Origin of the sequence: Sphingomonas sp. DC5200-1 (genome assembly GCF_049897245.1) — a bacterium.
GTDB classification, from domain to species: Bacteria; Pseudomonadota; Alphaproteobacteria; order Sphingomonadales; family Sphingomonadaceae; genus Sphingomonas; species Sphingomonas aquatilis.
Genome location: NZ_JAFCVW010000001.1, coordinates 1 through 111450 on the forward strand (window position 1 = coordinate 1; position 111450 = coordinate 111450).

Genomic DNA, 111450 nt, shown 5'->3' on the forward strand with positions numbered 1-111450 from the left:
AGCCCGCACCCTCTGGGTGATCCATGAAACGCGCCCCTCGCAGCCTTCAACACCATGTTTTATATAGGAAATATAATGGTCAGGACAGCGAAATCAGCGCCTTACTTGGGAAATGTGGGTTTAGGCGAAACAGCTTGCAGCTGATCTTGTAAGAAGTGCCGACCGCCAGCGCGGGGCCGGTCAGACCCACGCTCAACGTGGTGGCGTCGACCGCGACGACGTCACTGATGACGTAGCCGGGAAGCACCTGGGTCGGCGCGAGGTAGAGGCTGTCGCTGGCGACGATCCCCATGGCAGCTGGCACGGTGACGAGAACGCGGCGCGCACCGGCCGCCACCGTCACATTCACCGTCGCCGTCTGGCCGATCGTCACCGTGCCGAGGTATGCGCTGGCATCGCGCCCCTTCAGGCTGGTCAGCCATGCCGCAGCAGTGCCCTTGAACCCAAGCTGCTGCGCGAGGTCGAACGCCGAAGCACCGGGCGGGCCGCGTAGCGCCGGATCCTGCGTCGGATCGCTAACGACGAGCATGCTGAGCGGCTGCCCCATTGGCAGCACCCCCCGCGCGATCAGAACCGCGGCTGGATCGTCATAGGAGGGCGGCGTCAGCGAGAACGCCAGCCGCATCATCCCATGCCCCGCGTCCTCGATCCGCATGTAGACGCGGCTGTTGCGTGGCGTCGTTTCGCGGATCATGACGCCGACGGATCCTGCGCCACCTTATTGTGGCTGGGCCACCACTTCCCGTCATCGCCGACGATGACATAGGTGTGAGCATCGGCGACGGTCATCGCGACGACGCGCCCGCGCCCAGCCGGTGCGCCGATGCTATCGGCCTGCGTCCACGCGCCAACCTCACCCCACATATGCGAGGGCGAGACCAGCGGGCGGCCGGCAGTTGCGACCAGGTCCGATTCGAACACCCGCGCGAAGGTGACGCGGTATGCGCCCCACACGCCCGTCGTTTCGTGCCGTGCCCAAACCCAGGCCCCCGCCTCAATTTGCCCGGCCGGGATCGTGCCACCCGGGCCCGTCCTATCCGCATTGGCGAGCAGGATATGTGCGGTCTCGATCGGGCAGCCACCGCCGCCATACCCGCCACCCCCGTCGCCGCCCGGCGCCGTCGGTTCGCTCGGATAGGTGCCGTCGGCGTTCGCCGTCGTCATTTGGCGGATGATGACGTAGTTGCTCGACGCACTTTCCGTCAGCGCCGGGGCCGACACCGCGACGAAAGTCTGCGCCGCCATGTCCCATAGGACGATGTACGTGTTCCCCGGCGACAGGCCTGTGATCGTCTGAGCCGGGAACGAGAGGACTCGGCCGTCGTCGATCGTAGCATCAAAGGCTTGGATCGTGATCGTGTCGGCCGTGCTGTCGAGCGGATAGGCGACCGACTGGCGGACGATCGAGAACGCTGCTCGATCGCCTGCAACAGGCGCAGCCACGCCGTCGAGATCCGCGGTCGAGCGCAGCATGGGGATGGGCGGCGCGACTGCCGTCTGCCCCAGCGCGAAGGCGTGCTTGCCCGGCGTCTCGCTCATGAGCGTGAAGCGCCAGGCCATCCGGTCGGGCATCGGCTGACGCTTCAGGATGACGCACGGCATCTGAGCGAGCCCATCTTCGGGCAGGTCGACGATCAGCAAATCACCTGGGCCATAGCGGCGCAGGCGCGGCTTCACGACGATCTCAATTTCGCCGAGCTCGCGCCGATCGACTAGCTCGTAAGCGGCCAGCTGCGCCGCCTGGTCCTTCTGCTGGACGAGGTTGTACTGTCGCTCCTCGCGCTTCACCTCCCCATCGACGTCGACGTATGCAGCGACCTGCACCGGTTCGGTCGACGCGACATATTCCCATTTGTGATCGCGGCTGCGGTATTTGGGGACGAGGGTGTTAAGCCGCTCTTCCCAGCCCAGGCCAGAGGCCGCTGACACCTCGTCGTCGGCGAGGTCGACCGCGGTGATTGTGTCGAGCGCGATCCGCGGGGCGCTGATCTTCAGCCCCAACCGGCCACCGCGGAAACACGGCGTCGCGCCGCCCGCGGCGAGAATGTCCTTCAGGTTCTGCCATCGCGTCGACGCGGTCGAAATAGCGGGTTCGAACACGACGCCCCCGACCTTCCACCCGTTGGCATCGCAGACGTTCGCGAGGTGGACGAAGTCCTCGACAATCACGCCGTCGATGGGCAGGCCGATGCCGGCGACCTTCTGATAGGTCGATTGCGACACGCGAGGATCGCGATGGAAGGTGCCGAGCGCATATTTCAGGGCGACGAGGCCCGGCGATTCGCTGAACGCCCAGGTCGCGCGGGCCGCGTCGTGCCCGGCTGTATCCGACGGCACCGCCCAGCGCTGCGCGCCCGAGCCGCCGGTGTACGTGCTGTCTTGGCGCGGATCCCATACCTTCTGCCCGCGCCAGATGGCGCCGAGCTGCGGCACGCCGGAGGCGAACACCTTGCCGTTGCGGTCGAACAGCAGGCTCCACGCGATCGCGGCATAGCCGGACATGCGGTAGCTGCCGCCCCAGCCAGGAACGCCGCCCCAGCGCGACGCGAGCGCTGACGGTTCCGGCACATTGCCCACCTGCACCGACGCGGAGAGGAAGCCAGAGGCATAGCCCGAAGCGTTGCCGCCGCCCGACGGGATGCCGAGCGACACGAAGTCCGCCTGCGCATCGACCAGCCCCTGCACCGGTCCGCCGCCCGAATAGACGTCGACGATGAAGGCGTAGGGGTTGGGCACCTTGTTGAGCGTCGGGCCGTAGCCGATCTGGTGCTCGCGGTTTCCGCCGTAATAGGTCTCGCCGATGAGCCAAGGCTGCGGCTGATCCGATCCGATCGAAATCCCGTTGACCGTGCCGCGCGCGGGCGGGGGCTGGGCGGTAATCGACGCGCCGACATTGGCGACAAGCGCGATGGCCGCCGCTGCAGCCGCGATCGGCTGCGCGCCAGGGATGAGGGCCGCGACGGTCGCGACGACGCCCGCCACCTTTCCGACGGCAGCCAGCACCCCGCTCACAAGCGCCACGCCCCAATGAACGGCGAAGGGCCGACCGGCACGATATTGACCAGCCCCAGGTCGAGATGGTCGACATGATAGCCCATGACCTTGCCGCCGACGGCAACGACGATGCCCCCCAAACCATCCGCCCCTTCCATGAGGGCGAGATCGCCTATCCACATGGAGGCAGGCGCAACGCGCGGGAACAGGCTGTCGAGCAGAGACGCGAGATCGGCGTGCCCGGTTGCCGCCAGTGCGCGACGCGCCCCGGTCGGCGAGCGTATGTCGGGAATGGGCGGGAGCTTGTGGCCCATTGCGCGGCCCTGCGACCGTGCGAGGTGGATGCACGTCCGCCGCGCCACCCAGTCGAAGGGATTGCCACGGAATCGGGCGGTCCCCCGTTCCGTCGCCGCGACACGCTGGGCGAGGTCAAGCACTGGTGTTGCTCGCCACGACGCCGCGGGGCGGCGATGCGATACCCCAGGCAAAATTCGCCTCGAGGCCAGTGCCGTTGTCGAAGCCCTGCTCGCCGGGGAAGATCGAGGAATGGAAGGCGCTCGACAGGACGTTGCCCTCCACCTTGGCGAGCAGGCGCTGAGCGGTGCCGACCATGTTGATCGCCAGGCTGCGCTCGCCCTTCTTGCTCTTCAGGACGGTGCGGTCGAGTTGCCAGTCCGCCTGGAGGTCCGGCGCGCCGACGATCTGGCCGGTCATCTGGTCGATCTCGGCGATCCACATGCGGACGCGCGCGCCCTGAAACGCTGGGCTCGACAGGTCGATCGCCGCCTGCCCGCCGGGCGGGAGCATCGTCAGCGAGCCGGAAGGGATGACATCGCCGACGCCTTCCTCTGGCACATCGAACGACCCGATGGCGCCGAACCGCGGATCGGCGCTGACATAGACGTCATCGCCCCACTTCACCGTCCCGCCATCGCACAGCAGCAGCGTGTATCCGGGCAGCTCGGCCTTCATCATGCCGCAGAGCAGGATCCTGTCGATCATGCGGCCTCCGTCAGCGTGAAGGTGAAGGAAACGGTCCGGTTCGCAGCGACCGGATAGGAGAAGTCATCGACGATGATCCCCTCGATGCGCGGTTGCGCGAGCTCGACGACATCGCCGACCGCGAGAGGCGCGCGCAGCATCGGCGTGACCTGCAGGGTGGCCGTGCCGTCCTGCGCGAACTGCACCTCGGCGTCGACGCTGTGGAGGTAGCGTTTGCCGCCCGAGACGATCGACAGCCACTGCCCCTCGCGGACGACACCGCCCGCCTGGCCGCCGGCGATCGGCAGGATTCTGCCTCCCACCGTCACCGCCGCGACCACCGGCGCGCCCGCGGCGCCCGGCCGGAAGTCGACCTGCGGCATCCGCATGAAGGCGCCCTCGGTCTTCGCGCGCTTGATGCGCGACGCCCAGATGCGTCCGGCAGGCTCCGCACGCATGGCGGGCAGCACGAAGTCCACCGCGTGCCGGTTGCCCAGCCGGTCGACGCGCAATACCGCCGCGCCCGTCGAGGGCGTCAAGAAGCCGCCGAAGTCGATCAGACGCGGGGTGTGCGCTGCCGCGGCGAGCGGCGTCAGGTCGATCATCGCAGCGTCTGCCGCGCGCGGGTCGCCTGCGCACGGCCCGCGGCGCCGACGGTGCGGATCGAGACGTCGCCGGCTTCCGACCGGACCGTCGGCCGGAACAGCGCGCCTTCCTCGACGGCCAGCACCACGGTCGCCGGGCCGCCCCGATCGTTCGCCGGGTTTACATGGACCCGCTCGTTTGCGCCCACCATCGCACGCGGGATGCCATTGACGGAGAGGACATTGCGGTCGATGCCGCTCCGACCGCCGACGTTGAAGAACCCGCCGGTCGCCAGCTTCGGCAGGCCGCTCGAATCGGGGATGAAGGGCATGGGGCTAAGCCCGGCACCGGCGAACGGACTGGTGTAGCTGCCGCCGCCACGCTTCCCCATCAGGTTGCCGAGCAGCGAGAAGATGCCGCCGCCCGAACTGCTGCCGGTGCCTTCCGACCCGCCGAACAGCCGCTGCGCCAGCGGCTTGATGATCATCTGCTGCACCGCGATCCGCGCCAGGTCGGCGATGATCGAACTGGCCATGTCGGCGAAGACGGACGTCAGCGACTTGCTGCCCATGATCGCCTCCGCGAGCCCATCGTTCAGGTTCTTCAGGCCATCGGTCGCGACCGCCTGATATGCCTCGTTCAACTCCGCGGCGTTGCGCGGCATGCTGTCGAGGTACTGGCCGAGGGGGCCGGCATTGTCGCGCTCGGCGCGCTGCTGCGCGAAGGCCTTCAGCTTGTCGAGCACCGTCAACCGCGCGCGTGCGTCCTCCTTTTCGCGTGGCGTGGCGGTCGCGGAATCGACGATCGCCTGCTGCGCGAGCTTCAGCTGTTTGAATTGGAGGTCGAGCAGCTGCAATTCGAGGTCACGGCGTTCCTTCGCGGTGCGGGCGAGGCCGGACTGGGCGTCGAGCAGATCCGACGCATCAGCGCTGATCCGCTCCTGATGCTCCAGCTCCTGACGGGCCAGTTCTTCCTGATCACGACGATGCAGGAGGCGGGCTTTCAGGACAGCCGTCTCCTCGACAAGGCCGGATAGCTGCGCCTTCTGCTCGGCCGTCAGATCACGATCGCGCGCGATCTCGTCGAGACGCGCCTGCTTATCGGCGTCGAGCATGGCCTGCTCGGCGTTGACCCGCTGATCCTGCGTGATGGCAAGGTCAGCCTCGCTGCGAAGCTGTTCGGCACGCTCACGGGCGAGATCGCGCAGAAACCGTTCTTCGTCGCGCGCGGCCTTGTCGGCCATGCGCTTTGCCTCGGCCGCCGCGCGCTTGCGTTCGCTCTCCGCCTTGTTGGCCGCCGCGGCATCCTCGCCATCGCCGGTCTTCCGCAAGCGGGACGAGCCGGATGGGGCGTAGAGGCCTCCATTCCAGCGCTTGCCCAGGGATTGGAGCCCGGCCTTGTCGCGGGCGCGGTCCTGCGCCGCGAGCCGGTCACGAAATTGTCCGGCCAGATTGGAATTTGGCGAGACGTCGCCGGTGAAGCCGAGGCGACGTCCGAACGTGCGTTCGTCGAACTGCTGGGCCGCGCGCTGTAGGTTGGGCAGCAGATTGCGGACCTGATCGATACCGTCGAGGATGTTGGCGATCGATTCTCGGGTCCAATTCGCGTCTTCCCGGATACCAGCGAACGCACCTTTGGCGCCTTCCAGCAGCGGGTCGAACGCGTGGTCGAGCGTACCGAAGAGGGCGCTCATCTCGTCAGCGCCTTCGCCAGCCGAGCGGGTGATGGCGCTGAACGCGTCGGCCGCGACCTGCGCCAGCTTGGCGATCTCGTCGGCGTTCTGCGCGACCGCCGAGGCGAACTGCGCATCCATGATCATCTTGAGCGTGTCGAGCTGATCGTTCGCCACGCCCGCGTTGCGAATGACATCGTCGCGCAGAACGATACCGAGATCCTGCGCCTTTTGCGCCAAGAGGTCGAAGCCGGAGGCGCCGGCGCCAAGCAGGCCGGTCAGGGTGCCGGCAGACTTGCCGAATATCTGCAGCGCGGTCGCGTTGCGTTCCTGCACCGTGGGCAGTTTGGACAGGCCGTCGAGCGTCTGGCGGAAAGCGACATCGAAATCAGCGCTGGTCACGCCCAGATCCCGGAAGAGCTTGACCTGCTTGTCACTGCCGGACTGCGCGAGGCCCAGGGTCTTCGTGAACTTTTCCAGCGATTCGTCAGCGGTTTCGACGCTCGATCCGCTCAGCTGCGCGGCGAACCGGAACTCCTGGATGAGCTTGGTGCTGGCGCCGGTACGATCGGCGAGATCGGCGATGGCGTCGGTATAGTCGAGCGCGCGCTTTGCCGCCTCGGCAAGCTCCTTCAGCGCGAGAGCGGAGCCGATGCCTGCCAGCGCACCGGTGAGCGTGCTCGCCGCCGCCTCGGCGCTGCCGAAGTTCGATCGCAGTTTGGTCGCCAGCGCGGACGAGCGAACCTCTGCCTGCTTGGCGCCGCTCTCGAACTGGGCCGTATCGAGCCCCAGGACGACGCGCAGGGCGCCAATGATCGACCCTCCCGCCATCCTATTCCCCCGCGCCAGTCGCCGCCGCAAACGCGGCGAGGTTGAACGTCATGTCGTCATCGGATTGCGGCTCTGCCGGATCGCCGAGCAGATCGGCGAGCGGGGGCAGTGTCTCGGCACGGTAGAGGACCGCGGTGTGCCAAGCCTGCGACATCGCCAGACGCTGGCGCTGCTTCATCGCCTCCGCGCGCCCGCGAATGAAGGCGCGGATTATGCGGGGCGTCTGTGCCCAGAACGCCTCAGGCGAGCCGCCAGCCTCGCAATATTGCTCCAGCAAATCGAACCAGCCAGCGCGAGGCTGGCTTTCCGAGGGTGGCTGCTATCCCCACCCTCCGCTGCCAGGCCGAACGCGCCGCGAAGGCCGGCGAGGACCGCATCCTTGGCGCCGGCATAGCCAAGGTCCTCGATCAGGCTCTCGGCGCGCGCCAGCGAGGAAGGATGCTCGGCTTGCATGCCCGCCCAGATCATCGCGCGAACATTCTGCAGATCCACCGTGTCACGCTCGAGCGCGAGGATGATCGCGTCCGTCGTGCTGTTCATGGCCGCTTCTGCGAGGCAGAGAGCATTGACGTCGAAGACCAGCCGGAACATCCGGCCCGCGGCAAAGACTGTCGCCTCGCCGCGGAGGGGGTTGGCGCCCATTACGCGGCGAACGGCCCCTGAATCCATTTGCCCGACGCTTTGACCGTCAGCGTGGCCGCTTGCTTGCCCTGCACTGGCTGGTCATCGGGTTCATAGCCGGTGACGATCCCGATGCCGGCGGTCTGCATTTTCTGCGGGGTGCCGTCGTTCTTTCGACCATTCGACGTAACCTTCATCGGCAGGTTCAGTCCCGATGCGACAGCCCGGAGAAACAGATCGTCGGTTTCGCTTCCGGGCACGCGATGAACCTGAACGGTCAGCTCGCCAGGATCAGCCACCCCCTCGCCGATGAATTCCATGATGCCGTCAACACTGTCGTGCGTGGTGGTGTCGATGGTCCCGCGGGTGAGGCTGGGCGCTTTCACCGACAGAACCTCAGCGGCCTTTTCCAGCGGGCCGGTCGGTGCGGCAGGGTCAGCGATATAGAAAGCTGCCCCGAAATTCTTCTCTGCCATAGGTTCCTCCGTCAGGCCGGCAACGGCCGATTGGTCACGATCCAGTCCATCCGGCGCCGGTAGACCTTGCGGCCCCCGCCCAGATCCTCGGTGCCGCCGCCATCCTCGCTATCGAGGAAGCAGGGGCCGATTTCCCATTTGCCCGCGGCCTGCGCGTCGATGACGCTGGTGGGCTCGATCGCCGGGATCAGTGCCCGGCTGATCGCCAGCGCCTGCGCCTTGTCGAGCGACCAGACATCGACCTGCACGCGGCTCTCGCTGAGCCCGTCGAAGCCGTCGTGGGTGTATTCGCGGCCCGGCGACACCAGTGTCAGCACGGTTGCGGGGTAGACGTCCTGCGGTCGCTCATCCCAAACGACCTTCGGGCAGAGCGCTTTGAACGCGGCGTTGGCGAGCAGCTTCGCGCGGAGGGCTTCTTCCATCGTCAGCCTCCGCGGCGCTTCGCGAGGCGCGCTGCCGTCTTCTCGATCTCCGGCCCCAGCTCTTCGCCGATCCGCACCATGACTTCAGTCTGCTCGGCGTCCCAAGCCGGGCGCATGTACGGCTGCGCGCGTTGGTCATGGGTGCCGAATTCCTGCGGGACCGCCGCGGGGTTGTTGGGGCCGACGAACATCTCGACGGTCGACTTCGGCGCCTTCTTCGCCATGCGCGCCTGGCGACGGGTCAGCTTCGTGCCGATGACGATCGATGCCTGAAGCGCGCCGCTAAGATACGGCGCCAAGCGCTGCGCATGATCGCGGAGCGGTTCGGCTGCGCGCTTCAGCACACGGCGCAGCGTGGCCTTACCGACGGTCTTCGGCAGCTCACCGAGCGCCGCGTCCAGCTCGCGCAGGCCCTCCATGCGGATCGAGAATTTCACGCCGACTGCCCGCTCGGGTTCGTCGTGATCTCCAGCCCCTCACGGCGCCCAATCTCAATCACGCCGCTGATGGGATAGACCTGCCCCTGATAGACGACACGGTCGGTCGCCCCGCCGGTCACCATGTCGGCGAGCTTCGGCGTCCATGCGACCCGCCAGACGACCTCGCGCTGAGCAGCGGTGCCGCCAGCTTTCCACGCCTCGATCGCACGCTGCGTGAGCTGCTGAGCCCAAGCGTTCTGGAGAACGGCGAACGTTTCTATTTCAGTGCCGAGCGCGTCCTCGATGCGCGTCGCGCGCTCAATGCGGATGCGTCGGTCGAGCGGTCCCTTCTTCATACGCGCCGCAACCGAAGGCTGCCGCATAGGCGGCGCGCCGCCTCTTCCGCTTTCGCGAAGATCTCGCCGCCTTCACGGTCTGCATCATAGGCGCCGATCAGCAGGAGCATCGCGCGCCGGATATTGCCGGGAACGCTCGCAACATCGGGATAGCCAGCCGTGATTGTGACGGTGAGCGACTCGTCGGTGCAGGATAGTGGCCACACGGTGCCGACGGGTGGGTAGATGCGGGCGGGTCGCCTGCTGGTATCCAGACGTGCGCCAGCGACTGGGGTGCCGCCCGGCCCGGTCACAGTAAGCGCGGCACCAGCTGCGATCGGCCACGCGCGCAACTCGATTGCTCGGCCGGGGACCCGGACTTGCTCGGTAACCTCTTCCGTCGACAGCAGCCGCCCCGTGTAATCTTCGACCCATGCCGCGGCATCGGCGATCCAGCCGATCAGATCGTCATCGCGCGAGACATCATCTGCCTCGAGCTTTACCTGCCGGCGAGCATCCTCCAGCGTAACGGGAATGGCCATGGGTCACCTCGCTCGCTGGAGGGATGTCGGCGCCGCGCGAGATCCGCTCGGCGTTCGTGGATCAGCCCTGCGCGGCCAGGTTCTTCTCGACCGCCTCGTGGCCCTCGATCGTCGGATCGTTAAAATCGATGCGGTTCTGCGCGGCAGTAGTGCCCGCGCGCGGATCATTGTCGACCGCGGGATGATCCATGTCGACGTCTGGGACGATCTGCTGCGGAGCCCCCGAGGTGTCGATTTCGGTGGCCGGGGCGACGGCCGCCTTGCTGGTGTTCCTGTCCATGAAGTCCTCCTGGGTTCACCGAAACCGTGGCGCGCCGCGGCTTCGAAGAACCGGGCCGACGGGAGTCGGCCCGGCGGAGGTTAGGCGTTCGCCGCGACCTTCAGCGCCCGCATCGGTTCGGGGTTGTGGACGCCGCCGCCGACCCGCTTCGTGGTGTAGAAGTGGACGAACGGCTTGTTGGTGAACGGATCGCGCAGCACGCGGATGCCGATGCGATCGACCACCAAATAGGTGGCCTCCATGTCGCCGTAGAGCGCCGCGATGTTGCCCGCGCCGACGAGCGGGAAGTCGGGATGCTCGACAATCGGCGCGCCGGCGAGGGTCTGGGGCTGACCCGACGCATACGACGGCTGCCACAGATAGTTGTTCTGGCCGTCCTTCAGCTTCCGTGCGGCACCCATCGTCAGCCGGTTCATGTGGAACTTAGCATTGGCGGCGAACTGGGTCGGCAGGTCATACATCAGGTCGAGCAGACCGTCGCCGGTGAGGGCCGCCGCCGCGCCACTGTTCTTGACCTTGATCGCGCCATACGGGTGGCGGGCTGCGTTCGCCGCACCCTCGACATAGGTCAGCACGCCATAGGGCTTGTTGACGCCGTCGCCCGAGGTGAAGCCAATGCCCTCCTGTCGGGCGAACTCGGTGTCAACCTCGCTGCCGAGCCACGCTTCCAGGTCAACCGCGGCATCGTCGAGCAGCTGCTGGGTGATGGCGGGGTTGGCGTAGAGCTCGCCGGGGGTGAAATCGAGGACGCCGATCTGGGGCGTGGTAGTCGCGGGCCGGCTGGCGGTCTCGCCGACCCAGCCCGATCCGACGTTGCGGTCGCCAAAATACTTCTTGAAGCCGGCGACGCTAATCGTGATCACGCGGCTCTCGGCGCGCATCGGACTGATCAGCTTCAGCTTCTCGCCGATGGTGCGATCCCACTCGATCGGCGCAAGATAGCCGCCGTCGGCATCGGTCCCCTTGTTCATCGCCGCTTGGAATTCGGCGGAAGCCTTGTCACCCTTGCGCATGTGCGCCTTAAACGCAGCGGTGTATTCCGGGTCCGCCTGGATGTCGCCGATAACGGCGCCGTTGCCGAGCTTGGCTGCGGCGGTAATCTTCGCCTGCTCGTCGACGGCATCTTGCAGCTCGCCGAGCGTCGCGTTGATCTTCTCGAGGTGCTCGGTAGTGACGACGTCGGTCTTACCGGCCTTGATCTCGGCGATCGCTTCGTCGTTCTTCTTCTTGAACGCCTCGAACGTGGTCAGCACCTCGTCGAGGGTGGCGGGCTTCTTGGGCTCGGGATCGACCTTGGCGCGCACGGCGACGAGGCCCCGGCCCGTCGCGGCAACGCCGCGCAGGGTGGTCATGGTCTTCATGTCTGGTCCTTTCAGACGTTCAGGGCAGCGAGCCGCGCCGCCTGGTCGGCAGTGACCTGGAAAACGGGCTCATCGGGGTCGCCAGCGCGCGGCGTGGCAGGGTCGGGATCGACAGCGTTATGCGTGCCACCCCCAATCGCGCGAAACAGGTCACGGCGCGCGCTGCGCGGCATGTCATGCTTGGCGAGAAAACGATCGAGCGAAGCCTTATCGCTCGGAAACTCGGTTGCGGCATAGACGGGCATCTCCGCGTCCCGCTCCATCAGCGTGTCGGCGAGGCCGGCGTCGATGGCTTCCTGCCCGCGGAAATAGACGTCCTTGCCCGCGATCATCGCGGCAAATTCTTCCGGCGGCCGACCGGAGCGCGCTGCGTAGGTGCTGACCATGCTCTGGTCGATGTGCTCCAGCGTCTCAACCGCCGCGGCCATTTCGGACTTCGTGCCGATGAACACGCCGGACGCTTCGTGGATCATGATCTCAGCATTGTGCGCGATTGCGATGGTATCGCCTGCCATGGCGATGACGGATGCAGCAGACGCCGCGATGCCAAGGATCTGAACGTTGACCGCCTTGGGGTGGCGGCGCAGCAAATTGTAGATCGCCACGCCCATGAAATAGTTGCCACCCGGCGAATTGATCTCGACGTCGACGTCGCAGTTGCCGATCGATCGGAGGGCGGCGGCAACCCGCTTGTCGCTGACCCCGCCGCCCTCGCCGTCGTCGCCGATATAGTCGAAGATCGAGATGGTCGGATTGCCGCCTTCCACAGCGGCGCGAACTTCGAAGTGGCGGAAATCTGCGGCAAGGGCTGTGGTTTCGAACTTCCAGTCGCCGCCGCTGCCGACGCCCGTGATCTCCGGTGGGCGGGCCGCGAGGATCGAGCGCAGGCCCACCCAAGGCATCATGCCGCTACGCTTCATTATCGTCCTCCTGGGCGATCACTGCCGCCGTTGTGCCGGCGCGAGGCAGGTCATCGCCGCCGGCAATGGGGTTCTTTTCCATGAACTCGCGCGCCTCGTTCGGCGTCAGATATGCCGCGTTCGGCCCCAGGGCAGCCTTCAAGAACTCGGCCTGCTCCTTCAACGACCCGCGCAACAGCGCACCGTCATTGATCTTGGCGTACATGCTTTCCTGCTCGGCTGGCGTCAGCAGGCAGAACCAAACCGCCTCTTCCCAGATCACGAACCACTGCAGGAGGCAGTACGTTACAAAGAACAAGCCAAGCTGCTGAATGCCGCTGCCCCAGCTGGTCTCGTCGAACATCAACAGCGGCCGGGGGGCACCGGTAAAGCGGCTCACCTCTTCCGCTTCTAGCTTTCGCAGTTCCACGACCTGATTGTCTTTGGTCGTTCCGGACAACACCTTGGCCTTCAGGCCTTCCTCAAGGATCAGAAAATCCTCATCGGCATCGACGCCGGTGAAGTTGTCGCGGAGGCTGCTGCGGAGGCGTTCATATGCCTCGTCGCCGAGTTCCTTGTCCGTTTCCAGCGAACCGCGAACCATCGTCCCCTTGTTCATGATGCGGCCAACCGCCTGCTGGGTACGATGCGCAATGCTGAGCGTGTCGGCCGCGACATCGAGCAGCGAAACGCCGGTCAGCCCGTCCAGCGAGACAGGCGCGCGAAAGTGAAAAACGTCATCCTTCGACAGCGTAATCGGGCCGCCTTTCTCTCGCTCATATCGAAACGATAGATCGAACGTTGCTGACAGCTGAGGCTTCACTCGCCGACGGGGCAGGGGGATCAGCTGGCGTACAGCGCCGCGCGATCTGACCTTTAGAGCATAGGCATTCCCGTCGAGCAGCGCGCACATCTGCATGTAGCTCTTGAACTGGCTCGCAGTCTGGTAATCGTTCGCTTTGCGATGCAGCACGTTGAACAGCGGATGGTCCCGCGCCTTTTCGCGGGTGCCGTCTGGCTTCATCCGCATCAAGTGCATGGGCAGCATGCCCATTGATCCAGCAATGAGAGATACCGCGCGAAAAAAGGTGCTGTTGCGAAGCGCCATGCGCTCGTTGACCGCTATACCCGCAACGCCAGTCCGGCCTGCACCCGCGCGCATCATCTCCAGGAGGCGTGGGTCGGATAGGTCGTAACCGTCGAAAGCAACGATGGGGCCGGACAGCTGGGGACGAGCAACGGCAACCGTGCCCGTCGCAGTTGACCGCCGAAAGCCGGCCGCGCGCTGATAATCCGTGGGCGACAGACCCGCCATGCGCCCTCCTTAAACCCGGCGGATGCCGCGGGATTGGTAAACCGATTTTTTCTTCGGCTTGGCAGCCGCCGTCGCAGCGCCAACGGCCATGGTAATGGTAACCATGCCGTCGATGCGGCCACGCGATTTCTTCTTGTTGAACATGCGGTTGTTGAGGCCGTCGGCCTCGATCACCGCGTTGGCCGCGCACGAATATGTCACCGGTGAATCGTCAACGAGCAGCTTGCCGTCGAGGATATGGTCTTCGGTGCGGGTGATCGAATGCGGCATGCACAGCTGCCGGTCTTCGAACATGATCCGTTGACCCTGAGCATGCTTCACGATCTTGAGGCCGCGGCCCTCCGGCTTGCCGGGACCCTCCCACAGCCACCACACTAGCCCGACCTGATCGCAGGCATCGGTGAACGACGTGAGGAAGGCGGGGTCGACGACAAGCGCCTCGACCTCATGATCGGCCAGCTGCTGCTGCACCTGCACCGCAACGAAGGTGTAATCGATCGTCGCACCAGGCGTGGCGGTGAGATACTTGTCCTCAACCCAGTCGAGATAAGGCGCCTTGTCGGCGTCCGCGCGTTCTTCGAGCCCTTCCTGCGTCGTCCAATACCAGGTTTTCACGGCGACCAGATCGTCGGGAAGCTCCCAAGCCTGCGACAGGGCGGTAAGGTCGTTCTTCTGCGACAGGTCGAGCGACAGCCATGACTTGCGGCCCCGCATCGCACGCGCATCGACCACGCCCTGGACCGCAGACCACTTCTCTTCGCTGATCCAAAAATCGGCCGCGGCGCTGTCGATGCCGAAATACAAGCGCTTCACGCTCGATTTGGTCGACGGCCGCAGCTTGGCCGAGTTGACCGTCTCCCGGATGTTCTCGATCGGGAACGTCTCGCCCAGCGCGGGCAGCGACTTTTGCCAGGCGCGCTCGTTCTCGAAAATGGTGTCGCGGTCGCTCTTGTCGATACGAGCGATGAACGCGAAGGCGGTGTCGTCCTTTGCCTCTCCCTTCACGATGGCCTGATAGGAATCGGAGTAGGATGTGCCGACATGCTGCGACGAGCGGGCCGGCGTGTTCGTGCCGAGAAGCATGAGCGCGTTGCCGGCGACTTTGTCAATCGCGGCCTTCCACGTCAGCAGCGCCGATTCGGACTTCAGTTCGTGGATCTCGTCGGCTGCCACTAGCGAGGGGCGGGGCCCTGACTGGCTTTCGCCGTTGGCGATCGGCATGAAGAAAGAGCCGCTGTCGGGGTGCTCTATCTTCCAAGCGTTTTCCAATTCGCCGCGGATCAGAACCTCGCCGAGACCCTCGAGGCTCTCACCTTCCTCGCCGCCGGGCACGTCGGCGCGACACATGGCGACAGCATCGCGAAAAAGGACGTTCGCCGTCGCCTTATCCTCGCCGATAGCATAGCACTGCGCGCGCGGGATATCGCACCAGCCCATGATGTAGACGCCGATCGCGCCCATCAGCGGGGACTTGGCCTGCCCCTTGCCGGTCTCAAGCCAGCCTGTCCTATACCGCCAGCGGTTCGTAGCGGTCCGCCAGCCGAACAGGTTGCCGCCGCAGAAGGTGTGATACTCCAGAGGATAAAAGGGCTCGCCGGCGGCCGGGCCGTCGGTCACCTGAAATACCGACGGCAGGAAGTTCAGGAAGTGGGCCGCCGCTTCCGGCCGCCAGAAGATGCCGCGGCGCTCGCCGTCGCGCAGATCGCGCAGATGGCGTTCGGCCGCGTATCGGACGAGATCGCCGCAGGTGAACAGCTTGCCATCAACTGCCGCCTTCGCCCAGGCGGTCGTCGGATCAGGGTCCGACAGGAAGCGGTTAGCCACGGTTCCTCAGGTATCCGCCGCCGGCCTGCTGCCGCTTTACCCTCTTCTCGACCTTAGCACCGGTCCCGCGCTCGCGCGGGCTGATGCACAGCGACTTCTCCAGCGCCGCCGCCTGGCTGTCGGCGTTTGACATGGTCGTCCACCACGGGTTGTACGTCGGGACGCCGGTCTTCTTGGCCTTTATTACCGGGCCGGATTTCAGGACCTCCTTCGCGCTGATGTCGTAAGTGACGTATGCGACGACGAGGCGCTTGATCGAATGCGAGTTGGCGACCGCAAGCTTTTCCGCGCCGCGCAACTCGCTGATGATCGATTTCCAGTACGCCGCCGCCGCTTCGCGGTCCGCAGCGCGCCCAAAGATGGTGCGCCAGTTCGGCTCGGGCGGGATGCCGTCGCCGCCCTCGATCTCGACAAGCTGGGCCATCAGACCTCCGCGGGCGGGACGGCCGAAACCCTCCCCCCTAAAAATTACTTCTCAGCGCGCACGGAGGGGGCCGTCGGTGTCCAGCCTTGCCGCTCCCAGAGTTTTGACCGGGGGGTGGGTTAGGAGAGGCTACCCTCGAACGACCAAACCTGCATGAAGGCTCGCTGCCACCACTTCAGAGGCATCCGGTCACCATCACGATCGAGAGCCGTCATCGTTCGGTTGAAACAATCCGCTTGAAGCGCTCGCATCTCAGTGACGCACTCCGCCTCAATTCCATATCGTTCTCGAATCCAGGCCGACATTGTTGCTGGATCAGGATCGTTATTCGTTCGTATCTCATGCAACATACGCAGCCACTGCTTGAGCCATTGCTTGTGCATGGCCGCCGCGGTGTCGATCTTGAAGATCAACTGGATCGCACCGACTGCGGCAAGGAACAGAGTCGCGATCTTGGCGATCAACGTGCTGTCGCCTCCGATCAGCGTGAGGAAAGCTCCTGCGCCCCCGATTACCGTTACGAGTGACATCAGCGAACTTGTCAGATCGAGAAACGAGGCGCGACGCCGGTGATACCGCACCGACATCTCAACGATGAAGAGCATGTCGGTGCGCGTTGTCATTGGCTACCCCTTCGGCTTCGGCGGCGGAATTGGCCGATCAAAGGAGACGGTGTTGGGATTTGACTTATTGCCGATCCCTCGCGCGCCATCGTTGAAGTTACCGGGCTGGGGTCTTGGCGGCGGAGGTGGGGGAGGAGGCGGTGGAGGCGGAGGGGGCGGCGGTGGATTATTCTTGTCGGCCATGAAGCTCTCCTGTTGAGGAAAGCAAGTCACCATAGAAACCCAGTCGAGTCGAGTCAGGCGGGCCGGTTCCACGGATGTTCGGCGCTGATGGGGCGCCCATCGCGACCGACGCCCTTGCCTCGCACCGCTTCAGCCTTACCAAACTGAGCCGCGGTCACCGCCGCGTCATGCTCGGCACAGAGGTTCTCAGTGTTGGCGTCGACGTCGTCACCGCCTCGTGCCAGCGGCAGGATGTGGTTGACGACGGTGGCAAGAGTGACACGATCCTCCCCAAGGCAATGCTCGCAAAGACCATCAGTCCGCGCGAGCCTACGCTGACGCTGCTCTTGGCCAGCTCGTCCCCTGAGCCGCTTATCCGGTCCAGTCCGTTGCCAAGGCTTGCGAGACCGCGTCACATCGCCGTCTCCGCCTGCGCATACAGAAAGAGCCGCAACCCCCGTCGGGGCGCGGCTCTTCCATCTAATGTTCCTGATACGTTGCGGGCGGAGAAGCGTCAAGCGGCAAGTCGCTCTTTCATCGCGACAATATCCGCCACAAACTGCACGACTAGGCGCGCGGCCGTCACCTGATCCGATCGCACTGCGGTCAGCGACGATCCAGCCTGACCAGCAGCCTCGTCGAACCGGCAAACATTCTCGAACACTGACCAATATTTTGCAGGCACATAGCCCTTGATCCGCTTCAAATCGTCGAGCGCTTCCTGCTCAGCCCACCCATTGCCCTGGCCTGTGCCGGGGATGCGCGCCAAGTCCATCACCATGGCCTTTCCGTTAAGCCTAGCCCACAGCGTCTCGCAATGATCGATGGCCGCGATCTGGCTATCGGACAACAGCCTAGCCGCCTTCCAACGCGCGACCGGGGTGCCGCCCCGATTCACCAGCGTTTCTAGGGTCACAAGCTTCTTTCCGTCGCGCAGCGGCATGTCGACGACAGCGTGCATACCGCGCGCGATCTGCGCGGCTGGCACTCCAATCTCGGCAGCTTTCGCCTGCACGCGTTCAGCTGCCTTCTGCGCTGCCGTTTTCGGCACCTTCTTGATCTTGGTGCTCTGCTTCGCCTTGCCCGCCATTTTCCTCAACCCCGCTACCTTCGAATTAGATCAATGTGCCGATCGGCTCGGCAACTGTCCGGAAATCTTGGATAGTTGCGGCCCGCTCCCGCGCGACCGCGGGCGGCACCCACTGCGCCATGCTGCCGCCACACCCGCAGGGCAGCGATGCCGGCGCATCATCGCCGGTACGCTCATCCCTCCAGCCGCACGGACATGCGTAGAAGGTGCGGCCGTCGTGCCATGCCACGTCATGCGGCCTCAGCTTGGCTGTCATCGTAGCCGAGAGCTGCATCCACCTCGGCCTGGGTGATAAAGCCGGCGCGCAGGCCAAGCGCGCGCATCTCCGGTTTCATGGCGCGGATCCCGGCGGCGGTGATTTCGGGTGCGGGCAGGGCGGGCGCAGGATTGGCCGCGCGCTTGATCGCATCCCGCATCCGCTGCAACGCCGCGGCGCGGACGTGACGCCGCTCGATCATCGCCTCGGCAATCTCGCGAATCGCAGGCTCCACCTCACCGACGAAGCGGAACGGCTTGTGGATCGCCTTCTTCGCCGCGGTCAGCGCGATCATGGCCGGCAGGTCTGAAAGCGCCTCGACCATCGCGTCGCGCCATGCCGTAGCAGCCTCCGCGCTGGCGGTCGGCAGCACCTTGGCGGCGAGCCGGCGCAGGCGCTCGTCCATGGCGCCGTCCCAGCTGCCGCGCCCCTGCCGATCCGCGGGGACCGGTGCCATCTCGGCAGCGTTCTTCGCAGTCGCTGCGTCGATCGCCGCATCGGCGTCCGCGCCCAGCTCAGCGAGCGCCACCTCAGTCGGGGAGAAAAGCAGGCTCAGCGCCTTCCATGCCAGGTCGCGGGTTCCAGCCTCCGCGCTGGTAGGATCGGGCGTGGTCAGATTGTTGGCCATGTCGGTTTCCGGTGTTCGGTCGTGGATCGAAGATTGCGCCCCAGCCGCGCTCGGCGGCGTGTTGGACGATCCGGCCTGGTGGCCATTCGTCGTCAGCGTGCTTGGCGATGTCGCGCAGGATGCCGGCGAGGGCCGTTGGCGTGTTGGCGAGCCGTTTCGACTTCCGGTTTGCGATCAGGTCCGCCCAATGCTCGGGGTCGACGCCGTCCGGGCAGGGCCATGCGGCCGCCTTGCGCGTCCTCGCGGGAGTAACCTCCCGGGTGGGGGCGGGGGTGGGGTTATTGGAGGGGTCTGGGGAGGAAGAAGGGGAGGGGGTGGGGGAGGGGTCGGCCGTGACGTCACGTGTCGTCACGCTATCTAACGTGATGTCACGTGACATAGCGTGACGGCGGCGCGTCTGGCGCTCGCGATCCTTGGCCCGGCGACCTTCGATCTGCTCTCCGGCGGCGTCCGCGCGCGCAGCGAGCATCGCCACCTCGGCGACGAGCGCCGCCGGTGTGCCTGCCTCAATCAGACGTGCGAGCAGATCGGCGCTCACGCTATTGCCCCGCCTCATCACGCAGCTTCTGCGCATGCTGGGTGAGGGCGGATGCCCGTTCGTCGAGGGCTGCCGCCGCCGATAGGAGGTCGCTGTTCGACACGCCACGCTCGGCACCTGTCTTCGCGCGAAGACCGCGCTCGCCGATCCCCATCGCCTCCGCCAACGCCTTTGCGCTGCCGAGCAACGCGCCGGCCCTCATCAGCAGGGCCATGCGCGGCATCGCGATCAGGTGCGGCGCATGAGCCGTTTTACCGGCGCGGCGCGCGGCCAAACGACGAGCCGTCTTGTCGGCGTCGCGCTGCCGCCGCTCGTCGCCGCGCGCGCGCATCGCTGCATCGAGATCAGCAGCCGAGGAAAGCCGAGCGACCGTCATGCGATTGCCGCGCCAATGCCGGGGCGCACACACCGCGGGTCGAACCCGATGCTCGTCGCGACTGCGCGAGCCAGCGGAAGGGCGAGATAATGCTGCCCGGCGCGCAGCTGTGCGCTGACGAGCATATCGCCCGAATGTCGGATCGCGCGTTCGCGCATCGTGTCGGCGTAGCGGTCCTCGATCGCGGGACAGTTAGTCGCGACGTTCTGGCGGGGCATCAGCGCGCCTCCTGCTGGTATGCGGCGAACCCGCGGGCGATGAGCGCCGTCACGAACACGTCTAGCGGCTGGCTGGCGTCGCGCGCGGCGCGGATCACCTCAGCTGGAATGAAGGGCTTGCGGCCGGGCTCGAACGCCGCGTCGCCGAGCGCCGCCATGAAGACTCCGCGGGCCCAGGCGCTGGGCGTCGACCCGGTTGCTGTCGCAATGCGGACGATGTCGTCGTAGCGGTCGGACGGGAAGTGGATGTTGATCTGGCGGCGATCCTGGCGGCGCGCGATCGCGGCGGGCTTGTATCCGCGGCCCATACCCTTGCCCGGTGACGTGAGCCGCTTTTCCGGCTCTGGTGCGACCGGCTCTGCCGCTGCCGCCGACGCCGGCTGGCGGATCACGAACGTCGGCGCGGGCTGCGCGCTCTCCGGCCGTTCCCGTCCGTCATGGCACCAGGCACACAAGCCGCCGAACAGCGCGGGGCTGTCGAGCTCGCAATCCTCACAAACGCCGGCGCCCGTCTTCCGCGGCGCATCGCCTACGCGTCCGAGCGACAGCGCAATGTGCTCCTGCTCCAGTGCCTGGGCTTGGTCGATCTGGTCAGCCATCTATGCGGCCTCCTGAGTGGGGCCGGGGCGGGCGGCAGCTAGGCGGCGCTCGGCAATCCCGGCATATTCGGGGTTCAGTTCGATAAGGACGGCGTCGAGCTTCAGCTTCTCCGCGACCAGACCGACCGTCCCGGCGCCGCCAAATGGATCGAGCACCACGCCAGGGCGCCGCGGGAAGGCCTCGCAGATCGGACCACAGCCGCTCGCGCAGCCACAGCAGCCGCAGACCGATGACGGAACGCCTGCTTTAATGCAGCGCTCGGCCAGCGCCGGCGGGAAGGTGGCGAAGTGCGCCTCCCGAAACGCGCGCGGCGCGATTGTCCAGACATTGCGGGCGTTCCGGGTCAGGCCCGTGAAGTTGCCCATGGCCGCGTCATAGCTGGCGTTGTTGCGTATGCCGGATCGGTCGGCCGCAACTTTTCGGCTCACCGGTACGCGGTCGACATTGACCCGGGAATTCGGTCCTACCGGCTTCGCGGATCCGCGCACAACTGCCTTCATCGGACGATCCGGGCGCGTGCCGCCGTTCGCCCGCTTCGAACCTGCCTGCGCCGCGACGTTCTGAGCTACACGCGCGTGTGTGCCACCGGTGACAGGCTCGCGGATCGCTTCGTCGTTGTAGAAATATTCCTCGCCCTTGGTCAGCAGCCAGATCTTCTCATGGGCGCTGGTCGGCCGGTCATAGACCGACTCGGGCATCGGGTTGGGCTTGTGCCAGATAATTTCGGATCGGACGTACCAGCCGTCATCCTGCAGCGCGATCGCCAAGCGGTTCGGGATCATGCACAGATCCTTGGGCTTCAGCTGTCCGCCCGCGACGACACGACCGCCATGGGCTGCGGCCAGATTGCCGCCGTTCGCGCTCGTGCCGACCCTCGAGGTTTTCTCGAAGTCCGGCACGTAGATCGGCCCGACGGTGCTGAACGGCTTGTCGCGGAACGTCCGGTCGTCGGTGCCGTCAGCCTTATATGCGGCTGCCGACTTTCCATTGGGCGCCGCGGCGTAGCAGTCGCCATAGTTGAGCCATAGGGTGCCATGCTGCTTCAGGACACGGCGGACCTCGCGGAATACGTCGACCATTACCTCGAGGTGTTCGCCCAACGACGGCTCCAGCCCGATCTGACCGGCCACCACATAGTCGCGCAGGCCCCAATAGGGCGGGGACGTGACAACACAGTCGACCGAAGCCGTCGCCAAGGTCTTTAGCTGATCGCGCACATCGCCGATGAGGATGCGGGTAGTCACCGCGCGCGCTCTGCCGGCAGCGGCAGCCCGATCACCGGGTGCCAGCCCATGACGCAGCCGTTCACGGCATACAGGCCCTTAGCGAGAGCGCTCGCCGCAGGACGCAGAGGTTCCTCCGCCGTCCCGCCCTGCGACGGGATCGACGCTGTTCGCATCGTCATCATTGATCTCCCGGGCGGGGTTGCCGCCGTTTCGTCAGTCCTCAGGTCTTCGGCGCGCTGCCGTCGATGATTGCTCGGAGATGGGCCTTCAGCCCCATCAGGCTGTTCGATAGGCTCACCATCTGCGGAAGCAGGTGGCGGGCCTCGTCGATGTCGATCTGACCGTCGGCCAGCGCCTGGATCAGGTCGCTCGCAGTGCGCGCATGCTCAGCCGCACAGGCGAGCGCGTTCACCGGCGCCCCGCAGGCGTCGATCTGGGTCAGGCGATAGTTGGTGTCGGCGAAGATGCCGTTCGCCACCGTCGGGCCGTCGGCCTGGGTGATGCGGCGCAGCTCATGCACCAGCATCTGGTTGGCGACGTCCTCATCGTCGAGGCGGTTCCGGACGCTTCCCTCCGAGCAGTCCATCGCGTCGCCCAGGTCGGCGTTCGACCACTTGTTGCGACGCTTGGCCTCAGCGAGTGCATCAGCCGCCGCCTGCTTCGAAGAGCTTTTCGTAATTAGCACGCGCTTCGTCATGACCTTGCGTCCGATCCCGACGCATAAGCATCGTCATGAACAGCGACACCCTGCACCTCGCCCCCAAGGCCGTCCGACTGGCCGTGGCCCGCGCGATCCTCGCGGATCATCTCGCGGATGCGATCCTCCTGCGCCGCCGTGAACGGCTGTTCGGGATGACAGGCCATTATACGGGCGCCTGCTCTGCGACGCGGGCGCGTGCGGACAGGGCCTCAAGCGCCAGGGCGGTTCGCGGATCGATCGGAAGGGCTCCGCGCTCGAGCCGCGAAACCGTCGACTGATTGATGCCCAGCATTTCTGCCAGCTCAGCCTGGGTCGCCCCCAGCTTCTTGCGCGTCTGTTTGATCGCATCCATGACCCGGAGAATATTCCCCAGTGCATAGTGCGTCAACTACTTTATTCCCTAGGGCATTAGGCCCACGGAGGGGTGTCGATTATGCACTGGGCATGTCCAACGTCCTCGCCGACAATATCCGCCTTTTGCGGCGACAGCTGGGGCTCAATCAAACCGATTTCGCCAACAAGGTTGGTGGCGGGCAGCCCAATGTATCGAAGTGGGAGGCGGGGACTTTCACGCCGAGCGGGGACAGTCTGGCCGCTATGGCCAAGCTGGCAGGTGTGAGCTTCGAAAGCTTCAAGAGTGAACCACTCGGATCGGTTGCGGCTCATCCCGACCAGCCCGTTGCGCGGTCGGTCGATGGCGGTGAGATCGTCGAGATTTCGCGCCTCGACCTGTCTCTGCCGATGGGGCCAGGCGCGACCGTCGACGACTATGTCGAGGAAGAGCCGATCGCCTTCGACGCAGCCTATGTTCGGTCGTTCACTCGCACGCCGCCGCACCGGCTGCGCTTGGCCGCCGGGGCAGGGGACAGCATGTTCCCGACGCTTGTGCCGAACGATCTCGTCTGGATCGACACGACGCAGAACCAGTTGCTGCATTCCGACCGCATCTACGCGGCTTCGATCAATGGCGGCGCCACGATCAAGCGGCTGCGCCCGACCGCCGGCGGGAGGCGAATCGTGGTGATCTCCGACAATAAGACGATAGAGCCATACGAAGTTGATGCGGGTGATGTGGTGATTTGGGGCAGAGTTATCCGCTTTGCGAGAGACTTGTGAACCGGAGGGAGCGTAGATCTGTCAAGCCGAGCGGGACTTGTCTATTTTGCGGCGGCCCCGGGATGTCCAAAGAGCATTATTACGCGAGGTGGCTCCGTAAATACCTGCCTCCGGATGGCGAAACTACCTCTCATAACGTGTTGCGGCCGGATGGCCTGTTCGAAACAGGTACCATGCGCGCGGATCGTTCACTGTACGCTCAGACTATTCGAAAGGTTTGCAAGCGCTGCAATGGCGGCTGGATGAGTCGGCTGCAGGTCAAAGTGAAGCCAATCCTGCAGCCTTTGGTTTCTGGCGAAACGAATTCCGTGCCGAGCTCTACGCAGGCCGACTTGGCTCGCTGGCTCACAATGTCGTTCATGGTTCATGAGCAATCGGTTCCGGATTTGGTGACCACCCCCTTTGATGTCAGGCGGCATTTCTCGTCAAATCAAGACGTTCCGCCACACTGGCGAATTCTTTTAGGCCGAGTTATTTCCGGCTCGACCAACAAAGGGGCGATGACGTCGGCAGCCCGGTTTGTAGAAAGCGAGATCGGCGAACCAGAGGTGCCGAATTTTTTAGTGGGCGTGGTGCCGCTCGGCGGCCTCGCTGCAGTTGTGCTGGGCGCCCAGCGAGATTCTGCATGGGCCCTCGACGCCATCCCACTATCCCCAAAGCTGGATCAGTTGTGGCCCCCGCAGGGCGACCTCACTCTGCAACGCCAACCGTTATCAGACGACGAATTGGTCGCTCAGGCGTGCGTACTTCGCACACTTTGAACAGGAGTGACGTTGGTAGTCTTCCGATCGGATTTGAACCGACGCGCCTTCGCCGACTGGCCAAGTGCTCTATCCGCTGAGCTACGTTATGATCCACCAACGTCGGACGACATGTAGGCCCGGAATGATATGCGTGCAACCAAACAGGGCATGAGCATTGCTATCGTAGGCATAGACTACCCTAATAAGCGGGGGCCAGCGCGACGTTTCGAGCTTGAAATTTGCCGGCCTGGCGAGCCTGTCGAGCTGCGGCCTGAGCCCAAGAACCAGTTCGACGAGCACGCGATCGCCGTCTTCTCCTGCCGCCGGATTCAGCTGGGCTACCTTCCATCGGAGCGGGCGGTGCTGATCGGCACCCTCATGCGGCAGGGGCATGAGGTGCGGGCTATATTCCAGGCGCTCGAGCCGAGGGTCGGATGGGTGCGCGTCGCATTCGACGGTGAAGACCCGGTGCTGCCGCCGGCGGCGCAGCAGCAAGATACACCAGACGATAGCGGCTTCTACCCTGATCCGGTATACGACGACTGATATGAACCGCGCGTCGCTGATCCTGCTGACCCTGACCGCCCTCGGTGGATGCCAATTTATACCAGGCACTACCGCAGCGCTCGAGAGCGAAGCTCGGGGCGGATTGCAGCGCACTCTCACCGACGCGGCGAGCGCCAAGTTCACGGAGGTGCGGCTGGTCGACGGCAAGGCGCCGTCAGAACCGAAGATTATCTGCGGCTTGGTGAACGCCAAAAACATGATGGGCGCCTACGTCGGTTGGCGCCGTTTCCTCGTCGAGCGGGGCACCGGGTTTGCCGTGGTTTCTCCCGATGCCGATCGTGACAGCAGCGACGATGCGCAGGGTTATCAAGCGGGCTTCGACGAGGTTTATCCGAAAGATAGATGCCCGCGATAATGCTGAAATAATATTCCCCAGTGCATTTTATGGCTTGTAAATATGCATAAGGGAATATAGGCTGCCCTCATCACCGCATAGAGCGGTCGTGGAGGCAACCCGTGGCAACAGCCGCATCCCAGATCGAGCAGCAGAGGTTCCGCCAAGAGCGTGATCGCTTCGAGGCACTGAGCCCGTATGAGCAGGCAAGCCGGTTGTTCGCTGTGGCGAGCGGGGCAGCGGTGCAGGCGCGGCAGAGGCGGGCGTGACGGAGGCCGCAGATCCTGCCGCCGCGATCGCTGCGTTGCTCGCTGATGCCGCCTGTCACATTGCCGATGCGCTGCCGGAGCTGATGATCGTCACCCGCGGCGGCGAGCACTTCGAACGCCGCCTTCGCCCATACCTCAACGAGGTGACGCACTGCCTTGCAAGCGCGCTCGAAGCGGCGCTGGAGGCATCCGCGGACGCCGAGGCCCAGCTTGGGATCGCGGATCGCCGGGTGGGGGAGGACGCGATGCGGACCGCCGCCCGCGCGTATCTCGACGTGGCTGCGGCATGATGCGCGCCGGCTCGCTACCCCGGTCGATGTTCACGACCCGCAAGCCGCCCCGCGCCGGACGCCCCGCATGGAAGTGCGCGGACAAGTTCAAGCGCTGGCTGCGGAAGCTGCCGTGCGCGCGCTGCATGTATGCGCCCGGCGACCGGTCGAACCCGATTGTCGCCGCCCACGTCGACCATGCGGGCGGGAAGGGCACCTCAACCAAGGTCGCCGACCGCCACTGCATTCCCCTGTGTGACGACTGCCACAAGCAGCAGCATGCGATGGGGTGGAAGTCGTTCGAGCTGGGCCTGCCGACGCGGGAGGCCGTCGCGCTCGCCGCGGCATATTGGCAGCGCTGGCCTGATCGCGCCGAATGGGAGCGCGAGCTTGCCGCGCAGGGCGGTGAGCAATGACCGGCCACCACATCAGCGTCACCCGCCATGCCGTAAACCGCTGGATGGAGCGGATTGATCGGCGCGCGGATTACGAGCAGGCTGACGAGGCCATCCGTTCGCATGCCAAGGCGGTGTGCGCGGCTGCGGCCTTCGGCTGCACCTGCGTGAAGCTGGCGACCGGCGATCGTCTCATCCTCGACGGCCGCAGCGTCGTGACTGTGCTCAGCCGCGAACAGGGCGTTCTATCGGCGCCGGGGGTGCGGACATGAGCGCCGGCACAATCACCGATCCCGACCTGATGCAAGCGATCGAGGAAATGCAGTTCGTCGCCTCCCGCCTCGAACAGCTCACCAACCTCATCCTCGATCTCGACGAGGCCCAGGCATACGAGCGGATCGCCAGCATGAAGCGGGAGCGCGCCGACCTGCGGGACCAGATCAGCGCGCGAGCCGAGAAACTGAAGCTGCCGGCGCGTGCCCTGGCGCTCATTCTGTCGACCGCGGTGAGCCTGCGGACGCCCCGCAAGCGCCAGCTGCCGACGCTGCTCGCCATCCGCAACCACATCGAAGTCGCGACGGATGCCGCAGCGCGGGATCAACGTGAGGCTGAGGTCGAGGCGAAAATCGCCCGCGTCACTGCGCGCGGCGCTGGTCTGCGCGCGCAGGCTGGCCGTGACGCGATCGCCTATCTGGAGGCAAGCCGCGATGCTGGCTGACCCGAACAAGCCGCCCGTCGCCCGGCAACCACCCGTCGCTTACTGGATCCCCAGCAAGCCGAAGGACCCGTGGTTCGGTACGATCCGTGGCGCGACGAAGAACGCGTTCGGCTGGGAGGGCGGTGCCCGATTCACCGAAGAGCAAGAGGCGGCAATGATCCGTCTCAATATCGACATCCCGACGGCCAAGTCGATGACGGTGAAGCGGCAGGCAAACCAGTCCGAAATCTGGACCGGCATCGGTACGCTGCCCGCGGTCTTCGCGTTCGAGTGCCCACTGGTGCCCGTGAAGCCGAAGGCTGACGGTCGCATCCGCGTCATCACACCGGCCGGGCTGCTTGCCTGGGTGCTCCCTGATGGCTGGGCTCATCGACCTTACCGCCAAACCGAATTCGACCCCTATTTGCGAGATCGCCGATGACCTGGCTTGATCATGCCGCGCATGTCGCGGGCGTGCTGTCCCTCTGCGTCTTCGCCGGGGCGGGCATCGCCTCGGCCTATGCGATCATCATAACGACTGTGCCGCAATGGCGGCGCATCATCAGCCTCGCGATGGGCCGGATCGAGGTCCTCTATCCCGAACCCCAAGCCGCCTCGGACGCGCCGCACGCGTCGGCATTCCCCCAGCACCGCGTCGACGAGGCCGTCGCCGTGCCAGCCCTCGCGCGCGCCCGCGCAGGTCGGAGCCATCCCCATGCCCGCTAACCAAAGCACGCCAGAGGTCACGAGGGCGCTGAAGCCGTGTCCGCATTGCGGATCGCACAGCGAGTTCAACCCATCCGTTTCCCAGAGCCAGAAGTATGCCGAGCCGGGCGACGCAAAAGCTGGCACTGTCGCCAACCTCGCTGCTGGATTGGTTCCGGCAGGTTGGTATGTCGAGTGCGATGAATGCGGCGCATGCGGAGGGCATAGCGACAACCGCGACGAAGCAATTCGCCTGTGGAACACCCGCACCCCGGCACGCGGGGGAGATGAACTGCGGGAGGCGTTGGACTTCGGGCGGCAGTATTTTGAGCGCGGGTTCATCGCCGCCTACGCATGGGCGTCCGTTAAGCTGCCTTCGACGCAGATAAGCGACGAGGTGATCGATCACGCTTGGGATCACCGTAACGAAGGCATGGATGAAGGCGACCTGTTGCCAACCGCCCTCGCGTCTACCGACATGGCCGGTGCGGGGGAGGGGCAGAGCGTGGATTTTAAGGCCGCGTGGCAAGCACTTTCCGAGCCGCTTTCATGGATGCACGATAACCCTTTTCTCAAAGGTTATTGGGGTTGGGGCCTCGCTGACATCGCGAACGACCTGATCGATCGTGCTTATCCAAGTCTGCGACCCGCCGCGCAACAGACCAATTCACAAGGTCAGCAGGCTCATCCGCGCCCTGCTGGTGATTTCCCATGCGCGGACATTTCGGAGGTAGAACCCGATGGAAAATGCAGCCCACGTAACGAAGCTGATCGAGAAGGCAGCATCAGCGGACAAGTCGGAGGACGCGATGCGGTTCTCGCAGGCAGCATGCAATGCGGCCAACGCAATGTGCGCGGTCAAGACGTCAGCGAAGTGACGGAAGGTGGCGAGGGGGTAACACCTCTCGCCATATCCCCCGCGACTAACCGGATGCTCGAACAGGCCGCGAAGATTGCAGAGGGACATGAGCCGACGGGCTACATGTCCGATCGCGAGCGCGATTACTGCCGGGATCATGGTCAAGAAATTGCAGACCTCATTCGCTGCGCCGCCCCACAGGTGGAGGGGCTGACGAGCGGGGAGGGGGACGCACGGAAACTGCTGGTCGATATGTTTGGCAGACGTGTCGGTTATTCGAGCCGCATGGCCGTAGAAGCGATGCTTGCGTTTGCCGCCGCCTCCCCCAAGGCCACCGCGACCGCGAGCGTGCGGGAGGCCTATATCCTGACCGTCGCGAAGGCAGCCGATTACGTTGTCCGCTTCGAGGCTGCGGTGGAGCAACAGAAGGATGATCCTTCGGCTGCGCTGACCTACCTCGCATCGCAGGCTGAAGTCGCCGTTCGCTACATCAAGCGCCTGATCGCCCTCACGGACAGCGGTACTGCCGCCACCATCGGGGGAGAGCGGGCAAAAGACTTGGCGTTCGTGATCGCTGAAGCAAAGCGCACCCTCCACGTCGTGCAGCGCACCATGGAGTGCAACGCCGACGATGAGCGGCGCTGGGCTGACACGATCCAGTGGCTGGAGGGGCTGGCATGAAGCGCTTCCTCACCATGATCGCGGCGCACGCGGTCGCTGACTATCCGCTGCAAGGCGACTTCCTCGCGAAGGCTAAGAACCGCACGGCTCCGCTACCGGGTGTGCCGTGGTGGCAGGCCCTTGGCGCACATGCGATCATCCATGGTGGCGCCGTTGGCCTCATCACCCGATCGCCGGCCATGGGCGTTGCCGAAGCTGTCGTCCACGCAATCACCGATGACCTGAAGTGTCGCGGAAAGCTGACCTACAACCAGGATCAAGCCATCCACGTCGCGTCTAAGGCACTTTGGGCCGTTCTCGCCACCATCGGCCAGCAGGACGGGGGGAAGTGATGGGCGTTGTTTATCCGCAATGCGAGGCTTGCGGCGCCAAAATCCCCGAAAGCCACGCACACATCGACGAAGACGGGTTCATTGGATGCCGGCCATGCTTCCCGGTGTCCAATCGACCGGAGGATGGCAATCGCTTCCTGCGTGGAAAATGCTTCCGTCCTCGTGACCCCTCCATCCGGGACACGCCCAATGGACAATGAGAAGGGGGCGAACCTGCAAGGAAACGTTGCAGGTTGCCCGGAAGACGCCCAGCGAGACGCGCTGGCGATCCAGCACCAGATCGGCTTGCTGACCCCGCTTGCCCGCGTCCTCGACGTCTATTCCGATAAGCCGGCCGCTGGTGACGATTTCGTAGCCAGCGCACTCGCCGAGTTCATCCGCATTTCGCACCTCGTGGCCAGGCGAGCCGCGATTGCCATGGAGACACGCCCATGACCCCCGACGTGCCCGCGATTTGTGCGCCCCGCCGTGTGCAGCTATCCCGCAGGAAGGGCTGGCGGATGCCGGCGAATACCGTGTCGGTCGCGCGGCCGACCCGATACGGGAATCAGAATATCGTCGGCATTGATGGCACCGCAGCGGAATGCGTCGCCAAATTCCGCGCGGATATGCTGGAAGGCTTGAACCAGCCGGAGGGGAGCCTGCACCGGGCGCTATATCGGTCTGCGATCGGCAAGCTGCGCGGCAAGAATCTCGCCTGCTGGTGTGCGCTCGACCAGCCCTGCCATGCCGACGTGCTGCTCGAATTGGCGAACGGCCCAGCCCTCCTGAAGGAGCAGCAGCCATGATGCCGCCGCTTCCGCCGTTCGTGTGCGAGGTCGTTCGCGTCCATGACGGGGACGGGCCGCTGTGGTGCCGATCGGGCCAGAAGGTCCGCGTCGCTGGCATCCAGGCGCCGGACTTCGAAGATGCGGCCCCGTGCCGCCGTCCGCCCGCGCGCCGTGCCGCATATACCTGCGACGACGTCGCCGCAGAGCGCGCACGGCTGATCGTCTCGCGCCTGACGCTCGGCCGCCGCCTGATCTGTCAGTCGACCGGTCGGAGCTATAGCCGGATCGTGGCGCGCTGCACGCTGCCCGACGGGCGGTCTCTGTCGTGCGCCGCGATCGCCGCCGGCGCCGCTGTCCGCTGGGATCGGTACTGGCGCCAATATCGAATGGGAGATTGTCGATGACCGATACGGTCGACCGCCGCACGGACAGCCTGCTGCGCGTGAAGGAAGTGAAGCAGCGCACCGGCCTATCCGTGGCCACGATCTACCGGCGTGTCGCGGCTAAGACTTTCCCGCAGAAGGTTCAGCTGGGGCCGAAGTCCGTCGCCTTCTACAAGAGCGACGTGGACGCCTTCATCGCGGACCCGCTCGGCTATCGCGCCGCCTGATCGCGTAGAAGGCCGTCTGGGTGCTCCAGTCCTCGCGAGATCATCTCGGACCACACCTCGGCGAGGGCGCGCCGCCGCGCTGCGAATTTCGCGCGCATGTAGGCAAACTCGCTGCCGGACACGCCCTTCGGCCGGTGCGCCAGCATCAGGTCGATCAGCAGTCGGTCGCCTTCCTTCCCGTGCTCCATAGCCCACTCGTTCATGAGCGTGGAGAACGCGGAGCGCCAGCCATGCGGGACATGCCGCCCCTTATAGGTGCCGCCGTCCATCCGCTTATAGAGCGTGCTCAGCGCGGCATCGCTCATCGGCTCGCGCGCGGACTTACCACCGGGGAACAGCAGCTTGCCGCGTCCGGTGAGGCGATGCAGCGCGCGGAGGGCATCGATCATCTGCGACGTCAGGGGCACATCGTGATCGAACGCCTCATCGCCCTTGTCCTCGACGTCGAGCTTCATCCGCTCTGCCGAGATACGCCAGACGGCCGCCGCCGGCCGCTGATCGGGATTGGCCCAATCGATGCCCTCGAATTCTGCCCAGGTCGCGGTGCGCAGAACGCCGACACGGATAGCAGTCAGGGCAAGCAGGCGCGAGGCGAGCTTCGTCGTGGGGCTGGACGTCGACCCATCGACGGTACGCTGCAGCTTTGCCAGGTCGGAAAGGCCGGTAATCGCGGGCTGCTTGGCGCCACGAGGCGTAGGCTTCAGCGCATGGATCAGGTCGGTCGTTGGGTTGACGGCCACCAGATGCTCGCCCTTTGCGCGGACGAAGATCGCGGAAATGTAGCCCAGCACGCGCTTCGCCGTCTCGATCGATCCGCGCCGTTCTATCTTGCGCAGCACTTTGAGGATGAGGGGGCCGTCGATGTCGCTGATCGGCAGGCGGCCAAGGTCCGGGAAGACGTCGCGCTCCAGGGCGTTCATCACCACCGTCGCATGTCGCGCCGACCAGCGCGGCCGCTCGTCCTCATGCCAGGCCACCGCCGATGTCTTGAAGGCGGCGCCGACTGCCGCGATCGCTGCGCGCCGCTCGCGTTCGGCTTCGATCGCCGGATCCTTGTTGAGGCGCAGCGTGGCGCGCGCGGCGTCGCGTCGCTCGCGGGCTTCGGCGAGGGGCACCTCCGGGAATTGGCCGAAGGTCAGAACCTTCTCTTTGCCGCCGTACCGATATTTGAGGCGCCAAGACTTTGCGCCGGTCGGCGTGACGAACAGGTAGAGGCCTTTTTCGTCGGCCACCTTGTACGGCTTTTCGGCTGGCTTTGCGTTGCGAACTTCGACGACGGTCAGCGGCATGAATCACCCCAGATGCTCACCTGCGCCGCCGGTTTGGGGGTATCGGGAGCGATCCGTGATTCGGATACCCCCAGCGATTACCCCAAGCGCGCCGCGCTGGTCCGTTCTACTATGAGAACGAATGAGAAACAAATGTGGCTCAAAAGGCGCCGTAGTGCGCAGGTATGCAGAGGTATGAACCCCATGACACTAGCATTTGGTGGGCCCGGCAGGACTCGAACCCGCAACCTAGCCGTTATGAGCGGCCAGCTCTAACCATTGAGCTACAGGCCCCGCCATGATGCTGGCCGTGCGCTAGCCCAGCTTGGCGAGAAGCGAAAGATGGGAACCGCGCGATCCCCACAGAAACGGCAATAGAAAAGGGGCGCTTCCCGCATGGGAAACGCCCCTTTCGATCGTGCAACAGCAGATCGGCGCGTCGAGCGAATGCCCGACGCAGCGCGATTACATGTTGTCCGCCTTGGCTTCAGCGGCGTCACGGACGTTGTCCGCAGCGGCGTTGATGTTGTCGGCCTTGTTCTCGAGAACCGCTTCGGCAGTCGCGTTCGAGGTGTTGTCGGCCATGGCGTCCAGGTTGTCGGCCTGCATTTCCATGTTGTCCGCCAGCATGTCCGCGTTGTTCTCAACGGCGGCGGCTTCAGGCGACTTCGAGCAGGCAGCGACGGACATCAGGCCGGCGGCAGCGAGAACGAAAGCGATCTTCTTCATTCGAATGCTCCCAAGCAAAGCAAAAATCGCGGCCGGCCCGATCGCCGTCGCGAGGCAGCCCAAATACCGCACGACTCCCCGCGGTCAATCATGAAATTCATCGAAATGAAAGCAAATGGGCCTTCTCCGCGGGTTAGGTCGGGCCGCAACGGCGGTTCAACGACGTGGCGTGACGGGCCCGATCTCCTCCGGCGCGTTGGCGACGACGCCCAGCATTGTCGTCCACGCAGCGACGTTCTGGCGCAGCTGCACGGGGTCGATCCGCTCGAGCGTGTCGTCGGGCGTGTGGTGCGTATCGAAATAGCGCGTACCGTCCTGGTTGAGATCGACCGCCGCGACGCCCAGCGCCAGCGTCGGGCCGACATCGGTGCCGTCGCCGCCCACACCGGCGCCACGTGCGATGCCGAGCGGCGCGAGCGCACTTTGCAGGCGATCCGCCACCGGCTTCGCACTGTCGGGAAGGTTCACCTCGAACCGCCAGACGCGGTCGGCGCCGAAGTCGCTCTCGCTGGCGATGGCGTGGCGTTCCTGGCCGTGGACGCGGGCATAGTCCTTGCCGCCATAGCCGCCCGGCTCTTCGGCACCGAACCAGACGACGCGGATCGTGCGGCGCGGCCGCGGACCGTCGAGCAGGCGCTTGGCCGCCGCGGTGGTAATCGCGACGCCGCTCGCATCGTCGATCGCACCGGTGCCGAGGTCCCAGCTGTCGAGGTGCCCGCCGACCAGCACGACGCCGGCCTTGGGATCGCTGCCCGGCACTTCGGCAATGACGTTGCCCGAGGTGCCGGTGCCCGCGAAGCGCGGGGTGAGCGTCAGCTTCAGCGTGATCGGCTTGCCACGGGCGGCGATCCGCTCGATTTGGTCGCCATCGGAAACGGACAGCGCCGCGGCGGGGATGGGGGCGGTGCCGGCCGGGAAATTGGTGCCGCCGGTGTGCGGGTTGCGATGGGGATCGGTGCCGATCGATTTGATCACGATCGCCGCGGCGCCCATTTTCGCCGCCAGCGCCGGCCCGACGAAGCGCGCCGGGCCATAGGCGCCATAGCTCGACCCGTCCTGCGTGGGGTCCATCGCATTGCCGACATAGACGATCTTGCCGCGCACGCTGTCGGGCGCGGCATTGGCGAGCTCGCCATAGCTCTTGAACACGACGAGCGGCGCGGTGAGGCCGCTCGCCGGCGTCGCGCCCGAATTGCCGAGCGCCACCAGCTTCAGCTGTTGCGGGAAGGGGGCGACCACCTCCGCCGTCTCGGTGCCGCGCAGCCAGACGGGCATCTGATATTCCTCGACATGCACGTTCTTGAAGCCGAGCGACTTGAGCTTCGCAACCGCCCAAATTCGCGCGCGCGCTTCGGCATCGGTCGCCGCCAGCCGCTGGCCGACCTCGGTCGTCAGCCCCTCGACGATGTCATAGGCCAGCGTGTCGGTCAGCGCCGCATCGCGCAGCGCGGCGACCTTGGGATCGACGGGGGCGGGGACGGGCGGGGCGGTCCGCTGCGCGAACGCGAGGCCGGGTAGGGCGGTGGTCGCGGCGAGGGAGAGCAGGGCGAGGGCGACGCGCGTCATATTCGGTAAATCCCCTTGTCGTTTTTATCGTCTGGCCCACGCGTGCCCGAAGCGGCGCCGGCACACAAGCGGGTCAGCATAGATGCAGCGCGACACGGCCCTGGCGGCTGGCATTTGCACGCGCGCCGGCCAATCGCTACATGGCGGAGCAAATCTCCCAACCCTTTCCAGCCTTCAGGAGCCGTCGGCACATGGCCGTCCAGTATACCTACGTCATGAAGGGTCTGAGCAAGACCTTCCCGGGCGCCAACAAGCCCGTGCTCAACAACATCCACCTGCAGTTCATTCCGGGCGCGAAGATCGCGATCATCGGCCCGAACGGCGCCGGCAAGTCGACCCTGATGAAGGTCATGGCCGGCATGGACACCGACTTCACCGGCGAAGCCTGGGCGGCCGAGGGCGTGCGCGTCGGCTATCTGGCGCAGGAGCCGCAGCTCGATCCGACCAAGGACGTGATGGGCAACGTCAAGGACGGCGTGCGTCCGGTTGCGGACCTAGTCGATCGCTTCAACGCCATCTCGGCCGAAATGGGCGATCCGAAGGACGACACCGATTTCGACGCGCTGATGGAAGAGATGGGCGAGCTGCAGGGCAAGATCGACGCGGTCGACGGCTGGACGCTCGACAACCAGCTCGAAGTCGCCATGGAGGCGCTGCGCTGCCCGCCGGGCGATGCCGACGTCACCAAGCTGTCGGGCGGTGAAAAGCGCCGCGTCGCGCTGTGCAAGCTGCTGCTCGAAAAGCCCGACATTCTGCTGCTCGACGAACCGACCAACCACCTCGACGCCGAAAGCGTGTCGTGGCTGGAAAACTACCTCAAGGAATATACCGGCAACGTCATCCTGGTGACGCACGACCGCTACTTCCTCGACAATGTCGTCAACTGGGTGCTCGAGCTCGACCGCGGCCGCTACTACACCTACGAATCGAACTATTCGGGCTATCTGGAAAAGAAGGCCAAGCGCCTCGAACAGGAAGAGCGCGAGGAGGCCGGCAAGCAGAAGGCGATCGCCGACGAACTCGCCTGGATGCGCCAGACGCCCAAGGCGCGCCAGACCAAGTCGAAGGCGCGTATCCGCGCGTTCGAGGAGCTGATGGAAAAGCAGGAGAATCGCGTCGCCGGCAAGGCGCAGATCCTCATCCAGCTGCCCGAACGCCTCGGCGGCAAGGTGATCGAGGCCAAGGGCCTGACCAAGTCGTACGGCGACAAGCTGCTGTTCGAGAACCTCGACTTCACGCTGCCGCCGGGCGGCATCGTCGGCGTGATCGGCCCGAACGGCGCCGGCAAGTCGACGCTGTTCAAGCTGATCACCGGCCAGGAACAGCCCGATGCGGGCGAGATCAGCGTCGGGTCGACGGTGAAGCTCGGCTATGTCGACCAGAGCCGCGACGACCTCGATCCCAACAAGAACGTCTGGCAGGAAATCTCCGACGAGCTGGAGGTCTTCCGTTTCGGCAAGCAGGAGCTGGGCACGCGCGCCTATGTCGGCGCGTTCAACTTCCGTGGCCCCGACCAGCAGAAGAAGGTCGGCCAGCTGTCGGGCGGTGAGCGCAACCGCGTCCACATGGCCAAGATGCTGAAGGAGGGCGGCAACGTCCTGCTGCTCGACGAACCGACCAACGACCTCGACGTGGAAACGCTGCGCGCGCTCGAAGAGGCGCTGGAGACGTTCGCGGGCTGCGCCGTGGTCATCAGCCACGATCGCTTCTTCCTCGATCGCCTGTGCACGCACATCCTCGCGTTCGAAGGCGACAGCCATGTCGAATGGTTCGAGGGCAACTACGAATCGTACGAGGAAGACAAGCGCCGCCGCATGGGCGACGCCGCCGACCGCCCGACGCGCCTCGCCTACAAGAAGCTGACGCGCTGATGCCGGGCCGCCAGTCGCCGGGGGATACCCTTGGCGGCTGGCTGTTGGCGAATGGCCTCGATGCACCGGACGGGCCGGGCGGCATCGCCGACGTGGCGCGGGTTCGCGACCTTTTGGTCGCGGCGGCGCGTGAGGGCCGGGCGATGACCTACAGCGAAATCCTAGGCGCGCTGGGCCACCGCTTCACGCGGCCGAAGATGCGGGCATTGTGTGCGACGCTCGACCGGATCGATACGGATGGCGCGGCGGCGGGCGAGCCGGGCCTTGCGGTGCTGGTCGTTCGACAATCGGACGGTCTGCCCGGGCAGGGCTGGTGGATCGGCACAGCGGCGGACAACGGCTATACGGGGCAGTGGACAGGACCGGATGCCGAGACGTTCGTCCACGGGCGGCAGGCGGAAGCGTTCCGCTATTGGCGCGTTCGATAGCGGTTCACAGCGCATCCGTTTCGATGTCGACGTCGCGAATGGTCGCTATTTCGATCTTCTGACCCAAAGCCGTCTCGCGCTGATGGTCATAGGCGTCGCCTTCTGGGCTCCATAACTGATGAATGACGCGCCGGTTCGCGTCCACAACCCAATATTCCATGATGCCAGCTCGGGCGTAGATGCGCGTCTTGTCGGTCAGATCAAAGGTCAAGGTGCTCGCCGAGACTCCGACAAGCATGGCGACGCTCATCAGCGGTATCGGTCCATCGCCCTTGGGCTCGGCGGTGAGGATGATATCAGGCTGCGGTTCGTTAAAAGCGTCGATTGCAACCGATTGCTCGGTGGCGACGCGGAGGGGTGATCCCAGGTCTTCGAGGGCACGGCGTAACCTATAAGCGAGTTCATCCTTGATGGAACCATGGCGGCGATATTGTGGACTCATGCCGTAAACCACACCATCGACCAGCTCTGTCTTTTCACGGTCATCCAGCAAACCCGCATCGGTTAGCAGGTGATAATCCCGTCGTCGCAGCTTGATAGGAAAAGACGCATCACTTTCCGGCTCCGCGTCGCTTTGCACAGGGACGCCGAACAAGGCGCCGTCCAGAAGTTCCGCCTTGGAGTATTCGGAGAATACGCCCGCGCTTTTCAGCAACCAAAAGGCGTCCGCCGTCAGCAGAACCGGTTCACGACGCGCAAATGGCGAGTGGATATTCACACGTTCCTCATACCATGGCGAGACGCGCGGCGCCAATCATCACCGCACCCGCTTGACGAACACCCCGTCGGGGCGGCGTTCCGACTGGAAGTTCGGCACCGCCTGGATCAGGTCGGACAGGCGCTGATAGCCGTAATTGCGGGTGTCGAAGCTGGACCGGTTGCCGGCGAGCTGCCCCATGGCGGACAGGCTGACATAGCCCTTTTCGTCTCGCTTTACCGATTGATAGGCGTCGATTAGCAGCGCGATCAGTTCGGGATCGATCGGCTTCTTCACCCGCGGCGTGCCGGCGATCGATGGGGGCAGCGAATCGCCGATCGGGACGTCGACGTTCGTCGGCTTTGGCGTCGCTGCGGTGGTGCCAGCGGTGGCTTCCGCCTTGGCATCGCTTACCAGCGCGCCGACGTCGATGAAGCGGGTACAGGCCTGTTTGAACGCCTCGGGCGTCTTGGCATTGCCGAAGCCGTAGACGGGAATGCCGTCCTGCCGGATGCGCATGGCGAGCGGCATGAAGTCGCTGTCCGACGACATGATGCCGAACCCGCCGATCCGGCCGCGGAACAGCAGGTCCATCGCGTCGATCGTCATCTTCATGTCGGTGGCGTTCTTGCCCTTGGTCAGGTCGAACTGCTGCTGCGGCTCGATGCCGTGCTTCACCGTCATGTCGCGCCAGCCCTTCAGCGCGGGCTTCGACCAATTGCCGTAGACACGGCGGATATTCACCGTGCCGAGCTCGGCGAGCACGGTCAGGACGGGGTCGATCGCGTGCCACGAGGCATTGTCGGCGTCGATCAGCAGGGCGATGTTACGGGTCGGCTCTTCCATGCGCGCGAGCCTTGCGGGGCGGGGCGGCGGGGTCAACCGCTATTGCGGGTAGCCTGCGGGAAACGACCTTCGCCCGATGGCGCGAGGCCTGTCGAAGAGTACGCGCTTGCACGGGCTGGGCCCAGCCGTCGCCGGGGTGTGGGATGTTCGAGGTGCGTAGATCGCCGCCTAGCGGTTCGGCCCGCGATCAACGGGCTGCGCCTGACCGTGGTCTATGTCGTCCTGCTTGGTCACGCGGTCATGGCCATCGGGATCGTCGATCGCTCGCGTCAGGTCGTCCTGACTGCCGACGTCTTGCGCCAGTGCGCCGCCCGCCGATCCGGCATCGGCCCCGCCCGCCGGGATCATACCCTCGATCAGGTCGCGGTCATCTGTTTCGCGCGCGGTGTCGGTGCGGGGATTGTCTGCCATGTCTGCTCTCCTGTGATGACTTCAACGGGGGAGCAGCGGCCAACGTTCCTCACTCTGCCGGGTAAGTAACGGCAATCACCTCATATTCCTTTTCGCCCGCGGGCAGTAGCACGCGACGCAAGTCGCCCACCGTCGCCCCGCGCAGCGCCCGTGCGATGGGCGCGTTCCAGCCGACGCGGCCGGCACCGGCCTCCGCCTCGTCGTCGCCCACCAGGGTCAGCACGCGTTGATTGTCGTCCTCGTCGGCGATCGTCACGGTCGCGCCGAACCACACACGGCTGCGATCTTCGGCGCGGGCCGGATCGATCACCTTGGCTGCCTTCATCCGCTTTGCCAGCCAGCCGAGCCGCCGGTCGATCTCGCGCAGCCGTTTGCGGCCGTAGATATAGTCGCCATTCTCCGAGCGATCGCCGTTGCCCGCCGCCCAGGCGATCGTCTCGACCAGCGCCGGGCGCTCGGTCGCGAACAGTCGATCGTATTCGCCGCGCAGGGCCGCATAGCCCGCGGGCGTGATGTAATTGGGGCGCTGTTCCATGCCGCTCAGCCCGGCCGCCCCTTGCCCAGATACCAGCTGAGGTTGGCAGGCCCCCTGGACTTGGCGTGCGCCGGGCTCATCAGATCGTAGACGACGGCATTTTCCAGCACGCGCTGCACGTAATTGCGGGTTTCCTGATACGGGATCGCCTCGATCCAGTCGACCATGTCGACCGCGCCCGAGCGGGGGTCGCCATTCGCGCGCAGCCACTTGTTCACGTTGCCGCCGCCCGCGTTATAGGCGGCGATGGCGAGCGGATAGCTGCCGTAATTGGCGAAGACGCGCTGGAAATAGCTCGATCCCAGCATGATCGACATATTGGGGTCGGTGGTCAGCGATGCCTGATTATAGGCGAGGCCGATCTTCCCCGATTGCTCGCGCGCGGTCGCCGGCATCAGCTGCATCAGGCCGCGCGCACCGGCATGGCTCACCGCGGCGCGATCGAACTGGCTTTCCTGGCGGGAAATCGCATGGATCAGGGTCCAATTGTCCTCATAGCCCGCAGGCACGCTCACCGTCGGGAAACCGGTCGCCGAATAATCGCTCAAGCCGTTCTGCATGGCGCTCCGCCCGACCATCACGCCCAAATCCGGCCGCCCGATCTGGCGAGACAGGTCGGCGGCCAGCACGTGATCGGTGTCGGTCGTCGCATCCGCAGCGATCTGGCGGACGAAGGCGGTCTGATCCTGATACTGGCCGATCATGCCCAGGAAACGCGCCGCGCGCACCGTCTCGCGGTCCGCGAACGCCTGTCGCACGGCAGGCGCCACGGCGAGCGCGGGGACGGCGGGCGGCGCCGTCAGCGGCCGGCCGGTCCGCTCGAGCGCCAGTTGCCCGTAAAATTGGTCGCGATAGCCCGCAGCCCGGGCGTAATAGCCGGCCGCCTCGGCCGACTTACCCGCCGCCTCCGCGGCACGGCCTGCCCAATAGAAGCCCTTCGCCCGCGTCTGCGGCGACTGGCTGCCACGGCCGTAGCGTTCGAACATCACCATCGCATCCGCCGGCCGCGACAACTGCTTCAGCGCGACCTGCCCGGCGAGCCAGGCGAGGCTCGTATAATCGTCGCGTTCGCCATAGGGCTTGGTCGATACGTCGGTGCCCGCCGGATAGGCATCGTCGATCTGTCGCGCGATGTCATAGGCAAGCTGATATTGGTTGTCGGCGTTGGCGGCACGGGCGTTGGTCAGCAGCACCTCATACCATTTTTCGACATTGCCCGGCCGGCTGGCGAGGCTGCGCGGCCGCGCGAGCCATGAGCGCGCCGTGGGGGAGGCGCCAGCACCCCGCAGATAGCTTGCCCGGTCGGCAATATAGCCCGGATCGCTCGCGAACTGATCTTGCGTCGTCATCGCCAGAGTCGCGGCATTGGCCGCATTGCTGCGGAAGGCGAGCCGCGCCTCGAACGCCGGACGCTTTGCGGGGCTGGTGAAGCCGATCTGCCGCGCGGCGACGCCGGTCGCATTCTGCCACAACAACGCGTCCATCCGCCCGTCCTGATCGTCGGGCGTCAACGCGCTGCCGAAGCCCGACAGCACCGCTGATTCATCATCCGCCGATAGCACGCCCTTGCGCCACGCGGCGCGGGCGGCGGCCTGCGCGTCCGCCGTTCGGCCGAGCGATTGCAGGGCACGCGCCTGCGCGACGAGGCCGGTGGCGGTCAGCGGCGGGAAGCGGGTGAAGAAGGCGACGACGCTGGTCGGGCTGGCGGTCGCCGCCTTGCGCTCGGCGGCGCGGCGGTTCGCCGCTTCGTTCGGCCAGCCGGGATGCGCCATCAGGAAGCCGGCATAGCTGTCGAACGGAAAGGCGTCGGTCTGGCCGATCGACTTCCACTGCGCCAGCGCGGCGGCGATCGCTCCGTCCGCCGGCGTCTGCGGCGCCTGCGGCGACATGTTCGCCATCTGCGTCCGATAGCGGTCGAGCGCGTCGGGCACCGACGCGGACGGGGTGGTCTGCCCGTCCTGTTGCGGCGCGGCGGAGACACCGGCCAGGGTGGCGAGGAGCAAGCTGACGGGCAGGGTGGCGGAGTGCATGTGGACATCATAGGGCCTGCGCCCGTATCTGTCCTGAACGAAACGCTGCATCGGACGCAGCAGGAGCGCGCATTACCTCATGTTTTCAGGTTCGATTCCCGCCCTCGTCACGCCCTTCACCGATGACGGCCAGTTCGACGAGGCCGCCTATCGCGCGCTGGTCGACTGGCAGATCGCGGAAGGCTCATCGGCGCTCGTGCCCTGCGGCACCACGGGGGAGGCGGCAACGCTGACCGCCGAGGAGCATTTCCACATCGTCGGTGTCTGCGTCGATCAGACCGCCGGCCGCGTGCCGGTGATCGCCGGCGCCGGATCGAACGACACGGTGGTCGCTGCCGCCAACATCGCCCGCGCGAAACAGGCGGGCGCCGATGCCGCGCTGATGGTCCCGCCCTATTACAACCGCCCGAGCCAGGAGGGCATCTTCCAGCATTTCGCCAGGCTGGCGGAGACGGCCGAGCTGCCGATCGTTCTCTACAACGTCCCCGGCCGTACCGTCACCGACATCCAGCCCGCCACGATGGCGCGGATCGTCACTGCCTTCCCCAAGGTGTTTGTCGCGGTAAAGGATGCCAGTGGCGCCATCGCCCGCGTGTCGGCCCACCGCGAAGGCTGCGGCCCGGATTTCGTCCAGCTGTCCGGCAACGACGATATGGCGCTCGCCTTCAACGCGATGGGCGGCAGGGGCTGCATCAGCGTCTCCGCCAATGTCGCCCCGCGACTGTGCGCCGAATTTCAGGCGGCCTGCCAGTCGGGCGATTATGCCGAGGCGCTGGCATTGCAGGACCGCCTGTGGCCGCTCCACGATGCGCTGTTCACCGATGCCTCGCCCGGCCCGGTCAAGTACGCGATGACGTGTATCCGCCCCGATTTCCCCAGGGGACTGCGCCTGCCGATGACCTGGCCGTCCGAGGCTTCGCGGTCTGTGGTGGACGCGGCGCTGGCGCATGCGGGGCTGATTTAAACGCCAGAGGTTTGTAAAGGAGGTTATTGCGATCACCCGTGCAATAGACGATCATCTCAGCAATGGGAGGACCGTCTGTTATGCGGGGTTTTGCGAACCTTCTTAATTTTCGTGGTCGTGACACCAGGGCGCAATTCTGGCCTTATGCCGGCATTGTCGTCTGTTTGATGATAGCGGCTATGATGGTCGTCATGATGCCGCCGATACTGTCCAGCATGGAACGGATGCAGCAATTTGCAAACGAGCATCCCGACCTTGCCCAAGTCACTCAGTCTGGAGCTGGCTACGCTATTCGCGTCGAGGGTTATCATCCCGAGCTAATGCCAGATTTCGCTAACCTATCGTGGGGCATAGCACTGGTAACGGCGATGGGCGTTGCGCTGCTGGCCGCCGCAGTGGCGCGGAGGCTGCGTGACGCCGGTGTCGCTCCCATGTTGGGTGTACTACCTGTGCCGTTCCTGTTCCTCGGAATTGGAGCGATGTCGCGGGTTTTTGCGACGACCGATTCCGCCATGGGGTGGTTCATGCTGCTGTTCGTCAATAACCTGCTATATCTCGGCTCACTGGTGGTATTGATCGTGCTGCTATGCCGCCCCAGCCGAGCGTCCGCGTCGATGGAACGGTAAGGCGCTTCCCTCCGACCCCGCCACACCCTACATCGCGCCCAATGTCGCGTCCCAAGCCCGCCACCTTCGACAAGAAGAAGATCGTCGCCGAGAACCGCAAGGCGCGGTTCGAATACAGCATCGATACCGTCTACGAGGCGGGGATCGCGCTCACCGGCACCGAGGTGAAATCCCTGCGCTTCGGCGAGGGCAGCATCGGCGAAAGCTATGCCGAGGTGCGTGACGGGCAGGTGTGGCTGGTCAACGCCAACGTCCCCGAATTCAGCCACGGGAACCGCTTCAACCACGAGGCCAAGCGCCCGCGTAAATTGCTGCTTCACGAACGCGAGATAAACAAGCTCCACGGCGCCGTCGCGCGCGAGGGCATGACCCTCGTGCCGCTCAGCGTGTATTTCAACGGGCGCGGCCGCGCCAAGGTGGAACTGGCGCTCGCCAAGGGGCGCAAGGATCACGACAAGCGCGCCGCGATCAAGGAGCGGGAATGGAAGCGGGAAGCCGGACGTATCATGCGCGATCGCGGCTGAGCCCGGCGGGGCGCCCCGGCATGATGCACAAGACGTTCGGCTGGTTGCGCGCCAATATGCCGACGCGCGAATCGATGGAATCGAACCGGCTGCTGCGCCCGGTCGCGCATCGCGTGATGGAGCCCGGCCTGTGGCGCTTCAATCGCCGCTCGGTGCCGCGGGGCGTCGCGCTGGGCATGGTGGCGGGATTCCTGTTCCCGGTCGCGCAGATCGCCATTGCCGCGCTGTTCGCGCTGCCGTTCCGCGCCAACGTGCCCGTCGCCGCGCTGACGACGTTCATCACCAACCCCTTCACCACGCCGTTCCTGTGGTTCCTCGCCTATAAGATCGGCAGCTGGATCCTGCACAGCGACGCACCCGCCATCGCCCAGCCCGCGGCGGAGGCCACCGGCTGGCTGCAGACGATCACCGGCGCCTTTCACTGGCTATGGGCGCAGGGCCCCGCCTTTGGCCTAGGCCTCATCGTTTTGACCAGCCTGTGCGCGGTCGTCGGCTATGCCGCGACGGCGCTCGGCTGGCGTCTGTGGATCGCACGCAAGTGGCGGCATCGCCATGCGCATAGTCACAGCGGAAACCATATTTGACGAGGCGTTTTAACTGGTTACAACACTGCCCATCGTGAGTCTGCCAATCCCGGCTTCGCTCACCAGGGACCTTCGATGCGCAAACCGGTTATCGCCGCTCTCCTGCTCGCCTCCGCTGCATCCGGCGTAGTTTACGCCCAAAGCACTCGCCCGACCGCAACCACCACGCCCGCCGCCGCCGGCAAGCCGCAGCTCGGCAGCTTCGGCGTCGACCTGACCGCGATGGACAAGAGCGTCGCGCCGGGCGACGACTTCTACAATTACGTCAACGGCGCCTGGATGGCCCGCACCGAGATCCCGGCCGACCGGTCGAGCTGGGGCGGCTTCGCGATCCTGCGCAACCTGTCCGACGAGCGTACCCGCAAGGTGATCGAAGACGCCGCCGCCAACCCCGGTAGCGATCCCGTCACCGCCAAGATCGGCGACACCTATGCGAGCTTCATGGACGCGGCCGCGATCGAAAAGGCCGGCGCCACGCCGCTCAAGCCCTATCTCGCGAAGATCGCCGCGATCAATTCGCAGACCGATCTCGCCCGCGCCTTCGGCGACGCGACGCGCCACGGCATCGATGTGCCGATCGGCGCCGGCGTGCAGCAGGACCTGAAGGACAATACCGTCTACGCCGTCTATGTCGGCCAGGGCGGCCTGGGCCTGCCGGACAAGGACTATTACCTCAAGGATGATCCCAAGTTCGCCGAGGCGCGGACCAAGTACGTCACCTATATCGCCGACATGATGCGCATGGCGGGCCAGCCCGACCCGCAGGGCGCGGCGCAGCGCATCTACGACCTCGAAAAGCAGATCGCGCAGGTCCATTGGGATCGCGCCGAGCTGCGGCAGGTGGAAAAGGGTTACAACCCGATGCCCGTCGCGCAGCTCGCCACCGCCATGCCCGGCTTCGACTGGAAGGCGATGCTCGACGCGCAGGGCCTGGGCAATCAAAGCCGCGTGATCGTCGGTCAGCCGTCGGCGCAGGCGGGCACCGCCAAGATCGTCGCCGCCACGCCGCTGCCGGTGTGGAAGGAATATCTGGCGTTCCACACGATCTCGAACGCCGCGCCTTTGCTGTCGTCGAACTTCGTCAACACGCAATTCGCCTTCTACGGCACGACGCTGAACGGCACGCCGCAGCTGAAGGATCGCTGGAAGCGCGGTGTCGACCTCGTCAACGGCAGCCTGGGTGAAGCGGTCGGCCAGGTCTACGTCCAGAAGTATTTCCCGCCCGAATCGAAGGCCAAGGCCGACGAACTGGTCCGCAACCTGATTTCGGCAATGGACAAGCGCCTCAACAATCTCACCTGGATGGCGCCCGAGACGAAGCTGAAGGCGCGTGCCAAGCTCGCCGCCTTTACGCCCAAGATTGGCTATCCCGACAAGTTCCGCGATTACACGTCGCTGAAGGTCGTGAAGGGCGACGTGCTCGGCAACGCCGACCGCGTCGCGGAGTTCGAATACAATCGTCAGCTCAACAAGATCGGCAAGCCGGTCGACCGCAGCGAATGGTTCATGACGCCGCAGACGGTGAACGCTTATGCCAACCCGCTGATGAATGAGGTCGTCTTCCCGGCCGCGATCCTTCAGCCGCCGTTCTTCGACCCCAATGCCGATCCGGCGGTGAACTATGGCGCGATCGGCGCAGTGATCGGCCACGAGCTGAGCCACCACTTCGACGACCAGGGCCGCAAGTTCGATCCCAAGGGCAATTTCTCGGACTGGTGGACGCCGCAGGACGTCGCGCGCTTCAACGCGCTGACCGACAAGGTCGTCGCGCAGTACGGCGCCTATGAGCCGATCCCGGGCACGCACGTGAACGGCAAGCTGACGCTGGGCGAGAACATGGCCGACCTCGCCGGCATCAACGTCGCGTACGACGCGTACAAGCTGTCGCTGAAGGGCAAGCCGGCGCCCGTCATCGACGGTTACACCGGCGACCAGCGCTTCTTCATGGGCTTCGGCCAGGTCTGGCAGACCAAGGCGCGGGAGGCCTCGATCAAGAACCAGCTGACCACCGACCCGCACACGCCGGGCCAGTGGCGCGCCTATGTCGTTCGCAACCTCGACGCCTGGTATCCGGCGTTCAACGTGAAGCCGGGCCAGAAATTCTATCTGGCCCCCGCCGATCGCATCAAGATCTGGTGATCCTGCCGCCGCCGCCCGCGACCAACCGCGGGCGGCGGTTTTGTTTTGGCACGAACCCGCGTTGGCTCTATCACCTTCCTAACCACCCGTTCGCCCTGAGCCTGTCGAAGGGCGGGGCGCCCCACTCGGGCGCTTTGCCCGCGGAGAGCCGCCCTTCGACAGGCTCAGGGCGAACGGAATGAAACGTACTCCGTCGCGATCTGCACAGCAGACCGACCCATCGGGGAGAGACCATGAAGACCTATCTCATCGCTGGCCTGCTCGGCGCCTCGGCGCTTGCCGGCGCCGTCTATGCACAGCAGGCGCCCACGGCCGCCGCAGCGGGCAAGCCGCAGATCGGCGCCTTCGGCTTCGACGAAACGGGCATGGACCGCAGCATCGCGCCGGGCGACGATTTCTATAATTACGCCAACGGCACCTGGGCGAAGACGACTGCCATCCCCGCCGACAAGTCGAGCTTCGGCGCCTTCGACACGCTCGCCGATCTGTCGCGCGATCGCACCAGGGGCATTCTGGAGGCCGCGGCCAAGCAGCCGGGCTCCAAGATCGGCACGGCCTACGCGACCTATCTCGACACCGGCGCGATCGAGGCGAAGGGTCTTGCGCCCATCAAGCCGTGGCTCGACACGATCAAGCGTGCGACCAAGGCGAATTACGCCTCGCTGCTCGCGCAGGCGGACCGCAACGGCGTCGCCATTCCGTTCGGCAGCGGTGTCGGCCAGGACGACAAGGCGCCCGAAACCTATGTCGTCGAGATGCGCCAGTCGGGCCTCGGCCTGCCCGATCGCGACTATTACCTGCAGGAAAAGAACGCCAAGGAGAAGGCCGCCTATGATGCGCACCTGACCAAGGTGCTGACGCTGGCGGGCGAGCCCAATGCCGCGGAGCGCGCCAAGGCGATCGTCGATTTCGAAACGCAGATCGCTGAGGTCAGTTGGAGCCGCGTCGACAGCCGCGACGCCAACAAGACCTATAACAAGATGACGGTTGCGCAGCTGGTGCAGAGCGCGCCGGGCTTCGACTTCGTCACCTATCTGAAGGGCGTCGGCACGCCCGTCGATTCGCTGATCGTGTCGCAGCCGAGCGCCGTCACCGGCATCGCGAAGCTGATCGGCGCCGCGCCGATCGGCGTGTTGCAGGATCAATTGCTGGTCCGCAGCCTGGACGGGTTTGCGGGTGTGCTGCCGAAGGCGTTCGACGACGAACAATTCGCCTTCTACGGCACCACTTTGTCGGGCACGCCGCAGCAGGAAGATCGCTGGAAGCGCGCGGTCGGCTTCACCAGCGGCGCGCTGTCGGACGAGGTCAGCAAGCTGTACGTCGCGCAATATTTCCCGCCCGAAACCAAGGCGTCGGCTGACCAGCTGGTCAAGAACGTCATTGCGGCGATGGGCAAGCGCATCGACAAGCTCGAATGGATGGCGCCCGAGACGAAGGTGAAGGCGCACGCCAAGCTCGCCGCCTTCACGCCGAAGATCGGCTATCCGAGCCAGTGGCGCGATTATAGCAACCTCAAGATCGTCAAGGGCGACGCCTTCGGCAACGCCCTGCGCGCGCGCCAGTGGGGTCACGAATATAACATCAGCCACCTCGGCAAGCCGTTGCAGCGCTGGGAATGGGGCATGACCCCGATGACGGTGAACGCTTATGCCAATTTCGGCATGGTCGAGATCGTCTTCCCCGCCGCGATCCTGCAACCGCCGTTCTTCGATCCGAAGGCGGACCCGGCGGTGAACTACGGCGGTATCGGCGCGGTGATCGGCCATGAGCTGAGCCACCATTTCGACGACCAGGGGTCGAAGTATGACGCGCACGGCCAGCTGACCGACTGGTGGATGCCGGAGGACGTGACGCGCTTCAAGGCGCTCACCCAGCGCCTCGTCGACCAGTATAACGCCTACGAACCGCTGCCCGGCATGCACGTCAACGGCGCGCTGACGCTGGGCGAAAATACCGCCGACCTCGCCGGCCTGTCGGTCGCCTATGACGCGTACAAGGCGTCGTTGGGCGGACGCGAGGCGCCGGTGATCGACGGCCTGACCGGCGACCAGCGCTTCTACCTCGGCTGGGCGCAGGTTTGGCGTCGCAACTATCGCGAGGCGAACCTGAAGCAGCGGCTGATGACCGATCCGCACAGCCCGTCTCAGCAGCGCGCCTGGGTCGTCCGCAATCTTGATCCCTGGTACGGCGCCTACAAGCCCGCGCCGGGTGGCAAGCTGGTACTGACGCCCGACCAGCGCGTCCGTATCTGGTGATACCGTCCCGCTTCCCCTGGCGTGCCGGGGGAAGCGGGGCCACCAACACCGCCGTTCGCCCTGCACCTGTCGAAGGGCAGGTCACCACAAGCATCGTCCCGCAGGTCGAAACCCGTGCTTCGACAGGCTCAGCATGAACGGCCATGGGGCGCGGGAGCAATCCCACTACACCAATCGCTTGACGCGCCCCGCCCGATCCCGCGATGACGGGCGGGCATGGCCTCGCTCCCCCTTTCGACACATCTGAACCCCACCCGGGCCGCGGCGCTCGTCGCCGGCGCTGCGACGGTGGCGGCCGCTGCGCTGGTGCTGTGGCTGGTCGGCAGCATCGTCGCCGCGGCGGGGTTCGTCGCCACGGGGATCGTGGCCGCAGGCGCGGTGATCGCGTGGCGGATGCTGGCGCCGGCCAGGGTCACGGCGACACAGACGATCGACTGGGCCTTCACCCGCGCGGTCGCGCAGGCGAGCACCGACGCCGTGGCGATCACCGATCGCGCCGGCCGCCTCGTCTGCGCCAACGACGCCTATGAGGCTCTGTTCGAAGGCTTTCCGACCCCGCCCGGCCTGCCGCTGGCGGGGGAGGGCGTCGCCGAGCTCGGCAACGCCGGCCGGATCGCCTGGCGCGACGGGCGCGGCGAGGTACGGGGCCTTCGCGCCGGGCCACACCGGCTGACCGCAGAGATCGCGCGTGCGGGCGATGAGGGCGACATGCTCGTGTGGCGGTTCGCCATCGTCAGGCAGCACGATGCCGCCGCTTCCACCGAAGCGCTGGTCACCGGGGCGATGGGCGAACGGCTCGGCACGTCCGGCGTCATGGCGGCGCTGCTGGGGAGCGACGGCCGCGTCCGCGCCGCCAACCGCCTGCTTGCCCGACGCGCGATCGCCGCCGACACGGGGCTGGATGGGCGCGACTTCGCGCGGCTGCTCATCACCGACAGCCGCGGCCTCGTCCGTTTCGAGCGCGAGGGGCTGGACGGCACGCCGTTGCGCGTGGTGGAGATCCCCTTCACCGATATTCCCGACGCGCCGACGCTGATTGCGCTGCTCGATGACGTGGACACCGCCCCGGCGATCGGAGCCAGCGCCTCCGAACATGTGCGCAGCCTCGTCAGCCTGATGCCGTTCGGCATGGCGCTCGTCGATCGCGAGGGCCGCTTCCTCCAGATGAACGACGCCTTTGTGCGCGCGGCCGGCGTCGATCCTGCCGCGGCGCCGCTCTATCCGGGGGATCTGGTGGTGCGTGAGGACAAGGCGGCGGTCGCCGACGCGATCCGGCGCTTCGCCAGCGGCGCGACGCATTCGTCGGACATGGCGGTGCGACTGAAGGATCATCCCGACGAACCCGTCGCGCTCACCATCGCCGGTGCCCGCGGCCTCGGCGATGCGGCGGTGCTGCTCAGCCTCAAGGACAATAGCGAGGAAAGCCGCCTGAAGCGCGAGGTGGCGCAGGCGACCAAGATGCAGGCGGTCGGCCAGCTCGCCGGCGGCGTCGCACACGATTTTAACAACATCCTCACCGCGATCATCGGCCATTGCGATCTGATGATGATGCGCCATTCGCCGGGCGACAGCGATTACGACGACATCCAGCAGATCCGCACCAATTCGAACCGCGCCGCCAGCCTGACGCGCCAACTGCTCGCGTTCAGCCGCCAGCAGACGCTGCGCCCGCAGACGCTGCAACTGCCCGACGTGGTGGCGGAGGTGTCCAACCTTCTGAAGCGGCTGATGGGCGAACAGATCCGCCTCGACGTCAGCCATGGCCGCAATCTCGGCGCCGTGCGCGCCGATCCGGGGCAGCTCGAACAGGTCGTCGTCAATCTCGCGGTCAATGCGCGCGACGCGATGCTGGCGCATAATCCGCGCGGTGGCGGTACGCTGACCATCCAGACACGCAGCGTCACCGCGGCGGACGTGCGGGCGATGGGCACCGACATCCTGCCGGTCGCCGATTACACCGCGCTGATCGTCAGCGACACCGGCGGCGGGATTCCGCCCGACGTGCTGCCGAAGATCTTCGAACCCTTCTTCACCACCAAGGAAGTGGGCAAGGGCACTGGCCTTGGCCTGTCCACCGTCTACGGCATCGTCAAACAGTCGGGCGGCTGGATTTTCGCCGATACGAAGCCGGGGCAGGGGGCGACCTTCAGCATCTACCTGCCGGTCCACGCCGCAGGCACCGCGACCCGCGCACCTGCGCCGCGGGCGCCCGCCAAGCCGGTCGAGGTCTGGGGCACCGGCACCATCCTGCTCGTCGAGGACGAGGATATGGTCCGCGCCGTCGCCGAACGCGCGCTGACGCGGCAGGGCTATACGGTGATGACCGCGGAGAATGGCGAGGCGGCACTGGAACTGCTCGATCGAAACGGCCGGCCAGACCTGCTCATCAGCGACGTGGTGATGCCGACGATGGATGGCCCCACGATGGTCCGCCACGCGCGCGACCGCTACCCCGACCTGCCGATCATCTTCATGTCCGGCTATGCCGAGGAGCAATTGCGCAAGTCGATCGACCTCGACAACGTCGCCTTCCTGCCCAAGCCCTTCAGCGTGCAGCAATTGGCGGAAGCCGCGCGCGACGTCCTCACGACGCGGTAGCACACCGTTACAAACGAGTGGTTGTCAGCGTGTAACAACCACGGGTAAGGGCTGGGGCATGTCTGCGCTCACCCAGATCCTCATCGTCGAGGACGAACCGCTCATCGCGATGATGCTCGAGGATTTCCTCGAGGTGCTCGACAAGACGCCGGTCGGCACCGTCGACACGGTGGCCGGCGCCTTGGCGCGGGTGGAGGACGGCGGCATTGACGCCGCGATCCTCGACGTCAACCTGCGCGGCGGTGAGAAGAGCACGCCCGTCGCCGAAGCGCTCGCCGCACGCGACATTCCGTTCGTGTTCGCGACCGGCGGCAGCGACGACAGCGTCGACAGCCGCTTTCGCGATCGTCCAGTGCTGCAAAAGCCCTTCACGATGGACGGCGTCGCCAAGGCTCTCGCCGCGCTGTAACGCCCTTCGTCCGGCATGACGCATTTGTCACCGGAACGATTGACCGCCCCATCGCATTGGTAGCGTCGATTCCGGACGCAACGATGGGGCAAGGTGCATGGCAGATAATCCGATCGCGGTGGTGACCGGCGGCGAGTCCGGTATCGGGGCGGCGTGCGTCGCCGCCCTCGCAAAGGCGGGCGCGCGCGTCGTCTTCACCTATTTCCGCGATGCGGACGCCGCCACCAAGGTCACCGAGGCCGCGGGCGCCGATCGAGTCCACGCGATCCAGTGCGACGTATCAAGCGAAGACGCGGTCGAGGCGCTGTTTGCCGACACCGAACGCCGCTTCGGCACTGCCACGTGGCTGGTCAACTCCGCGGGCCTCAACATGAGCGGCACCAAGCTGGTCGACATGCCGCTCGACCATTTCGACCGCGTCATCCGCTCCGATCTCTACGGCCCCTTCCTGACCTGCCGCCGATTCGTGCGCGCCGCCGAAAAGGCCGGGCAGGGCGGGCGGATCGTCAACATATCCTCGATCCACGAACGCGCGCCGCGGCCGGGCGGCGTGGACTATGACGCAGCGAAGGGCGGCTTGGCCCAGCTTACGGCGACGCTGGCCCTCGAACTGGCGCCCGCGAAGATCGCGGTCAACGGCGTCGCGCCCGGCATGATCCTGACGCCGATGAACGAACAGGCGATGGAGGATGCCTCCTATCGCCAATCGCTCGAGGCCAATATTCCCTGGGCGCGGGCCGGCAAGCCCGAGGAGGTCGCGACGCTCGTCGCTTTCCTGCTCTCGCCCGCCGCGGATTACATCACCGGGACGACCGTCACGATCGACGGCGCGCTCAGTCTGGTTATCGCGCAGGGGGCCTGACCGATGCCGACCTATGCCGTCGAAGCGCTCGACGACGTCACGATCGCGCCCGGTTCGCCGCTCGATGGCATGGACCTGATGAGCCCCTTCGTCTGGCGCGAGGAGGGGCGTTATCGCATGCTGGTGCGCGGCGTCCCCGACCCGCTCGGACCGAACGATCCGACCGGCCTGATTGCCAGCGGGTGGAGCGATGACGGCCTGAGCTTCACGCTGGACGATCATATCGCCATCGCCCCGGGCAGCGATCCGACGGACCCGGACGCGGGGGGCTGCGAAGACCCGACGGTGCTCAGGACCGACGATGGCACTTATGTCGTCTATTACACCGGCGTGGACGCCAAGCGCAGCCAAGGCGTCATGATTGCCGCGACCGGCCCGTCGCTCGATACGCTGACCAAGCGCCGCGTTGTCCTCGCCGCACCCGAAGGCGAGGGCAATATCAAGGAGGCGACCTTCGCCCCGACACCGCACGACGGCTGGCGGCTGTTCTACGAATATGCCGCGGCGGAGGAAAAGGGCGTCGGCGCGTCGCGCGTTGGCATCGCCCGCGCGGACCAGCTTGGCGATCCCTGGACGTCGCTCGACGATCCGTTTCCGATCCGGCCAAAATCCTGGGACAATTGGCACCTGTCCACCGGCCCGATCTGCCAGCTGCCCGGTGCCGATCCGGTGATGTTCTACAATGGCGCGACGCTCGATGCGCGCTGGCGGATCGGCTGGATCAGTTTCTCGCCGGACTTCTCGGCCGTCACCCGTCGCGGTATCGAACCGCTGATCCTGCCGCCGCCGCCGGAAGATCGCGCCAAGACTGATATCGCCTTCGCCGCGTCAACAATCGTCGAGAACGACATGATATCGCTGTATTTCTCGATCGAGGATCGCATTCTTCGTCGGGCGCGCGTGCGATATTACGCGTAACAAGCTTGCGCAGATGGGGGCTTTCGCGACATAGGGCGTCGTCATGACCCAGTTCGACAAAACCCGCCTGCCCAGCCGTCACGTCTCCGTCGGCCCCGAACGCGCGCCCCATCGCAGCTATTATTATGCGATGGGCCTCAGCGAAGAGGATATCGCCAAGCCCTTCGTCGCGTTGGCGAGCGCCGGTAACAATTCGGCGCCGTGCAACACGACGCTCAACGCCCAGGCCGATGCCGCGCAGGCGGGCGTGATCCAGGGCGGCGGCATGCCGCGCCGGTTCAACACGATCACCGTCACCGACGGCATCGCCATGGGCCATCAGGGCATGAAGGCTAGCCTTGTCAGCCGCGAAGTCATCGCCGATTCGGTCGAGGTGTCGGTCCGCGGCCATTGCTATGACGCGCTTGTCGGCTTTGCCGGTTGCGACAAGTCGTTGCCCGGCATGATGATGGCGATGCTGCGCCTCAATATCCCATCGATCTTCGTCTATGGCGGATCGATCCTGCCGGGCCGCTTCCACGACCGCGACGTCACCGTCGTCGACGTGTTCGAGGTCGTCGGCAAATACGCCGCCGGTGCGTGTCCGTTGTCCGAAGTGCATGAGCTGGAAAAGGTCGCCTGCCCGGGGCACGGTGCATGCGGTGGTCAGTTCACCGCCAACACCATGGCCTGTGTTGGCGAGGCAATCGGTTTATCGCTTCCGAACAGCAACATGGTACCAGCTCCTTACACCACGCGTGAGCAGATCGCCGTGGCCGCGGGCGCACAGGTGATGGAGCTTGTCGCGCGCAACCTGCGCCCGCGCGATATCTGCACGCGCGAAGCCTTCATCAACGCCGCGCGCGTCGTCGCCGCGACCGGCGGCTCGACCAATGCCGCGCTTCACCTGCCGGCGATGGCGAACGAAGCCGGCATCGATTTCGACCTGTTCGACGTTGCAGAGGCTTTCAAAACAACGCCTTACATCGCAGACCTCAAACCCGGAGGTCAGTATGTCGCCAAGGACATGCATGAGGCCGGCGGCGTCTACATGCTGATGAAGACGATGCTCGCCGGCGGTTTCCTCGACGGCAATTGCATGACCGTCACCGGCAAGACGCTTGGCGAGAATATCGATCAGGTGACGTGGAACCCGGACCAAAAGGTCATCTACGATATCGCCACGCCGATCACGCCGACCGGCGGTGTCGTGGGTCTGCGCGGCAGCCTCGCCCCCAATGGCGCGATCGTGAAGGTCGCGGGCATGCACCGCCTGCAATTCGAAGGCCCGGCGCGGTGCTTCGATTGCGAGGAAGACGCTTTCGCCGCCGTCGAAGCGCGCGCGATCAACGAGGGCGAGGTGATCGTCATCCGCTACGAAGGGCCGAAAGGCGGCCCGGGCATGCGCGAAATGCTGTCGACCACCGCAGCGCTCTACGGCCTCGGCATGGGCGAAAAGGTCGCACTGATCACCGATGGCCGCTTTTCGGGCGGCACGCGCGGCTTCTGCATCGGCCATGTCGGGCCGGAGGCGGCAGAGGGCGGCCCGATCGCCCTGGTCGAGGACGGCGACATGATCCGCATCGACGCCGAGGCGGGCACGATCGATCTGCTGGTCGACGACGCCACGCTCGACGCGCGCCGCGCCGCCTGGACGCCGCGCGTGAACGATTACGGCGCGGGCGCATTGTGGCGCTATGCCCAGAACGTCGGTCCCGCCTTCCAGGGCGCTGTCACCCACCCCGGCGCAAAGGCCGAACGCCACGTCTATGCGGACATCTGATCGCTCGCGGGCGGTGGGCCGGGTGGTGGCGGGAACGGCACTGCTTCTGCTTGCCGCCTGCGGTGATCGTGGTGCCGACACAGCGAATACCCAGGCGCTGACCAAGGCGGAAAGCGATCAGCGTCGCGCCGCGGACGACGCAGACCTGATCCTCTGCGCGCACGGCAGCGACGCGTTGCGGCGAACTTGCACGGTGGAACGGACGCGGGAGGATCGCGGATTGGTCCTCACCGTCCGCCACGACGACGGCGGTTTTCACCGCTTGCGCGTAACGCAGGACGGCCGCGGCGTCATCGCGGCCGACGGCGCAGAGGCGGCGCGCGTCTCGATTATCGATCCGCAGTCGATCGAGGTGGCGATCGGCAGCGATCGCTACCGCTTGCCCGCGACGATCGCATCGACACGATGATCCCGCCCGAAGGCCAGCCGATCCTGACCGCAGCGCAGATGCGCGCTGCGGAAGACGCCGCCGTTGCGTCGGGCATTTCCGTCGAGACGCTGATGCAACGCGCAGGCGAAGGCATTGCCGCTGCCGCGCGCCGTCTGACCGCAGGTGCCGACGTGCTCGTGCTCTGCGGACCTGGCAACAACGGCGGTGACGGCTATGTTGCTGCATCGGTTCTGCAACGTTTCGGCCTCAGCGTACGCGTCGCGGCGGGGGAGGACCCCCGCACGCCGGCTGCCCGCACGGCGCGTCGGGGCTGGCAGGGCGACGTCGAGCCGCTGAACACGGCACGGCCCGCGCCGGTTCTGGTCGATTGCCTGTTCGGCACGGGGCTGTCGCGACCGCTGCCCCGCGCCACCGACGCAGCGTTGGCGCGCCTTGCCCGCGCAGCGCAGATCGTGATCGCCGCCGATCTGCCCAGCGGCGTCGATGCCGACACGGGCGCCGTGTCCGATTGGGTCGCGGCACATCCCGCGACGCTCACTCTTGCGCTCGGCGCCCTCAAGCCCGCGCATGTCCTCGAACCGGCGGCCAGCGCCTGTGGCACGATCCGCCTGATCGACCTGGGTCTCAGCGAGCGACCCGCCGACTGTGTCGTCGCAACGCCGCCGCATCTGCCACAGCCCGGGCCCGAGTCGCACAAATATACGCGCGGCATGGTCGCCGTGGTCGTCGGCGCGATGGAAGGCGCCGCGCGGCTCTCCGGCATCGCCGCCCTGCGCAGCGGAGCGGGCTATGTCGCGCTCTATGGCGACGGCGGCCGCGGTGGTCCCGACGCGCTCGTTCACCGCCCCTTTGATGCCGACGCGCTGACCGACCCGCGGATTGGCGCTATCCTGATCGGTCCGGGGCTGGGACGCGACGACGACGCACGGCAGCGCTTGAAGGCGCTAATCGCCGCCGACGATCACGCACTGGTCGTCGATGGCGACGCGCTGCACCTGCTCGACCCGGACACGCTTGCCGGGCGGTCCCACCCCGTCATCCTGACACCGCACGCGGGCGAGTTCAAAGCCCTGTTCGGCGAAATCGCGGGTTCCTTGGTCGATCGCGCGCGTACGGCAGTGCGGCGCACCGGCGCCGTCGTCGTTTTGAAGGGCCCCACGACCATCGTCGCCGCGCCCGCTCGCACCATCGTGCATCCGCGCGGCAACCCCTGGCTGTCGACCGCCGGCACCGGCGACGTGCTGGCCGGCGCGATCGCGGCGCGACTTGCCCATGCCGGCACCGATCCGCTCGCGGCAGCGAGTGCGGGCGTCTGGCTGCACGCGCAGGCGGCCCGCCGGCTCGGCGCCAGCTTCATCGCCGACGACTTGGCAAATGCGCTGACGCCCGTCAGGGCGGGCGGATGACCGATTCCGATACGATTCTGCCCCCCGATACGATTGTCCGCGTAGCCGCGCGTGGTGATGGCGTCACTGCCAACGGTCGCCATGCCGCCTTCGCGGCGCCCGGCGATCTGCTCGGCCCCGAAGGTACGCTGACCCACGGCCCGCATCACCAGACGCCGCCGTGCCGCCATTTCCCGGAATGCGGCGGCTGCCAGCTCCAGCATCTCGACGACGAATCCTACGCCGCCTTCGTCACCGATCGCGTTGCCAGCGCGCTGGACGCGCAGGGGCTGACCGCGCCGTTGCGCGCGCCGCTCGTCTCGCCGCCGCAAACCCGCCGCCGCGCGACGCTGCATGTCGAGAGCAAGGGCGGCCGTATCCTGCTGGGCTTCTCCGCCGAGAAGAGCCACGCCATCGTCGACGTGCGCGAATGCCACATCCTCGCGCCAGAACTGTTCGCGGTGGTCGCGCCGCTCCGCGCCTTGCTGCAGAAGCTCGGTTTCAAGCGCCGCGGCGACGTCCACCTGACCCTGTCCGATCAGGGCCCCGACATCCTCGTCACAAACCTGTCCGCAGACGGCCTTGCCGCCGCGGAGACGATCACGGCCTTTTGCGAGCGACACGGCATCGCCCGCTTCACGCTCGACAGCGGCGACGGGTTCGAAACGCGCTGGGAGCCGCAGCCGGTGACCATCACGCTCGGCGGGCACCCCGTGCCGCTGCCGCCCGCATCGTTCCTGCAGGCGACGCAGGAAGGCGAGGATGCGCTGGTCGCCGCCATGCGCGAAGCGACCAAAGGCGCGGGCACGATCGCCGATCTGTTCGCGGGCCTCGGCACCTTCGCCCTCGCCCTGCCGGCGCGAGTGTACGCTGCCGAGGGCGCGCGGGATGCGATCATGGCGCTGAAAGCCGGAGCGGCTCATGGCGGGCGCCCGATCTTCACCGAACATCGCGACCTGTTCCGCCGTCCTCTCACCGTGGCGGAGCTCGACCGCTTCGATGCGATCGTCATCGATCCGCCGCGCGCGGGCGCGCGCGATCAGGCAGAGGCGCTCGCCGCATCCCAGACCAAGGTTATCGGCTATGTTTCGTGCAATCCCAGCAGCTTCGCGCGCGATGCGAAGATGATGGTGGAGGGTGGCTGGCGGATCGACTGGATCCAGCCCGTCGGCCAGTTCCGCTGGTCCACCCACGTCGAACTCGCCGCGCGATTCGTTCGCTAAAGGGTTCGCGCGACGCCGCGAAGAGGTCCTGCCAGGGCGCCGCGATCGGCAGACGCCACCGTCGGCGATTGGCAGGACGGCCTCCGTCCTGTCGGTGTCCCCTTCGCGTCTTCGCGTGAATCAATACACCGCCGTCATGAAGAACAACCCATCCGGCGGTGCATTCAGCCCCAGCCGCGCGCGATCCCGCGCCGCGAGCGCATCGGCGACGTCGGCGACCGACCACTGTCCCCGCCCGACCAGCGCCAGGCACCCCACCATCGATCGCACCTGATGGTGCAGGAACGACCGCGCTGCCGCCCGCACCGCGATCCGATCGCCATTCCGCTCGACGGATAGCAGATCCAGCGTCCGCACCGGACTGTCGGCTTGGCAATGCGCCGATCGGAACGTCGTGAAATCATGCCGACCGACCAGCACCGCCGCCGCCGCCGCCATCGCATCGGCGTCGAGCGGCTGCGGCACCTGCCACGCCAGTCCCGCTTCCCAGGTCAGCGGGGCGCGCCGGTTGACGATGCGATATTCGTAACTGCGCCCGACGCACGAAAAGCGCGCATGCCAATCGTCCGCCACCTCCACGCAGTCGAGTACCGCGACCGGTGCCGGCCGCATCCGCGCATTGAGCGCCTCCATCAACCGGAACGGCGCGATCGTCTTGGCGATGTCGACATGCGCGCGCATGCCCAGCCCATGTACGCCGGCATCGGTCCTTCCTGCGGCATGCACCGCGGCCGTCTCACCGGTGACGGCGAACACCGCCTCTTCCAGTGCCGCTTGCACGCTGGGCCCGTGCTTCTGCCGCTGCCAGCCCATGAACGGCCGACCGTCATATTCGATCGTCAGCGCGAACCGCGTCAAAGCTGCGTCCCCGATCGCACCGGGAAGCCCCGCAGCATTTCCTCCGCGCTCGTCACGCCGCGCCCGGCGCGCTGCACCAGCGTCGGGCGGATCGCACCGTCGCCGCATGCGATCGTCAGCGCCGCATCCACCGTCGTCCCCTCGCCGCCGGGGAAGGAGAAGGGCAGCACCTCGGCGCCGAGCAGCTTCACCCGCTCGCCTGCGATCTCCACCCACGCCCCCGGCGCCGGGTGCATCGCCCGAATCAGCCGCTCGACCTCGACCGCGCTCTTGGTGAAATCGATCCGTGCCTCGGCCTTGTCGATCTTGCGGGCATAGGTGACGCCGTCCTCGGGCTGCGGCACCGGCGGATGGCCCTCCAGATCGTCGAGCACCTCTACCATCAGCCGCCCGCCCAGCGCCGCCAGCGCATCGGTAAGCTCGCCTGCGGTCTGCCGCTCGATCGCGACCCGCCCCTCCAGCCGCACGGGGCCGGTATCGAGCCCTGCCTTCATCTGCATGATCCCGACCCCCGTCTCGGCATCGCCGGCCAGGATCGCGCGCTGCACGGGCGCCGCCCCGCGCCAGCGCGGCAACAACGAGCCGTGGACGTTGAGGCAACCATGCTTTGGGGCATCGAGGATCGCCTGCGGCAACAGCAGGCCATAAGCCGCGACTACCGCCACGTCGGCGTCCAGCGCCGCGAACGCCGCCTGCGCCTCGGCGCCCTTCAGGCTGACCGGATCGTATACCAATAGGCCTGCCTCTTCGGCGCGAAGCTGGACCGGCGACTTGACCAGTTCGCGCCCGCGCCGACCGCCCGGCCGTGCCGGTTGCGTATAGACCGCGACGACCTGATGCCCCGGCGCCGCCAACACCGCATCCAGCACGTCGCGCGCGAAGGCCGGGGTTCCCATGAAGATGATCCGCATGGGGGCCTTCAACGCGCTGGCGGGGCAGGGCGCAACCCCCTATCTGTTCCCCATGGCATCCCCCGAAATCGAGGCGCTGACCCAGGCGCTCGCGCGCCTTCCTGGCCTCGGCCCCCGATCCGCCCGTCGCGCGGTGCTGCACCTGCTGAAGAAACGCGAGGCCGCGCTCGGCCCGTTGCGCGCCGCGCTGGAGGCGGTGGACGAGCGGCTGGAGACGTGCGGCATCTGCGGCAACGTCGACACCGCCAACCCCTGCGCGATCTGCGCCGATCCGCGCCGCGACCAGCGCTCGCTGTGCGTCGTCGAAGAGGTGGCCGATCTGTGGGCGCTCGAACGCTCGCGCCTGTTTCCGGGGCGCTTCCACGTGCTGGGCGGCCGCCTGTCGGCGCTCGAGGGCGTCCGCCCCGAAGACCTCGCCATCGATGCACTCGTCGCCCGGATCGAGGCGGGCGGCATCGACGAGGTCGTTCTTGCGATGAACGCCACGCTGGAGGGGCAGACGACCGCGCATTATCTCGCCGACCGGATCGAGCGCTTTCCCGTCCGCGTCACCCAGCTCGCGCACGGCCTGCCGGTCGGCGGCGAACTCGACTATCTCGACGAAGGCACGCTGGCCCAGGCCCTGCGCGCAAGACGCCCCGTCGCCTGATCGCGAGGTCACCCCAATCTTGACGGCAAACGCCCCGGGACCTAGCTCCGCGCGATGGCAGTTCTTCCCATCGTCGAAATCCCCGATCCGCGCCTGCGCCTGATCTCCAAGCCCGTCGACTCGATCACCGATGAAACGCGCGCCTTCGTGCAGGACATGATCGACACGATGTACGCTGCGCATGGCATCGGCCTCGCCGCGATCCAGGTCGGCGTCGACCAGCGCATTCTCGTCATCGACCTGCAGGAGGAAAAGGACGAGGACGACAAGCCGATCAAGGCGCCCAAGGCCTATATCAACCCCGAAGTCCTGTCGGTCAGCGACGAGACGAGCACCTATAACGAAGGCTGCCTGTCGATTCCCGAACAATATGCCGATGTGCAGCGCCCGGCATCGTGCCGTGTCCGCTGGCAGGATGAAACCGGCGCCGCGCATGAGGAAGAGCTGACCGGCCTGCTCGCTACCTGCATGCAGCACGAGATCGACCATCTGAACGGCGTGCTCTTTATCGACCATATCAGCCGCCTGAAGCGCGACATGGTGCTCAAGAAGCTGGCCAAGGCACGCCGCTGACCGAAGCCGGCCGGTGCGACGGTCACGCCGGTTGCATCACCGCCAGCACATGTCCGTCCGGGTCGGCGAGGTGAAAGCGCCGGCCGCCCGGAAAGGCGAAGATCGGCACGGTCACGCGCCCGCCCGCCGCCTCGACCGTAGCGAGGGCCGCCTCCAGATCGTCCACCTCGATCACCGGCAGCGGCGCCGCGACGCGATCCGGTGCCGCATCCAGTCCGACATCGGTGTCGCCGCTGGTCGTCGCGGCATAGTCCGGCCCGTAATCGGTAAAGGTCCAGCCGAAGGCATCGGCATAGAACGCCTTCGCCCGCGCCCGATCCCCCACCGGCAGCTCGAGATAGTTCAGACGCGCCATCGAATCCTCCCAATTCGTTCTTGATACGTTCTACGTCTGCGCCTAGCCTTTGCCAATGGCCGGTCCCAAGCCCCGACGCGCCGCCCGCGGCGCGACGCTCAATAGCGAAAGCCGCCGCTTCAACCTGCCGCAGGTGGAGGCGGACGGCGACTGGCTCGACGCGCGCGAGGAGATCGACGGCGAAGCGCCACCGCTGCGCACCAGCGTGACGATCGAACAGCCCCGCACGATCATCAGCCGCAACGCCTCGCCCGACGTCGGCTTCGATCGCTCGATCAACCCGTATCGCGGCTGCGAGCACGGCTGCATCTATTGCTTCGCACGGCCGACGCACGCCTTTCACGATTTGTCGCCCGGCCTCGATTTCGAAAGCCGGCTATTCGCCAAGCCACAGGCGGCGGAGCTGGTCTGCGCCGAACTGGGCAAGCCTGGCTATGCCGTCGCGCCGATCGCGCTCGGCACCAACACCGACCCCTATCAGCCGATCGAGAGCGATTGGCGGATCACCCGCAGCGTGCTGGAAGTGCTGCGCGAGACGCGGCATCCGCTGACGATCACCACCAAATCGGACCGTGTGGTCCGCGATATCGACCTGCTGGCCCCGATGGCCGCCGAGGGACTGGCGGCGGTTGCAGTGTCGATCACGTCGCTCGATTCGCGTGTCGCCATGACGATCGAACCGCGCGCGCCGCATCCCGAACGGCGGCTGAAGGCGGTGCGCGCGCTCGCCGATGCGGGCGTACCGGTCTATGTCTCGATTGCGCCCGTGATCCCCGCCATCACCGATCATGAGATCGAACATCTGGTCGAGCGTGCGGCAGGGGCGGGCGCCCGTGCGTGCTTCTTCATCCCCGTCCGCTTGCCGCACGAGGTCGCGCCGCTGTTCCGCGCCTGGCTCGACGCCCACTTTCCCGATCGCGCTGGCAAGGTGATGGCGACGATTCAGAGCCTGCGCGGCGGCCGCGACAACGATCCCGGTTTCTTCACGCGCATGCAGGGGGCAGGGCCATGGGCCGAGCTGATGCGCACCCGCTTCGCCATCGCCTGCCGCAAGCACGGCCTCGCCAATCGCGGCGTGACGCTCCGCACCGATCTGTTTCGCCCGCCGGCCGGCCCGCAGGGCGAGCTGTTTTGACGGGGGGAGTGCCAAGCAACCCTCGTCACCCCGGACTTGATCCGGGGTCCCGCTTCTGCTTCGGCTGCGGTGAAGAAGCGGGATCCCGGCTCAAGGCCGGGATGACGGGGCGTTTTCGGGCACTGCCCGTACCATCGCGAAGACATCCTGACATGCCCGCCACGCTCATGAGAGCCCCCCCTCGTCACCCCGGACTTGATCCGGCGTCCCGCTTTTACCCCGACCGCAGCGAACGAGGAAGCAGGCATCCGATCCTGCGACGAGATCACGGGGAACAGTCCCGCCGTAGCAACGCCACCCCGCCGCCGTTAGGCACCTGCTAACCATAACAGGCGCATCGGGAACACCATGACCTCGCGCCGCATCTGGCTGATCCTCGCGCTCGTCGCGCTCGTCGCGCTCGTCGCGCTCGTCGCGCTGGCGCTGCGGCTGCCCGATATCGGCAATCCGCTCGTCGACCTCGACGAACAGATGTACCTGCTCGTCGGCCAGCGGATGTGGGATGGCGCGATTCCCTATGTCGACATCTGGGATCGCAAGCCGATCGGTCTGTTCCTGATCTACGCCGCCAGTGCCGCGCTGCCGATCGACGCAATCGTTGCCTACCATCTCGTCGCGCTGGCCGCGGCGGTGGCGACGGCGGGATGCATCGCGATGCTGGTGCGCACCTTTGCCGGACCGAAAGCCGCGCTCGCCGGCGCCATCCTGTACCTCGTGTGGCTGTCGCTGATCGGCGGGCGCGGCGGGCAGTCGCCGGTCTTCTACGACCTGCCAATGGTGCTGGCCGCATGGCTGACCTGGCAGACGCTGTCGGGCCGGCGCCGCGGTGGGATCGTGGCGATGCTGCTGGTCGGCGTCGCGCTCCAGATCAAGCCGACCGTGGTTTTCGAAGGCGCGTTCTTCGGTGTGACGCTGATGGTCGCGTCATGGCGCCACCACCGCAGTTACGCGCGCATCGCTCGGGACGCCGCGGTCTACGTGGTCGCCGCCTTGCTCCCGACCCTGATCGCGGCGGGTGCCTACGCCGCCATGGGGCACGGTGGCGCCTGGTGGTTCGCCAACGTCCAGTCGATCTTCCTACGGCGCCTGACGCCCGGCGATCCGATCGCGACCCGACTGATCGGCGCCGTCGTCGTGCTGCTGGTGCCGTTCGGCCTGGCGGTGCGTGGTCTCACAATGCACCATGGGCAGCGCCGCTGGTTCCTCGCCGGCTGGCTGGCGAGCGCCACCATCGGCTGGCTGCTCGTCCCACCCTATTTCAACCATTATGCGCTGCCGCTGCTGGTCCCCCTTGCGGTTGCGGCCGGCATCGCGCTCGATCGCCCTGCGCTGCGCTGGCTGGCGGCGGTGGCCGGTGCGGTGATGCTGTATCTGAGCGGTTATCCGCATGGGGGCGAGACCGCGACAATCCGTCGCCAGCTCGCATCGATCGCCGCTGCCTTCGGGCAGGATCGCGATCATGGCTGCCCCTTCGTCTTCGATGCGCCGCCTGCACTCTACACCGCGGCCCACGCCTGTCTGCCGACCCGCTATCCGTTCCCGCCGCATTTGGTCGAGCCGAGCGAGGCGGGCGCGATCGGCGTCGATCCGCGTCGCGAGCTTATGCGGATCCTCGCCGCCAAACCCCCTGCCATCGCCGTCGGCCGATCCGATGCGATGATCCACGCGACGCTGGTCACGGACTATTACCCGGTCGCTCAGGCGCTGGGCATCACCATCTACCGCCGCGCCGATCTGTCGCGCGGGACGGATAGGTCCGGCGCGTCCGTGCGTTATCCCATCCCGCACTGATGCGGCCGGCAGGAGCGCAGCATGACCGATCCCGACACGCCCGAACCCACCGAACGCCCTGACGGCGCGGTGCCCGATACCAGCGTCCCCGACGAATCGGGTGCCGGCTACGGCAATCACGGCGACGCGGACGATTGATCGCCGATACGAAAAAGGCCCGGACGCGCGACGCATCCGGGCCTTCTTTTAGTCGTTAGACGACGGGCTTACGCCCAGTTCGCCATCTTCTGCTCGAGGTTCGAGCGCACCGCTTCGAAGAACTGCTCGGTCGTCATCCAGGGCTGATCCGGGCCGATCAGGATCGCGAGATCCTTGGTCATCTGGCCGTTCTCCACGCATTCGATGCAGACGCGCTCCAGCGTTTCGGCGAAGCGGACGACGTCCGGCGTGTTGTCGAACTTGCCGCGATACTTCAGGCCGCCGGTCCAGGCGAAGATCGACGCGATCGGGTTGGTCGACGTCGCCTTGCCCTGCTGGTGCTGGCGATAGTGGCGCGTGACGGTGCCGTGCGCCGCTTCCGCCTCGACGGTCTTGCCGTCCGGCGTCAGCAGAACGGAGGTCATCAGACCCAGCGAGCCGAAGCCTTGCGCGACCTGATCCGACTGCACGTCGCCGTCATAGTTCTTGCACGCCCACACGAACTCGCCGTTCCACTTCAGCGCCGATGCGACCATGTCGTCGATCAGGCGGTGTTCGTAGACGATGCCCGCTTCCTTGAACTTGTCCTTGAATTCGGCCTCGAACACCTCGGCGAACAGATCCTTGAAGCGGCCGTCATAGGCCTTCAGGATCGTGTTCTTGGTGCTGAGGTACACCGGCCACTTCAGGTTCAGGCCGTAATGCATCGACGCACGGGCGAAATCGCGGATCGAATCGTCCAGGTTGTACATGCCCATCGCGACACCCGACGACGGGAACTGGAAGACTTCTTCGTCGATCACGGTGCCGTCTTCGCCTTCGAAGACCAGTCGCAGCTTGCCCGGACCCGGAACGCGGAAATCGGTCGCCTTATACTGGTCGCCGAACGCGTGACGGCCGACGACGATCGGGTGCGTCCAGCCGGGGATCAGACGGGGGACGTTCTTGATCACGATCGGTTCGCGGAACACGACGCCGCCCAGGATGTTGCGGATCGTGCCGTTCGGCGACTTCCACATCTTCTTGAGGCCGAATTCCTCGACGCGCGCTTCGTCGGGGGTGATCGTCGCGCACTTCACCGCGACGCCGTACTTCTGCGTCGCCTTGGCGGCATCGACCGTCACCTTGTCCTCGGTGGCGTCGCGGTGCTCGACGCCGAGGTCGTAATAATCGAGCTGGATGTCGAGATACGGCTTGATGAGGCGTTCGCGGATCCATTCCCAGATGATGCGCGTCATTTCGTCGCCGTCGATCTCCACGACGGGCGTCTTCACCTGAATCTTGGCCATATGCTCTTCCTGCAAGGGGAGTTTGCGTGTGCGTCTAGGCACAAGCGCCACGCGGATCAACCACCGGCGCGCGCCTTCCGTCCGAGAGCGTTGTGTTGCAGGAACGTCACGGTTACACCTGCGCGTTATGTCATCGCTTGAAAAGCCTCCCCACACGCCGCTGCCGACGACGACCGTCAAGTGGCGCTTCCCCTCGGTTCACCCCGAAGGACACAAATACGCCGCCATCGCCCTGGGCATCACCTTGCTCGGCACGGTGCTCACCAAGGTGCTGTTCTGGCCGCTGCTCGCTGTCGTCGTCTGGGTGCTCACCTTCTTCCGCGATCCCGTGCGCACGACGCCGACGGGCGAGGGGCTGATCATCGCGCCCGCCGACGGCCTTGTCACCATGATCCAGAAGGTGCCGGTGCCGCGCGAGCTGGTCGGCGACCTCGGCGACGCGCCGCTCACCCGCGTGTCGATCTTCATGTCGGTGTTCGACGTCCACATCAATCGGACGCCGATCGCCGGCACGATCCGCCAAGTCGTCTATATTAGCGGCAAGTTCCTCAACGCCGATCTCGACAAGGCATCGGACGAGAACGAACGCCAGCATATCGTCGTCGAAGGTCGCGACGGTCGCCGCATCGGCTTCACCCAGATCGCCGGTCTCGTCGCGCGCCGCATCGTACCCTTCGTCAAGCCGGGCGACATGGTCGCGACCGGTCAGCGTATCGGCCTGATCCGCTTCGGCAGCCGGGTCGACGTCTTCCTGCCCGACGACATCATTCCGCAGGTGACGCTTGGCCAGCGTTCGATCGCCGGTGAGACCGTGATCGGTCGCGTCGGCGGCGTACCCGTCACCGGCATCGCCCAATAATGGACGATTCGTCGGAGCAGCGCCCCCCGCTGTCACAAGGCCGGTTTGCTGGTCGTCGCCTGCCTCGCCGCCAGCGGGGCCTGCCGCTGCGCGCGGTGGCCCCCAATGCGGTCACTGCCCTTGCGCTGTGCTCGGGCCTCAGCGGCGTCCGGTTCGCGATCGGCGGCGAATGGCAGAGCGCGGTTGCCATGATCATGATCGCCGGGGTGCTCGACGGTCTCGACGGCCGTATTGCGCGCATGCTTCACGGCGAAAGCCGCTTCGGTGCCGAGCTCGATTCGCTGTCCGATGCCATTTCCTTCGGTGTGGCGCCGGCGCTGATCCTCTACCTCTGGTCGCTTGCCGCGCTGCCCCGCATCGGCTGGATCAGCGCATTGGTGCTGGCGGTGTTCTGCGCATTGCGCCTCGCCCGCTTTAACGCGAAGATCGACGAGACGGACCAACCGCACAAATTGGCGGGGTTCCTCACCGGTGTTCCTGCACCCGCCGGGGCAGGCCTCGCCATGATGCCGATGTATTTTTGGTTCTGGACCGACGAACCGATCTTCACGTCACCGTGGCTCGTCGCCCTCTGGGTCGCCTTCGTTGCGCTACTGATGGTGTCGAGCGTCGCGACCTTCTCGTGGACCTCGCTACGCCTTCGCCGCACCGTGCGGTTCGAGGCGATCGCGGCGGTGGTCTTCCTGGGCGCCGCGCTGGTATCGGCGCCGTGGCACACGCTCAGCGTGATCTGCCTCGGCTACCTGCTGACCATCCCGTTCAGTATCGCCAGCTACGCCCGGGTCAGGCGGCTGCGCGCAGCCGGCGAACGGCCGCGGGCACCGGAGCCGACGCCCAGCGCCTGACGGCGATGCGGCGCTCGGCATGGGCGAGCTGCGACAGCGGCGTGAACGCGGGTTCGATATGGCCGGAGGCGAGGCGGGCGATGCGGCGCCATTGCGGCGCGACCGTGGCGATCATCACCCCGGCCGCCGCCAGAAACGCGCCTACGAACACCAGACCGGATAGCACTGCAACCATCGAACCAACTCCCTCGCAGGGTTGCGAGCACCCTGTGGATAACTCGCTAAACCCATGTTTTATCGGTGAGTTCCCATAAACGTCTGATTTTCGCCCATTTCGGCCCCTTGTTGATCTCCATCAAGGGGCGGCGTGGGCTTGGGTCACCGTATGAACCCTGTATGTTCCATCTACGTTCCATGTGTCAAGCGGATGTTCCGGCTTGCATCGGCGTGTGGCGTTCGCTAAGGGCGCGCTCCTCAACCCCGCATGGGAAGCATCATAGCCCGGTGCGCGTGGCCTAATGGTCGCCGTCATCCGCTTCCCAGAGGCATTAACCGGAAGGACTTATCCTATGGCGGCTCCCGTCGTCACCATGCAGCAGCTGATCGAGACCGGCGCGCACTTCGGCCACCAGACCCACCGCTGGAACCCAAAGATGAAGCCCTACATCTTTGGCGACCGTAACGGCGTCCACATCCTCGACCTGTCGCAGACCGTTCCCCTCTTCGCCCGTGCGCTCGAGTTCATCTCGTCGTCGGTCGCCAGCGGCGGCAAGGTGCTGTTCGTCGGCACCAAGCGCCAGGCGCAGGACGCCGTCGCCGATGCGGCGCGTCGTTCGGGCCAGCATTTCGTCAATCACCGCTGGCTGGGCGGCATGCTCACCAACTGGAAGACGATCAGCAACTCGATCAAGCGTCTGAAGGCGCTCGAAGAGCAGCTGTCGGGCGACACGCACGGCCTGACCAAGAAGGAAGTGCTGCAGCTCACCCGTGAGCGCGACAAGCTCGAACTGTCGCTCGGCGGTATCCGCGACATGGGCGGCATCCCCGACGTGATGTTCGTGATTGACGCGAACAAGGAAGAGCTGGCGATCAAGGAAGCCAATACGCTCGGCATCCCCGTCGTCGCGATCCTCGATTCGAACGTCTCGCCGGACGGCATTGCCTTCCCGGTTCCCGCAAACGACGACGCGAGCCGTGCGATCCGCCTGTACTGCGAAGCCGTGGCGATCGCCGCCACCCGCGGCAACCAGGAGCAGCAGTCGCGCCGTGGCGTCGACCTGGGTGCGCAGGACGTTGCGCCGGTCGAGGAAGCGCTGACCGTCGAACCCGCGGCCCCGGAAGCGGGCGCGGCAGCGGAGGCCGAGCGTCAGATCGACGCATAAGCACCGTCACGATGCTTTCATGCGGGCGGGGCAGGGCGTGCGCTCTACCCCGCCCGCAAACACATTCAGACTATAGAGGATATGCACATGGCTGATATCACCGCAGCGATGGTCAAGGACCTGCGCGAGAAGAGCGGCGCGGGCATGATGGACTGCAAGAAGGCGCTGAACGAGACCGCCGGCGACATGGACGCCGCGCTGGACTGGCTGCGCACCAAGGGCCTCGCGGCCGCGCAGAAGAAGTCGAGCCGTACCGCGGCCGAGGGCCTCGTCGCCGTCGCGACCAGCGGCACCAAGGGTGCTGCGGTCGAAGTGAACTCGGAAACCGACTTCGTCGCCAAGAACGACCAGTTCCAGCAGTTCGTCCGCGAAGTCGCGCAGATCGCGCTGGCGACCGGTGGCGACGTCGATGCGCTCAAGACCGAATCGATGCCCTCGGGCAAGACGGTCGAGGAAGTGCTGACCAACAACATCGCGACGATCGGCGAAAACCAGTCGCTGCGCCGCGCCAAGCGCCTCGAAGTGTCGAAGGGCGCCGTCGTCAGCTACGTCCACAACCAGGCGTCGCCGGGTCTCGGCAAGATCGGCGTGCTCGTCGCGCTCGAATCGGACGCGGGTGAAGAGGCGCTGCAGGCGCTCGGCAAGCAGCTGGCGATGCACATCGCCGCAGCTTTCCCGAAGGCGCTGAACGAGGAAGACCTGGACGAGAGCGAGATCGAGCGCGAGCGCGCGATCGCAACCGAAAAGGCGGCCGAATCGGGCAAGCCGGCCGACATCATCGCCAAGATGGTCGAAGGCTCGATCGCCAAGTTCCGCAAGGAGCATGCGCTCGTCAGCCAGCTGTTCGTGATGGACGGCAAGACCAAGATCAGCGACGTCGTCGCCAAGGCGGGCAAGGACGCCGGCGCCGAGATCAAGCTGGTCGACTATGTCCGCTTCCAGCTCGGTGAGGGCATCGAGAAGGAAGAGAGCGATTTCGCCGCCGAAGTCGCCGCAGCTTCGGGCGTTGCGCAGAAGGGCTGATCCGGCCTGTTGACCGTCCTCCGGGGCGGACGAGCAAAAAAGGGGGGCATCGCGTGATCTACGTGATGCCCCCTTTTTCGTAGTTCTTCTAAAGCGCCCGGGCGTCAGTGCGCCGACCAGCCCAGCGTCAGGCGTAACCCCAGCACCAGCGCATTGCGGATCGTGCGGTCCGCCGACGGATTGATAACATATTGGATGTCGGGTTGCAGGGAGACGCCCTTGATCAGCGTATCGGTATAGGTCGCCTCGATGATCGTTTCCGCCCGGCCGAGTGCAGGCAGTTCCGGCGGATTGGCGCTGCGATAGCTGTTCGACAGCACGCCGCTGCCCGCCCCGATCGAAAAGGCGCTGTCGGGCCGCGCTGCGAAGGGCTGTTTCAGCAGCAGGCCCCCTTGCCACCCACCGCGAAACGGCGTCGTCTTCCCCTCGGACAGCCCCAGTCGCAGAAACCCTTCAAGCTGGCGGGGCGCGGCGGCCTTGCCGGCGAGCCGGCGCTCGGCGATCAGATAGACGACGCGCGACGCGTGGAAGCCTGGCCCTTGCGAGATTTCCGGCGGGATGATCGTCGGCTGCGTGCGCGTGTAGGTCCATGCGCCGACGGCGACGCGGCCGTTGCCCGTCCAGCCCGCTTCGCCGATCAGCAGCGCGCCGTCGCGGCCAGTGAAGTCGATGCCATTTTCGTCACCGATCGTGCCGGCACGCGCGTTGACCACGGCGAACGCGCCATAGGTCTTGCCGGCCTCGACCCGCAACCGGGTGGCGAGCGCGGTCGACGGAAAGATCGCCGGGCCGTTGACCCCCGTGGCCGCCAGTTCCGATCCGACGCCGAACATCGGCGAGATCAGCAATCCCGCGGCGTCGTTTTGGTAGAATTCGCTGTTGACGTCGTACAGCCCCGCCCGCAGCGACCAGCCCGGCGCCAGCGCCTGCTCGACCCAAGCTTCGTAGAGTTTGAAGCGCCCCTGCGACACTTCGATATTGTTGATGCCCTGGATCGACCCGGCGAGATCGTTGGGCTTGCCGCCCATGTTGTTGAGCAGCGCTGCATGCGCCTTGCCGCCATGCCATCCGATCAGCGCGTCGAGATCGGCCTCGGCGATCACGTCGATATTGTCGAGATAGCGCACGCCGCGTTCGATGCCGCCCGATGCCACGCCGGCGAGATCGGCCGTGTAGTCGGCCGACAGGCTCCATGCGCTCGACGCCTCCTGGGCAATCGCCGCGTCGACACAGCCGACGCTCATCGCGATGATTCCGGCGCCCCACCGCATGGCGCGACAAATGGCAAAGATCTTGTCCATGTCTACTCCCTGTGATGACTGGTTACGGGAGCGGTAATGGCGATGGCGTTTCCCTTATTGGTCAATATGGACTTAATTTGACTTGGTGACGGCCGGAAAGCTTTTCGGTTGATGCCAGTCCGCCAAGCCCGTCAGCGCGGTTAACCCAACTTTATCCGTTTCCGACATAATGACAGGAACATGACGCGGAACGGGAGAATTTAGGGGTGCGATCGATCAACACGATGATGATGGCGGCGATTGCCGCGATCATCGCCCTCGTCCTGGCCTCGGCCGGGGTGAGCCTGTGGGCCAATGGCCAGCAGTCCGCGGCGCGCGACCGCGTCGGCGCGGCCTCCCGATTGCTGCGCAATCACATGACCGCGGACATGATGCACGATGCCATCCGGGGCGACGTCCTGTCGATCCTGCGCGCGATCCGCGTCGGCGATCTCAGCCTGACGGACAATCGCAAGGCGCTGGAACAGGATGTGGCGACGCTGCGCAAGACCCTGGCCGTCGATCGCGCCTATGCCGCTGCGCCCGAAGTCGTCGCCGCGGCGACGCAGATCCAGCCGCAGGTCGACGCCTATATCGCCAGCGCCCGCTCCGTCGCGGCGACGGCCGCCGTCGATCAGGATCGCGCATCGACGATGCTGCCGGCGTTCCTGCGCACCTTCCACGACCTGGAATCGGGCATGGAAACGGTGTCCAACCGTCTCGAAACCCATCTGAACGCGGTGGATGCCGATGCCGACCGGGTCACCAGCCTCGCCTCCATGTCGCTGATCGCGACGACCCTGGCGTTGCTGGCGCTCGTCGGCACGATCGGCGTACTATGCCGGCGCTATGTGGTCGCGCCGCTTCTTCAGTTGGTCGGTGTCCTCAACCGGATGACGTCGGGCGATCTGGCGGTGGCCGTGCCCGCCACGGGTCGCGGCGACGAGCTGGGTCAGCTCGCGGGCGCGACGACGGCGCTGCGCGATCAGCTGGTCGCCGCCGAACAGGCCAAGGCGGCGCAGACGACGCTGATCGTCGACAGCTTTGGCCAGGCCCTGTCGCGTCTGGCGGAGGGTGATCTGGTCTCGCGCGTCGATGCCGATCTCACCGGGCCGTTCGCGCGCATCAAGGACGATTTCAACGCCGCCGTATCCGCCCTGCAAACGACGCTCGCCGCCATGTCGGAATCGGCGTCCAGCATCAACAGCGGTGCCGGCGACATCCGTCAGGCCTCCGACGATCTGTCGCAACGTACCGAACAGCAGGCGGCGAGCCTCGAGGAAACCGCCGCGGCGATGGACGAGATCACCGCCACCGTCCGCTCCACCGCGGAACGCGCCGGCAGCGCCAATGCCGCGGTGCGCAGCGCCCGCGACGAAGCGCAGCATTCGGGCGCCGTCGTGCGCAACGCCGTGGAGGCAATGGGCGGGATCGAGCGCACGTCGGGCGAAATCTCCGAAATCATCAGCGTCATCGACGGCATCGCCTTCCAGACCAACCTGCTGGCGCTGAACGCCGGCGTCGAGGCGGCGCGGGCAGGGGACGCGGGCAAGGGCTTCGCCGTCGTCGCGTCGGAAGTGCGGGCGCTGGCGCAGCGGTCGGCAGAGGCGGCTAAGGACGTCAAGACGCGGATCACCGCCTCGTCGCAGCAGGTGGACGAGGGCGTACGGCTGGTCGGCGAAACCGGCCAGGCGTTGCAGCGGATCATCGACCGGATCGCCGAGATCGACGGCCTGGTCGCCGATATCGCGCGCTCGGCCGAACAGCAGGCGACCGGCCTGCAACAGGTCAACACCGCGGTCAGCGAGATGGACGGCGTGACGCAGCAGAATGCCGCGATGGTGGAGGAAGCGACCGCCGCCGCGCGCAGCCTTGCCGCCGAAGCGGAGACGATGGCGCGCCAGATCACCCGCTTCCACACCGGCGGTGGGGCCACGTCCAATGCATCGCCCGTCGCGCAGTTGCAGGAACGGGCGGCGGTGGCCGGACGCCAGATCGCGGCGGCGAGCAAGCGCCGGGCGACGGGCAACCTCGCCGTCGTCGCCGCATCGGACGACTGGTCGGAATTCTGACCGACGCGGGCAGGGGCGGCACCGCGACGCGCCGCTCCTGCCGCCATCGGCCCGCCGTTGCCCCGGCACGGCCGATCTGCTTAACCTTGCGCGCATGAAGACCCTCTTTGCCGCGAGCCTGCTCGCCACCGCCGCTGCCATCGCCGCGCCCGCCGCCGCCCGCCAGCTCACCATCGATGACGTCACCACGCTCAGCCGGGTGGGCGCGCCGACCGCGTCGGCGGACGGCAAGTGGCTGGTCTGGGCGCAGCGCGAAACCGATCTCGCCGCCAATCGCGGCCGCTACGATCTCTGGCGCCTCGACCTGACCCGCAAGGGCGCCAAGCCCGAACCTTTGGTCGCCGAGGCGGAGGTCAACGAAAACGCACCGCAGATCGTCGGATCGACCGTCTACTTCCAGTCGAACAAGGGCGGCGAGGATGCCATCTGGGCGGTCCCCGTCACCGGCGGCACGCCCCGCAAGCTCACCAGCTTCCAGGGCGGTTTCGGCGGCTTCAAGGTCGCGCCGACCGGTGACCGCATCCTCGTCTGGGCCGATCGCAAGCCCAACGCGCCCAGCCTTGCCCCCGCCATGGTGAAGAAGGACCCGCTGGCCGGCGAGGGCCGCGTCTACGACAAATTGTTCGTGCGCCACTGGGATACGTGGGCGGACGGCACGCAGTCGCAGCTCTTCGTCCTGCCGCTGACCGCTGCGGGCGCGCCGGGTGACGGCGTCGCGATCGAACACGGCCTCGACGGCGATGCCCCCTCGCGTCCCTTCGGCGGCGGCGGAGAGGTGTCGTGGAGCGCCGACGGCAAGACCGTCTATTTCGCGCTGCGCATCGCCGGCACCACCGAACCGCTGTCGACCAACCTCGACATCTGGTCCGCGCCCGCCGACGGCTCGGCCGCGCCGGTGAACCTCACCGCCGCCAATCAGGCGACCGACAACCTGCCCACCGTCTCGCCGGACGGCCGCAGCCTCGCGTGGTTCGCGATGAAGCGGCCCGGCTTCGAAGCCGACCGCCAGGTGCTGATGCTGCGCGATCTGGCGACCGGTCAGGTGCGCAGCCTGACCGAGGGTTGGGACCGGTCGGTCGGCTCGATCGCCTGGTCGCCCGATTCGAAGCGCATCTACGTCACCGCCCAGGACACGCAGGAAAACCCGCTGTTCAGCGTCGATCCCGCGACCGGGAAGGTCACGCGCCTGACGCAAGCCGGCCATGTCTCCGCCGTCGTGCCGACGCCCAAGGGTGCGGTCGTCGCGATCAACAGCCTCACCGCCCCCGACGATTTCTACGCCGTCGCCGCCACCGGCAAGGGCAAGCCCGCGCGCCTGACCGCGGTCAACGCCGCCAAGCTCGCCGGCATCGACATGCCGACCGTCAGCCGCTTCAGCTTCACCGGTGCGAACAACGATACCGTCTGGGGCTATGCGGTGAAGCCGTACGGCAGCACGGGGAAGGTGCCGGTCGCGTTCATGGTCCATGGCGGCCCGCAGGGATCGAGCGACAACAGCTGGTCCTATCGCTGGAATCCGGCGGTGTTCGCCGGCGCCGGCTATGGCCTCGTCGCGGTCGATTTCCATGGGTCCACCGGTTACGGCCAGGCCTTCACCGATTCGATCAGCAACAATTGGGGCGGCTGGCCGCTCGACGATCTGAAGGCAGGGCTCGCCGCGGCGACCGCCAAGTTCGGCTGGCTCGACGGCGACAAGGCCTGCGCGCTCGGCGCGTCCTATGGCGGCTATATGATGAACTGGATCGAGGGCAATTGGCCCGATCGCTTCAAGTGCATCGTCCAGCACGACGGCGTCTTCGACGCGCGCGCCATGGCCTATGAGACCGACGAACTGTGGTTCGACGAATGGGAACATGGCGGCAAGACGTATTTCCAGGATCCCGCCGCGTTCGAAAAGTGGAACCCGGTCAATCACGTCGCGCAGTGGAAGACGCCGCAGCTGGTCATCACCGGCGAAAAGGACTTCCGCATTCCCTATACGCAGGGCCTCGCCGCCTTCACCGCGCTCCAGCGCCGCGGCATCCCCTCGCGCCTGCTCGTCAATCCGAATGAAAACCATTGGGTGCTGAAGCCCGCCAACTCGCGCCAATGGTATCGCGAGGTGCTGGGCTGGATGGATCGCTGGACCAAGGACCAGCGCTAACGCGCTCGCAGGTCAGGCGGCGCGGCTGAAGGCGGACAGGCGAGGATGCAGGTGGCGCTCCTCCCAGTCCAGCCGGCGGCGCAGCCTGGCCTGTAGCATCAGCACCGCGCGGCGATAGGCGGGGAACTCCGCCTTCACGCGCTGCGGCGGCCAGGCCGCCACCTGCGCGCTATAGTCGCGAATCAGCACCTGCATATCCGCGGCGCCCTGGATGCGGATCGGGTCGTCTACGGGCAGCTGCTGGCAGCACGCCTCTTCCCGGGCGACATGCGCCTGAAATGTCTGATAGAATTTCACGCGGGCGCGTTGCAGGTCTGCGTCGAACCCGGTCGATTGGTCCATCGCCATGGCGAAGCTGTGCATCAGCGTTCGTAATTCGTCATGGTCGTGGTGCAGATCGTGCATCGGCTGGCGAACTCTGGTCCGTTGGGGGATCGCCGTACCCCGAAAACATTTACCAAAATCCTATGATGCCAGACGCTTCCGGCGTGCTGCACGCACCCTTCTTCTCAGATGCGTCCGCCATGGCTACAGGCATTGCCATGACCGAGCTTCCCAAGACCTTCGACCCCGCGACAATCGAACAGCGCTGGTATGCGCATTGGGAGGCGAACGGCCTGTTCCGTCCCGACCGGCCGAACGCCGAACCCTGGACGATCGTCAACCCGCCGCCCAACGTCACCGGCAGCCTGCACATCGGCCATGCGCTCGACAACACGCTGCAGGATATCCTGACCCGCCATGCCCGGCTGAAGGGCAAGGATGCGCTCTGGGTCGTCGGCACCGACCATGCCGGCATCGCGACGCAGATGGTGGTCGAGCGCCAGATGAACGCCGCCGGCCAGAAGCGCACCGACCTCAACCGCGACGACTTCATCGCCAAGGTGTGGGAATGGAAGGCAGAGAGCGGCGGCCAGATCACGCAGCAGTTGCGCCGCTTGGGCTGTTCGATGGACTGGGCCAATGAACGCTTCACGATGGACGAAGGCTTTTCGAAGGCCGTGCTCAAGGTCTTCGTCGAGCTGCACCGCCAAGGCCTGCTCTACCGCGACAAGCGCCTCGTCAATTGGGATCCGGGCCTCGGCACCGCGATCAGTGACCTCGAGGTCGAGACGCGTGAGGTGAATGGGAGCTTCTGGCGCCTGCGCTATCCGCTTGCCGACGGATCGGGCTTCATCGAGGTCGCGACGACGCGGCCCGAGACGATGCTCGCCGACATGGCGGTCGCGGTGCACCCGGATGACGCGCGCTACACTGCCTTGGTCGGCAAGCAGGTCCGCCTGCCGATCACCGGCCGCCTGATCCCGATCGTCGCCGACGAACATGCCGACCCCGAACTGGGATCGGGCGCGGTGAAGATCACGCCGGGCCACGACTTCAACGACTTCGAAGTCGGCCGCCGCGCCGGGATCGAGGCGCGCGACATGCTCAACATGCTCGATGCCAAGGCGCAGATCGTGCAGACCGCGGACGGCCTGATCCCCGCCGATCTGCTCGGCCTGTCGACCGCGGACGCGCGGAAAGCGATCGTCGCCCGCCTGAAGGACGATGGCGTCCTGATCCCGCACCTCGACAAGGACGGCAACGAGCACGACGCCGAACCGCGCACGATCCAGACGCCGTTCGGCGACCGCTCCGGCGTGGTCATCGAACCCTGGCTGACCGACCAATGGTACGTCGACGCCAAGACGCTCGCCGAGCCCGCGATCGAGGCGGTGCGCAGCGAGGCGATCAAGATCGTCCCCAAGACCTGGGAAAAGACCTTCTTCAACTGGATGGAGAACATCCAGCCGTGGTGCGTCAGCCGCCAATTGTGGTGGGGTCACCAGATCCCGGCGTGGTTCGCCGACGACGGCCGCGTGTTCGTCGCGGAAACCGAGGCTGAGGCACAGGCCGAAGCGGGCGAGGGCGTTACGCTCACCCGCGATCCCGACGTCCTCGACACGTGGTTCTCCTCCGCGCTCTGGCCGTTCGCGACGCTCGGCTGGCCCGACAACGCCGATCCCACGCTCGGCGGCCGCTATCCCAATGACGTGCTGATCTCCGGCTTCGACATCCTGTTCTTCTGGGATGCGCGGATGATGATGCAGGGCATGCACTTTCTGAAGGACGTGCCCTTCAAAACGCTCTACCTGCACGGCCTCGTCCGCGCGGCGGACGGCGCTAAGATGTCGAAGTCCAAGGGCAATACTGTCGATCCGCTCGGCCTGATCGATACCTACGGCGCCGACGCGCTGCGCTTCTTCATGGCGGCGATGGAAAGCCAGGGTCGCGACATCAAGATGGATGAACGCCGCGTCGAGGGCTATCGCAACTTCGCGACCAAGCTGTGGAACGCCGCGCGCTTCTGCCAGGCGAACGGCATCGGCGCGAGCGCGACGATCGAGGCACCGGCCGCGAGCCTGCCCGTCAACGCCTGGATCATCGGCGAAACGATCCAGACCGTACAGGCGATCGACCTCGCGCTCGCCGACCTGCGCTTCGATGCCGCGGCGAACGCCATTTACCAGTTCGTCTGGAGCCGCTTCTGCGACTGGTATCTCGAGCTCATCAAGCCGCAGGTCGTCGACGGCGTCCGCGGCGAGATCGACCCGGAATCCAAGGCGGTCGCCGCTTGGGTACTCGACCAGATCCTGATCCTGCTCCACCCGTTCATGCCCTTCATCACCGAAGAGCTGTGGCATGCCAACCCGCGCGACCACGACCTGATCGTGGCGCAATGGCCGATGGCCGATGCGCGCAGCCTCGATCCGGCGGCGGAGGCGGAGGTCGCGTGGCTGATCCGCCTCGTCGGCGAAATCCGCACCGCGCGGACCGAGCTCAATGTGCCGCCGGGTGCGCGATTGGTACTCCACACCGTCGACGCCGATGCGCTGTTGCGTGACCGCTTGGGGCGCAACGCCGCGACCCTCGGTCGTCTCGCCCGTACGGAAACGGTCAGCTTCGACGCCCCCGCCGCGGGCAGCGTGCTCCAGATCGTGGTCGACGGCACCACCTTCATGCTGCCGGTCGAGGGCGTCATCGACCTCGACGCCGAACGCGCGCGCCTGACCAAGGGCATTGCAGCCGCGGAAAAGGAACGCGATGCCCTCGCCGGCCGCCTCGGCAACGCCAGCTTCGCCGAACGCGCCAAGCCCGAAGCGGTGGAAAAGGCCCGCGCCGATCACGCTGAAAAGGCAGCAGAGGCGGAACGTTTGTCAGCCGCCCTGGCGCGCCTGGGCTAAAGGGGAGGGCGCGCGCCTAGCCCCACCCACACCGTCACCCCGGACTTGTTCCGGGGTCCACTCCGCGGCGAGGGGGATGGCTGGAGGCTCTATCGTCCCCCCGCGGCCCGGTGGACCCCGGAACAAGTCCGGGGTGACGGGTGATTTGCGGTGTCTGTTGCGCGTCTCGCGGAGTAAGATAGGGCAGTGGAGCGGCGATCGACCTGCCAAACCGCAACGTGAACTCACCGACCGAGCGGCCGCCTCGCTACGAGAAGGCCACGCCGCTCACCCCACCCACGCCGTCACCCCGGACTGGTTCCGGGGTCCACTCCGCGGCGAGGGGGGTGGCTGGCGGCTCTATCGTCCCCCCGCGGCCCGGTGGACCCCGGACCAAGTCCGGGGCGACGGAGTGTTTGCGGTGCCTGTCGCGCGTCTCGCGGAGTGAACAGGGCGGCAGAGCGGCGATCGACCCGCCAAACCGCAATGTGATCTCACCGACCGATCGGCCGCATCGCTACGACGAGGCCACGCCGCTCGCCCCATCCACCCCGTCATCCCGGACTGGTTCCGGGGTTCACTCTTCGGTTAGGGCGGCGGCAGGGCTCGAACATCCCCGTGCGGTCGGAACCAGTCCGGGGTGACGGGCACTTAGACGCTCCGCCGCCGCCTCGCTCCAGGGGCCGACGACACACGAAACAGGGACACACCATGGCGAAACCACAGCGTGACCTCACCACCGGCCCGATCGGCCGCACGCTGTTGCTCTTCGCCCTTCCGACCCTCGGTTCCAGCGTGCTGCAGTCGGTCAATGGATCGATCAACGCGATCTGGATCGGCCGCCTGCTCGGCGAGCGCGCGCTGGCGGCGACGACGAACGCAAGCCTCGTCATGTTCCTGCTCATTTCCGCGGTGTTCGGGTTCGGCATGGCCGCAACGATCCTGATCGGCCAGGCGATGGGCCGGCGCGATATCGACGGCGTGCGGCGCGTGTTCGGCACCGCAGCCGGCCTGTTCGGATTGCTCTCCGTGGTCGTCGTGGTGGCGGGCTGGTTCGCGACGCCCGCGATCCTCACCGCGCTGCGCACCCCCGCCGACGCCTATGACCTCGCGCTCGATTATCTGCGCGTCATCTTCGTCTCGATGCCGACCAGCTTCCTCTCGGTCCTGCTGTCGATGGCGTTGCGCGGGGCGGGGGATTCGGTGACGCCGCTCAAGTTCATGGCGCTGGGGTCGCTGCTCGACGTCACGCTCAATCCCGTGCTGATCCGCGGCCTTGGCGGCGCGCCCGAACTGGGCATCGCCGGATCGGCGCTCGCGACCTGCATCGCGAACACCGTCTCGTTCCTCGCATTGCTTGCCTATGTCTATCGGCAGGACCTCGTCGTCCGGCTGCGCGGGGTCGAATGGCGCTATCTGATCCCCGATCCCGCGCTGCTGCGGCCGATCGTGACCAAGGGCGTGCCGATGGGCCTCCAGATGTTGGTCGTGACCGCCTCGGCACTGGCGATGATCGGCCTCATCAACAGTTACGGCACCACCACCACCGCGGCCTATGGCGCGGCGAACCAGCTGTGGACCTATATCCAGATGCCGGCGATGGCAGTGGGTGCGGCGGTCAGCGCGATGGCGGCGCAGAACATCGGGGCAGGGCGGTGGGACCGGGTGGGGCGCGTGACGCGTGCGGGCGTGCTGATCAACCTCGCGATGACCGCCGCGCTGATCGGCGCGGTGGCGCTTGCCAATCGGACCGCGCTCGGCCTGTTCCTCGGCAGCGACGCGACATCGATCGACCTTGCCGCGCATATCAATATCGTCGGCTCGGTCAGCTTCCTGTTCTTTGGCGTGTCGATGGTGCTCGCCTCGACCGTGCGCGCGAACGGCGCCGTTGTCGGGCCGCTGGTGATTCTGGCGGTGGCGCTGTTCCCGGTGCGGCTCGGCATTGCCTATGCCCTGCAACCGATGCTCCACGCCGATGCGATCTGGTGGAGCTTCCCCGCCGGCACGCTTGCATCGATGGCGATGACGATCGCTTACTACCGTTATGGCAACTGGCGGAAGGGCCGCCTGATGCCCGCCGCGCATTGCGAGGAACAGGCGAAGGCAGAGGTCGAACCCGCCGCCCGGCAGATGCCGCTGGGCTGACGGGTTCGCCCGCGATGCCGCTTAGCCGCCGGCCTTGGCAGGTACGCCGGTCACGTCAGCCGTGCCGTCGTCGCCGATCGTGATCAGCCAAGCGCCGCCATCGGTGCAGCGGACGGCCCACACCGGCTTGCCGTTGTTGTCCTTCTGCCGCAGCGTGTCCGCGATGCCCTGGCACGATTGCTTGGCGTCATCGATCGCGCGGTACAGCACGCCGTTCAGCTGGCGCGGCGGCAGTGCCAGCACCTTGACGATATAGCCGCTGCCCTGCGACGTGGCGGTGGTGTTCGCCGCGACGGTCTCGTTCGATCCGCTCTGCGTCCCGCACCCTGCCAGCGCCATGCCCAAAACCAAGACCGGCCATCCACGCATCATGATCGTCCCTCGCTTGTCCGCCGCGTTCGTAGCGCGGTCGACCGTTAAACGCGATCGATACGCATCCGTTCCGGACTTATCGTCGCGGTTGAACCGTATCGCCGAGGGCGGCACACGCACAGGATGAACTGGCAGATATCGGTCGAGCGCCACGGCGCAGAGGAACAGCCCGTCGTCGTGATCGATGGCTTCGCCGATGCCGCGCGGTTTCGCGACGACGCCGCCTTCCTGTCGTTCGCGCCGATCGGCCCGCATTATCCCGGCATCCGCGCGGTGGTGTCGTCGCCGATGCTGCGCGATCCCCTCGCGCGTCTCGCGCCCATCGCTGCGGAGGTGTTCGGCGCGGGCACGCTGGAGGTGGTCGACGCATTCTATTCGATCGTCACCACGCCGCCATCGGCGCTCACCCCGATCCAGCGCCTGCCGCATTTCGACGAAGTCTCGCCGCGCCGCCTCGCATTGCTCCATTATCTCTCGCCCGACGAATCGAGCGGCACCGCGTTCTATCGCCATCGCAGCACCGGCTTCGAATCAATCGATGCCACGCGCCTGCCCGCCTATCGTACCGCGCTCGACGCCGATCTGGCGGCCCATGGCCTGCCCGACGCCGCCTATATCGCGGGCGACACACCAGTGTTCGAGCGCATCGCGCTGCATCAGGGGCGCTTCAACCGCGCGATCCTCTATCGTTCCAACACGCTGCATTGCGCGCATCTGCCTGACACGCTGTCGTTCGATCCGGACCCCGAAACGGGCCGGCTGACAGTCAACAGCTTCCTGGAATTGCGCGACTAATCCGCTGTTGCGGAAAAGACACGGCGGTCGCCGGCCGCAAGGCATGCGCCCGTGAATACGTATGTGGCCAACTTGGCACCTAATCCTCTCGCGTTCACAAGCCCGCAACACAGTCAGCCGATCGTCCGCGATGGTAGCGGGCGGGGGCATGGCATTCGTCAGGGGGAGGATTTTCGTGTCCCACATCGATTCCAGTTTTTCGCGTCGTGCGCTGATCGCGCTGCGCTCCAGCACCGTTGCGATCGGTAGCGTCCTGCTCGTCACCGGCGGCGCCGCCTTTGCGCAGGAAGCGCCCAACCCGCAGTCGCCGACCGCCAACCCGCCCGCCGCCGCAACGGTGCAGGCGCCGGCCCCCGCCGCCGACCCGACGCCGAACCAGGCCGCCGCCGTCCAGCAGACCGCCGCCAACGCCGCGGCCGATGACGGCGACATCGTCGTCACCGGCATCCGCGCCAGCCTTGCCAATTCGGCGAAGATTAAGCGCGATTCGACGCTGATCGTCGACAGCGTCTCGGCCGAAGACGTCGGCAAGCTGCCCGACGTGTCGATCGCCGACAGCCTCGCGCGCCTGCCCGGCGTCACCGCGCAGCGCCTCGAAGGCCGCGACCAGCGCCTGTCGATCCGCGGCCTCGGCCCCGATTTCTCTACGACGCTGCTCAACGGCCGCGAACAGGTGACCGTCGGCGACAACCGCGGCGTCGAATACGATCAGTATCCGTCGGAATTCTTCCGCAACGTCAACGTCTACAAGTCGGCGAACGCCACGCTGATCGCCGCCGGCATCTCGGGCACCGTCGACCTGCGCATGCTGCGCCCGCTCGATCAGTCGCAGCGCGTCTTCGCGATCAACGCGCGCGGCCAGATGAACGGCATCGACAATCTGAACCCGGATTCGTCGCGCTACGGCTATCGCGCTTCGGCGACCTACATCGACAAGTTCGCCGACAACACGCTCGGCATCGCGATCGGCGTGTCGGCGACGCAGACGCCCTCGCAGGACGAACGCTACAACGCCTGGGGCTATTCGGGCAGCGGCACCGCGGCCGACCCGTATGTGCTGGGCGGCGCCAAGCCCTATGTCCAGTCGAACGAGCTGCGCCGCTACGGCGCAGTCGCGACGATCGAATGGGCTCCGTCGGAGAATTTCCACTCGACGTTCGACGCCCTCTATTCGCACTTCACCGAAGAACAGCGCCTGCGCGGCATCGAATTCCCGCTCGGCTTCTCGGATCCCGTCAAGAGCGGCATCACGACGAACAACGGTTTCGCTACCGCGACGACGTTCAGCAACGTCTTCGCCGTGCAGCGCAACGACTATAACAAGCGCACCGCAGAGAATCTGTCGCTCGGCTGGAACAACGATTTCAAGATCGCGGACAACCTGCACTTCAACATCGATGCCAGCTGGAGCCGTGCGGATCGCACCGACTTCCTGCTCGAAACCAACACCGGCACCGGCTTTGCGAAGAGCGGCGTCGCCGATCGCGTGACCGTGACGCAGAACGCCAACGGCACCTACAAGATCGTGCCGACGCTGGATTACACCAACACCAGCATCTTCAAGCTGACCGACCCGCAGGGCTGGGGCAACAACGGCACGCAGCCGGTCGTCCAGTCGGGCTTCCTCAACCAGCCGAAGTTCCGCGACGACCTGAAGTCGCTGCGCGCGGCGCTGAAGGGCGACATCGACGGCAGCATCATCAAGAGCTGGGAAGTCGGCGGCAACTACAGCCGTCGTGAAAAGACCAGCGCCTACACCTCCTACTTCCTCTGCCCGACCGGCGGCGGCACCAACTGCACCGTTGCCAGCGGCACCCCGCTGACCGCGCCGCTGCCCACCGCCGCGCTGCTCGGCACCAACATTCCGCTGACCTATCTCGGCATCCCCGCAATGCTGACCTGGGATCCGCTGTACGTCTACAACAACGCGCTCAACAAGGCGTTCGACGGCCGTCCCTCGGCGCTGGTCCGCGACAATGTCGTCACCGAAAACGTCTGGACCGGCTACGCCCAGGCGAACATCGACGGCGAACTCGGCGGCAAGTCGGTGAAGGGCGCGCTCGGCGTGCAGGTCATCCGCAGCGAACAGCGCGGCACCGGCCAGATCGCCAGCGTCAACAACGGCATCGTCACGATCGCGCCGGCCGACCAGAAGTCGACCTACACCAACGTCCTGCCCTCGGCGACTTTCTCGGTCGAGCTGATCGACAGCGGCTACGTCAAGCTGGGTGCGTCGCAGACGATGATCCGTCCGCGCCTCGACCAGGAGCGTGTGACGCAGGATGTGTCGATCAACCTTGCCAACATCCAGGCGAACAACACCAATCCGGCGCTCAATCCGGTGTTCACGTCGAACGGCGGTAACGTTGCGCTGCGGCCGTATCAGTCGACGAACATCGACATCTCGCTGGAGAAGTATTTCGACGGCGGCGGCTATGTCGCTCTGTCGGGCTACTTCAAGCACCTCACCGACTTCGTCGATCCGAACAATGCCTATGCGTATGACTTCTCGGGCCTGCTCGGCGGCCTGACGGCGGCGCAGCAGCAGATCATCACCCGCAACAACCTGCAGATCGGCAACGTGTCGGCCCCGGCCAATACCGGCCGCGGCGAAGTGCTGGGTGTCGAAGCCACGCTGTCGCTGCCGTTCAAGACGCTGACCAGCGCGCTCGACGGCTTCGGCATGTTCGTGACGGGCAACTACACCGACTCGCGGATCGTCTATCGCAACAACCCGACGCCGATCACGCTGCCGGGCCTGTCGGATGTCGTCGCCAGCGGCACGCTCTACTTCGAAAAGTATGGCTTCCAGGCGCGCGTCAACTATCGGTACCGGTCGGACTTCCTCGCCGAAGTCGCGGGCCTCTCGGCCTCGCCGACCTACCGCACGGCTAAGTCGGAAGGCATCCTCGACGCGCAGGTCGGATATGAATTCCAGGAGGGCTTCCTCAAGGGCTTCTCGATCCTCGCCCAGGCGAAGAACCTGACCGATCGTCCGTTCATCACCTATCAGAACAACGACGTCCGTCAGGTGATCGACTATCAGCGCTACGGCCGCGATTATTACATCGGCATCACCTACAAGTTCTGATCCGGCCTATCCGTCATTGCGAGGGAAGCGCGGCAATCCAGAGCCGGACCAGGCGGCCCTGGATTGCTTCGCTCCGCTCGCAATGACGAACCGAGGTTGGCTTCGCGGCATCATACCCAATCCCCGTTTCCTTCCCCGGAAACCTTCGGGCTGTCGTCATGTGACGGCAGCCCGTTTTCTTGATAGGCCAACAGCATGGCGGACACTGCTCTCATCACGCCCATCACCACGATCGTCATCGCCGGTGGCGGCACCGCGGGCTGGATGGCCGCGGCGGCCTTCGGCGGCCTGCTCGAAAGCGGCTACCGCATACGGCTGGTCGAGTCCGAAGAGATCGGCACCGTCGGCGTCGGCGAGGCGACCATCCCGCAGATCCGCCTGTTCAACCAGGCGCTGGGGCTGGATGAGGACGCCTTTCTCCGCGCCACCGGCGGCACGTTCAAGCTCGGCATCGCCTTCGACGGCTGGCGAGACCCCGGCCACAGCTACATGCATGCGTTCGGCGACGTTGGCCGCGACGTCGGGCTGATCGCATTCCAGCATTACTGGCTGCGTGCGCGCCAGCTCGGCCTCGCCAAGTCCCTCGACGCCTATGCGCTGAACGAGGTCGCCGCGCGCGCGGGCCGTATGCACCGCGGCGGGCCGATCACCGCGCAGACGCTGCCGACGATGCCCTACGCCTTCCACTTCGACGCGGGGCTGTACGCCGCCTACCTGCGCCGCTTCGCCGTCAACCGCGGGGTCGAGCGCACCGAAGGCACGATCGACCGCGTCGAACGGAACGGCGACACCGGCGATATCGCAGCGCTAGTCCTCGCCTCGGGCGAACGCGTCGCGGGCGACCTGTTCCTCGACTGCACCGGCTTTCGCGGCCTGTTGATCGAAGGCGCGCTCGAAACGGGCTATGACGACTGGACGCACTGGCTGCCCTGCGACCGCGCGGTCGCCGTGCCCAGCGCCAATGTCGGCGCACCATTGCCGTACACGCGGGCGATCGCGCGTGAGGCAGGGTGGCAGTGGCGCATTCCGCTCCAGCACCGCACCGGCAACGGCTATGTCTATTGCAGCCGCTATCTCTCCGACGATGCCGCCGCCGCCGCGCTGCTGGCGAATATCGAGGGCGAGGCACAGGCAGACCCCCGCCACCTTCGCTTCGTCACCGGGCGCCGCAAGCGTGCTTGGAACCGCAACGTCGTCGGGCTTGGCTTGGCGAGCGGCTTTCTCGAACCGCTCGAATCGACCAGCATCCACATGATCCAGTCGGCCATCGCCCGGCTGGTGAAGCTGCTCCCTGCCTTGCCCATCGCCGACGCGCTGCGCGACGAATACAACCGCCAGACCGATTTCGAGATCGAGCGCATCCGCGACTTCCTGATCCTCCATTATTGGGCGAACGGCCGTTCGGAGCCGTTCTGGAAGGAACGCCGCGAGGCCGCCCTACCCGACACGCTCCGCGCCAAGATCGCGCTATGGCAACAGGCCGGCACGATCACGCGTGAGCACGAGGAACTCTTCACCGAAGACGGCTGGCTGCAGGTGCTGGCGGGGCAGGGGGTACAGGCAGCCGCCTATCACCCGCTCGCCGACCAGATCGGCGTCGAGGACTTGGCCGAATATATGGAAACGCTCGAACTGCTCTACCGCCGCGAAGCCCAGGCCATGCCCCCCCATGCCGACCTCATCGCCCGCCACTGCGCCGCCCGGGCCTGAACCTCCCCGTCATCCCATTCCGCCACCGTCATCCCAGCCTCGAGCCGTGATCCCGCTTCTTCTTCTATACCGGCCGGGAGTAGCGGGACCCCGGATCAAGTCCGGGGTGACGGATGTTGGGTGTCGTAATGCCCGGTGTAGGATCGATACGGCGGCTAAGTTCTGTGAAGAAGCACCACATTGCGCCTCCCGTCATCCCGGCCTTGAGCCGGGATCCCGCTTCTTCTTCTTCTGCACCGGCCGGGAATAGGGGGAACTCGGATCAAGTCCGGGGTGACGAACATTAGATGTCGCCGCGCCCCGTAGAGGATCGTTTCGCCCAAGGTGTTCATCTTGTCTATCGTCAGGCGGACGCCCGCACGATCAACCGCGGCTGCAACAGCGCCGTATCGGTTGGCTGGTCCGCGATCCGGCGCAGTAGCGTGTCGACCAGCACCTCGCCGGCCTTACGGTAATCCTGCGCGATCGTCGTGAGCGGCGGCTGTGTCGTCGCCGCGGCGGGAATGTCGTCGAAGCCGATGATCGCCACATCCTCGGGCACGCGCCGCCCCGCCTCGGTCAGCGCGCGCACTGCGCCCAGTGCGATCAGGTCCGATGCCGCGAACAGCGCGTCGAACGGCAGGTCCCGCGCCAGCAGTCGCTTCGTCGCGTCATAGCCCGATTGCTCGACCGACAGCGCATCGGCGTGCAGGCCCGGATCGACCGGCAGACCCGCCGCGCGCAACGCCGCGCACAGCCCGCGATAGCGGTCGCGGAACTCGGGATAATGATCGTCGGCGTCGCCGATGAAGCCGATCCGCGTGGTGCCGCGCGCGATCAGATGCTCGCCCGCCATCCGCCCGCCGGCGATATTGTCGCAGCCGATCGTCACCCCGATCGGATGCGCGTCGACCGATCCCCAGCGCACGAAATGCGTGCCCTGCGCCACCAGCGCCTCCAGTCGCGCCTTGTACAGCTCGTAATCGCCATAGCCGAGCAGGATGATCCCGTCCGCCTTGCGGCTGTCCTCATAGTCGGTGTGCCAGTCGGCGGAGAGCTGCTGGAACGAGGTGAGCAGGTCATACCCCCGCGCCGCGCAGGTGCGCAGGATCGACCCCAGCATGGAGAGGAAGAAGGGGTTGATGAAGCTGCCATCGTCCAGCGGATCCTCGAAGAAGAGCAGCGCCAGCGTCATGCTCTGCCCCCGCCGCAGCGACGATGCGTTCTTGTCGACCTTGTAGTTCAGTTGCCGCGCGATCGCCTCGATCCGCATCCGCGTCGCGCTGCTGACCGTGCGGTCGCCGCGCAGCGCCCGGCTGACCGTCGGCTGCGATACGCCGGCGAGCGCGGCGATGTCGAACGAGGTCGGCGGCTTGTCGCCCGCGCCTGTTCCCCGTCCTCTGCTCTTCACGGCCATGCGGGACTGTAGCCAAAGCCGGGCGGTAGGGATAGCGGCGTTGAATACGTATGCCCTATGCTTGGCTTGGGCGCGTGGGGTCCGCACAAGGCGGGCCGGACGCGGCCGGCGACGGATCGGCTGCGCGTGACTTGGGGGATGCATGCTGAAGCTGGCCACACGAACCGCGACTGCGCTCGCCCTGCTGCTCGCCGCCTCCGCCGCGCCCGCCCAGACAACGGCCACCGATTACCGCGCGCGCCTGCCGCAGGACGAGGTGATCTACTTCCTGCTCCCCGACCGGTTCGAAAACGCCGATCCCACCAACGATCGCGGCGGCCTGACGGGCGACCGCACCGTCACCGGCTTCGATCCCACCGCCAAGGGCTTTTACCACGGCGGCGACCTCAAAGGGCTGACCAAGCGCCTCGATTACATCCATTCGCTCGGCGCGACCGCATTGTGGGTCGGCCCGATCTTCAAGAACAAGCCGGTGCAGGGCGCCCCCGGCCAGCAGTCCGCCGGCTATCATGGCTATTGGATCACCGACTTTACCCAGGTCGATCCGCACCTCGGCACCAATCAGGATTTCGCCGACCTCGTCGCCGCCGCGCACAAGCGGGGCATGAAGGTCTATATGGACATCATCATCAACCACACCGCCGACGTGATCCAGTATCGTGAATGCGTCGGCCAGCGCGAATGCCCCTATCGCAGCCGCGCCGACTATCCCTATCAGCGCCGTGGCGGCGTGACGGGCAAGGCGATCAACCCCGGCTTCGTCGGGGACCAGGACCGCAGCGCCGCGAACTTCGCGAAGCTCACCGACCCGACCTATGCCTACACCCCCTTCGTCCCCGCGAAGGAAAAGGACGTGAAGGTCCCCGCCTGGCTCAACGACGTCACACTCTACCACAACCGCGGCGACACGACCTATCGCAACGAAAGCTCGACGATGGGCGACTTCGTCGGCCTCGACGATCTGATGACCGAAAACCCGCGCGTCCTCAGCGGGATGATCGACATCTTTGGCGGCTGGATCGACCGCTACGGTATCGATGGCTTCCGCATCGATACCGCCCGCCACGTCAATCCCGAATTCTGGGCTGCCTTCGTTCCCGCCATGGAAGCGCGCGCCAAGGCGAAGGGCATCCCCAACTTCCACATCTTCGGCGAAGTGTCGGATCACGAGGTCCGCCCCGCCGTGCTCGCCCAGCACACGGTGGTCGACAAGCTGCCCGCCGTGCTCGACTTCTCGTTCCGCCAGGCGGTGGTCGAAACGGTCGCCGGCACCCGCGGCACCGACGCGTTCGAGGCGCTTTTCGACGGCGACACGCTCTACGCCAAGGGTTATGACACCGCGATCCAGCTGCCGACCTTTACCGGCAACCACGACGATGGCCGCTTCTCCGCCTTCGTGCGCAAGGCCTTCCCGAACGCGAGCGATGCGGAGGTGCTGCAACGCGTGATGCTGTCGAACGCGATGCTGCTGAGCTTGCGCGGCGTACCGACCATCTATTCGGGTGACGAACAGGGCTTCGTCAGCGACGGCAACGACCAGGACGCGCGCGAGGACATGTTCGCGAGCAAGGTCGCCAGCTACAATGACAACCGCTTGCTCGGCACCAGCAAGACGACCGCAACGGAGAGCTTTGGCCAGGACAATCCGCTGTTCCGGCAGACCGCGCTGCTCGCCAAGCTGCGCACCGCCACCCCCGCGCTGACCCGCGGCCGCCAGTTGCTCCGCGCCCGTGAGGACACGCCCGGCCTGCTCGCCATCTCGCGTTTCGACCCGACGAACGGGGCGGAGGTGCTGCTGGCGTTCAACACGTCCACCACGCCGTTGACCCGTCAGGTTGAGATCGGCGTCGGCGCCACCGGCGCCAAGACGCTCGCCGGCACCGGTTGCGGCGCGGTCGCCGCGCCCGGCAGCCTCACTGTCACGCTGCCGCCGCTCGGTTATGCGATCTGCGCGCTGACCCCAGCACGATGAGCCACATGCAACCTCCCCAGGACCGCCCCCAAGACCGTGCCTGGTGGCACGGCGCCACCATCTATCAGATCTATCCGCGCAGCTTCGCCGATTCGAACGGCGACGGCATCGGCGACCTGCCCGGCATCACCGCGCACCTCGACCATGTCGCGAGCCTGGGCGTCGAGGCGATCTGGCTGTCGCCGTTCTTCCGGTCGCCGATGGCGGACTTCGGCTATGACGTGTCCGATTATTGCGACGTCGATCCGATCTTCGGCACGCTCGCCGACTTCGATGCGCTCGTCGCCCGCGCGCATGCGCTCGGCGTAAAGGTCATCATCGATCAGGTCTGGGCGCACACCAGCGACCGGCACCCCTGGTTCGAGGAAAGCCGGGCCAGCCGCGACAACCCCCGCGCCGATTGGTACGTCTGGCACGATCCCAAGCCCGACGGCTCGCCGCCTAACAACTGGCAGTCGGTGTTCGGCGGCCCGGCATGGACGTGGGACGCGCGCCGCCGCCAATATTACATGCACAATTTCCTGAAGGAGCAGCCGCAGGTCAACGGCCACCATCCGGCGGTGCAGCAGGCGTTCCTCGACGTCGCCCGCTTCTGGCTGGAGCGCGGCATCGACGGCTTCCGTATCGATGCGATCAACTTCATGATGTTCGATCCCGGCTTCCGCGATAATCCGCCGGCGCCGCTGGACGACGGCATACCGCGCACCCGCCCGTTCGATTACCAGCTCCACACCTACAACCAGAGCCACGACGCGATCCCCGGCTTCCTCGAGCGCATCCGCGCGTTGTTCGACAGCTATGACGCGCGCTTCACCGTGGCCGAGGTCGGCGGCGCCGACAGCGATCGCGAGATGAAGCTGTTCACCGCGGAAGGGCGTCGCCTGCACAGCGCCTATGGCTTCGATTTCCTCTACGCCCCCGGCCTGACGCCCGCGGTGGTCGCCGAGGCGGTGGGGAAGTGGCCCGAGCAGGACGGCGTCGGCTGGCCGAGCTGGGCGTTCGAGAACCACGACGCCCCCCGCGCCATCTCGCGCTGGGTCGTGCCGGAGCAGGCGCGGGCCTTCGCCCGCATGAAGATGCTGCTGCTGGCAAGCCTACGCGGCAATATCTTCCTCTATTATGGCGAGGAACTGGGTCTGACCCAGGTCGATGTGCCGTTCGAAGACCTGCAAGACCCGGAAGCCATCGCCAACTGGCCGCGCACTTTGTCGCGTGACGGTGCGCGCACGCCGATGCCGTGGCAGGCCGATGCGCCCAACCTGGGGTTCTCTACGGCCAAGCCGTGGCTGCCGATCGGTGACGATCATGGCGCGCTCGCGGTGGACCGGCAGGAGCGAGACCGGCATGCGCTGCTCCACTGGACGCGCGATGTGCTCGCCCTGCGCAAGGCGCATCCGGCGCTGCTGACCGGCGACATCCGCATTGTCGCGGCGGACGACGCCATGCTCGCGATCGAACGGCGTGCCGCGGACGAGACGATGCTGTGCGTCTTCAACCTGTCGCCCGAGCCGCAGCGCTGGGCGCCGGACCAGCCCGACCAGTGGCAGACCGTGGCCGAGACCGCGACGCAGGGCTGGCATTTCGACGGATATGGCGCATTGATCGCCAAAAGGACGGGAGAGGCATGATGAGGCATTTCACGATCGGCGCCGCAATGGCGCTGGTGCTGGCGGCGGGCGCTGCCGTCGCCCAGACGGATCCCAATGCCGTCGTGCAGATCCCCACCGCCAGCTTCAAGCCCGTCGCCACCGCCACATCGCCCGACGGCAGAATCGCGCTCACCATCGCCTTCGATAACGACGGCCGCCCCACCTATGCGGTCAGCCGCAAGGGCAAGGCGATCCTCAACCCAAGCCGGCTCGGCATCATGTTCACCGACGCGCCCAAGATCGAGCGCAACGTCGAACTGATCGGCCAGTCCAAGGCGAGCGGCGACAGCAGCTGGACGCAGCCGTTCGGCGAATGGCGGACGATCCGCGACCGGCACAACGAACTCACCCTCCGTTTCCGCGAGAAGACGGGCTTGAAGCGCGAGATGGACGTCACCTTCCGCCTGTTCGATGACGGCTTAGGCTTCCGCTACAGCTTCCCCGACCAGCCGAACCTGCATAACGCCAATATCTCGGACGAACTGACCGAATTCGCCTTCGCGCAGAACGGCACCGCCTGGTGGAAGCCGGCATATCTGTGGAACCGCGAGGAATATCTCTACAACAAGACGCCGCTCGACGCGGTCGGCACCGCGCAGACGGTGATGACGGTGAAGCTCGCCGACGGCACGCATGCCGCACTGCACGAGGCGGCGCTGGTCGATTATGCCGCGATGAACCTCGCGCGCAGCGAGGGAAATACCTTCAAGGCCTCGCTCACGCCCGGCGCCGGTGCGCCCAAGGTGACGCGCGCGGCGCCCTTCGCCTCGCCGTGGCGCACGATCATTCTGTCGGACGATGCGCCCGGTCTCTACATGAGCCACCTCGAGCTGAACCTCAACGAGCCGAACAAGCTCGGCGACGTCAGCTGGCTGAAGCCCGCCAAGTTCGTCGGCGTGTGGTGGAAGATGATCAAGGGCGAATGGACCTGGGCGACCGGTCCGCAGCATGGCGCGACCACCGCCAACGTCAAAAAGTATATCGACTTCGCCGCGGCCAACAAAATCCCAGGCGTGCTGGTCGAGGGCTGGAACGTCGGTTGGGACGGCGACTGGTTCGGTAACGGCAACGATATGCAATTCGACCAGCCGACGCCCGATTTCGACGCCGCGGAGCTGAGCCGCTATGCGAAGGCAAAGGGCGTCCACCTCGTCGGCCATAACGAGACGGGCGGCTCGGCCAGCCATTATGACGCGCAGCTCGACCGCGCCTTCGCCTATGCCCGCGATCACGGCATTCCGGTCGTGAAGACCGGCTACGTCACCGATGCCGCGCAGATCGAACGCGTCGACGCCGACGGGACGAAGAAGCGCGAATGGCATGAGGGCCAGTGGATGGTGAACCACTATCTCCGCGTCGTGCAGACGGCCGCCAAGTACAAGGTCGGGATCGACAGTCACGAACCCGTCAAGGACACCGGTCTGCGCCGCACCTACCCCAATTGGCTCGCCCGCGAGGGCGGGCGCGGCATGGAATATAACGCTTGGCCGGGCAAGAATCCGCCCAACCACGAAGCCAATATGTTCTTCACCCAGTGGCTCGGCGGCCCGATGGACTTCACGCCCGGCATGCTGAGCCTGGAAGGGCAGGGCGGCAGCGCTTTGATGTCGACCGCGGCGAAGCAGCTGGCGCTCTACGTCGTCATCTATTCGCCGGTGCAGATGGCGGCGGATACGCCTGAAAACTACGCCAAGCACATGGATGCCTTCCAGTTCATCCGCGACGTACCGGTCGACTGGTCGGACACACGCGTGCTGAACGGTGAGGTCGGCGATTACGTGACCGTGGCGCGCAAGGATCGTGCGAGCGACGACTGGTATCTCGGCAGCATCACCAACGAGAGCGGCCGGACGCTGAACGTCGCCCTCGACTTCCTCGATCCGGGCCGCAGCTATACCGCCGAAATCTACCGCGACGGCACGGGCGCGGACTATCGCACCGATGCCCGCCACGCGATCGCGATCGAGAAGCGGCAGGTGAAGAAGGGCGACACGATGACGCTCGCTCTGGCGCCCGGCGGCGGTCAGGCAATCCGCTTCGTCGCCAACGGCAAGGCTCGCCGGAAGTAAGTGAACGCGAATTCGCCCCACGTCCCACGTCACCCCGGACTCGTTCCGGGGTCCACTCGCCCGCGAGGGGAAGGCCCGAGCATCTTGCTCATCCCCCCGTTGCGCGGTGGACCCCGGACCAAGTCCGGGGTGACGGAGTGGGTGGGGCGGGCCGCCTGGCTCCCACTGAGCGCATGACCCCACCGCCTTCCTCGATCGCCATCCTCGGCGGCGGCACCGCCGGCTGGATGGCCGCCTGCCTGATGGCGAAGGCGTGGCCGCAGGCCCGCATCACCGTCATCGAATCCCCCGACATCGGCATCGTCGGCGTCGGCGAAGGATCGACCCCGCAGCTCAGGGCGCTGTTCGATACGCTTGGTCTCGCCGAGGCCGACTGGATGCCGGCCGCCGACGCGACCTACAAGGCGGGTATCGCCTTCCATGGCTGGGCCGACGACACGCCCGCTTATTTCCACCCCTTCGCCGGCCAGATCGACCTCCATACGCAAGGTGCCTTCTTCGCCAGTACCCGCGCACGCCGGCATGGCGCCGACGTTCCCGCGCATCCGGACCGCTTCTTCCTCAACGCGAGGCTGGCGGAGGCGGGCTGCGCCCCGATCGCGTCTGCAAACTTCCCATTCCGCATCGGCTACGGCTATCATTTCGACGCGCATAAGGTCGGGCATGTCCTGCGCGACGCGGCGCTGGCCCGCGGCGTCGTCCATCTGCCCCGCCGCGTGCGGGACGTCGTGGTCGATGCGGCCGGTCAGGTCGCCGCCCTGACGCTGGACGAAGGGGATGCCGTCCGCGCCGAGCTGTTCGTCGATGCCAGCGGTTTCGCCAGCGTTATCGCGCAACAGGCGCTCGGTGTACCCTTCCGCTCCTTCGCAAACACCCTGTTCGCCGACCGTGCCGTGGTGATGCCCACCCCGCGGCAGGCCGCGTTGCCGGTCCAGACCAAGGCGACAGCGCTGTCCGCGGGCTGGGCCTGGGACATTCCGCTGACCAGCCGCACCGGCAATGGCTACGTCTACGCCTCACGCTACCTGTCGCCCGACGCGGCCGAGACGGAGCTGCGCCGTCACCTCGGCCTGCTCGATGCCGACGTCGCCGCCCGCCACCTCAGCATGAAGGTTGGTCGCGTCGAGACGAGCTGGACCGCCAATTGCCTCGCGATCGGCCTCGCCCAGGGCTTTATCGAACCGCTCGAAGCGACGGCGCTCCACATCGTGCAGGCGACGACCGAAGGCTTCATCGGCGCCTATCAGGCGGGCAGCCGCGACGCCTTCAACGCCGCGATCGCGCGCCGTTACGACGGCATCCGGGACTATATCGTCGCCCATTACCGCCTCAACCGCCGCAGTGGAGTCTTCTGGCGCGACGTCGCCGCCAACGACGATCTGTCGGACGACCTAAAGGCAATCATGACCACATGGTTCACCGGCGGCGACGTCGCCGCGGTGGTCGAGGGGCGGGGCCTTGCCGGCTATTATGCGCCCATGTCGTGGGAAGTGTTGTTCGCCGGTTACGGCACCTTCCCCGATGCAACGCGGCTGCGCGCGGCACCCCCCGTCGCCGACCTCGCCGCCATCGATACCTTGCTGAGCGGATGCCTGCTCAACTTCCCAGATCATCAGACCGCGCTAGACGGCCACCGGAGGATGCCATGACCCCCACTGCCACTCGCCCGCGCCAAAGCTGGGCGGGTCTCTGGAATATCTCGTTCGGCTTCTTCGGCATTCAGATCGGCTTCGCGCTGCAGAACGCCAATATGAGCCGCATCTTCCAGTCGCTCGGCACCAGCCTCGACGATCTGCCCGCGCTCTGGGTCGCGGCGCCGCTGACCGGCCTGTTGGTGCAGCCGGTGATCGGCCATCTCAGCGACCGGACCTGGCTCGGCCGGCTGGGGCGGCGGCGACCCTATTTCCTCGCCGGTGCGATCCTGGCGGCGATTGCGCTATTGCTGATGCCGGAAAGCCCGGGGCTGCTGATGGCGGCGATGCTGCTGTGGCTGCTCGACGCCTCGCTCAACATCTCGATGGAGCCGTTCCGCGCCTTTGTCGGCGATATGCTCGACAAGGATCAGCATGCCGCCGGCTATGCGGTGCAGACCGCCTTTATCGGCGCAGGCGCGGTGTTCGGGTCGATCTTCCCCTGGCTGCTCGAACATCTCGGCGTGTCTAACCAAGCGGCGGGCGGCGGCATTCCCGATACCGTACGCTATGCCTTCTGGTTCGGCGGCGCGGCGCTGTTCCTCGCCGTGCTGTGGACCGTGCTGACGACACGCGAATATGCGCCCGACGAGATGGCGGCGTTCGACGGGGCTGCGGTGGAAGACCATGGCCACACGCTCCGCATCCTCGCCGCGCGCCGGTACGGCACCAGCATCGCCTGGATCGTCGCGGGTGCGATCGTGATCGTTGCCGTCGCCGCGATGCGGCTTGAGAAGGAGGTGTACCTGCTCGGGGCCTTGCTCGCCGGCTACGGTCTCGCCAGCATCGTCGCGATCGCCCGCGCGCGCGCGGGGCATGCGGCGGGCATGCTCGGCCATATCGTCGGCGATTTCGGCGGGATGCCGGTGCTGATGAAGCGGCTCGCGGTCGCGCAATTCTTCAGCTGGTCGGCGTTGTTCATCATGTGGATCAACACCACGCCGATCGTCGCGGGCGCCTTCTACGGCGCACCCGATGCGAAAAGCCCGCTGTATCAGGAGGGTGCGAACTGGGTCGACGTGCTGTTCGCAACCTATAACGGCATCGCCGCGGTCGCGGCGCTCACGCTGCTGCCGGTACTGGCCAAGCGGATCGGGCAGGCGAAGACGCACATCATCGGGCTGCTGTGCGGCGCGGCGGGCTTTGCCAGCTTCTTCGTCATCACCGATCCCAAATGGCTGCTCGCCAGCGAGATCGGCATCGGCATCGCCTGGGCGTCGATCCTCGCCATGCCGTATGCGATTCTCGCGTCCAGCCTGCCGCAGCGCAAGCTCGGCATCTACATGGGGCTATTCAATGTCTTCGTCGTCGTGCCGCAGCTGCTGGTCGCGACGGTGATGGGATCGATCACCAAGCATTTCTTCCCGACCGCACCGATCTGGACGCTGGCGTTCGCTGCCGGAGCGCTGCTGCTCGCCGCGATCGCGATGACGCGGGTGGAGGCGGCGCGCGTCCCCGGCTAGAGCGGCGTGCGACGCAAGCGGGGACGAGACGATGCCGACGACATTGGTGACGGGCGTGGCGGGGTTCATCGGCATGAGCACCGCAGACGCGCTGATGGCGCGCGGCACGCGGGTGATCGGCGTGGATTCGATCAACGATTACTACGACCCCGCCCTCAAGCACGCGCGCCTTGCCCGCCTGACCGAACGCTATGGCGACCTGTTCACTTTCCTCCACGTCGACTTTGCCGATGCCATTGCACTGAAGTCCGCGCTGGAACGACACGCTTTCGATCGCATCGTCCACCTGGGCGCCCAGCCGGGGGTGCGCTATTCGATCGAGCATCCAGAGGCTTATGGCCAGTCGAACCTCGTCGGGCATCTCAACCTGCTCGAGGTCGCGCGGCACCGCGGCGTCGCGCATATGGTCTATGCCTCGTCCTCGTCGGTCTATGGCGGCAACACCTCCGTGCCGTTCCGCGTCGAGGATCGCGTCGACCGGCCCGTCTCGCTCTATGCCGCCACCAAGCGCGCGAACGAGGTGATGAGCGAAAGCTACGCGCATCTCTATCGGCTTCCGCTGACCGGCCTGCGCTTCTTCACCGTCTATGGCCCATGGGGGCGGCCGGACATGATGATGTGGATCTTCACCCGTGCGATGTTCGCGGGCGAGCCGATCCCGGTGTTCAACGATGGCCAGATGGAGCGCGACTTCACCTTCATCGCCGACATCGTCGCCGGCGTGATCGCGGCGCACGACAATCCGCCGCCTGACGACGGGTCGGAGAAAGCCGGCGGCAGCGTCGCGCCGCATCGTCTCTACAATATCGGCAACAACCGCTCAGAACCGTTGGGCCGCGTGATCGAGGTGCTGGAACAGGCGACGGGCCGCCAGGCGATCCGCCGCAACCTGCCGATGCAGCCCGGCGATGTCGTCCGCACCGCGGCGGATATCGACGCGATTGCGGGCGACCTCGGCTACCGGCCGACGACGTCGATCGATGTCGGCGTGCCGGCGTTCGTCGACTGGTATCGCGCCTACCACCACCTTTAGGCGGCGCCTCCCATCCGACGCCTCAGCCGGCCGCCTTCGCCGCTGCACGATAGCGGTGGAGCAGCGGTTCGGTGTAGCCGTTCGGCTGCGCGACACCCTCGAACACCAGCGCCCGCGCCGCCTGCCAGGCGAGGCTGTCCGGATGCCCGCTCATCGGCCGGTACAGGGGATCGCCGGCATTCTGCGCATCGACCTTCGCCGCCATGCGCGTGAAGGCGGCATCGACCTCGGCCGGCGTCGCGACGCCATGCAACAGCCAGTTCGCCATATGCTGCGAGGAAATACGCAGCGTCGCGCGATCCTCCATCAGGCCGATATCGTGAATGTCGGGCACCTTCGAACAGCCGATGCCCTGATCGATCCAGCGCACGACATAGCCCAATATGCCCTGCGCATTGTTGTCGAGTTCGGCCCGCACCTCATCCGGCGTCCAGTTCCGTCCCGCCTCGGCGACCGGGATGGTCAGCAGGTCGCGGAGCGGCGCGACCGGCTCGGCGGCACGCTCGCGTTGGCGGGCGAAGACGTCGACGCGGTGATAGTGCGTCGCGTGCAGCGTCGCCGCGGTGGGCGAGGGGACCCAGGCGGTATTCGCGCCGGTCTGCGGATGGCCGATCTTTTGATCGAGCATGTCCGCCATCCGGTCCGGCGCGGCCCACATGCCCTTGCCGATCTGCGCCTTGCCCGACAGGCCACAGGCGAGGCCGATCTGCACGTTGCGGTTTTCATAGGCCGCGATCCAGCGGCTCGCCTTCATCTCGCCCTTCGGGATCATCGGGCCGGCGTGCATCGATGTGTGCATCTCGTCGCCGGTACGGTCGAGGAAGCCGGTGTTGATGAAGACCAGCCGGTGGTGGACGGCGTGAATGCATGCGGCCAGGTTCGCGCTGGTCCGCCGTTCTTCGTCCATCAGCCCGACCTTGATCGTGTGGCGATCAAGGCCCAGCAGATCCTCGACCGCGTCGAACAGCGCGTTGGTCAGCGCCGCTTCGTCCGGCCCGTGCATCTTGGGCTTGACGATGTAGATCGATCCGGTGCGGCTGTTGCGGCGCGGCCCCCGCACGTCATGCAGCCCGATCAGGCTGGTCACGATCGCGTCGAGAATGCCTTCGGGCGCCTCGCTGCCGTCGGGCAGGCGTACGGCCGGGGTCGTCATCAGGTGGCCGACGTTGCGGACGAACAGCAGGCTGCGGCCGGGCAGGGTGATAGTGCCGCCGTCGGGCGCGGTATAGTTGCGATCGTCGGCCAGCGTCCGGCTCACCGTCCGCCCGCCCTTGTCGAAGCTCGCCGTCAGGTCGCCCCGCATCAGCCCCAGCCAATTGGCATAGCCAGCGACCTTGTCCTCGGCATCGACCGCCGCGACCGAATCCTCAAGGTCGCAGATCGTCGTCAAAGCGGATTCGAGGACGACGTCGGCGATACCCGCGGGATCGTCGCGACCGATCGGGTGGCCGCGGTCGATGACGACCTCGATATGCAGGCCATTGTGCCGGAAGAGCAACGTGTCGCCGGCGCTGCCCACCCATTGCGTGGGATCGGCGAGCGAGGGCGTGCCCCCCGTCCAATCTGCCCAGCGGCCGTCGGCCAGAGGCACCGCCTCGTCCAGAAACGCCTTGGCCCAAGCGATGACCTGGCTCCCACGCGCCGCGTCATAGCCGCCGGACGCCGCCGCCCCGGGCAGCGCGTCGGTGCCGTACAGCGCATCGTACAGGCTGCCCCAGCGCGCATTGGCGGCATTCAGCAGGAAGCGGGCGTTGAGGATCGGGACGACCAGCTGCGGCCCCGCTCGTTCGGCGATTTCCGGATCGACATTGGCGGGGTCGACCGCAAAGGGGGCCGGTTCGGGCAGCAGATAGCCGATCTCGCGTAGGAACGCCTCATAGGCGGTGGGCTCGAACGCATGGTCGCGATGCCAAGCGTCGATTGCTGCCTGCATCCGGTCCCGCGTCGCCAACAGCGCGCGGTTCTGTGGCGTAAAGCGTTCGAAGATCGCTGCCACGCCCGACCAGAAAGCATCAGGCGCGATACCGGTGCCCGGCAATGCCTGGCGTTCCAAGAAGTCGGCGAGTTCGGGGGCGATGCCAAGGCCGGCGCGCGCGATCATGGGGTCATCCTTCGCTATGGTCTTGCCGCCGATCCTAGACCGATCGCTATCCGTTCGGTAGCAGCAAAGATATTGAAGCAGTTTATCGTAAGAGGAACGAATGGCCTTCGATCCCGATTATGCGCTGTTCGTCGCCGTGGCCGAAGCCGGCAGCCTTTCCGCTGCCGCACGGGCGCTGCGCCTATCGCCCGCGATGGTCTCCAAGCGGCTGCAACGCCTTGAGCAACGGCTCGGCGTCACGCTGGTGCATCGCACCACCCGACGGCTGGCGCTGACGACGGCGGGCGAGCGGTTCCGCGCCGATCTGGGCGACATTCTCGGCGCGCTGGATGCGGCGGAGGCGCGGGTGACCGGTGCCCGCACCGCGCCAGCGGGACCGCTCCACGTGTCGGCGCCGACCTCGTTCGGGCGGCTGCACGTCGCGCCTCACCTCGGCCGGTTCGTGGCCGCCTGCCCGGCGGTCGAGCTGCGCTTCGATCTGGACGACGGCTTCGTCGACCTGTTCGGGGCGCGGGTCGACTGCGCGATCCGCATCGTGGCAGAAGTGCCCGAGACCGTCGTGGCGCACCGGCTCGCGACCAGCCGTCGCATCCTCTGCGCGGCGCCGTCCTATCTCGCCGACATCGGCACGCCTGAACAGGTGGACGACCTGTCCGCGCATCGTTTGCTGGCGGCCGATGGGCAGATGCCTTGGCGTCTCGTCTCCGGCGGACGCGCGACGCTCGTCACCCAACCCAGCTACGTCCGCACCAACTCCAGCGAAATGGTGCGCGAACTCGCGTTGGGCGGCGTCGGTATCGCATTGCGCTCGTTATGGGATGTTGGCGATGACCTCTGCTCGGGCCGACTCGTGCGCGTGCTGCCCGAATGGGAGGGGTCCGCCGACGTCGGTATCTACGCGGTCCACCTGCGCAGCCCCGCGGTCCCGGCCGCCGTCACCGCCTTCATCGATTTCCTGCGCGACACGATCGATCCCGCCGCCTGGGCCTGACGCTCAGCGTAGCGTCTTGGCAGCCGTCAACGCGCGATCGCGCGCCTCGCGGTGACCGATGATCTTGGGCGGATAGCCCTTAGGCCGGGCGTCGTGCGCATCGGGATCGTGGATCGCGGCATCGGAGAGGTCCGCCAGCTCGGGCACCCATTGCCGGATGTAATCGGCCGCGTCGAACTTCTCCGACTGGCTGAGCGGCGCCATGATCCGCCCGAACATGTTGGCATCGACGCCGGTCCCCGCGATCCACTGCCAATTGACCGCATTATTCCCGTAATCGGCATCGACCAGGCAGTCCCAATACCAGCGCTCGCCCTCACGCCAGTCGAGCAACAGATGTTTGACGAGGAAGCTCGCCGCGATCATCCGCACGCGGTTGTGGATCCAGCCGCTCGTCCACAGCTGGCGCATACCCGCATCGACGATCGGATAGCCGGTCTGCCCCTGTTGCCACGCCTTCAGGTCGCGTTTTGCCGCTGCGCCCGTCCGCCATGGCATCGCGTCATATTGCCGCCGCCCGTTGACCGTGCCGTAATCGGGCATGGCGAGCAGCACGCCCGCGGTAAAATCGCGCCACGCGATCTCGCGCAGGTACGGCATCGTGTCCGCCTTGCCCCGCAGCGCATGGTACAGCGTCCGCGGCGAAACCTCACCATGATGCAGGTGCGGCGACAGGCGCGACGTGCCCTCTTCCGATGGAAGGTTACGGCGCCGGTCGTAGTCACCGACCTCTTCGGGCCAGTGCTTCACCTTGGCCAGCGCCTCGGCCTCGCCCGGCACCCAATCCTCGCCGAACCCGCCCGACCAGTCCGGCTTCGACGGCAGCAGAGCCCAGTCGGACAGCGTGTCGCTCTTCGGCCAATGGTCCGGCGCCGCGATAGTGCGCGGCATCGGCACGGGCTCGGGGGGCGGCAGATGCTCCTGCAACGCCTTCCAGAACGACGAAAAGACTTTGAACGGCGTGCCCGACCCGGTGGTCACGTCCTCGACGCGCGCCAGTCGGTCGCCATCGTGCAGCACAAGGCGGTCGCCCAGCGCCGCCTCCGCCTCGCGCCACCATGGTTCGTAATGCCGCGTGGCGTGGATCTCGCCCGCGCCGGTCTCCTCGCACAGTTGGCGCAACACGCTCACCGCATCGCCGCGTCGCAGGATCAGCCGGCTGTGCTTTGTCTCCAGGCTCTTGGCCAACGCGGCGAGGCTGTGATGCAGCCACCACCGCTGCGCGGCGCCGATCCGCCATTCGCCCGGGGCATCGTCGTCCAGGATGTAGACCGGAATGACCGGCCCCGCATGGGCAGCGGCGGCGAGGGCGGGCTGGTCGTGCAGGCGCAGATCCTGCCGCAGCCATAACAGGGTAGGGGCGTTCATCGATCGCTCCAATCGGCGGAACACAGGTTAAGTTCCTGCGCGGACTTGCCGGGCGCGGCGGCTGCTCACAATGTCCACCGCGATGCTCCGTCCGCTTCTCCTCGCCGTGCCGCTCGCGCTCACCGCCTGCTCGCCCTCCGCGCCGGATCCTGCGCCGCCGCACCTGCCGGTCCCGATCCGCGATAGCACAACGCTGACGCTGATCCGCGGACAGGCGCTGGAGCAACTGGTGCGCGGCAGTATTCAGACGCGACCCGGCACCGGCGGTCGCGCTGGCCCGACCGAGCGCTTCGCCGCCGTCGGCGACGCCTATACGCTCGCCTACGATCACCCCGACACGAGCGGCCGCTACCGCATCACGCCCGATCGCGTCTGCCTGCGCTTCGTCGATGAGCGCAGCATCTTCTGCCGCTTCTACCTCCGCGATGCCAAGGGCGGTATCGTGATGGCGGAGGACGACCGCGACTATCCGCTCCACACCGCGCCGGTGACGATCACGCGGGCGCCATGACCTCGATCGCCCCGGCGGCGACCCGCGCGGTGATGGGCGTATGCGCCAGCACCTCGCCATCGATCGAGATCGGCAGCGATGGTCGCGTATCCACCTTCAGCGCGGTGCCGCTGAAGCTCACCGTATCCTGGTGCCGCGCCTTCAGCCCCAGGAAGCTCGCGGCCCAGTTCTTGACCAGCGTCCGCTTGTAACGCCCCGTCACCGCCTGCACGACGATGCGGCCCGACTGCACCGACGCCTCGTCCACCAGCCATGTGCCGCCATGATAGGGCCCGTTGCTGATCCGGACCTCGACCACGCGCAGCCGGTGCGTCTCGACGCCGTCGTCGATCGTCAGCATGAACGGCTTGAAGCGGACGAACTGCCACGCCGCCCAGCCGAGGTAGCCGATCCGTCCCAGCACCTTTTTGAGGCCGTGCGGCACCGTCTCGGCGATTTGCGGGCTGATCCCCATCGCGGCGCAATTGGCGAAATAATCGTCGTCGATCATGCCCAGGTCGATGCGCTTGGGCACGCCCGTCCGGATCACCTCGATCGCGCCCTCGACATCGATCGGCAGACCCAGCGTCCGCGCGAAGCTATTCGCCGTGCCGAGCGGCAGCACCGCCAGCGTCACCCCCTTGCCCACCAGCAGGTCGACGAGGCCGCTGACCGTCCCATCGCCCCCGCCCAGGATCACCAGGTCGGGCTTTTTCGCCAGCGCGCGCTCGACGGTCGCCTCCAGGTCGTCGGGATTTTCGACGGCATGGGCGTCGACAGGAAAGTCCAGCCCATCCATCGCCGCACATGCCCGCTGGAAAAGCTTCTGCCCTTTCCGCGACTTGGCATTGACGATCATCGCGGCGGATCGGAATTGCACCATGTCGCAAAATTCCCCAGAACTTCCATGCGGATAAGGATTACGCCTGCGTAACGCTTGCGAGGACGCCTACGATCCCGCAAAGCCAAATCCATGTCTGCATCCTATCCCGCGCTTCGCCTTCGTCGCACCCGTGCGAGCGACTGGAGCCGCCGGCTCCACGCCGAAACCGTCCTGACGCCGGCCGATCTGATCTGGCCGCTGTTCGTGGTCGAGGGGCAGGGGGTGGAGCAGCCGATCGCCAGCCTGCCCGGCGTGTCGCGCTGGTCGGTCGATGGCATCGTCGCGCGCGCGAAGGAGGCGAGGGACCTCGGCATACCATGCGTCGCGCTCTTCCCCTATACGCCCGCGCACCTCAAGACCGAGGACGGGCGCGAGGCGCTCAACCCCGACAATCTGATGTGCCAGGCCACCCGCGCGATCAAGGATGCGGTGCCCGAGGTCGGCGTGCTGACCGACGTCGCGCTCGATCCCTATACCAGCCACGGCCATGACGGGCTGGTCGATGCGGCGGGCTATGTCGTCAACGACAGCACGGCCGACCTGCTGGTGCAGCAGGCGGTCAACCAGATGCGCGCCGGTGCCGACATCATCGCGCCATCCGACATGATGGACGGCCGTATCGGCATGATCCGTGCGGCGCTGGAGGGCGAGGGCGCCCACAACGTCCAGATCATGAGCTATGCCGCGAAATATGCGAGCGGCTTCTACGGCCCGTTCCGCGACGCGGTCGGCAGCCGCGGCCTGCTGAAGGGCGACAAGAAGACCTACCAGATGGATCACGCCAACGCCGAGGAAGCGCTGCGCGAGGTTGCGCTGGACCTTGCCGAGGGCGCCGACACGGTGATGGTGAAGCCGGGCCTGCCCTATCTCGACATCATCGTTCGCGTGAAGCAGCGCTTCGAGGTGCCGGTCTTCGCCTATCAGGTGTCGGGCGAATATGCGATGATCGAGGCGTCGGTGGCCGTCGGAGCGGGCGATCGCGACGCGCTGGTGCTGGAAACGCTGATGGCCTTCAAGCGCGCCGGCTGTTCGGGCGTCCTGACCTATCATGCGGCGCACGCCGCGCGGTTGCTCGGCGCATGATCGAAACCGAGCGGCTGATCCTGCGGGGGTGGCGCGAGGAGGATCGCGGGCTGCTTCGCCGGCTGGGCACCGATCCTGATACGATGCGCTATCTCGGACCTTTGCGCACGGAGGAAGAGGATGATGCGGCACTGGCGCGCTATCAGGCGGATCTGACAGCGTATGGGACCTGCGCATGGCTCGTCGAGCGCCGGTCGGATGGGGCGCCTTTGGGTGTATGCGGCGCGAAACCCGGCCGGCCCGGCATGCTGACTGAAGGGGAACTGGAATTGGGCTGGCGGTTTGCCCCGGAGCATCGCGGCCAAGGCTATGCCCTTGAGGCTGCGCGTGCGAGCCTGGCTCATGTTTGGGCCGTGACCGACGCTGAACGGGTGGTGGCGATCACCGTCCGTGCCAACGTGCCCAGCTGGACGCTGATGGAACGGTTAGGCATGACCTACGTCGAGGGTGGTGATTTCGATCATCCCTTCGTCCCCAACGATAGCCCGCTGAAACGGCACATCCTTTATCGCATCGATCGTCCGGCGTGACCGACGATACGATGGCTTGCGCAGATGACATTGCCGGGTCGTTGGGGCGACCCCAACGGCACGGCGCCTGAATGGCCGAATTTCGGATTCTGACCGACCGACTGATCTTGCGCGAATGGCGGACCGACGATGCCGTAGCCGTCCACGCGATCGGGCGTGACGAACGGGTGATGGCGCACATGGGTCCGCTGATGACCGAGCAGGACGCGCAGGCGCTGGTCGCTGGCCAGATGGTGAACCAGCGCCTGTTCGGCCACTGCTTCTGGGCGGTCGAGTGCCGGTCGGATGGCGCGATCGTCGGTGTGTGCGGGCTCAATCCGGGACCCGCCGACACCCCGCTAGCCGGTGCACTCGAGATTGCGGGATGGCTCGCATTCGAAGCGTGGGGCAAGGGCTATGCCTGCGAAGCGGCGTCGGCGTGCCTCGACTGGGCGTGGCGGCAGCCCGGCGTCGCGGCGGTCGCGGCGATGACGGCCCGCGCGAATGATCGCAGCCAGCGACTCATGGCGCGGCTGGGGATGAGCCGGGCGACCGGCGATGACTTCGACCTGCCCAGTCTCGGGGCATCCGATCCGCTTCGCCGACAGATCGTATACCGTATCGCGCGGCCCGACCGATGACGGCAACATCCGCCGGCCGGCCCGGCCGCACCCTTTTCGTCGCGACGATCCTCACGGGATCGTTCCTGCTGTTCCTCGTTCAACCGATGGTGGCGCGTATGGCGTTGCCGCGGCTGGGCGGGGCGCCGGCGGTGTGGAATTCGGCGATGCTCGTCTACCAGACGCTGCTGCTCGCCGGCTATGCCTATGCCCATGCGCTGGGGCGCATCCGGCCGATGGCGCAGGCGGCGGTGCATCTTGGCGTGCTGCTCGTCGCGGGGGCGTGGCTGCCGATCGGGCTGGCGCTGGGGGCGGGGCCTGCCGGTGTGTCGCTGGCGGTCTGGGTGCCGTGGCTGCTCGGCGCGTCGATCGGGCCGCTGTTCTTCGCCGTTTCCGCCCAGGCGCCGCTGGTGCAACGCTGGTTCAGCATGGCGAGCCGGGGGGGCGATCCCTATGCGCTGTACGCCGCCTCGAACCTCGGCAGCTTCGCCGGCCTGATCGCCTATCCGCTCATCGTCGAGCCGCTGCTGACGCTGCGCACGCAAAGCCTCGTCTGGAGCGCGGGCTACGTCCTGCTGATCGCGCTCGTCGTCGGCTGTGCCTGGCATCTGCCGCGTGGGGAGGGCAAGGCCGCGGCGCGCCCGACCAGCGAACCCGCGACCCGCCGTCGTATCGCCCACTGGATCGCGCTCTCGCTGGTGCCCTCGGGGCTGATGCTCGCGACCTCGACCTATATCACCACCGATATCGTCGCGATGCCGCTGCTCTGGGTGCTGCCGCTCGGCCTGTATCTGCTGAGCTTCTCCGTCGCCTTCGCCACCGACCGGTTCCTCGCCGACCTGCTGACGCGGATCGCGCCGATCACCATCTTGCTGTTCGGCGGCGTAATGGTCGGCGGCTTCAACGAATCGCCGTTGGTCAATCTCGCCATCGCGCTGACCTTGCTGTTCATGGCCTCGGTCGCGCTGCACACGCAGCTCTATCGCCTGCGCCCCGCGCCCGATCGTCTGACCGGCTTCTACCTCGCCATGGCGGTGGGCGGTGCATTGGGCGGCGTGTTCGCGGCGCTGATCGCGCCGGTCGTGTTCGACTGGACATACGAATATCCGATCCTGATTTTCGCCGCCGGGCTGCTGGTGCCGCAATTGTACCTGACGCGCGCTGTCCGGTCGCTGTGGACCACGCCGCGGCGTCGCCTTTTGGCCTATGCGGTCGTCACCGTCCTGCTCGCGGTGTTGGCCGGCCTGACCTTCCGGGGCCCGAGTGATCTGTTCGGTGATGGCCATCAGGGCCTGACCTTCATCGTCATCGCGCTGATCGGCGTGATCGCGATCGGGGCGCGTCCGGCCTATGCGCTCACCCTCGCCGTCGCGCTGGTGATCTTCGGCGGCTGGCGTGCGGTCGAACTGTCGCTGGAACAGGGTGCGCGCACCCGCAGCTATTTCGGCGTCTACACCGTCCGTGATCGTCCCGGCGTGCGCGAGCTCGATCATGGCACGACCGTCCACGGCATTCAGTTCATCGGCAACCCGATCCTCGAACGCCTGCCGACCACCTATTATGCGCCGCCCTCCGGCATCGGCCGGGCGATGAGCGCGCTCGATCCGCTGTACGGACCGCGCGCGCGCGTCGGTGTCGTCGGGCTCGGGACGGGTACGCTCGCCTGCTACGCGCAGCCCGGCCAGCGCTGGCGCTTCTATGAGATCGATCCCGTCGTCGTGCATATCGCGCGCGACACCGGCCAGTTCACCTATTTGCGCAACTGCCTGCCCAACCCCACGATCCGCATCGGCGACGCGCGCCTCAGTCTCGAGCAGGACGCACCCGACAGCCTCGATCTGCTCGCGCTCGACGCCTTTTCCTCGGATGCGATCCCCGCGCATCTGATGACGCGCGAAGCGTTCCGCGCCTACGCCCGCGTGCTCCAGCCCAAGGGGCTGCTGCTCGTCCACATCTCGAATCGATTCCTCGATCTCGAACCCGTCGTCGCGGCACTGGCGCGGGACGGGGGCTGGCATGCGGCGAAGCTCTTCTATCAGCCGCCCCGCTACACGGCGATCGCCTCGGCGAGCCAGTGGATCGCACTGTCTCGCGACCCCGCGACGCTTGCGGCTCTCGCGAAACGGGGCGGCCAGTGGCGACCGCTGACGCCGCGCGCCGGCCTCACCCCATGGACCGACGATTATTCGACGATCCTGCCGCTGTTGAAATGGGGGCCTTAGGCGGCGGGTAGCGACGCCTGGATGCGGTCGATCGTCGCGGCCTGCTTGGCGGCCTCCGCCGCAATGCGCTCCCGCACCGCGCCGAGCGCGGGATAGGCCGGCTCAAGCTTGGCCGCGCGATCGGCGGCGATCACGTCGATATCGCTCAACAGCGACGACGTCTGCGCCCGCCAGTCGTCGAGCTGCGCGAGCGCGGTCTGCGCATCCAGCCACGCATCGCTACCGACGGCCTTGCCCTTGGCCTTCGCCGCGGCGGCATCCGCCTTGGCGGCGTCGCCGGCAAAGCCCTTGGCTAAGCGGTCGAGCTTTACGCCGAACTCGGCGATCTTCGCATCCAGCGCCGGATCCGGCTTCGCCTCGACCACCGGCACCTCGGGCTCCGCAAAGCCCAACTTCTCCACCGCCCGCGGCGCCAGTGAGGGATAGCGGGTCGTGTCGCGCGAACAGGCCGACAGCGAGGCGAGGGCGACGGCGAGCGACAGAACGACTTTCATGGGGCTCGGCTGTAGGGGGTGCAAGAAAATGGCGCAACGCACTTGCGCGTTTCGAAGCGTCTGCTATCAGCGCGCCTCCAATGCGCGCCCGTAGCTCAGCTGGATAGAGCATCAGACTACGAATCTGAGGGTCGGACGTTCGAATCGTTCCGGGCGCGCCAGGATTTCCCCCGCTCACATCACTGATGTGGCGGGGGTTATCGTTTGTGGCGCAGCGAAACGCGCTTTAGGGCGGCCGGCATGATCCGCCGTATCCTCAGCTTCGTCGAACCGTTCATCCTCATGCTGCTCGGCACCGTCGTGCTTGCCAGCGTGCTGCCCGCGCGCGGCGAATGGGCGCGTGTGGCGGGCATCGTCGCGGATGCGGGGATCGTGCTGCTGTTCTTCCTGCACGGCGCCAAGCTGTCGCGCGAGGCGATCTGGCAGGGCGCGCGCAACTGGCGGCTGCACCTCGCCGTCCTCGCGACGACCTTCGCGGTGTTCCCGCTCCTGGGGCTGGCATTCGGGCATCTGCCCGGCCTCGCCGCACCGGTCGCGGCGGGCATGGTGTTCCTGACGCTGCTGCCCTCGACCGTGCAATCCTCGATCGCCTTCACCGCCATTGCGCGCGGCAATGTCGCCGCGGCCGTGTGCAGCGCGTCCTTTTCCAACCTGATCGGCATCGTGCTGACGCCCGCGCTGGTCGCGCTGACCATGAGCGGCGTCGGCGGACAGGCGGGGATCAGCCTCGCCGCTGTCGAATCGATCGTGCTGCAATTACTGGTGCCGTTCGTCGCCGGTCATCTGCTGCGCCCGTGGATCGGCGGCTTCATCGGACGGCATAAGGGACTGGTCGGCATCGTCGATCGCGGCTCGATCCTGCTCGTCGTCTACACCGCCTTCGGTGCCGCGGTGGTCGAGGGGCTGTGGCACCGCGTTTCTGCGGCCGACCTCGCCCTGATCGCCGCGGCCTGCGTCGCGTTGCTTGCGATCGTCCTGGTCCTCACCTGGCTCGCCGGCCGCGCGCTGGGCTTCACGCGCGAAGACCAGATCGTGCTGCTGTTCTGCGGTTCGAAGAAGAGTCTCGCGTCGGGCGTGCCGATGGCGGGCGTATTGTTCCCGGCGGCGCAGGTCGGCGCGGTGCTGCTGCCCGTGATGCTGTTCCATCAGATCCAGCTGATCGCTTGCGCGATCATCGCCCGCCGCTATGCCAATGCGGCAAGCCTCGCCGAGGCCGAAGCCGTCTCAGCGTAGCGCGGCAACCGCCGCCAGTACCTGATCGGCGAGTTCGGGCCGGCAGATCAGCAGGTCGGGCAGCAGCGGGTTCTCGCAATTATAGACCAGCGGGCTGCCGTCGATCCGCGAGGCGTGCAGCCCCGCCGCCAGCGCCACCGCGGCGGGCGCGCAATTGTCCCACTCATATTGCCCGCCGTCGTGCAGGTAGATGTCGGCGCGTCCATCGACCACCGCCATCGCCTTGACGCCCGCCGATCCCATGCCCACCCGCGTCGTCGCCAGCGCCACGCCGACGCGCTCGACCATGTCGGTCGCCCGCGTGCGGCTCACCACCATCCGCGGCGGCGCGCCGCAGACGATCGCGCGCGAGCATGCCTCGGCGGTCGTATAGACGCGCCCCGTCGCCGGCACCGCCACCGCGCCCACCGCCGGCCGGCCAGCGACCGCCAGGCCGATATGCACCGCCCAATCGTCCAGCCCCTCGGCATAGTCGCGCGTGCCGTCCAGCGGATCGACGATCCACACCCGCTCCGCCGCACACCGCGCCCGATCGTCCAGCGATTCTTCGGACAGAATGAAATCGTCCGGTCGCGCCGCTCGCAGCCGATCGAGGATCAGCGCATTCGCCTCCGCATCGCCGGCATCGCCCAGCGCCTTGCCGCTCGCACCGCCGCGCGCGCGGATGGCGAGCAGCAGCGCGCCCGCCTCTTGCGCAACGCTGCGGGCGAGGTCGACGTCGGACACGGCGGGCAAGGTCACAATTCGAAGCTCCACACGCCCAGCACATGCTCGACGATCCGTTCGGCGGCATCCTCGGCGCTCTCGCGCGTCGTGTCGATACGAATATCTGGAGCGTCCGGCGCCTCGTAGGGGCTCGAGATGCCGGTGAAATGGGCGATCTCGCCGCGCCGCGCCTTGGCGTACAGGCCCTTCACGTCGCGCGCCTCCGCCTCCGCCAGCGGCGTATCGACGAAAATTTCGACAAACTCGCCCGGCGGCAGCATCCCGCGCACCATCTGCCGCTCGGCACGGAACGGCGAGATGAAGGCGGTCAGCACGATCAGGCCCGCATCGGTCATCAGCTTGGCGACCTCGCCGACACGGCGGATATTCTCGATCCGGTCGGCGTCGCTGAAGCCCAGGTCGCGGTTCAGGCCATGCCGCACATTGTCGCCATCGAGCAGGAAGCTGTGCCGCCCCAGCGCATGCAGCTTCTTTTCGACCAGATTGGCGATGGTCGACTTGCCCGATCCCGACAGGCCGGTGAACCACAACAGCCGCGGCGACTGCCCCTTCTGCCGCGCATGCGCCTCTCGCGTGATATCCACCGACTGCCAATGCACGTTCTGCGCCCGGCGGAGCGCATGGTGGATCAGCCCGGCCGCGACCGTCGCATTGGTTTCGCGATCGATCAGGATGAAGCCGCCGAGCGTCGCGCTCTGCGCATAGGGCTCGAACACGATGCCCTCGTCGGTGAACACCTCGGCGACGCCGATGTCGTTGAGCGCCAGTGTCTTCGCAGACAGATGCGCCTGCGTATTGACGTCGACGACATATCCCGGCGCCTGGACGCTCGCGCCCACCGTTCGCGGGCCGATCTTCAGCCAATAGCCGCGGCCCGGCACCAGCGCCGTGTCGGACAGCCAGACGATCGTCGCCTCGAACTGATTGGCGGCTTCGGGTGGCGCGTCGGCAGCCGCGATCACGTCGCCGCGCGAACAATCCACCTCGTCGGCCAGCACCACAGTCACCGCTTCGCCGGCCTGTGCCGCCTCACGGTCGCCATCGAACGTCACGATCCGCGCGACCTGCGTCGTCTTGCCCGAGGGGACGATCCGCACCGCATCGCCCACCGCGACGCGACCGCCGGCGATCG

Annotated in this window: 115 protein-coding genes and 3 tRNA genes (1 of these 118 only partly in view); 61 read left to right on the forward strand and 57 right to left on the reverse strand. The window is 66.5% G+C overall.

Features of this window, described 5'->3' with window-relative positions; all coding sequences use genetic code 11:
• Positions 1 to 79 precede the first annotated feature (79 nt).
• The 32 genes from ACP7A3_RS00005 to ACP7A3_RS00160 form a co-directional block, all read right to left on the reverse strand.
• Positions 80 to 694 carry a hypothetical protein gene (locus ACP7A3_RS00005; RefSeq protein WP_426290043.1) on the reverse strand — a complete coding sequence of 205 codons (615 nt, stop codon included), beginning with the start codon at positions 692 to 694 and terminating at the stop codon, positions 80 to 82.
• Positions 691 to 3012, reverse strand: coding sequence for a hypothetical protein (locus ACP7A3_RS00010; protein WP_426254492.1), 2322 nt, complete (start codon positions 3010 to 3012; stop codon positions 691 to 693). The genes ACP7A3_RS00005 and ACP7A3_RS00010 overlap by 4 nt, the downstream gene beginning before the upstream one ends.
• Entirely contained in the window at positions 3009 to 3431 is a 423-nt protein-coding gene (locus tag ACP7A3_RS00015; protein WP_426254493.1) for a DUF6950 family protein, read from the reverse strand. Before ACP7A3_RS00015 ends, ACP7A3_RS00010 begins: the two co-directional genes overlap by 4 nt.
• Complete coding sequence (locus ACP7A3_RS00020) at positions 3424 to 3996, reverse strand: hypothetical protein (RefSeq protein WP_426254494.1); 573 nt, start codon at positions 3994 to 3996, stop codon at positions 3424 to 3426. The genes ACP7A3_RS00015 and ACP7A3_RS00020 overlap by 8 nt, the downstream gene beginning before the upstream one ends.
• Entirely contained in the window at positions 3993 to 4580 is a 588-nt protein-coding gene (locus tag ACP7A3_RS00025; RefSeq protein WP_426254495.1) for a hypothetical protein, read from the reverse strand. Before ACP7A3_RS00025 ends, ACP7A3_RS00020 begins: the two co-directional genes overlap by 4 nt.
• Entirely contained in the window at positions 4577 to 7063 is a 2487-nt protein-coding gene (locus ACP7A3_RS00030) for a phage tail tape measure C-terminal domain-containing protein (RefSeq protein WP_426254496.1), read from the reverse strand. Before ACP7A3_RS00030 ends, ACP7A3_RS00025 begins: the two co-directional genes overlap by 4 nt.
• Position 7064: 1 nt before the next feature.
• The gene (locus ACP7A3_RS00035; RefSeq protein ID WP_426254497.1) at positions 7065 to 7241 is read right to left on the reverse strand and encodes a hypothetical protein; all 177 of its coding nucleotides are present in this window, start codon (positions 7239 to 7241) and stop codon (positions 7065 to 7067) included.
• Positions 7242 to 7273: 32 nt separating this feature from the next.
• The gene (locus tag ACP7A3_RS00040; RefSeq protein ID WP_426254498.1) at positions 7274 to 7654 is read right to left on the reverse strand and encodes a hypothetical protein; all 381 of its coding nucleotides are present in this window, start codon (positions 7652 to 7654) and stop codon (positions 7274 to 7276) included.
• 50 nt (positions 7655 to 7704) lie between these two features.
• On the reverse strand, positions 7705 to 8160 hold the full coding sequence (locus ACP7A3_RS00045; protein WP_426254499.1) for a hypothetical protein: 456 nt from the start codon (positions 8158 to 8160) through the stop codon (positions 7705 to 7707).
• Positions 8161 to 8171: 11 nt separating this feature from the next.
• Positions 8172 to 8582 carry a tail completion protein gp17 gene (gene gp17, locus ACP7A3_RS00050; RefSeq protein WP_241891372.1) on the reverse strand — a complete coding sequence of 137 codons (411 nt, stop codon included), beginning with the start codon at positions 8580 to 8582 and terminating at the stop codon, positions 8172 to 8174.
• A gap of 2 nt (positions 8583 to 8584) precedes the next feature.
• A complete protein-coding gene (locus ACP7A3_RS00055; RefSeq protein WP_426257123.1) occupies positions 8585 to 9019 on the reverse strand; it encodes an HK97-gp10 family putative phage morphogenesis protein in 435 nt (144 codons plus the stop codon).
• Positions 9016 to 9357, reverse strand: a complete 342-nt coding sequence (locus tag ACP7A3_RS00060; protein ID WP_426254501.1) for a phage head closure protein — start codon at positions 9355 to 9357, stop codon at positions 9016 to 9018. Before ACP7A3_RS00060 ends, ACP7A3_RS00055 begins: the two co-directional genes overlap by 4 nt.
• Positions 9354 to 9878 (reverse strand): head-tail connector protein, encoded by a 525-nt coding sequence (locus tag ACP7A3_RS00065; RefSeq protein WP_426254502.1) that lies wholly within the window; start codon positions 9876 to 9878, stop codon positions 9354 to 9356. Before ACP7A3_RS00065 ends, ACP7A3_RS00060 begins: the two co-directional genes overlap by 4 nt.
• 61 nt (positions 9879 to 9939) lie before the next feature.
• Positions 9940 to 10158: a hypothetical protein gene (locus ACP7A3_RS00070; RefSeq protein WP_426254503.1), complete on the reverse strand. Its 219-nt coding sequence runs from the start codon at positions 10156 to 10158 to the stop codon at positions 9940 to 9942.
• Between the two features lie 80 nt (positions 10159 to 10238).
• On the reverse strand, positions 10239 to 11519 hold the full coding sequence (locus ACP7A3_RS00075) for a phage major capsid protein (protein ID WP_426254504.1): 1281 nt from the start codon (positions 11517 to 11519) through the stop codon (positions 10239 to 10241).
• Positions 11520 to 11530: 11 nt separating this feature from the next.
• Positions 11531 to 12439 carry a head maturation protease, ClpP-related gene (locus ACP7A3_RS00080; RefSeq protein WP_426254505.1) on the reverse strand — a complete coding sequence of 303 codons (909 nt, stop codon included), beginning with the start codon at positions 12437 to 12439 and terminating at the stop codon, positions 11531 to 11533.
• A complete protein-coding gene (locus ACP7A3_RS00085; RefSeq protein WP_426254506.1) occupies positions 12429 to 13733 on the reverse strand; it encodes a phage portal protein in 1305 nt (434 codons plus the stop codon). Before ACP7A3_RS00085 ends, ACP7A3_RS00080 begins: the two co-directional genes overlap by 11 nt.
• A gap of 9 nt (positions 13734 to 13742) precedes the next feature.
• A complete protein-coding gene (locus ACP7A3_RS00090) occupies positions 13743 to 15557 on the reverse strand; it encodes a terminase large subunit (RefSeq protein ID WP_426254507.1) in 1815 nt (604 codons plus the stop codon).
• Positions 15550 to 15981 (reverse strand): P27 family phage terminase small subunit, encoded by a 432-nt coding sequence (locus ACP7A3_RS00095; protein ID WP_426254508.1) that lies wholly within the window; start codon positions 15979 to 15981, stop codon positions 15550 to 15552. The genes ACP7A3_RS00090 and ACP7A3_RS00095 overlap by 8 nt, the downstream gene beginning before the upstream one ends.
• 119 nt (positions 15982 to 16100) lie before the next feature.
• Positions 16101 to 16604 carry a hypothetical protein gene (locus tag ACP7A3_RS00100; RefSeq protein ID WP_426254509.1) on the reverse strand — a complete coding sequence of 168 codons (504 nt, stop codon included), beginning with the start codon at positions 16602 to 16604 and terminating at the stop codon, positions 16101 to 16103.
• A 236-nt stretch (positions 16605 to 16840) separates the two neighbouring features.
• Positions 16841 to 17182, reverse strand: coding sequence for an HNH endonuclease (locus ACP7A3_RS00105; protein WP_426254510.1), 342 nt, complete (start codon positions 17180 to 17182; stop codon positions 16841 to 16843).
• A 98-nt stretch (positions 17183 to 17280) separates the two neighbouring features.
• Entirely contained in the window at positions 17281 to 17856 is a 576-nt protein-coding gene (locus ACP7A3_RS00110) for a hypothetical protein (protein WP_426254511.1), read from the reverse strand.
• 230 nt (positions 17857 to 18086) lie between these two features.
• Positions 18087 to 18740, reverse strand: coding sequence for a hypothetical protein (locus tag ACP7A3_RS00115; RefSeq protein WP_426254512.1), 654 nt, complete (start codon positions 18738 to 18740; stop codon positions 18087 to 18089).
• Positions 18643 to 19278 carry a hypothetical protein gene (locus ACP7A3_RS00120; protein ID WP_426254513.1) on the reverse strand — a complete coding sequence of 212 codons (636 nt, stop codon included), beginning with the start codon at positions 19276 to 19278 and terminating at the stop codon, positions 18643 to 18645. Before ACP7A3_RS00120 ends, ACP7A3_RS00115 begins: the two co-directional genes overlap by 98 nt.
• Before the next feature lies 1 nt (position 19279).
• Positions 19280 to 19609 carry a hypothetical protein gene (locus ACP7A3_RS00125; RefSeq protein WP_426268136.1) on the reverse strand — a complete coding sequence of 110 codons (330 nt, stop codon included), beginning with the start codon at positions 19607 to 19609 and terminating at the stop codon, positions 19280 to 19282.
• Between the two features lie 41 nt (positions 19610 to 19650).
• Positions 19651 to 19872 carry a hypothetical protein gene (locus ACP7A3_RS00130; protein ID WP_426254515.1) on the reverse strand — a complete coding sequence of 74 codons (222 nt, stop codon included), beginning with the start codon at positions 19870 to 19872 and terminating at the stop codon, positions 19651 to 19653.
• Positions 19872 to 20471, reverse strand: a complete 600-nt coding sequence (locus ACP7A3_RS00135; RefSeq protein WP_426254516.1) for a hypothetical protein — start codon at positions 20469 to 20471, stop codon at positions 19872 to 19874. Before ACP7A3_RS00135 ends, ACP7A3_RS00130 begins: the two co-directional genes overlap by 1 nt.
• Complete coding sequence (locus ACP7A3_RS00140; RefSeq protein WP_426254517.1) at positions 20472 to 21716, reverse strand: DNA-methyltransferase; 1245 nt, start codon at positions 21714 to 21716, stop codon at positions 20472 to 20474.
• Positions 21713 to 21877, reverse strand: a complete 165-nt coding sequence (locus ACP7A3_RS00145; RefSeq protein WP_426254518.1) for a hypothetical protein — start codon at positions 21875 to 21877, stop codon at positions 21713 to 21715. The genes ACP7A3_RS00140 and ACP7A3_RS00145 overlap by 4 nt, the downstream gene beginning before the upstream one ends.
• Before the next feature lie 41 nt (positions 21878 to 21918).
• On the reverse strand, positions 21919 to 22395 hold the full coding sequence (locus ACP7A3_RS00150) for a phage regulatory CII family protein (RefSeq protein ID WP_426254519.1): 477 nt from the start codon (positions 22393 to 22395) through the stop codon (positions 21919 to 21921).
• A complete protein-coding gene (locus ACP7A3_RS00155; RefSeq protein ID WP_426254520.1) occupies positions 22392 to 22562 on the reverse strand; it encodes a hypothetical protein in 171 nt (56 codons plus the stop codon). The genes ACP7A3_RS00150 and ACP7A3_RS00155 overlap by 4 nt, the downstream gene beginning before the upstream one ends.
• Positions 22562 to 22786 (reverse strand): helix-turn-helix domain-containing protein, encoded by a 225-nt coding sequence (locus ACP7A3_RS00160; protein WP_426254521.1) that lies wholly within the window; start codon positions 22784 to 22786, stop codon positions 22562 to 22564. The genes ACP7A3_RS00155 and ACP7A3_RS00160 overlap by 1 nt, the downstream gene beginning before the upstream one ends.
• A gap of 56 nt (positions 22787 to 22842) precedes the next feature.
• On the opposite strand from ACP7A3_RS00160, the gene ACP7A3_RS00165 reads away from it, so the two are divergent.
• Both ACP7A3_RS00165 and ACP7A3_RS00170 read left to right on the forward strand, forming a co-directional pair.
• Positions 22843 to 23514, forward strand: a complete 672-nt coding sequence (locus tag ACP7A3_RS00165) for a S24 family peptidase (protein ID WP_426254522.1) — start codon at positions 22843 to 22845, stop codon at positions 23512 to 23514.
• Between the two features lie 62 nt (positions 23515 to 23576).
• Entirely contained in the window at positions 23577 to 24275 is a 699-nt protein-coding gene (locus ACP7A3_RS00170; protein ID WP_426254523.1) for a hypothetical protein, read from the forward strand.
• Positions 24276 to 24288: 13 nt separating this feature from the next.
• Here ACP7A3_RS00170 and ACP7A3_RS00175 read toward each other — a convergent pair.
• Positions 24289 to 24361, reverse strand: a tRNA-OTHER gene (locus tag ACP7A3_RS00175).
• Between the two features lie 64 nt (positions 24362 to 24425).
• Here ACP7A3_RS00175 and ACP7A3_RS00180 point away from each other — a divergent pair.
• The 14 genes from ACP7A3_RS00180 (at position 24426) to ACP7A3_RS00245 (ending at position 30745) form a co-directional block, all read left to right on the forward strand.
• A complete protein-coding gene (locus ACP7A3_RS00180) occupies positions 24426 to 24803 on the forward strand; it encodes an HIRAN domain-containing protein (RefSeq protein WP_426254524.1) in 378 nt (125 codons plus the stop codon).
• 1 nt (position 24804) lies between these two features.
• The gene (locus ACP7A3_RS00185) at positions 24805 to 25179 is read left to right on the forward strand and encodes a hypothetical protein (RefSeq protein ID WP_426254525.1); all 375 of its coding nucleotides are present in this window, start codon (positions 24805 to 24807) and stop codon (positions 25177 to 25179) included.
• Between the two features lie 244 nt (positions 25180 to 25423).
• Positions 25424 to 25717, forward strand: coding sequence for a hypothetical protein (locus tag ACP7A3_RS00190; RefSeq protein ID WP_426254526.1), 294 nt, complete (start codon positions 25424 to 25426; stop codon positions 25715 to 25717).
• Positions 25714 to 26112 (forward strand): hypothetical protein, encoded by a 399-nt coding sequence (locus tag ACP7A3_RS00195; protein ID WP_426254527.1) that lies wholly within the window; start codon positions 25714 to 25716, stop codon positions 26110 to 26112. The genes ACP7A3_RS00190 and ACP7A3_RS00195 overlap by 4 nt, the downstream gene beginning before the upstream one ends.
• Complete coding sequence (locus tag ACP7A3_RS00200) at positions 26109 to 26363, forward strand: hypothetical protein (protein WP_241891322.1); 255 nt, start codon at positions 26109 to 26111, stop codon at positions 26361 to 26363. Before ACP7A3_RS00195 ends, ACP7A3_RS00200 begins: the two co-directional genes overlap by 4 nt.
• Entirely contained in the window at positions 26360 to 26809 is a 450-nt protein-coding gene (locus ACP7A3_RS00205) for a hypothetical protein (RefSeq protein ID WP_426254528.1), read from the forward strand. Before ACP7A3_RS00200 ends, ACP7A3_RS00205 begins: the two co-directional genes overlap by 4 nt.
• Positions 26799 to 27230 carry a hypothetical protein gene (locus ACP7A3_RS00210; protein ID WP_241891407.1) on the forward strand — a complete coding sequence of 144 codons (432 nt, stop codon included), beginning with the start codon at positions 26799 to 26801 and terminating at the stop codon, positions 27228 to 27230. Before ACP7A3_RS00205 ends, ACP7A3_RS00210 begins: the two co-directional genes overlap by 11 nt.
• Complete coding sequence (locus ACP7A3_RS00215; protein ID WP_426254529.1) at positions 27227 to 27514, forward strand: hypothetical protein; 288 nt, start codon at positions 27227 to 27229, stop codon at positions 27512 to 27514. The genes ACP7A3_RS00210 and ACP7A3_RS00215 overlap by 4 nt, the downstream gene beginning before the upstream one ends.
• On the forward strand, positions 27504 to 29033 hold the full coding sequence (locus ACP7A3_RS00220; RefSeq protein ID WP_426254530.1) for a Lar family restriction alleviation protein: 1530 nt from the start codon (positions 27504 to 27506) through the stop codon (positions 29031 to 29033). The genes ACP7A3_RS00215 and ACP7A3_RS00220 overlap by 11 nt, the downstream gene beginning before the upstream one ends.
• A complete protein-coding gene (locus tag ACP7A3_RS00225; RefSeq protein WP_426254531.1) occupies positions 29030 to 29365 on the forward strand; it encodes a hypothetical protein in 336 nt (111 codons plus the stop codon). Before ACP7A3_RS00220 ends, ACP7A3_RS00225 begins: the two co-directional genes overlap by 4 nt.
• Positions 29366 to 29554: 189 nt before the next feature.
• Positions 29555 to 29800 carry a hypothetical protein gene (locus ACP7A3_RS00230; protein WP_426254532.1) on the forward strand — a complete coding sequence of 82 codons (246 nt, stop codon included), beginning with the start codon at positions 29555 to 29557 and terminating at the stop codon, positions 29798 to 29800.
• On the forward strand, positions 29797 to 30153 hold the full coding sequence (locus ACP7A3_RS00235) for a DUF4326 domain-containing protein (RefSeq protein ID WP_426254533.1): 357 nt from the start codon (positions 29797 to 29799) through the stop codon (positions 30151 to 30153). Before ACP7A3_RS00230 ends, ACP7A3_RS00235 begins: the two co-directional genes overlap by 4 nt.
• Complete coding sequence (locus ACP7A3_RS00240) at positions 30150 to 30539, forward strand: thermonuclease family protein (RefSeq protein WP_426254534.1); 390 nt, start codon at positions 30150 to 30152, stop codon at positions 30537 to 30539. Before ACP7A3_RS00235 ends, ACP7A3_RS00240 begins: the two co-directional genes overlap by 4 nt.
• Complete coding sequence (locus ACP7A3_RS00245; RefSeq protein ID WP_241891415.1) at positions 30536 to 30745, forward strand: helix-turn-helix transcriptional regulator; 210 nt, start codon at positions 30536 to 30538, stop codon at positions 30743 to 30745. Before ACP7A3_RS00240 ends, ACP7A3_RS00245 begins: the two co-directional genes overlap by 4 nt.
• Here ACP7A3_RS00245 and ACP7A3_RS00250 read toward each other — a convergent pair.
• The 4 genes from ACP7A3_RS00250 to ACP7A3_RS00265 form a co-directional block, all read right to left on the reverse strand.
• Positions 30730 to 32034, reverse strand: a complete 1305-nt coding sequence (locus ACP7A3_RS00250; protein WP_426254535.1) for a tyrosine-type recombinase/integrase — start codon at positions 32032 to 32034, stop codon at positions 30730 to 30732. The genes ACP7A3_RS00245 and ACP7A3_RS00250 overlap by 16 nt on opposite strands.
• 197 nt (positions 32035 to 32231) lie before the next feature.
• Positions 32232 to 32307, reverse strand: a tRNA-Ile gene (locus tag ACP7A3_RS00255).
• Positions 32308 to 32478: 171 nt separating this feature from the next.
• Complete coding sequence (locus ACP7A3_RS00260; RefSeq protein ID WP_017978999.1) at positions 32479 to 32742, reverse strand: hypothetical protein; 264 nt, start codon at positions 32740 to 32742, stop codon at positions 32479 to 32481.
• A 156-nt stretch (positions 32743 to 32898) separates the two neighbouring features.
• Complete coding sequence (locus tag ACP7A3_RS00265) at positions 32899 to 34308, reverse strand: M28 family peptidase (protein WP_426254536.1); 1410 nt, start codon at positions 34306 to 34308, stop codon at positions 32899 to 32901.
• 191 nt (positions 34309 to 34499) lie between these two features.
• Here ACP7A3_RS00265 and ettA point away from each other — a divergent pair, with 191 nt between their 5' ends.
• Both ettA and ACP7A3_RS00275 read left to right on the forward strand, forming a co-directional pair.
• Positions 34500 to 36179, forward strand: coding sequence for an energy-dependent translational throttle protein EttA (gene ettA / locus ACP7A3_RS00270; RefSeq protein WP_426254537.1), 1680 nt, complete (start codon positions 34500 to 34502; stop codon positions 36177 to 36179).
• On the forward strand, positions 36179 to 36607 hold the full coding sequence (locus tag ACP7A3_RS00275) for a ribose-phosphate pyrophosphokinase (RefSeq protein ID WP_426254538.1): 429 nt from the start codon (positions 36179 to 36181) through the stop codon (positions 36605 to 36607). Before ettA ends, ACP7A3_RS00275 begins: the two co-directional genes overlap by 1 nt.
• Before the next feature lie 4 nt (positions 36608 to 36611).
• On the opposite strand, the gene ACP7A3_RS00280 is transcribed toward ACP7A3_RS00275, so the two are convergent.
• The 5 genes from ACP7A3_RS00280 to ACP7A3_RS00300 all read right to left on the reverse strand — a co-directional run bounded on the left by ACP7A3_RS00280 (position 36612) and on the right by ACP7A3_RS00300 (position 41126).
• Positions 36612 to 37325: a Uma2 family endonuclease gene (locus ACP7A3_RS00280; RefSeq protein ID WP_426254539.1), complete on the reverse strand. Its 714-nt coding sequence runs from the start codon at positions 37323 to 37325 to the stop codon at positions 36612 to 36614.
• Between the two features lie 39 nt (positions 37326 to 37364).
• Positions 37365 to 38150 carry an NYN domain-containing protein gene (locus ACP7A3_RS00285; RefSeq protein WP_017978994.1) on the reverse strand — a complete coding sequence of 262 codons (786 nt, stop codon included), beginning with the start codon at positions 38148 to 38150 and terminating at the stop codon, positions 37365 to 37367.
• A 168-nt stretch (positions 38151 to 38318) separates the two neighbouring features.
• Positions 38319 to 38561, reverse strand: coding sequence for a hypothetical protein (locus ACP7A3_RS00290; protein ID WP_426254540.1), 243 nt, complete (start codon positions 38559 to 38561; stop codon positions 38319 to 38321).
• Between the two features lie 49 nt (positions 38562 to 38610).
• On the reverse strand, positions 38611 to 39096 hold the full coding sequence (locus ACP7A3_RS00295) for a GreA/GreB family elongation factor (protein ID WP_426254541.1): 486 nt from the start codon (positions 39094 to 39096) through the stop codon (positions 38611 to 38613).
• 5 nt (positions 39097 to 39101) lie between these two features.
• Positions 39102 to 41126, reverse strand: a complete 2025-nt coding sequence (locus ACP7A3_RS00300) for a lytic transglycosylase domain-containing protein (RefSeq protein WP_426254542.1) — start codon at positions 41124 to 41126, stop codon at positions 39102 to 39104.
• A 79-nt stretch (positions 41127 to 41205) separates the two neighbouring features.
• Here ACP7A3_RS00300 and dapA point away from each other — a divergent pair, with 79 nt between their 5' ends.
• The 14 genes from dapA (at position 41206) to ACP7A3_RS00370 (ending at position 57766) form a co-directional block, all read left to right on the forward strand.
• Positions 41206 to 42090, forward strand: a complete 885-nt coding sequence (gene dapA / locus ACP7A3_RS00305; protein ID WP_426254543.1) for a 4-hydroxy-tetrahydrodipicolinate synthase — start codon at positions 41206 to 41208, stop codon at positions 42088 to 42090.
• A 179-nt stretch (positions 42091 to 42269) separates the two neighbouring features.
• Positions 42270 to 42716 carry a DUF805 domain-containing protein gene (locus ACP7A3_RS00310; RefSeq protein WP_426254544.1) on the forward strand — a complete coding sequence of 149 codons (447 nt, stop codon included), beginning with the start codon at positions 42270 to 42272 and terminating at the stop codon, positions 42714 to 42716.
• A 41-nt stretch (positions 42717 to 42757) separates the two neighbouring features.
• The gene (gene smpB / locus ACP7A3_RS00315) at positions 42758 to 43240 is read left to right on the forward strand and encodes an SsrA-binding protein SmpB (protein ID WP_017978988.1); all 483 of its coding nucleotides are present in this window, start codon (positions 42758 to 42760) and stop codon (positions 43238 to 43240) included.
• Positions 43241 to 43260: 20 nt separating this feature from the next.
• Entirely contained in the window at positions 43261 to 43824 is a 564-nt protein-coding gene (locus ACP7A3_RS00320) for a DUF2062 domain-containing protein (RefSeq protein ID WP_017978987.1), read from the forward strand.
• A gap of 75 nt (positions 43825 to 43899) precedes the next feature.
• Entirely contained in the window at positions 43900 to 45963 is a 2064-nt protein-coding gene (locus ACP7A3_RS00325; protein ID WP_426254545.1) for a M13 family metallopeptidase, read from the forward strand.
• Between the two features lie 233 nt (positions 45964 to 46196).
• A complete protein-coding gene (locus tag ACP7A3_RS00330; protein ID WP_426254546.1) occupies positions 46197 to 48218 on the forward strand; it encodes a M13 family metallopeptidase in 2022 nt (673 codons plus the stop codon).
• Positions 48219 to 48434: 216 nt separating this feature from the next.
• A complete protein-coding gene (locus ACP7A3_RS00335) occupies positions 48435 to 50816 on the forward strand; it encodes a response regulator (RefSeq protein WP_426254547.1) in 2382 nt (793 codons plus the stop codon).
• Positions 50817 to 50874: 58 nt separating this feature from the next.
• A complete protein-coding gene (locus tag ACP7A3_RS00340) occupies positions 50875 to 51225 on the forward strand; it encodes a response regulator (RefSeq protein WP_017978983.1) in 351 nt (116 codons plus the stop codon).
• A gap of 97 nt (positions 51226 to 51322) precedes the next feature.
• On the forward strand, positions 51323 to 52087 hold the full coding sequence (locus tag ACP7A3_RS00345; protein ID WP_426254548.1) for an SDR family NAD(P)-dependent oxidoreductase: 765 nt from the start codon (positions 51323 to 51325) through the stop codon (positions 52085 to 52087).
• A 3-nt stretch (positions 52088 to 52090) separates the two neighbouring features.
• On the forward strand, positions 52091 to 53005 hold the full coding sequence (locus ACP7A3_RS00350) for a glycosidase (protein WP_426254549.1): 915 nt from the start codon (positions 52091 to 52093) through the stop codon (positions 53003 to 53005).
• A gap of 43 nt (positions 53006 to 53048) precedes the next feature.
• Positions 53049 to 54767, forward strand: a complete 1719-nt coding sequence (ilvD, locus tag ACP7A3_RS00355) for a dihydroxy-acid dehydratase (RefSeq protein ID WP_426254550.1) — start codon at positions 53049 to 53051, stop codon at positions 54765 to 54767.
• Positions 54754 to 55176: a hypothetical protein gene (locus ACP7A3_RS00360; protein WP_426254551.1), complete on the forward strand. Its 423-nt coding sequence runs from the start codon at positions 54754 to 54756 to the stop codon at positions 55174 to 55176. Before ilvD ends, ACP7A3_RS00360 begins: the two co-directional genes overlap by 14 nt.
• Entirely contained in the window at positions 55173 to 56564 is a 1392-nt protein-coding gene (locus tag ACP7A3_RS00365) for an NAD(P)H-hydrate dehydratase (RefSeq protein WP_426254552.1), read from the forward strand. The genes ACP7A3_RS00360 and ACP7A3_RS00365 overlap by 4 nt, the downstream gene beginning before the upstream one ends.
• On the forward strand, positions 56561 to 57766 hold the full coding sequence (locus ACP7A3_RS00370) for a class I SAM-dependent RNA methyltransferase (RefSeq protein WP_426254553.1): 1206 nt from the start codon (positions 56561 to 56563) through the stop codon (positions 57764 to 57766). Before ACP7A3_RS00365 ends, ACP7A3_RS00370 begins: the two co-directional genes overlap by 4 nt.
• 120 nt (positions 57767 to 57886) lie before the next feature.
• Here the strand turns inward: ACP7A3_RS00370 and truA are convergent, their stop codons facing one another.
• Both truA and fmt read right to left on the reverse strand, forming a co-directional pair.
• On the reverse strand, positions 57887 to 58624 hold the full coding sequence (truA, locus tag ACP7A3_RS00375) for a tRNA pseudouridine(38-40) synthase TruA (protein ID WP_426254554.1): 738 nt from the start codon (positions 58622 to 58624) through the stop codon (positions 57887 to 57889).
• Positions 58621 to 59535 (reverse strand): methionyl-tRNA formyltransferase, encoded by a 915-nt coding sequence (fmt, locus tag ACP7A3_RS00380; protein WP_426254555.1) that lies wholly within the window; start codon positions 59533 to 59535, stop codon positions 58621 to 58623. Before fmt ends, truA begins: the two co-directional genes overlap by 4 nt.
• A 52-nt stretch (positions 59536 to 59587) precedes the next feature.
• Here fmt and recR point away from each other — a divergent pair, with 52 nt between their 5' ends.
• Complete coding sequence (recR, locus tag ACP7A3_RS00385) at positions 59588 to 60184, forward strand: recombination mediator RecR (RefSeq protein WP_024310551.1); 597 nt, start codon at positions 59588 to 59590, stop codon at positions 60182 to 60184.
• A gap of 54 nt (positions 60185 to 60238) precedes the next feature.
• A complete protein-coding gene (def, locus tag ACP7A3_RS00390; protein ID WP_295560166.1) occupies positions 60239 to 60757 on the forward strand; it encodes a peptide deformylase in 519 nt (172 codons plus the stop codon).
• Between the two features lie 22 nt (positions 60758 to 60779).
• On the opposite strand, the gene ACP7A3_RS00395 is transcribed toward def, so the two are convergent.
• Entirely contained in the window at positions 60780 to 61112 is a 333-nt protein-coding gene (locus ACP7A3_RS00395; protein ID WP_426254556.1) for a VOC family protein, read from the reverse strand.
• A gap of 55 nt (positions 61113 to 61167) precedes the next feature.
• Between ACP7A3_RS00395 and ACP7A3_RS00400 the strand changes: the two genes are divergently transcribed.
• Positions 61168 to 62247 (forward strand): PA0069 family radical SAM protein, encoded by a 1080-nt coding sequence (locus tag ACP7A3_RS00400; RefSeq protein ID WP_426254557.1) that lies wholly within the window; start codon positions 61168 to 61170, stop codon positions 62245 to 62247.
• 348 nt (positions 62248 to 62595) lie between these two features.
• Positions 62596 to 64038 (forward strand): hypothetical protein, encoded by a 1443-nt coding sequence (locus tag ACP7A3_RS00405; protein WP_426254558.1) that lies wholly within the window; start codon positions 62596 to 62598, stop codon positions 64036 to 64038.
• 206 nt (positions 64039 to 64244) lie between these two features.
• On the opposite strand, the gene ACP7A3_RS00410 is transcribed toward ACP7A3_RS00405, so the two are convergent.
• Positions 64245 to 65465 carry an NADP-dependent isocitrate dehydrogenase gene (locus ACP7A3_RS00410; protein ID WP_017978968.1) on the reverse strand — a complete coding sequence of 407 codons (1221 nt, stop codon included), beginning with the start codon at positions 65463 to 65465 and terminating at the stop codon, positions 64245 to 64247.
• 127 nt (positions 65466 to 65592) lie between these two features.
• Here ACP7A3_RS00410 and ACP7A3_RS00415 point away from each other — a divergent pair, with 127 nt between their 5' ends.
• Both ACP7A3_RS00415 and ACP7A3_RS00420 read left to right on the forward strand, forming a co-directional pair.
• Positions 65593 to 66324 (forward strand): phosphatidylserine decarboxylase, encoded by a 732-nt coding sequence (locus tag ACP7A3_RS00415; RefSeq protein WP_063689534.1) that lies wholly within the window; start codon positions 65593 to 65595, stop codon positions 66322 to 66324.
• Positions 66324 to 67169 carry a CDP-alcohol phosphatidyltransferase family protein gene (locus ACP7A3_RS00420; protein WP_426254559.1) on the forward strand — a complete coding sequence of 282 codons (846 nt, stop codon included), beginning with the start codon at positions 66324 to 66326 and terminating at the stop codon, positions 67167 to 67169. Before ACP7A3_RS00415 ends, ACP7A3_RS00420 begins: the two co-directional genes overlap by 1 nt.
• On the opposite strand, the gene ACP7A3_RS00425 is transcribed toward ACP7A3_RS00420, so the two are convergent.
• Complete coding sequence (locus ACP7A3_RS00425) at positions 67108 to 67344, reverse strand: hypothetical protein (protein ID WP_241891491.1); 237 nt, start codon at positions 67342 to 67344, stop codon at positions 67108 to 67110. The two genes, ACP7A3_RS00420 and ACP7A3_RS00425, sit on opposite strands and share 62 nt — an antisense overlap.
• Positions 67345 to 67678: 334 nt before the next feature.
• On the opposite strand from ACP7A3_RS00425, the gene rpsB reads away from it, so the two are divergent.
• The gene (rpsB, locus tag ACP7A3_RS00430) at positions 67679 to 68491 is read left to right on the forward strand and encodes a 30S ribosomal protein S2 (protein WP_063689530.1); all 813 of its coding nucleotides are present in this window, start codon (positions 67679 to 67681) and stop codon (positions 68489 to 68491) included.
• 87 nt (positions 68492 to 68578) lie between these two features.
• Positions 68579 to 69514 carry a translation elongation factor Ts gene (tsf, locus tag ACP7A3_RS00435; protein WP_426254560.1) on the forward strand — a complete coding sequence of 312 codons (936 nt, stop codon included), beginning with the start codon at positions 68579 to 68581 and terminating at the stop codon, positions 69512 to 69514.
• A gap of 104 nt (positions 69515 to 69618) precedes the next feature.
• On the opposite strand, the gene ACP7A3_RS00440 is transcribed toward tsf, so the two are convergent.
• Positions 69619 to 70815: a carbohydrate porin gene (locus ACP7A3_RS00440; protein ID WP_426254561.1), complete on the reverse strand. Its 1197-nt coding sequence runs from the start codon at positions 70813 to 70815 to the stop codon at positions 69619 to 69621.
• 206 nt (positions 70816 to 71021) lie between these two features.
• On the opposite strand from ACP7A3_RS00440, the gene ACP7A3_RS00445 reads away from it, so the two are divergent.
• Both ACP7A3_RS00445 and ACP7A3_RS00450 read left to right on the forward strand, forming a co-directional pair.
• Complete coding sequence (locus tag ACP7A3_RS00445) at positions 71022 to 72866, forward strand: methyl-accepting chemotaxis protein (protein ID WP_426254562.1); 1845 nt, start codon at positions 71022 to 71024, stop codon at positions 72864 to 72866.
• Positions 72867 to 72960: 94 nt separating this feature from the next.
• The gene (locus ACP7A3_RS00450; RefSeq protein ID WP_426254563.1) at positions 72961 to 75009 is read left to right on the forward strand and encodes a prolyl oligopeptidase family serine peptidase; all 2049 of its coding nucleotides are present in this window, start codon (positions 72961 to 72963) and stop codon (positions 75007 to 75009) included.
• A gap of 12 nt (positions 75010 to 75021) precedes the next feature.
• Here the strand turns inward: ACP7A3_RS00450 and ACP7A3_RS00455 are convergent, their stop codons facing one another.
• Positions 75022 to 75414 carry a hypothetical protein gene (locus tag ACP7A3_RS00455; protein WP_426254564.1) on the reverse strand — a complete coding sequence of 131 codons (393 nt, stop codon included), beginning with the start codon at positions 75412 to 75414 and terminating at the stop codon, positions 75022 to 75024.
• A 137-nt stretch (positions 75415 to 75551) separates the two neighbouring features.
• Between ACP7A3_RS00455 and ACP7A3_RS00460 the strand changes: the two genes are divergently transcribed.
• Positions 75552 to 78233, forward strand: a complete 2682-nt coding sequence (locus tag ACP7A3_RS00460) for a valine--tRNA ligase (RefSeq protein ID WP_426254565.1) — start codon at positions 75552 to 75554, stop codon at positions 78231 to 78233.
• Between the two features lie 690 nt (positions 78234 to 78923).
• On the forward strand, positions 78924 to 80357 hold the full coding sequence (locus ACP7A3_RS00465; RefSeq protein ID WP_426254566.1) for an MATE family efflux transporter: 1434 nt from the start codon (positions 78924 to 78926) through the stop codon (positions 80355 to 80357).
• A gap of 21 nt (positions 80358 to 80378) precedes the next feature.
• Here the strand turns inward: ACP7A3_RS00465 and ACP7A3_RS00470 are convergent, their stop codons facing one another.
• Positions 80379 to 80729: a hypothetical protein gene (locus ACP7A3_RS00470; protein ID WP_426254567.1), complete on the reverse strand. Its 351-nt coding sequence runs from the start codon at positions 80727 to 80729 to the stop codon at positions 80379 to 80381.
• Positions 80730 to 80852: 123 nt separating this feature from the next.
• Here ACP7A3_RS00470 and ACP7A3_RS00475 point away from each other — a divergent pair, with 123 nt between their 5' ends.
• The 3 genes from ACP7A3_RS00475 (at position 80853) to ACP7A3_RS00485 (ending at position 86325) form a co-directional block, all read left to right on the forward strand.
• The gene (locus tag ACP7A3_RS00475) at positions 80853 to 81524 is read left to right on the forward strand and encodes a DUF6445 family protein (RefSeq protein WP_426254568.1); all 672 of its coding nucleotides are present in this window, start codon (positions 80853 to 80855) and stop codon (positions 81522 to 81524) included.
• A 175-nt stretch (positions 81525 to 81699) separates the two neighbouring features.
• Positions 81700 to 84615 (forward strand): TonB-dependent receptor, encoded by a 2916-nt coding sequence (locus tag ACP7A3_RS00480; protein ID WP_426254569.1) that lies wholly within the window; start codon positions 81700 to 81702, stop codon positions 84613 to 84615.
• Between the two features lie 195 nt (positions 84616 to 84810).
• Positions 84811 to 86325 carry a tryptophan halogenase family protein gene (locus tag ACP7A3_RS00485; protein ID WP_426254570.1) on the forward strand — a complete coding sequence of 505 codons (1515 nt, stop codon included), beginning with the start codon at positions 84811 to 84813 and terminating at the stop codon, positions 86323 to 86325.
• A 343-nt stretch (positions 86326 to 86668) separates the two neighbouring features.
• Here ACP7A3_RS00485 and ACP7A3_RS00490 read toward each other — a convergent pair whose 3' ends face one another.
• Positions 86669 to 87721: a LacI family DNA-binding transcriptional regulator gene (locus tag ACP7A3_RS00490; protein ID WP_426254571.1), complete on the reverse strand. Its 1053-nt coding sequence runs from the start codon at positions 87719 to 87721 to the stop codon at positions 86669 to 86671.
• 142 nt (positions 87722 to 87863) lie between these two features.
• Between ACP7A3_RS00490 and ACP7A3_RS00495 the strand changes: the two genes are divergently transcribed.
• The 6 genes from ACP7A3_RS00495 to ACP7A3_RS00520 all read left to right on the forward strand — a co-directional run bounded on the left by ACP7A3_RS00495 (position 87864) and on the right by ACP7A3_RS00520 (position 97598).
• Positions 87864 to 89693 carry an alpha-amylase family glycosyl hydrolase gene (locus tag ACP7A3_RS00495; protein WP_426254572.1) on the forward strand — a complete coding sequence of 610 codons (1830 nt, stop codon included), beginning with the start codon at positions 87864 to 87866 and terminating at the stop codon, positions 89691 to 89693.
• Between the two features lie 5 nt (positions 89694 to 89698).
• Positions 89699 to 91321, forward strand: a complete 1623-nt coding sequence (locus ACP7A3_RS00500; RefSeq protein ID WP_426254573.1) for an alpha-glucosidase — start codon at positions 89699 to 89701, stop codon at positions 91319 to 91321.
• Complete coding sequence (locus tag ACP7A3_RS00505) at positions 91318 to 93411, forward strand: glycoside hydrolase family 97 protein (RefSeq protein WP_426254574.1); 2094 nt, start codon at positions 91318 to 91320, stop codon at positions 93409 to 93411. The genes ACP7A3_RS00500 and ACP7A3_RS00505 overlap by 4 nt, the downstream gene beginning before the upstream one ends.
• A gap of 173 nt (positions 93412 to 93584) precedes the next feature.
• Positions 93585 to 95060, forward strand: a complete 1476-nt coding sequence (locus tag ACP7A3_RS00510; protein WP_426254575.1) for a tryptophan halogenase family protein — start codon at positions 93585 to 93587, stop codon at positions 95058 to 95060.
• Entirely contained in the window at positions 95057 to 96565 is a 1509-nt protein-coding gene (locus ACP7A3_RS00515) for an MFS transporter (protein ID WP_426254576.1), read from the forward strand. Before ACP7A3_RS00510 ends, ACP7A3_RS00515 begins: the two co-directional genes overlap by 4 nt.
• A gap of 31 nt (positions 96566 to 96596) precedes the next feature.
• A complete protein-coding gene (locus tag ACP7A3_RS00520) occupies positions 96597 to 97598 on the forward strand; it encodes an NAD-dependent epimerase/dehydratase family protein (protein WP_426254577.1) in 1002 nt (333 codons plus the stop codon).
• 22 nt (positions 97599 to 97620) lie between these two features.
• On the opposite strand, the gene ACP7A3_RS00525 is transcribed toward ACP7A3_RS00520, so the two are convergent.
• Positions 97621 to 99699, reverse strand: a complete 2079-nt coding sequence (locus ACP7A3_RS00525) for a malate synthase G (RefSeq protein WP_426254578.1) — start codon at positions 99697 to 99699, stop codon at positions 97621 to 97623.
• 100 nt (positions 99700 to 99799) lie between these two features.
• Here ACP7A3_RS00525 and ACP7A3_RS00530 point away from each other — a divergent pair, with 100 nt between their 5' ends.
• Positions 99800 to 100690, forward strand: coding sequence for a LysR family transcriptional regulator (locus tag ACP7A3_RS00530; protein WP_426254579.1), 891 nt, complete (start codon positions 99800 to 99802; stop codon positions 100688 to 100690).
• 3 nt (positions 100691 to 100693) lie between these two features.
• Here ACP7A3_RS00530 and ACP7A3_RS00535 read toward each other — a convergent pair whose 3' ends face one another.
• Positions 100694 to 102058 carry a cryptochrome/photolyase family protein gene (locus ACP7A3_RS00535; protein WP_426254580.1) on the reverse strand — a complete coding sequence of 455 codons (1365 nt, stop codon included), beginning with the start codon at positions 102056 to 102058 and terminating at the stop codon, positions 100694 to 100696.
• Positions 102059 to 102140: 82 nt separating this feature from the next.
• On the opposite strand from ACP7A3_RS00535, the gene ACP7A3_RS00540 reads away from it, so the two are divergent.
• Positions 102141 to 102569 carry a hypothetical protein gene (locus tag ACP7A3_RS00540; RefSeq protein ID WP_426254581.1) on the forward strand — a complete coding sequence of 143 codons (429 nt, stop codon included), beginning with the start codon at positions 102141 to 102143 and terminating at the stop codon, positions 102567 to 102569.
• Here the strand turns inward: ACP7A3_RS00540 and ACP7A3_RS00545 are convergent.
• Positions 102553 to 103431, reverse strand: coding sequence for a diacylglycerol/lipid kinase family protein (locus ACP7A3_RS00545; protein ID WP_017978942.1), 879 nt, complete (start codon positions 103429 to 103431; stop codon positions 102553 to 102555). The genes ACP7A3_RS00540 and ACP7A3_RS00545 overlap by 17 nt on opposite strands.
• A 90-nt stretch (positions 103432 to 103521) precedes the next feature.
• On the opposite strand from ACP7A3_RS00545, the gene hemB reads away from it, so the two are divergent.
• The 4 genes from hemB to ACP7A3_RS00565 all read left to right on the forward strand — a co-directional run bounded on the left by hemB (position 103522) and on the right by ACP7A3_RS00565 (position 107865).
• The gene (gene hemB / locus ACP7A3_RS00550) at positions 103522 to 104514 is read left to right on the forward strand and encodes a porphobilinogen synthase (RefSeq protein ID WP_294314185.1); all 993 of its coding nucleotides are present in this window, start codon (positions 103522 to 103524) and stop codon (positions 104512 to 104514) included.
• Positions 104511 to 105044: a GNAT family N-acetyltransferase gene (locus tag ACP7A3_RS00555; RefSeq protein WP_426254582.1), complete on the forward strand. Its 534-nt coding sequence runs from the start codon at positions 104511 to 104513 to the stop codon at positions 105042 to 105044. The genes hemB and ACP7A3_RS00555 overlap by 4 nt, the downstream gene beginning before the upstream one ends.
• A gap of 71 nt (positions 105045 to 105115) precedes the next feature.
• Entirely contained in the window at positions 105116 to 105664 is a 549-nt protein-coding gene (locus ACP7A3_RS00560; protein ID WP_426254583.1) for a GNAT family N-acetyltransferase, read from the forward strand.
• Complete coding sequence (locus ACP7A3_RS00565) at positions 105661 to 107865, forward strand: fused MFS/spermidine synthase (RefSeq protein ID WP_426254584.1); 2205 nt, start codon at positions 105661 to 105663, stop codon at positions 107863 to 107865. The genes ACP7A3_RS00560 and ACP7A3_RS00565 overlap by 4 nt, the downstream gene beginning before the upstream one ends.
• Here ACP7A3_RS00565 and ACP7A3_RS00570 read toward each other — a convergent pair.
• On the reverse strand, positions 107862 to 108359 hold the full coding sequence (locus ACP7A3_RS00570; protein WP_426254585.1) for a hypothetical protein: 498 nt from the start codon (positions 108357 to 108359) through the stop codon (positions 107862 to 107864). The two genes, ACP7A3_RS00565 and ACP7A3_RS00570, sit on opposite strands and share 4 nt — an antisense overlap.
• An 84-nt stretch (positions 108360 to 108443) precedes the next feature.
• Here ACP7A3_RS00570 and ACP7A3_RS00575 point away from each other — a divergent pair.
• Positions 108444 to 108520, forward strand: a tRNA-Arg gene (locus ACP7A3_RS00575).
• Between the two features lie 79 nt (positions 108521 to 108599).
• The gene (locus ACP7A3_RS00580) at positions 108600 to 109592 is read left to right on the forward strand and encodes a bile acid:sodium symporter family protein (RefSeq protein ID WP_241891506.1); all 993 of its coding nucleotides are present in this window, start codon (positions 108600 to 108602) and stop codon (positions 109590 to 109592) included.
• Here the strand turns inward: ACP7A3_RS00580 and ACP7A3_RS00585 are convergent.
• The gene (locus ACP7A3_RS00585) at positions 109584 to 110333 is read right to left on the reverse strand and encodes a 3'(2'),5'-bisphosphate nucleotidase CysQ (protein WP_426254586.1); all 750 of its coding nucleotides are present in this window, start codon (positions 110331 to 110333) and stop codon (positions 109584 to 109586) included. The genes ACP7A3_RS00580 and ACP7A3_RS00585 overlap by 9 nt on opposite strands.
• On the reverse strand, positions 110330 to 111450 hold the 3' portion of the coding sequence (gene cysN / locus ACP7A3_RS00590) for a sulfate adenylyltransferase subunit CysN (RefSeq protein WP_426254587.1). 793 nt of this gene lie beyond the right edge of the window; the window shows 1121 of its 1914 coding nt (coding positions 794-1914); its start codon lies beyond the right edge, outside the window — the gene reads right to left on this strand; its stop codon occupies positions 110330 to 110332. The genes ACP7A3_RS00585 and cysN overlap by 4 nt, the downstream gene beginning before the upstream one ends.

Coding starts and splice junctions, on each gene's coding strand:
- ACP7A3_RS00570 (WP_426254585.1), bottom strand. CDS start 108,359: ATGAAAGTCGTTCTGTCGCTCGCCGTCGCCCTCGCCTCGCTGTCGGCC.
- ACP7A3_RS00025 (WP_426254495.1), bottom strand. CDS start 4,580: ATGATCGACCTGACGCCGCTCGCCGCGGCAGCGCACACCCCGCGTCTG.
- ACP7A3_RS00200 (WP_241891322.1), top strand. CDS start 26,109: ATGACCGGCCACCACATCAGCGTCACCCGCCATGCCGTAAACCGCTGG.
- ACP7A3_RS00340 (WP_017978983.1), top strand. CDS start 50,875: ATGTCTGCGCTCACCCAGATCCTCATCGTCGAGGACGAACCGCTCATC.
- ACP7A3_RS00465 (WP_426254566.1), top strand. CDS start 78,924: ATGGCGAAACCACAGCGTGACCTCACCACCGGCCCGATCGGCCGCACG.
- ACP7A3_RS00040 (WP_426254498.1), bottom strand. CDS start 7,654: ATGTTCCGGCTGGTCTTCGACGTCAATGCTCTCTGCCTCGCAGAAGCG.
- ACP7A3_RS00215 (WP_426254529.1), top strand. CDS start 27,227: ATGACCTGGCTTGATCATGCCGCGCATGTCGCGGGCGTGCTGTCCCTC.
- ACP7A3_RS00335 (WP_426254547.1), top strand. CDS start 48,435: ATGGCCTCGCTCCCCCTTTCGACACATCTGAACCCCACCCGGGCCGCG.
- ACP7A3_RS00555 (WP_426254582.1), top strand. CDS start 104,511: ATGATCGAAACCGAGCGGCTGATCCTGCGGGGGTGGCGCGAGGAGGAT.
- ACP7A3_RS00415 (WP_063689534.1), top strand. CDS start 65,593: ATGTCATCGCTTGAAAAGCCTCCCCACACGCCGCTGCCGACGACGACC.
- ACP7A3_RS00170 (WP_426254523.1), top strand. CDS start 23,577: ATGTCCAAAGAGCATTATTACGCGAGGTGGCTCCGTAAATACCTGCCT.
- ACP7A3_RS00470 (WP_426254567.1), bottom strand. CDS start 80,729: ATGATGCGTGGATGGCCGGTCTTGGTTTTGGGCATGGCGCTGGCAGGG.
- ACP7A3_RS00505 (WP_426254574.1), top strand. CDS start 91,318: ATGATGAGGCATTTCACGATCGGCGCCGCAATGGCGCTGGTGCTGGCG.
- ACP7A3_RS00095 (WP_426254508.1), bottom strand. CDS start 15,981: ATGGCCCAGCTTGTCGAGATCGAGGGCGGCGACGGCATCCCGCCCGAG.
- ACP7A3_RS00100 (WP_426254509.1), bottom strand. CDS start 16,604: ATGACAACGCGCACCGACATGCTCTTCATCGTTGAGATGTCGGTGCGG.
- ACP7A3_RS00410 (WP_017978968.1), bottom strand. CDS start 65,465: ATGGCCAAGATTCAGGTGAAGACGCCCGTCGTGGAGATCGACGGCGAC.
- ACP7A3_RS00440 (WP_426254561.1), bottom strand. CDS start 70,815: ATGGACAAGATCTTTGCCATTTGTCGCGCCATGCGGTGGGGCGCCGGA.
- ACP7A3_RS00060 (WP_426254501.1), bottom strand. CDS start 9,357: ATGAAGAAGGGACCGCTCGACCGACGCATCCGCATTGAGCGCGCGACG.
- ACP7A3_RS00330 (WP_426254546.1), top strand. CDS start 46,197: ATGAAGACCTATCTCATCGCTGGCCTGCTCGGCGCCTCGGCGCTTGCC.
- ACP7A3_RS00580 (WP_241891506.1), top strand. CDS start 108,600: ATGATCCGCCGTATCCTCAGCTTCGTCGAACCGTTCATCCTCATGCTG.
- ACP7A3_RS00545 (WP_017978942.1), bottom strand. CDS start 103,431: ATGGTGCAATTCCGATCCGCCGCGATGATCGTCAATGCCAAGTCGCGG.
- ACP7A3_RS00005 (WP_426290043.1), bottom strand. CDS start 694: ATGATCCGCGAAACGACGCCACGCAACAGCCGCGTCTACATGCGGATC.
- ACP7A3_RS00110 (WP_426254511.1), bottom strand. CDS start 17,856: ATGGCGGGCAAGGCGAAGCAGAGCACCAAGATCAAGAAGGTGCCGAAA.
- ACP7A3_RS00365 (WP_426254552.1), top strand. CDS start 55,173: ATGATCCCGCCCGAAGGCCAGCCGATCCTGACCGCAGCGCAGATGCGC.
- ACP7A3_RS00565 (WP_426254584.1), top strand. CDS start 105,661: ATGACGGCAACATCCGCCGGCCGGCCCGGCCGCACCCTTTTCGTCGCG.
- ACP7A3_RS00265 (WP_426254536.1), bottom strand. CDS start 34,308: ATGACGCGCGTCGCCCTCGCCCTGCTCTCCCTCGCCGCGACCACCGCC.
- gp17 (WP_241891372.1), bottom strand. CDS start 8,582: ATGGAAGAAGCCCTCCGCGCGAAGCTGCTCGCCAACGCCGCGTTCAAA.
- ACP7A3_RS00115 (WP_426254512.1), bottom strand. CDS start 18,740: ATGGCCAACAATCTGACCACGCCCGATCCTACCAGCGCGGAGGCTGGA.
- ACP7A3_RS00485 (WP_426254570.1), top strand. CDS start 84,811: ATGGCGGACACTGCTCTCATCACGCCCATCACCACGATCGTCATCGCC.
- def (WP_295560166.1), top strand. CDS start 60,239: ATGGCAGTTCTTCCCATCGTCGAAATCCCCGATCCGCGCCTGCGCCTG.
- ACP7A3_RS00080 (WP_426254505.1), bottom strand. CDS start 12,439: ATGAAGCGTAGCGGCATGATGCCTTGGGTGGGCCTGCGCTCGATCCTC.
- ACP7A3_RS00065 (WP_426254502.1), bottom strand. CDS start 9,878: ATGGCCATTCCCGTTACGCTGGAGGATGCTCGCCGGCAGGTAAAGCTC.
- ACP7A3_RS00195 (WP_426254527.1), top strand. CDS start 25,714: ATGATGCGCGCCGGCTCGCTACCCCGGTCGATGTTCACGACCCGCAAG.
- ACP7A3_RS00210 (WP_241891407.1), top strand. CDS start 26,799: ATGCTGGCTGACCCGAACAAGCCGCCCGTCGCCCGGCAACCACCCGTC.
- ACP7A3_RS00510 (WP_426254575.1), top strand. CDS start 93,585: ATGACCCCACCGCCTTCCTCGATCGCCATCCTCGGCGGCGGCACCGCC.
- ACP7A3_RS00130 (WP_426254515.1), bottom strand. CDS start 19,872: ATGCCCCGCCAGAACGTCGCGACTAACTGTCCCGCGATCGAGGACCGC.
- ACP7A3_RS00455 (WP_426254564.1), bottom strand. CDS start 75,414: ATGCACGATCTGCACCACGACCATGACGAATTACGAACGCTGATGCAC.
- ACP7A3_RS00125 (WP_426268136.1), bottom strand. CDS start 19,609: ATGCGCGCGCGCGGCGACGAGCGGCGGCAGCGCGACGCCGACAAGACG.
- ACP7A3_RS00515 (WP_426254576.1), top strand. CDS start 95,057: ATGACCCCCACTGCCACTCGCCCGCGCCAAAGCTGGGCGGGTCTCTGG.
- ACP7A3_RS00295 (WP_426254541.1), bottom strand. CDS start 39,096: ATGGAACAGCGCCCCAATTACATCACGCCCGCGGGCTATGCGGCCCTG.
- ACP7A3_RS00250 (WP_426254535.1), bottom strand. CDS start 32,034: ATGCCGCTGACCGTCGTCGAAGTTCGCAACGCAAAGCCAGCCGAAAAG.
- ACP7A3_RS00290 (WP_426254540.1), bottom strand. CDS start 38,561: ATGGCAGACAATCCCCGCACCGACACCGCGCGCGAAACAGATGACCGC.
- ACP7A3_RS00245 (WP_241891415.1), top strand. CDS start 30,536: ATGACCGATACGGTCGACCGCCGCACGGACAGCCTGCTGCGCGTGAAG.
- ACP7A3_RS00540 (WP_426254581.1), top strand. CDS start 102,141: ATGCTCCGTCCGCTTCTCCTCGCCGTGCCGCTCGCGCTCACCGCCTGC.
- dapA (WP_426254543.1), top strand. CDS start 41,206: ATGTTTTCAGGTTCGATTCCCGCCCTCGTCACGCCCTTCACCGATGAC.
- ACP7A3_RS00020 (WP_426254494.1), bottom strand. CDS start 3,996: ATGATCGACAGGATCCTGCTCTGCGGCATGATGAAGGCCGAGCTGCCC.
- ACP7A3_RS00075 (WP_426254504.1), bottom strand. CDS start 11,519: ATGAAGACCATGACCACCCTGCGCGGCGTTGCCGCGACGGGCCGGGGC.
- smpB (WP_017978988.1), top strand. CDS start 42,758: ATGTCGCGTCCCAAGCCCGCCACCTTCGACAAGAAGAAGATCGTCGCC.
- ACP7A3_RS00325 (WP_426254545.1), top strand. CDS start 43,900: ATGCGCAAACCGGTTATCGCCGCTCTCCTGCTCGCCTCCGCTGCATCC.
- ACP7A3_RS00185 (WP_426254525.1), top strand. CDS start 24,805: ATGAACCGCGCGTCGCTGATCCTGCTGACCCTGACCGCCCTCGGTGGA.
- fmt (WP_426254555.1), bottom strand. CDS start 59,535: ATGCGGATCATCTTCATGGGAACCCCGGCCTTCGCGCGCGACGTGCTG.
- ACP7A3_RS00460 (WP_426254565.1), top strand. CDS start 75,552: ATGACCGAGCTTCCCAAGACCTTCGACCCCGCGACAATCGAACAGCGC.
- ACP7A3_RS00260 (WP_017978999.1), bottom strand. CDS start 32,742: ATGAAGAAGATCGCTTTCGTTCTCGCTGCCGCCGGCCTGATGTCCGTC.
- ACP7A3_RS00180 (WP_426254524.1), top strand. CDS start 24,426: ATGAGCATTGCTATCGTAGGCATAGACTACCCTAATAAGCGGGGGCCA.
- ACP7A3_RS00145 (WP_426254518.1), bottom strand. CDS start 21,877: ATGACGATGCGAACAGCGTCGATCCCGTCGCAGGGCGGGACGGCGGAG.
- ACP7A3_RS00560 (WP_426254583.1), top strand. CDS start 105,116: ATGGCCGAATTTCGGATTCTGACCGACCGACTGATCTTGCGCGAATGG.
- ACP7A3_RS00275 (WP_426254538.1), top strand. CDS start 36,179: ATGCCGGGCCGCCAGTCGCCGGGGGATACCCTTGGCGGCTGGCTGTTG.
- ACP7A3_RS00230 (WP_426254532.1), top strand. CDS start 29,555: ATGGACAATGAGAAGGGGGCGAACCTGCAAGGAAACGTTGCAGGTTGC.
- ACP7A3_RS00400 (WP_426254557.1), top strand. CDS start 61,168: ATGGCCGGTCCCAAGCCCCGACGCGCCGCCCGCGGCGCGACGCTCAAT.
- ACP7A3_RS00225 (WP_426254531.1), top strand. CDS start 29,030: ATGAAGCGCTTCCTCACCATGATCGCGGCGCACGCGGTCGCTGACTAT.
- ACP7A3_RS00155 (WP_426254520.1), bottom strand. CDS start 22,562: ATGGCCTGTCATCCCGAACAGCCGTTCACGGCGGCGCAGGAGGATCGC.
- ACP7A3_RS00285 (WP_017978994.1), bottom strand. CDS start 38,150: ATGGAAGAGCCGACCCGTAACATCGCCCTGCTGATCGACGCCGACAAT.
- ACP7A3_RS00205 (WP_426254528.1), top strand. CDS start 26,360: ATGAGCGCCGGCACAATCACCGATCCCGACCTGATGCAAGCGATCGAG.
- ACP7A3_RS00420 (WP_426254559.1), top strand. CDS start 66,324: ATGGACGATTCGTCGGAGCAGCGCCCCCCGCTGTCACAAGGCCGGTTT.
- ACP7A3_RS00535 (WP_426254580.1), bottom strand. CDS start 102,058: ATGAACGCCCCTACCCTGTTATGGCTGCGGCAGGATCTGCGCCTGCAC.
- ACP7A3_RS00135 (WP_426254516.1), bottom strand. CDS start 20,471: ATGGCTGACCAGATCGACCAAGCCCAGGCACTGGAGCAGGAGCACATT.
- recR (WP_024310551.1), top strand. CDS start 59,588: ATGGCATCCCCCGAAATCGAGGCGCTGACCCAGGCGCTCGCGCGCCTT.
- rpsB (WP_063689530.1), top strand. CDS start 67,679: ATGGCGGCTCCCGTCGTCACCATGCAGCAGCTGATCGAGACCGGCGCG.
- ACP7A3_RS00425 (WP_241891491.1), bottom strand. CDS start 67,344: ATGGTTGCAGTGCTATCCGGTCTGGTGTTCGTAGGCGCGTTTCTGGCG.
- ilvD (WP_426254550.1), top strand. CDS start 53,049: ATGACCCAGTTCGACAAAACCCGCCTGCCCAGCCGTCACGTCTCCGTC.
- ACP7A3_RS00475 (WP_426254568.1), top strand. CDS start 80,853: ATGAACTGGCAGATATCGGTCGAGCGCCACGGCGCAGAGGAACAGCCC.
- ACP7A3_RS00310 (WP_426254544.1), top strand. CDS start 42,270: ATGATGGTCGTCATGATGCCGCCGATACTGTCCAGCATGGAACGGATG.
- tsf (WP_426254560.1), top strand. CDS start 68,579: ATGGCTGATATCACCGCAGCGATGGTCAAGGACCTGCGCGAGAAGAGC.
- ACP7A3_RS00045 (WP_426254499.1), bottom strand. CDS start 8,160: ATGGCAGAGAAGAATTTCGGGGCAGCTTTCTATATCGCTGACCCTGCC.
- ACP7A3_RS00395 (WP_426254556.1), bottom strand. CDS start 61,112: ATGGCGCGTCTGAACTATCTCGAGCTGCCGGTGGGGGATCGGGCGCGG.
- ACP7A3_RS00525 (WP_426254578.1), bottom strand. CDS start 99,699: ATGATCGCGCGCGCCGGCCTTGGCATCGCCCCCGAACTCGCCGACTTC.
- ACP7A3_RS00490 (WP_426254571.1), bottom strand. CDS start 87,721: ATGGCCGTGAAGAGCAGAGGACGGGGAACAGGCGCGGGCGACAAGCCG.
- ACP7A3_RS00520 (WP_426254577.1), top strand. CDS start 96,597: ATGCCGACGACATTGGTGACGGGCGTGGCGGGGTTCATCGGCATGAGC.
- ACP7A3_RS00035 (WP_426254497.1), bottom strand. CDS start 7,241: ATGAAGCAGCGCCAGCGTCTGGCGATGTCGCAGGCTTGGCACACCGCG.
- ACP7A3_RS00360 (WP_426254551.1), top strand. CDS start 54,754: ATGCGGACATCTGATCGCTCGCGGGCGGTGGGCCGGGTGGTGGCGGGA.
- ACP7A3_RS00165 (WP_426254522.1), top strand. CDS start 22,843: ATGTCCAACGTCCTCGCCGACAATATCCGCCTTTTGCGGCGACAGCTG.
- ACP7A3_RS00500 (WP_426254573.1), top strand. CDS start 89,699: ATGCAACCTCCCCAGGACCGCCCCCAAGACCGTGCCTGGTGGCACGGC.
- ACP7A3_RS00495 (WP_426254572.1), top strand. CDS start 87,864: ATGCTGAAGCTGGCCACACGAACCGCGACTGCGCTCGCCCTGCTGCTC.
- ACP7A3_RS00530 (WP_426254579.1), top strand. CDS start 99,800: ATGGCCTTCGATCCCGATTATGCGCTGTTCGTCGCCGTGGCCGAAGCC.
- ACP7A3_RS00450 (WP_426254563.1), top strand. CDS start 72,961: ATGAAGACCCTCTTTGCCGCGAGCCTGCTCGCCACCGCCGCTGCCATC.
- ettA (WP_426254537.1), top strand. CDS start 34,500: ATGGCCGTCCAGTATACCTACGTCATGAAGGGTCTGAGCAAGACCTTC.
- ACP7A3_RS00150 (WP_426254519.1), bottom strand. CDS start 22,395: ATGACGAAGCGCGTGCTAATTACGAAAAGCTCTTCGAAGCAGGCGGCG.
- ACP7A3_RS00370 (WP_426254553.1), top strand. CDS start 56,561: ATGACCGATTCCGATACGATTCTGCCCCCCGATACGATTGTCCGCGTA.
- hemB (WP_294314185.1), top strand. CDS start 103,522: ATGTCTGCATCCTATCCCGCGCTTCGCCTTCGTCGCACCCGTGCGAGC.
- ACP7A3_RS00345 (WP_426254548.1), top strand. CDS start 51,323: ATGGCAGATAATCCGATCGCGGTGGTGACCGGCGGCGAGTCCGGTATC.
- ACP7A3_RS00220 (WP_426254530.1), top strand. CDS start 27,504: ATGCCCGCTAACCAAAGCACGCCAGAGGTCACGAGGGCGCTGAAGCCG.
- ACP7A3_RS00320 (WP_017978987.1), top strand. CDS start 43,261: ATGATGCACAAGACGTTCGGCTGGTTGCGCGCCAATATGCCGACGCGC.
- ACP7A3_RS00085 (WP_426254506.1), bottom strand. CDS start 13,733: ATGGCGGGTCTGTCGCCCACGGATTATCAGCGCGCGGCCGGCTTTCGG.
- ACP7A3_RS00350 (WP_426254549.1), top strand. CDS start 52,091: ATGCCGACCTATGCCGTCGAAGCGCTCGACGACGTCACGATCGCGCCC.
- ACP7A3_RS00235 (WP_426254533.1), top strand. CDS start 29,797: ATGACCCCCGACGTGCCCGCGATTTGTGCGCCCCGCCGTGTGCAGCTA.
- ACP7A3_RS00300 (WP_426254542.1), bottom strand. CDS start 41,126: ATGCACTCCGCCACCCTGCCCGTCAGCTTGCTCCTCGCCACCCTGGCC.
- ACP7A3_RS00405 (WP_426254558.1), top strand. CDS start 62,596: ATGACCTCGCGCCGCATCTGGCTGATCCTCGCGCTCGTCGCGCTCGTC.
- ACP7A3_RS00240 (WP_426254534.1), top strand. CDS start 30,150: ATGATGCCGCCGCTTCCGCCGTTCGTGTGCGAGGTCGTTCGCGTCCAT.
- ACP7A3_RS00070 (WP_426254503.1), bottom strand. CDS start 10,158: ATGGACAGGAACACCAGCAAGGCGGCCGTCGCCCCGGCCACCGAAATC.
- ACP7A3_RS00030 (WP_426254496.1), bottom strand. CDS start 7,063: ATGGCGGGAGGGTCGATCATTGGCGCCCTGCGCGTCGTCCTGGGGCTC.